The organism is Pantoea sp. B550 (assembly GCF_024158165.1).
GTDB classification, from domain to species: domain Bacteria; phylum Pseudomonadota; class Gammaproteobacteria; order Enterobacterales; family Enterobacteriaceae; genus Pantoea; species Pantoea alfalfae.
The window spans coordinates 3,788,489-3,901,724 of sequence record NZ_JAMYXI010000003.1; the positions used below are offsets into that span (position 1 = coordinate 3,788,489).

A 113,236-nucleotide genomic window follows, 5' to 3' on the forward strand; every position below is an offset into this window, starting at 1 on the left:
GCATTCAGGCCGGGGAAGGCCACCGCATAGGCGACGCCTTCGGTCTGCATACCGATTTCGCTCATCTTACGAATCACTTCATCGGTGCGGGCCAGTGAGGAGCCTTCCGGCATCTTCACGCCGCCAATCAGATAGAGCTTATCCTGGGTTGGGATAAAGCCACCCGGCACGGTGTGGAACATAAAACCAGCACCGGCCAGCAACAGGATATAGACGCCAAATACCGCGCCACGGCGACGCAGCGTGCGGCCAACCAGCGATTCATAACCGTGCGCACTACGCTGGAAGAAGCGGTTAAACGGACGGAACAGCCAGCCGAACAGGGCATCAATGATTCGCGTCAGCCGATCTTTCGGCGCATCATGTCCTTTCAGCAGCATCGCCGCCAGCGCGGGCGAGAGCGTCAGCGAGTTAATCGCCGAGATCACCGTGGAGATCGCGATAGTGGTGGCGAACTGCTTATAAAACTGCCCGGTCACGCCAGAGAGAAACGCCATCGGCACAAACACCGCGCACAGCACCAGCGCGATGGCGATGATCGGCCCGGAGACCTCGCGCATTGCCTGATGGGCGGCGGCGCGCGGAGACAGTCCCATCTCAATGTTACGTTCGACGTTCTCCACCACCACAATGGCGTCATCCACCACGATACCGATCGCCAGTACCAGCCCGAACAGGCTCAGGGTGTTCAGCGAAAAGCCGAGCAGATAGAGCACGCTAAAGGTACCGACCACCGAAACCGGCACCGCCAGCAGCGGAATAATCGAGGCGCGCCAGGTCTGCAGGAACAGAATCACCACCAGTACCACCAGGATTACCGCTTCCAGCAGGGTCTGCACTACCGCTTTAATCGAGTCGCGGACAAACACCGTTGGATCGTAAGGTGCAGCCCATTTGACATCGTTGGGGAAGCGGGTTGCCAGCTCATCCATTTTGGCGCGAACCGCATTGGAGAGATCGATAGCGTTAGCGCCCGGAGCCTGGAAGATGCCGATACCGACCGCATCTTTGTTATTGAGCTGCGAGCGCAGGGCATAGCTGCCTGATCCCATCTCAATCCGCGCCACATCGCGCAGCCGCACCAGCGAACCATCTTCTGAGGTTTTCAGGATAATATCGCCAAACTGCTGCTCGCTCTCCAGTCGTCCCTGGGTGTTGATCGACAGCAGGAAGTCACTCTGCTTTTTCAGAGGCTCCGCGCCCAGCTGACCGGCAGAGACCTGCACGTTCTGCTCCTGCATCGCCGTCACTACGTCAGCGGCCGTCAGGCCACGCGCCGCAACTTTACTGGGATCAAGCCAGACGCGCATCGCATATTCGCCTGCGCCAAAAATCTGGATCTGACCGACACCCGGCAGGCGCGCCAGCTCATCTTTGACCTTGAGCGTGGCGTAGTTACGCAGGTAGAGCGAATCGTAGGTATTGTTCGGTGAAAACATGTGCACGACCAGCGTCAGCGTCGGCGACATCTTCTGGGTTGTCACGCCCAGCCGACGCACATCTTCCGGCAGACGGGCTTCCGCCTGTGCCACGCGGTTCTGCACCTGTACCTGTGCCTGATCGGGATCGGTGCCCGGACGGAAAGTAACGGTTGTCACCAGCACGCCGTCCGAACCGGCCACTGACTTCATGTACATCATGTTTTCGACGCCGTTGATCGCCTCTTCCAGCGGCGTTGCCACGGAATCCGCGATCACTTTCGGGTTAGCGCCAGGATACTCGGCGCGCACCTGCACGCTGGGTGGCACGACGTCGGGGTACTCACTGATTGGCAGCAGCGGAATGGCAATCATGCCGGTGACAAAAATCAGGATCGACAGCACCGCAGCAAAAATAGGCCGGTCGATAAAAAAGCGGGAAAAGTCCATAGCGGCCTCGAATTATTGAGCGGTTGCCGCACGCATGGCGACCTGCTGAGCTGTGACCGGCATGCCGGGCATAAAGACTTTTTGCAGACCGGCGATGATCACCTTGTCACCGGATTGCAGACCCGATTTAACGATACGCAGGCCATCTGCCATTGCGCCGGGCTGAATATCGCGCCGCTGTGCTTTACCTTCACCATCCACCACGTAGACATATTTGCGATCCTGGTCGGTCAATACCGCTTTATCATCGATTAGCACCGCCTCAAACTGTGCGCTGCCGGGCAGACGTACGCGGGCAAACAGGCCAGGCGTAAACAGCCGCTGTTGATTGTCGAGCAGGGCGCGCATACGAATGGTGCCGGTACTGGCGGTCAGCTGGTTATCCAGAAAATCAATTTTGCCCTGGTGCGGGAAACCCTGTTCGCCGACCAGCGCAATCTCAACCGGCAGCGCATGGCGCTGCTGGCCCTGACGCGCCATCGCCTGATAGTTCAGGAAGGTGTTCTCATCGACATCGAAATAGACATACATCTGCTGCTGCGACACCAGCGTAGTCAGCACACTGGCGCTGTCGCCGGCGGTCACCAGGTTACCGGCGGTGATCATCGCCCGGCTGGCGCGGCCATCAATCGGTGCGGTGACGCGGGTAAAGTCGAGGTTCAGCTGCGCCATATCGACCGCAGCTTCAGCAGCCAGCACATCAGCCTGCGCCTGACTGGCGGCCGAGCGACGCTGTTCCCATGCCTCGCGGGAAATCGCCTGGGTGCCGATCAGCTTCTCGCTGCGACCTGATTCGCTGCGGGCCAGACTGGCCTGACTGCGCGCCCGCGCCAGTTCCGCTTTGGCCTGCTCCAGCGCTGCGCGGTAGCTGCGGTCATCGATGGTAAACAGCACCTGACCTTTTCTGACCTCATCGCCTTCACGATAGTTAACGGCGTCGATATAACCCGAGACGCGCGGCCGCAGCTGTACGCTCTGCACCGCTTCAACCCGGCCATTGAAATTGTCCCACTGGCTGACCGGCTTGATCAGCACCGACGCGGCACTCACTTCAGGCGGTGGTGGCGGGGCGTTTTGCGCCACACCTTTATCGCAGCCGCTCAGTTGCGTGATGAGCAGTACCATCCCTAAGAGGGTTAAACCCTGACGAACCCGGTTCGTAATCATTGTTGTTATTCCGCGATAGATATAAAAGACGACCTGCAGGCCAATATTTGCAACTTTTAATATTGCAATTAATCGCAGGGAGTGTAGGCTTGCGTCGCGGGCAACTGCAAGAATAACAGATACACTTTATGTGCGGTTTTGGGCAGAGCGATGAAAGCCTGACCAGTTGCGCTAAAACCCTATAAACAGTGCGGCATTTAATGTACTAATAAAACTTGCATTAAATGGCATAGTCAGCCACCCTTAAGTGTAACTGCAACTGATACTAATACTTTTCGCCACGGCGACAGGAGAGACTGGAATGATGAGTGATGCTTTTATTCACGATTTAATCGACTGGATTGATAACAACATCGAAGCACGTCTGGATCTGGATACCGTTTCAGAGCGCGCGGGCTACTCCAAATGGCACCTGCAGCGCATGTTTAAAGAGCACACCGGTTATCCACTGGGTGAATACATCCGGGTTAAGAAGCTGAAGAAATCAGCCGATCGTCTGACCAGCACCGATGAACCGATTCTCAATGTGGCGATCTCGTTAGGTTTCGACTCCCAGCAGTCCTTTAACCGCAGCTTCAAACGTCAGTATGGTGTCGCGCCGGGTGCATGGCGTCGTCACAGCGGGGAATCGCACGCCGCATAACCTCGCCAGGGCCAGCTTGTCTGGCCCGCGCTTTTCTCGGCGCACAAAACTGGTATTATCTGCGTCCTGTTGTCTCGGATGCCATCATGTCAAAAAAACTCTGGATTGGACTTTTCCTTGTCCTCGCGGCCTGTTTCTACGGCCTTAAACCTTATCTGAACACTGTTTCAGCCCCTTCTCAGGCAGATATCGCCACCCTGACTGACGCCCATACCGTGGCGCGCTGGGTGCTGCAGCACCAGCAATTACCGGACTACTACCTCACTAAAAGTGATGCGCGTAAGCGTGGCTGGAATCCGGCCACAGGTAATCTGTGCGAGGTACTGCCGGGCAGAGCTATCGGCGGCGATCGCTTTACCAACCGTGAAAAGCGGCTGCCCGCGCGTGCGGGCCGTCAGTGGTATGAAGCGGATGTGAATTATCGCTGCGGTCACCGCGACGCCGACCGCCTGGTATACTCCTCTGACGGGCTGGTGTTCCTCTCCACCGACCACTACCGCAGCTTCAGACAGGTGCCCTGATTATGCTTAACCTGACCTTCGACCTGCGTCAGCTCACCACACGTGCGGCCTTTTATCAGCAGTTTGCTGAGCAGAGCGGCTGCCCGCAGCGCTTCGGCCATAATCTGGATGCGTTATGGGACTGGCTGACGGGCGGCATGGCGCTGCCTGCTACGGTCTGGCTGCAGCACTATGCTGCGCATGAAGCGGATTTAGCGCCGGTGCTGGCGCTGCTGGAAGAGGCGGCGCAGTCGCTGGAGGGCGAACTGCGCCTGATTATCGATTAAGTGCGCAGGGGCTTAAGGAGAGCAATCAGCGCTTCACGGGCCGCCACCGGCAGGTCGCCGCCGCCGGTATAACCATTGTTTTCAATAATCACCTGATTCAGCCCCACCAGCCAGTCGTAAATATAGTAGGCGGTGTGGTTGGCCGGAGCAGCAGAGAGTTTGGTCAGGCGCTGACCGGCACTGAAGCTGACGCTGGGTGCCGGAGGACGGGAGAAAATTGCCTGACCCCGGTTAACCCGGCTGGCTGGACGTTCGGATTCAGGACGCTGTAAAAAGCCGAGCCAGGCCACAAAATCCCCCAGCACTGTCATCGCCCGCGTCACCTGACGATCGGCGCGTGATTCATAGCTGACGCTCTGCGTATCCGGCTCATGCAACGCCTGCTGCAGTTTCTGCGCGATATCGGTGCGGAAACCGGCCGTAATCAGCTCTTCAACCAGCCACTCCATCGTCGCCTTGTCGACGTTAAGTAATGCCAGCAGGCTGCGATTTTCCGGCAACTGGCGCAGATGATCCAGCCACAGTAGCAGCACCTGACGCGGATACTGCTGAGCGCTCTGCAGACTCTGACGCGGCTGAACCGGCGCTTCCGCCGGACTTTCGCTGAACAGATCAAATTCAAACCCGATGCCAAACTGATTTTCCGGTGCCTGAATTGTGGCCGGTTTGCTGCCTGGCTGGGCCGACTGATTGAGCCAGAGCTGGCGCAGTGCTTCACGCGGCGGCTGCAGGCGCTCGAGCAGCTCGCCATGCAGACCGGTGCGATGCTGCAAACACTTCAGCAGCGTGTCGGCGATATTCTGTTTGCGTGCCGCCTGCTCCGGGCTGGCCCCCGCTTCGGTCCAGGGCAGCAGACGTCGCTCCACCACGGTGTGCTGGATCTGCGCCAGCTGAGCCAGCAACATGTCGCGGCGCGCTTCCGGCTGCATTTCGTCCAGCAACCAGCTCGCCATGCGATCGACGCCTGCGCGATCCAGTGCCAGCATCGACCCCCAGTGCTGACCGGGCTGTCCCATCTGACGCTGAACGGCTTCATCGACATTGACCTGCTGATGACGGGCATCGAAAGGAGTAATCGCCCAGATCAGACGCGGTTTCTCTGCAGATTCCTGGGCAGGCTGGTGGCGCTGCCATTCACGCAGCGTTTCGCTGGCAAGGTCAGCATCCTGACGCTGGCTGGCGGCAGTGCAGACCAGCAACAGATCAATCGCCTGCCGCGCAGCATAGAAGCCAGGCAGCAGGGCGCGTTTCTGTTCCAGCAGCAGTGCTCGCAGCGGATCCTGCTGCTGCAGGCGCTGACGATCTTCCTGCGTTGCCGCATCACTGGACTGACCCGGCGCGGGCAGCTCCAGCATATCGGCATCATCATAAAGCGCGGTTCGCGGTGTGGAACTCAGCGGGACCAGTACCTCCAGCGTCAGCAGCGCCAGTAGCCCCAGCGGCACGTTCTGCGCCTTGCCGATGCGGTTACCGTTCATCGGGCAGACTTCTACTGACTGCTGTTGATCCTGCTCACTGGCGGGCACAATCAGCTGCTCGGCAGGCAGCAGTGACGCATCGGTCAGCAGGCTCAGCGGCGCGAGTACCCGGCTGCTGTTACGCAGCTGGTGACGCAGATGCAGCAGGGTACGCAGCATCTCATTCAGGGCTGGCTGAGCAGGCCACAGCAGTGAAAAGAGCTGCACCCGGTCGTCAACGCTGAGCAAGGGCGCCAGCTCAACGGCCTGTGGCCAGAAATGGCGATCCAGCCGTGCATCGTGGTGCGGGCGACGGCGGCACCAGGACCAGAGTGTGACCAGCGCGTCGCCTTCCAGACCGGCCAGCGGCGTGGTGAGACGATGACGCTGCAGGCGCTGCAGGGTGCTGTCGATTTGCGCGGTGTCGGGCGTGGACGTTCTGGCACAGGCGACCATCAGCCGCACCAGTTCCGCTTCGCTCAGCAGCGTCAGTTCAACCGGCCATTCGCCTGACAGCGGTTCGCGCTGATGGCTGAAGCGAGTGGCGGTCGCAAAATCGAGGTTGCCGGGATTGATATGCTGAAACCAGCTCAGCTGTTTATCACCCATGCGGGTGACTAACTGGCCCTGTGCATCGGCCACCATTTCGTTCAGCAGCCAGGCTTTACCTGCCTGCGACTGGCCAAACAGCGCCAGCGTGACCGGACGCGCCACCTGCTGCGCCAGCGCCTGAGTCTGCACGCGCGCCTGGCGCAGTTGCAGCGTCAGGGTTTCGGCTTCCAGCGCCAGACGCGGCGACTGCTCACGTGTGGTCTCAATCCAGTTCAGGCTGTTATTCAGGGCGTCCTGCAACAGGCTAAGACGTTTTGCCAGCGTTTGTGGCTGACGGGGTTTTAACGCTTTCATCGTTTACACACGCTCCCGCTGTCAATCCAGTATTGCGCATTGGCATTGCCGGTCGCCGACAGGGTATTCAGCTTCAGACTTAACTGCTCCAGCGGCACGCGGGTGCCATCGTCCAGGCGCGCATCGCTCAGCACCAGACTTTCCGGGCCGGCGGCGTCGGGACCGGCTTTGACGGCCAGACGAATACGCAGCACGCTCTCACCGGCTACTTTACGCGCCAGCGTGGCGTCGTTCAGCGTCAGGCTGTAAAGCGGCGAGGCGGGCCAGCGTTCATTATCCAGCTGACGGAAACCGAGACAGACGTTGCCGCGAATACGGAAACTGCTTTTTTTATCCAGCGCATAGCCAGGATCGTCGAGGTCAATTTCGCTGTAGCAGAGGTTCTCGTCCGTCAGCGCCTGATTTTCATCGAGCATACCCAGGTAGCGAATGGTCGAATAGGGTTCAAAATCCCCGGCGCGGAACCAGAAGCTGCTGAGACGCAGATCCAGCGCCAGCAGGCAGAGCATCGCGCCGACTGCTGCAGTAGATTTCGGGTTGTCGATGCGGCCATGTTTGTTAAACGGATACCAGTCACTGGTGTGATAGCCTTCCAGCGACAGAATACGGCTGCCCGGCAGCGGTTGCAGATGACGGACCAGCGCCTGAATGCCCGGGAAGCGCGACGGACGACCGGTCAGCAGCAGCACGTCACACTGATAGAGCGACACCACTTCACACATGGAGCGCAGCGCCGGAATAATCGCCATGCGGTGCTGCATAAACTCACCATGCAGCAGCGACAGGCTCACCACCAGAGGCACCTGCAGCAGGTCAAAGCGGCTGTTACCGCCCAGTTCGCGCTGAATTTCGCCGTTAACAAACGCCAGCACCGCCTCGCCCGGTGGCTGCTCGACCAGCTCGCCAAACAGCGCATTGATCTCCGCATGGCTCTCCAGCGGATCCCAGTTTTCGTAACGCTCAAGCACCGCCTGCGCCAGTGGAATAAACAGCTGTAAGGTAACCTGCTGACGCAGTGTCGCCTGACCGTCCATGCGGCTGTCATGACCAAACAGCTTGTTCATCAGCGGTTCCGCCAGGGTCAGGCCCGCTTTCTGCAGATGCTGCTGCAGCGCCGGTAAAATCCATAGCTGAATCACATCCAGCAGGATGTCGTCGCCCGCCACTTTAAAGCCTTCGCGGAACAGCAGACGCGGCGTGATTTTGACGTTGTTGCCCTGACCATCATCCAGACGATACTGGGTGATGGCGAGGTCGGTGGTGCCGCCGCCGATATCTATTGAGGCGATACGCAGGCTTTTGCCTGGCAGTTCGTCGGCCTCGCGCGGGCGATCAGGACGGGCCATGCTGCTGAAAAAGTCTTCGGCGCGACCAGCAAAGTTGACCTGGGTTTCGTTAAACAGCCAGACCATCTGACCACAGGTCGCTTCATCCCACTCCATCTGCACATCCGGCAGCGGTTTCGGGTTCTGACGCGGCAGAGAAGGTGACAGGTCATCGTCGTCCGCCAGCCAGCCCTCGGCTTTCCAGACCAGCGCCAGCGCTTCCTGCATCCGGCGGCGGAAAATTTCGCGCTCCGGCTTCGGCATCGCTGACGGCAGCGTCAGGATCACATGGCGCAGCTGACGCGGCGCGTGGCTCTGCGGCATACGCTGACGCTGTGCTGCACTGTTCATCTGCATCAGCGCCTGTGCCAGCAGCTCACACAGCATAAAGGTCATCAGCGAACTGCGGCTATAGTGCGGTGAAAAGACCGGCAGACGATCGTCGGGTGCCAGTGAGGAAAGCGGCTGGCCTTCGTCGTTGAGCAGGGTGGTAAAGGGTGCGGCATAAGCCAGGGGTTCAGCCTGATCGCCAGGGGTGTTAAAACGCCAGCCTGGCTGATAGCGGGCTTCATCCCACAGGTAACGACGTGGACTGGAGAGGCCGGTGCTGCCTTCCAGACCCACACGCTGTAGCGCCAGACGGCTTGCTTCGCGTCCCACGCGCGTCAGGGAAGGCCACATAAAGGCCTGCTCACGACCGCTCTCCAGCGAGAAGCTGGCTTTGCCGAAACGCGCCTCAGCAAACTCCAGACGGCTGTCAAACAGCTCGTTATACACCTGATGCGGCTGCGAGAGATCGCGCAGCTGCAGCTCATAGGTCTGCTTCAGGCCGTTGCTCTCTTCCGGGTGATCTTCCACCAGAATGCCGCAGGTATGAGAATTGCCGACATCCAGAATGATATCGACGTTGACCGCCGGGGTCTGTAGCGTGGCGGCCTGGATATGGATCTCACTGAGGTCGAGCTGCTCGCCCATCAGTTCCAGCAGATTGAGGTAGTGCGCCTGATACTCAAACTCGCGCAGGGCCTGATTAATTGCCTGTTCGCGGCGATCGGAAACACGGTCGGTAAAGGATTCTCGCAGCCAGCCGTCAACCCAGGTCAGGTCAAGAAAATCGCCCAGCTCGTAGTTGTGCCAGGCCAGCGCAAAGGTCACGCCGTTCTGCGCATCGGCAGCGCTAAGGCCGAGCTGTTCGCCGCCATCCTGTTCCGCTACACAGCGGGTATCAAAGGCCAGGGTAACGCGATGGGTATTGCCTGCCGCATCGGGCGCGGGCAGGGCCACCAGACGCATCCGCGCCCAGTTTTCCGGGCCGCCGATAAAACGACGGCCGCTGGCGCAGCGCAGCATCGGCAGCGGCAGCCAGCAGGCTGACAGCAGTGTGAGTGAGTCTGCCAGGGCGATATCCGACTCCGGTCGCACCACTTCAGCAGCGCCCCCATCTTCTGGGTAGAGCATGAATTTACCGCTGTTGCCATCGACGTTCAGGCGCAGCAGCGGGCCGTTAGCGGTCTGGCGCACAAACTGACGGCGTGCCTGGGTAGCTGAGAGTTGCAGGCCAAAATCCAGAAACTGCACACCGCTGTTTTCAATCAGCGAAATTTTTTGTTTGTCATCGATCAGGGGAGCCAGCATCGTTATTTACTCTCACGCTTAATCGTCATCGGGAATACCCGGTCTTCAGCATACTGTGCTTCACACACGGCGGCGCCCATACTCGCATGGCAGACCAGCAGTGGCATACGGTAGCGCGAACTGTTCTGACACTTCGCCGTGTAGCGGCTCTCAATCACCAGGTTACCGGCACTGGTCATGGCGGCGCTGACATCAGCTTTACAGGTGGTATTACCCTGGGCAACCTGCACGCTGCCTTTGCCATTTTTAAACTGGAAGCGCATCACCGGCGGCTTACCGGTCGGCGTCGGCATCTGGTCGATAGTCACACGCCAGCGGCCATCAATCACCTGTACCTGACCTTCGCGCACGGCGTCCGGCGTGACAATCAAATCATCAGGCTTAGCCGGAACCGGCGGGGTCACTGCACTGGCAAGGGTAGCAGATGAAGCGGCTGGTGCGGCTTCGGTCGTGCCAGCGCTGGCTGGTTTTTGCGGCTGCGACTCGGGTTGTTTCTCAGCTGTTGCTGTCTCCGCAGGTGTCGTTGCTGCCGGTGTAGCGGCAGGTGTGGCCGCTGCCGGGGCCTGACTCGCCGCAGAGGCAGGAGTAGAAACCGCGGCGGGCGCTGAAACAACCGCAGGGGCGGCGGCTGGCTTCGTTGATGCCACTGGTGTGGCGACAGGTTCAGGACGATGCAGCAGCACGGCCACCGTTACGGCGGCAGCAATCGCCACCGGCGGTAACAGATACCAGACGCGGAAACGACGGCGAGCCGCTACAGGTGCAACCGGCTCAGGCGCAACGGCTGCCGCGACTGGCAGCGGCTCCTCTTCAGGTTCAGGTGCAGGTTCAGGCTCAGCGACGATGACCGGCTCGACGGCAACAGGTGCGGCAGGCAGCTCAGGCAGCGGTTCAACCAGCGTCACCGGCAGATTCTCTTCCAGCGTGTCGCGCAGGCAGGCCAGCGCATCGTCACGGCTGCGTGCCTGGGCATCAACAAAGCCCCAGAAGGTAATGACCGGTTTGCCATCAACCAGATAAACATACTGCTGATCGGGGAATTGCAGGGTTTTGCTCAGCAGCGCACCAAACAGCCGCATCGACGGGTTCTCTGCCGCGCGCGCGCGCGTACTGAGATCCTGCATATCCTGCTGGCAGGCGGTAAGCTGCTGCAGTGCCACCCGACGTTCATGATCGCTGGCGCCCAGCCAGGATTTCACCCGGCCGCTGAAAGGGGCATACCAGTCGAGGCGGTCGCCCCGTTCATTGGCCTGAGGAATGGCCAGGCAATCTGCCAGTGCGCTCTGACGGCGCAGGCGCAGGGTTTCACGAATTTGCAATGCTGAGGCATAGACCGGCTGGCCATTTTCACCTAATGCCAGAACTGCATCTAAATTACCGCTGCGCAGAAAAGTTTTTGCCACCTGTTGGGCCCTTATCGGTCGTTGTCTGAGGCAGAAAATCGCGTGTTATCGACGATTAGGTTGATTTTACGCGGGGCAATGACAAATCAAACGGCAGAAAAGGAGGTAAATCCAGTGTTTTTTTCACCGGCGGGCGGAAAAATAATCGATATTTCAGCAGCTATCACGCAATCAGGCGGTTTTACGCACCAGCACCAGGTGAGCGATAACGCCACCGATCAGTCCCCAGAAGGCAGGGCCAATACCCAGCAAAGAGACGCCTGATGCGGTGATCAGAAACGTGATTAGCGCACTGTCGCGTTCGGCAGGCACATCGAGTGCGCGATGCAGGCTGCCGCCCAGGGTAGCCAGCAGAGCCAGACCCGCCAGCGCCTCAATCAGCACCGCAGGTAGCGCACTGAACAGCACGGCAATCAGCGCACCGGACGCGCCCGCCAGCAGATAAAAGACCCCGGCCAGCGCAGCGGCACGCCAGCGTTGCTGCGGATTAGCGTCGACTTCATCGCTCATGCAGATCGCCGCCGTAATCGCCGCCACGCAGACCGAAAAGCCTCCAAAAGGCGACAACAGCAGCGCTGTAACACCGGTCCAGCTCATCAGAGAAGAGACCGGCGGACGGTAGCCGTGCGCCTGTAACGTCGCGATGCCAGGGGCATTCTGCGACGCCATGGTCACCAGGAAATAGGGCACGCCGATCCCCAGCAGCGTGGTCAGGGTAAAGTGCGGCATTACCGGCTCCGGCAGTGCCAGCATCATCGCCTGCGGGGGAAAATGGATGGCATGCTGGGCCAGTGCCACGGCAATCCCTACCATCAGCGTCACCAGAATGGCATAGCGTGCCAGCCAGCGACGGGCCAGCAGCCATGCGAGGCACATGCTGCCACACAGCACAAAGTTGCTCTGCAAATCGGCAAAGGTCTGCAGCCCGAAGCGCAACAGAATACCGGCCAGCATCGCCGCCGCCAGCGAGGCGGGAATACGGTTCATCAGCCGGGCAAACAGGCCGGTCACGCCGCACACCACGATCAGCAGATTTGCGAAAACAAACACGCCCACCGCCTCATTCAGCGTAACGCCGTGAAAGCTGGTCGCCAGCAGCGCGGCACCGGGCGTGGACCAGGCGGCCAGCACCGGCATGCGGTAGCGCAGTGAAAGACCCAGCGAGACAATCCCCTGCGCAAGACCCAGCACTGACAGCCAGCCACCAATCTGCGCCGGTGAAGCGCCCGCCGCCTGAAACATCTGATAAATAATCGCGCCGCTGCTGCTGTAGCCCACCAGCACAGCAACAAAGCCGGAGACCAGCATCGGCAGGGTAAAACGGGACGGTTCGGCTCTCGTCATGGTCAGACTCAATTTAAGGTGTGCGTTATAGCGCACATGTTCGCATAGTGCGCTATAACGCACAAGTGTTACACTATCGGCATAACGTCACCTGCCAGGGTGACGAGAACTCAGGAGAAAAAATGGCAGATTTTCAGCAACACCTGAGCGGTGCGCTCAGACAGTTGCGCCAGGCCAATGGCTGGAGCCTGACGCTGACGGCGGAGCGAACCGGCGTCAGTAAAGCGATGCTGGGGCAGATTGAGCGGGGTGAATCCAGTCCGACGGTGGCGACGCTGTGGAAGATTGCTACCGGGTTTAACGTTCCCTTTTCCTTTTTTATCGACGGGAGCGCGTTGCCTTCCGGCACCATATCGGGATTCAGTCAGCCCAACGCTGACATGTCGGTACGCTCCGTGCTGCCTTACGATCCGCAACTGCGATTTGATCTGCTGGCGGTGGAGCTGGCCGCGGGCGCGCAGAGCCATTCCTCGCCACATGAAGCGGGCTGCGTGGAGCAGGTGGTGGTTATTGAGGGCGAACTGTTGCTGGGGGTCAACGATCGCTGGCGGCGTCTGCTAAAAGGCGAGGCGTTTCAGTTCAGCGCCGACGTGCCGCACAGCTACCGCAACCCGCTCAGCACGCCGCTGCGCTTTCACAGCCTGATTCACTATCTGCAGCGCCCGGACGTTACAAATTGATACCGGAGCAAACTACACAGTTTACCTTCGTATCTTTATACTTTCGCTTATCGATGGAGACGGGAAATGCGCGATCTGACTGAATCTGCTGCCACGCTGCGCATGCTGGTGGGCAAGCTGGGTCGCCGGTTGCGCGAATCGGCACCGCCTGGCGAACTCACCTGGTCGCAGGTGGCGGTGCTGGGGCATCTGGTGCGCGACGGGGCGATGACGGTGACGCAACTGGCCGCCGCCGAGGGCGTGCGCACCCAGTCAATGGGGACGACCGTCGCCGGATTAGTGGCGGCAGAACTGATAACGGGCGAGCCCGATCCCCATGATGGCCGTAAAACACGCTATCTGCCCACCGCATCGAGCCTGGCGGTAATTACGTCGAGTCGTGCAATGCGCGATGACTGGCTGGTCAGGACACTGGATGCGCGGCTCAGTCCGGCAGAGCAGCAACAACTGACCGACGTTCTCCCTCTGCTGCAACGACTCACTGACTATTGAACCTGAGGATCCAACATGGCTGTAACCACACTTGATGCAAAAACTGCGCTGATTGTTATCGACCTGCAACATGGCATTGTAGCGCTGCCTCTGGTCCATGAGCCGCAGCCGGTGATCGAACGCTGTGCCGATCTGGCTGAGGCATTTCGCGCGCACGACCTGCCGGTGGTGCTGGTTAACGTGGCCGGTGGGGCACCTGGCCGTAACGAGCAGGCACGTCACAACGGCGATCTGACTGACGACTGGGCCACGCTGGTTCCGGCGATGACGCCGCAGCAGAATGATCTCACCATCACCAAGAAAACCTGGGGCGCGTTTCATAACACGGCGCTGCATGAGGAACTGCAAAAGCGCGGCATTACTCAGGTCGTGATCTGCGGTATTGCGACCAGCATCGGCGTGGAGTCGACGGCACGTCAGGCGTATGAATTAGGTTACAACGTCACGCTGGCGACCGATGCGATGACCGATCTCAACATGGATACGCACAACAACAGCGTAAAATTGATATTCCCGCGCCTGGGTGAATCCGGCAGCTGTGACGATATTGTGGCGCAGCTAAAATCCCGTGCCTGATAAGCGTATGACGGTATGATCCGGACCACCGCAATGGTGGCCCGGATAGTTTTAACGGAAGGCGTAACCCAGCGTCACACCGACGCTATAGTTGCGGCCCGGCGCAGACTCGAAGTAGCGACCATTGCTCTCATTCACAATCACTGAACCCACGTAGTGCCGGTCAAACAGGTTATCGACCCGGCCAAACAGATCCAGCGTCCAGTTCTCCACCAGCCACTTATAGCCACTGTTTACGGCCGCCACGGTGTAAGACGGGGTATTCACGTTGTTCTGATCTTCAGCGGCGATCTGGCTCAGATAACGCACTTCACTGCCGGCGTAAAAGCCCTGTTCCGGCAGATAGCCGAGTCCGGCGTACGCCATGTTTCGCGCGATGCCCGGAATGCGGTTGCCGTCACAGCTATCGCTGCCGCAGGCGTTGCTGCGATAACGCGCATCCAGCAGTGTATAGGCCATCTTCAGCCGCCAGTCCCAGGCAAACTGCTGATCCAGGCTTAACTCCAGACCGCGGCGGCGGGTCTGACCGGCATTTTTATAGGTAGTTCGTCCGCCGCTGCTGGTATCCGCCACAATCTCATCGCGGGTATCGGTCTGGAACAGCGCCGCGCTGACCAGGCCATTGCCGATGCGTTTTTTGCTGCCGATCTCCAGCGTGTCGCTGGTGGCCGGTTTCAGCCCCAGGTTCAGGCCGGTCGCGCCATCCGAGCGGTAAGAGAGCTCATTAATGGTCGGCGTTTCAAAGCCGCGTCCGGCGGAGATCCACGCGTTCCAGCTCGGGTAAAACGCATATTTCAGCGCCGCCGCGGGCAGCCACTTGTGATACCGCGCCTCACCGCTGTCGTCACCGTTACCGGGCCGGATATAGAAGTCATTGGAATCAAAGTTAACGGTGCTGAAGCGCACGCCTGCATCCAGCGACAGTTTATCGGTGAGCTGCCAGTTGGTCTGCACATAAGGATCGAGCGTCCACATCAGGTTGCGCTCGTTGCGGCGCAGATTGCCCTGTTCGCCCAGCTGCGTTACGCCGCTGCTGACGGTGTAGTTTTCATAACCCTTGCGGCGCTCGGTCATGGTTTCGTAGTCGAGTCCGCCGGTCACCGCCACCGGCATCGACAGCAGCGTGTCGCGATGGGTCCAGCGCGTATCGACGCCCTGATAGTGGCGGGTAAGGTCGATCACGCCTCCTGGATGAGAGGGATTACGCTGAACGGCGGCAGGAATGGACTGGAACTGCGTGGTTTCACGCACTCCTGCATAGAGCATTACGCTGAGGTCATCGTTTTCACTCATCTGGCGCTGATAACGCAGGCCGCCCTGGGTCTGATCGACCGTTTTACGGGTGTTGTAAAGCGTAACGTTACTGACCACCTGGCGCAGATTGTCACGCCACTGCGCTTCGGTTAAGCCGCCGGGATCCTGGGCGTCAATGTGCACGCTGTTAAACAGCAGCGTCAGGGTACTGACATCATCGATGCGCACGCCGAGCCGGGCGTTGCCGAGGTTTTTCTGCGCAGAACTGTGATCGCGATAACCGTGGGTCGTAAAGCGTGAGGCGGAGACGGTGTAGTTCACATCCCCGGCGTGCGTGCCGTCACCGGTTGCGCCACTGGCTTTAACGCTGTTGCGCCAGCTGCCGTAACTGCCGTACCAGCTGCCCGCTTCCAGCGTGGCCGGCTGCTGACCCTGCTGGGTGGTCACATTGATCACGCCGCCCGATGCGTTGCCATAGAGCGCAGAAAAGGGGCCGCGTAGCACCTCGACATGATCAATCGAGCCGATATCAATATTGGAGGTCTGCGCCTGACCGTCCGGCATGGTGGCCGGGATGCCATCCACATAGATGCGCAGCCCGCGTACGCCGTAGGTTGAGCGGGAGCCAAAGCCACGCATCGACAACTGCAGGTCCTGGGCGTAATTCTGGCGGTTTTGGATCTGCAGACCCGGCACGGTGCTGAGGTTTTCCGACAGGTTAACGCGCGGCGCAGCCTGACGCATATCGTCGCCGCTGACCACACTCAGGGCGGCGGGGGTATCAAGCTCGTTAAGGCCCGTTTCTGGCGGAGCGGCCGTGACGACCAGGGTATTGTCATTGTCTGCTGCCAGCAGCGGCAGCGGCAAAATGGCAGGCAACATCAGCAGCGTCGCCTGCCGCAGAGAGAGTATTTTCATTATCAGAGGCCTGAAAAGAGAAGCATAAATGAACCAGGTGGAACAATTGCCGCATAGGGTAAGGCTTCGGGGTGCCGGGGTACACCGTTTCACGCTGGATTTTTTCTCTGTTTACCGCCAGGCTGGAATCCATCTTTTGCAGTAATAAGGCATCCAGCATTGACGGATGCAGACACAAACTTATGGGAGTCAGCATGAAACAACCTGAAGTGGCGGTTCTGGGATTAGGCGCAATGGGGCATGCATTTGCCGCCAACCTGCTGAAAAAAGGCTTTCGCGTACACGGCTGGAACCGTACCCGCGCGCGCGGCGAGGATTTGCTGGGCGCCGGATTGCAGCTGGCTGATTCACCGGCAGAGGCGGTACGCGAGGCAGATGTGGTAATCGCCATGCTCTCCGACGGTGACACCACAGAGCAGGTGCTGCATCAGGCCAAAGCGGCGTTTAAGCAGGGTGCGACGCTATGTCAGATGGGCACCATCGGCGTGGAAAAAACCGATGCGCTGATCGCCTTTTTCACAGCGGAACGACCGGATCTGCTGTTCATCGACGCGCCGGTTTCCGGCACCAAAGCACCCGCAGAAAACGCACAGATTCTGGTGCTGGCCAGTGGCGATCAGAGCCGTGCCCAGGCGGCAGAAACGGTGTTTGCCGCCATCAGCAAAGAGACAAAGTGGCTGGGCGAGGCGGGCAAAAGCACCCGCATGAAGCTGGTCATCAATAGCTGGCTGATTGGCATGATGCAGAGCCTGGCAGAGAGCACCCGGCTGGCGGAGGCGTTCGGCTTTTCTACCGACGATCTCTGGCAGGTGCTGGAGGGCGGTCCGCTGGCCGCACCGTATGCAAAAATGAAGCTCGGGATGATCGCCAGCGACGACTTCACGCCGCAGATGCATCTGGTCTGGGCGCTGAAAGATGCCCGCCTGGCGCTGGATGCCGCAGAGACGCCGCTGCCGGCGCTGGAGAATATCGCCCAGCTCTGGCAGCAGGCGGTGGAGGCCGGACACGGTGAAGAGGACCTGGCGGTGATCTACCGCTACCTGAAGGCGCAATGAGTCAGCAACATTTTGACTTCAGCACGCGTCCGCTGGTGCCGCTGGCACACGATTACCTGCACGGTGCCAGCGAACCCTGGCACCAGCACGCCTGTGCCCAGCTGATCCACACCCTGAGCGGCGTGGTACGGGTGGAGACGGAGTATGGCAGCTGGATTGTGCCGCCGAGTCGCGGCGTCTGGCTGCCCGCATTTACCCGTCATGCGCTGCAGATTACCGGCAGTGTGGCGGCGCGCACGCTGTTTATCGATCCGCTGGCGCGCGCCGATCTGCCCGCCAGTTGTCAGGTGGTGCAAATCTCACCGCTGCTGCGCGAACTGATTGTCACGGCGCTGAGCCTGCCAGATCGTTACGCCGCAGGCAGTCGGGCCGAGCGGGTGATGGAGTTGATTCTGGATGAAATCCGCGGCATGGAGGTGCTGCCATTTGCCTTGCCGACGCCCGACAGCCCCCGTTTACAGGCCCTGTGCGAGCTGATTCAGCAGACGCCCGGTGAAAGCTGGACGCTGCTGCGCGCCAGCGCCCACCTGAATGTTTCGGGCCGCACTCTGGCCCGCCATTTTATGCGCGAAACCGGCCTGCAGTTCAGCGACTGGGTGCGCCGCGCCCGCCTGGCTATCGCCCTGACGCGACTGGCGCAGGGCGACTCCGTACTGCGGGTGGCGCTGGAGCTGGGCTATGAAAGCCCCAGCGCGTTTAGTGCGATGTTTCGTCGTCTGCTGGGCGCCTCTCCGACGGACTACTTTTCGCCTGCAGAAACTGGCCTGCTGCGCTGAGCAGCGCCTGCATCGCGGCGCGGGCGGTGTCATTGTCGATACTCACTCCCCAGGCTCGCGCGCCACGGGCATCCACGCAGCTGATATAGGCCACCGAGCGGCTGTCACTGCGCCGTCCCAGCGTATGCTCGTGATAGCCCTCGATGGTCAGATGCAGATCAAACGTGCTGCGCAGGGCATTGACCGCCGCCGACAGCCAGCCGTTGCCGCTGCCGGTCAGCATCAGCGATTGCGTCTGATACACCACGCTGGCGCTAATCTGCGTCTGCCCGCCGCTGTCACTCTGGCTGTCAGCCCGCTGTAATGCCAACGCGGGCTGCGTTACGCCATACTGGCGGCAGAAGAGCTGCCACAGCGCGTAGTGCGTCATCTCTCCGCCGTGCCGGTCAGTCTCCTGCTGAACACAGCGGCTGAAATCCTGCTGCAGCGCTCGCGGCATTTGTAACCCGTGATTCTGCTCCAGCAGCCAGGCGGCCCCGCTTTTTCCCGACTGGCTGTTAACGCGGATCACCGCCTCATAGCTACAGCCAATGTCGGCCGGGTCCAGCGGCAGGTAAGGCATCTGCCACTCTTTTTCCTGCTGCTGAGCGCGGATGGCAAACCCTTTTTTGATTGCATCCTGATGAGAACCAGAGAAGGCAGTGAAGACCAGCTCGCCCGCATAAGGATGGCGCGGATGAACCGGCAGCTGGTTGCAGCGGGTTACCACTTCAATCACCTCATGCATCTGGCTGAAATCGAGCTGGGGCGAAACGCCCTGGGTATAGAGATTCAGCGCCAGCGTCACCAGGTCCACATTGCCGGTGCGTTCACCGTTACCAAACAGACAGCCCTCGACCCGGTCAGCGCCCGCCAGCAGCGCCAGTTCTGCGCAGGCGACGCCGGTGCCGCGATCGTTGTGCGGATGCACGCTGATGCAGACAGCATCACGGCGGCTGAAGTGACGGCAGAAATACTCAATCTGATCGGCATAAACGTTGGGGGTATTGACCTCTACCGTGGCGGGAAGGTTAATGATCATCGGGCGCTGCACGTCCGGTTGCCAGACATCGGCTACCGCCTCGCAGATCTCCAGCACAAACTCCGGCTCGGTAAAGCAGAAGGTCTCTGGTGAATATTCAAAGGTCCAGTGGGTGTCCGGCTGCGCCTCGCATTCGGCGCGGATCTGCCGTGCACCAGCGGTGGCCAGCGCCACGATTTCCGCTTTGCTCTGCTTAAATACCCGCTCGCGAAACAGCGGCGCGGTGGCGTTATAAAGATGCACGATGGCGCGCGGGACTCCCTGCAGCGCCACAAACGTGCGGGCAATCAGGTCTTCCCGCGCCTGAGTCAGTACCTGTAACGTCACATCCTCCGGGATACGCTGTTGCTCAATCAGGTCGCGGACGAAACCGAAATCCGTCTGCGAGGCAGAGGGAAAGGCGACCTCGATCTCCCGAAACCCGCAGCGCAGCAGCAGATCCCAGAAGGCCATTTTGCGTTCCCGATCCATCGGTTCTGCCAGCGCCTGATTGCCGTCACGCAAATCGGTGGAAAGCCAGCGCGGCGCCTGGGTCAGCTGGCGTGAGGGCCACTGGCGATCGGGCAGGGTGATCAGCGGGGAGGGACGATATTTATCAGCGGGTCGGGTCAGCATAGGAGTCTCCTGTGGTTTTTTTATCAGTCTGCCGACACGGCTCCGGGTCCGCGCGCGCAAGGCTGCCAACCTGACGCGCAAAAGTGACAATACCCTGCATGACCTGCATGACCTGCATGACCTGCATGACCTGCATGACCTGCATGACCTGTGTTGCCCTGCGTGCGCTCTGGTTTGGTGAATCCGCCGGGCAGGGTTAGCATGGTCACCTGTTTATCCGGGTGAACACTTATGCTGATTTTTGACGGCCACAATGATCTCTTGCTTAACCTCTGGCTGCATCATCGCGATGCACCCGTGCAGGCGTTTTATCAGGGCATTGAACGGGGCCACCTCGACTATCCGCGCATTCAGCAGGGCGAGATGGGCGGCGGGCTGTTTGCGATTTTTGTGCCGCCGCAGGCGTACATTGCCAGCACTGTTCCGGCCCGCGCCGATGAGCCGTATGAACCGCTGCAAATCATGTGGCAGCAGCTCGATATCCTGAGGCAGCTGGCCGAGGCACCAGGCGGACGGGCGCGACTCTGTCTCAGCAGTGACGAGATTGCCGCCTGCCGCGCGGAAGGCGTGCTGGCGATGGTGGCGCACATTGAAGGTGCTGATGCGCTGGACGAAGAGGGCGAGCAGCTGCACGCCTTCTGGCAGGCGGGTGTGCGCAGTATCGGGCCATTCTGGAATCTGCGCAGCCGCTTTGGTGAAGGCGTCAGTGGCTCGTTTCCCGGCACGCCCGATACCGGGCCGGGGCTGACCGCCGTCGGTGAAAAGCTGATTCAGCAAGCGAGTAGCCTGAAGATGATGATCGACGTGTCGCACATGAATACCAATGCGTTCTGGGACACCGCCCGGCTTTCCCGTGCGCCCCTGGTCGCCAGCCACTCCAACGCGCACGCCCTCTGCCCACAGCCGCGCAATCTGACCGACGATCAACTGGTAGCGATCCGCGACAGCGGCGGTCTGGTTGGCATTAACTTTGGCAATGCGTTTCTGCGCGCCGATGGAAAACGCGACGCTGAAACGCCATTAACAGAAATTGTTAAGCATTGTGATCACCTGTTGAAGATAATGGGCAGCGACCATGTGGCCTTTGGCTCTGATTTCGACGGGATTACCCCTCCGGCCGCGCTGGGCGATGTCAGCGGAATGCCGCGATTGCTCGCCGCTTTTCAGGAAGCGGGCTATGATCAGAGACTGACAGAGAAGCTGGCATGGGGAAACTGGCAGCGGGTTTTACATCTGACCGGGCTGTGATAACAATTTCCTTATGTTCCGGGCTTGATCCCGACGCGCCATTGGCGCAACATCTGCCTGGAAATTGTGACGGTGTTCTCATTTAACAGCCGTCACGCCGATTTCAGACAGCACATTTACTGTTAACCAAGAGGAAGTAACTCATGTGGAAAAAACCAACTTTCGTTGATATGCGTCTCGGTCTGGAAGTGACTCTTTACATCTCCAACCGTTAATCGTTCTGCCCGCCCTCTGAGCGGGCATTTTTTTCAACTTCTGGTTGTCCTCTATGTTTATCAAAATCCTCGGCTCAGCCGCGGGTGGCGGGTTTCCGCAGTGGAACTGTAACTGCGCCAACTGCCACGGCGTGCGTAATGGCACCATTCAGGCTCAGGCACGCACACAATCGTCGATTATCCTCAGTGATAACGGCGAAGACTGGGTGTTATGTAACGCGTCACCTGACATCGGCCAGCAGATCCTGCACACGCCAGAACTGACCCGCAAGGGCGTACTGCGCGGCACGGCGATCGGGGGAATTATCCTGACCGACAGCCAGATCGATCACACCACCGGGCTGCTGAGCCTGCGTGAGGGCTGCCCGCATCAGGTCTGGTGTACGCCGGAAGTGCATGCCGACCTCAGCACCGGCTTCCCGATCTTTCCGATGCTGACCCACTGGAACGGCGGTTTACAGCACCGGCCGATTGCGCCACTGACCCCGTTCAGCGTCGATGTCTGCACCGATTTGCAGTTCACCGCGATTCCTATTATCAGTAATGCACCGCCTTACTCGCCGTATCGCGACCGGCCGCTGCCCGGTCATAACGTGGCGCTGTTTATTGAAAACCGGGAGAATGGGCAGACGCTGCTCTACGCGCCAGGTCTGGGCGAACCGGATGCGGTGATCCTGCCGTGGCTGCAAAAAGCGGATTGCCTGCTGATTGACGGCACCGTCTGGCAGGATGATGAACTGCTGACCACCGGGGTGGGTCACAACACCGGCAAGGCGATGGGGCATCTGGCGCTGGCGGAAGAACAAGGGCTGATGGCGCTGCTGGCGTCGCTGCCGGCAAAACGTAAAATTCTGATCCACATTAACAACACTAATCCGATCCTTAATGAGCAGTCACCCCAGCGTCAGTTTCTGACGGAGCAGGGAATAGAGGTGAGCTGGGACGGAATGGCGATCCACCTTCAGGGCTAAATCATGCAGATTACTGACACGCTGTCGCCGCAGGCTTTTGAACAGGCCCTGCGCGACAAAGGCGCTTTCTACCATATTCATCACCCGTATCACATCGCGATGCATAACGGTCAGGCCACGCGCGAGCAGATTCAGGGCTGGGTGGCGAACCGCTTCTATTACCAGACCACTATTCCGCTGAAAGATGCGGCGATCATGGCGAATTGCCCCGATCCGGCTACCCGCCGTAAATGGGTGCAGCGCATCCTTGACCACGACGGCAGTAACGGCGAAGAGGGCGGCATTGAGGCCTGGCTGCGGCTGGGCGAGGCGGTCGGGTTGACGCGCGAAGAATTATTGTCTGAGCAACATGTGCTGCCGGGCGTACGCTTTGCGGTCGATGCCTATATTAACTTCGCCCGCCGCGCTAACTGGCAGGAGGCGGCCTGCAGTTCACTTACCGAGCTGTTCGCCCCGCAGATCCACCAGTCACGACTCGACAGCTGGCCGCAGCACTATCCGTGGATCAAAGAAGAGGGCTACTTCTACTTCCGCAGCCGCCTGGGTCAGGCGAACCGCGATGTGGAGCATGGCCTGGCACTGGCGCTGGAGTACTTCACCACCGCCGAAACGCAGAACCGGATGCTGGAAATTTTGCAGTTTAAGCTCGATATTTTATGGAGCATGCTTGACGCCATGACCATGGCTTATGAGCTGAAACGTCCGCCTTATCACACCGTCACCGACAAGGCGGCGTGGCACACCACCCGACTGGTATAACAGATGAATGAAAACTCGATTGCCGCGTTTCGTCGCGGCTACCGCATGCAGTGGGAAGCTGCCCAGGATACCCATGTGGTGCTCTATCCCGAAGGCATGGCGAAGCTGAACGAAACCGCCGCCGCCATTCTTGAGCTGGTGGATGGCAAACAGGATATCGCCGCAATTATCGCAACGCTGGATAGCCGGTTCCCTGAGGCGGGCGGTGTGGGGCCGGACGTTTTAGAGTTCCTGCAGTCAGCCCATGAACAGAAGTGGATACAGTTCCGTGACCCCGCATAAACCTGGCGTGAATCCGCCGCTCTGGCTGCTGGCAGAGCTGACCTATCGGTGTCCGCTGCAGTGTCCCTACTGCTCCAACCCGCTGGATTTCGCACAGCAGGAGAAGGAGCTGACCACGGAACAGTGGATTGAGGTCTTTCGTCAGGCGCGCGCCATGGGCAGCGTCCAGCTCGGATTCTCCGGCGGCGAACCGCTGGTGCGTAAAGATCTGCCAGAGCTCATTAAAGCGGCGCGCGATCTCGGCTTCTACACCAATCTGATCACGTCGGGCATTGGCCTGACAGAGAAGAAGCTGGATGCGTTCAGCGAGGCCGGTCTGGATCATATCCAGATCAGCTTCCAGGCGAGTGACGAAACCCTGAATGCGGCGCTGGCCGGGTCGAAGAAAGCGTTTCAGCAGAAGCTGGAGATGGCGAAAGCGGTAAAAGCGCACGGCTATCCGATGGTGCTGAACTTTGTGCTGCATCGCCATAATATCGACCAGATCGACAGGATCATTGACCTCTGCATTGAGCTGGAAGCGGATGACGTTGAGCTGGCAACCTGTCAGTTCTACGGCTGGGCGCAGCTCAACCGCGAAGGCCTGCTGCCGACGCGTGAGCAGATCGCTCAGGCGGAAGCGGTGGTCAGCCGCTACCGCGAGCGGATGAGCACCACCGGCAATCTGACCAATCTGCTGTTTGTCACGCCGGATTACTACGAAGAGCGACCTAAACCCTGCATGGGTGGCTGGGGGGCCATTTTCCTCAGCGTCACACCAGAGGGCACCGCGCTGCCGTGCCACAGTGCGCGCCAGCTGCCGGTAGAATTTCCGTCGGTACTGACACAGCGCCTGGACGATATCTGGTACAACTCGTTCGGCTTCAACCGCTATCGTGGTTTTGACTGGATGCCGGAGCCGTGCCGCTCCTGTGATGAGAAAGAGAAAGATTTTGGTGGCTGTCGCTGTCAGGCGTTTATGCTGACCGGTAATGTTGACAACACCGATCCGGTCTGCAGCAAATCACCGCATCACGGCAAAATCCTTGAGGCCCGGCGTGAGGCGGATTGCAGCGACATTAAAATTGGTCAGCTGCAGTTCCGCAACCGCAGCAACTCGCAACTGATCTACAAAACCCGGAACCTCTGATGACCCCGCGCGGCCTGGTGATAAACGGTCTGATGGTTGAACTGGTGCATCAGGCTGATGCCAGCCAGGCCGCCGCCCTGATTCAGATAGGGGCAGGGAGTCACGACGAGCCGGATCGCTGGCCCGGACTGGCGCATCTGCTGGAGCATCTGCTGTTCACCGGCAGCACCGGCTGGCCCGACGAGGGCCGGCTGATGAGCTGGATCCAGACGCAGGGCGGCAGGGTTAATGCCACCACGCTGGCCCGGCGCAGCGCGTACTTCTTTGAGGCCACGCCGTCACTGCTGGCAGACGGTCTGATAAGACTGCAGGATATGCTGGTCTCTCCGCTGCTTGATAATCAGGCGATTGCGCAGGAAGTGGCGGTCATCGACGCGGAATATCGGCTGTTACAGCGTCATGAGCCATCCCGCATCGAAGCGGCATTGCTGCACGCCGCAGCAACCCCCGCTGAATTTCAGCGCTTTCATATCGGCAGCCGGGCGAGCTTTGGCAATGAGCTGTCGGCGCTGCAACGGGCATTGCGCCAGTTTCACCAGCGCTACTACGTTGCCAGCAATATGCGGCTCTGGCTGCAGGGACCGCAGTCGCTGGATGCGCTGGAAGAACTGGCGCGTCAGTTTGCCGCCGCGCTGCCTGCCGGTCAGTGGCAGCAGGATCTGGCACCGCCGCAGCTCAACAGCGATATCTGCTGGCAGCTGGCAGAGACTGCCCAGGCAGCGTTATGGCGCACCTGGCTGCTGGATAACAGTGACGGTGTCACGTTATGGCGTGAATTTCTGTTGGATGAAGCGCCCGGCTCGCTGCTGGCTACTCTGCGTGAGCAGGGACTGGCGGAGGCGCTGGAGCTGAAATGGATTTATCAGGCTGAAGATGCGTGCTGGCTGGCGCTGGGTATCGAAACCAGCGAGCCTGCGAGGGTAAATCATCTGGTTAATGGTTACATCGATGCGCTGCGCCAGACGAATAATCAGCAACATCAGCACTATCATCAGCTTGCACATCACTACTTTGTGACGTTGTCACCACTGGAGCAATTGCGTCAGCGCGCTATCGGCTTCGCACCTGATGAAAGGCTGCCTGCGCTGCAGCCGTTGCTGAAGAAACTCACCCATGCGTCTGGCACCGTGCTGTGCTGTACGTCACAACCGGCAAGGGAACACATCGTCACGCAGGGCTTCACTCTGGCGCTGACGGCCTGTGAGCCAGCCCCGGATGAGACGCTGCCCGCTGCCCGTTTCACCTTCTATCCGCTCGACATCACTGCGACGCCTGCGCCGCTGCCCGCGCAGGTGGTGGCATTGCCGCATCATCAGTCAGATGACCCGCAGGCAACGCTTATCCTGCGACCGGAGTTCTGGTCAACCTTTACTGCGGAGGCGGGAGAAACGCTGGGCCGGCGGTTGCGTCCGCTATTTGCGGCGCTGCGTCATCAGGGGGGGCACGGCAGCTGGCAGGAAACAGAGGGCGTGTGGCAACTGACGCTCCGCCTGACAAAGGATGAGGCGGTAACTGACCAGACGCTGAGCCAGATTGTCTCTGCCCTGACATTGCCGGTTGAGGCAAATCTGCCATCGCCTGTCGAAAGCATCGCTATCCGTGCGTTGCTGCGACAGTTGCCTTATCAGCTGGCAGCCAATGCTACGCCAGGGTGCTGGCGGGCGGCGCTGAAGGGCGGCAACGCCGCGCTGCATTCACGCATTGCCCGACGGCTGAGCGCGCTGTCGCTGCCGGTTAACCCGGACACGCCGCCCAAGCGTATGACCACGCAGACCGGCATGACGCGCCTTCCGCACGCCAGTGCAGACAACGCGCTGCTGCTGTTTATTCCGCTACAGCGTCCTGAACAGCTGGCTGCATTGCGCGCACTGGCGCTCATCTACGAGCCACGCTTTTTCCAGCGCTACCGCGTTGAGCAGCCAATAGGTTACGTGGTCAGCAGCCGCTACATGCGCTGCGCTGATGAAGAGGGGGTGTTATTTGCGCTACAGTCGCCCGATTACAGTGCGCTGTCACTACTGCGCTACTGCCGTAACTTCCTGCGGTCACTGAACGAGACGCTGGCGGAATGTGATCTTGTGGCCCTGAAAGCGCGACTGCTGAGCCAGCAGGTTGAGCAGCCACTGGCCCTGCTACGCCGTGAAAATGGCCTGGCAGAACCGGACGCGACGCAGATTGCGGCGCTGACCCTTGCAGATTTACTGCAATTGCACCGCACGCTGATTCAGGATCGCCGCCGCTGGCGGGTGCTGTTTACCGGCGGGAATACGTAGTGACCGGTTTTAAGGTTGCTGAATTTATTTGAAAATTACCGACAAATCTCTTCACTGTCTATTCCGGGAAAACTGGACCACACTCAATTCACTTTTGTCCGCATAAGGAATTGACCGTGAAGAACTTCAAACGTATTGCACTGCCCCTGTTAGCCGCTGCTACCCTCTACGCTCCGTTATCTCAGGCTGAGGCGATGCACTACCAGCTGAACCCTGAGCATACGTCGGTAATTGTTGCCTGGAACCACTTTGGCTTCTCAAATCCTACCGCGGATATCCCGGACGCAACCGGTACTCTGGTGTTCGATAAAGATCATCCGGAGGCCTCACGCGTTGACGTGACCCTGCCAGTCAGCAAAATCGACAGCCACGTCGCGGCGCTGACCAAAGAGTTCAAAGGTACCGAATACTTCGACACCGCCAAATACCCGACAGCGACCTTCCACAGCACCAAAGTGGTGGCGAAGGGCGACAATAAATTTGACGTTGAAGGTAACCTGACCCTGAAAGGGATCACCAAACCGGTTACGCTGCACGCGACGCTGAACAAGCAGGGCGAGCATCCGATGGTCAAGAAGCAGGCGATTGGTTTTGACGCCACCGGCACCATCAAGCGTTCTGACTTCAAGCTGGACAAATATGTCCCTGCGGTAAGCGACGACGTTACGCTGACGCTGTCTACCGAAGCTTACGCGAAGTAATCAACGGATGGCGTAGCCCCTCTGGCTGCGCCATCGTTTTTCCCTTTAATTCGTCAGCTCTGCAGACTCTCCAGCGTGACAGACGCCCCGCCACAGACGATAACCAGCACGTTATCATCCGATTTAAAGCCGATTTTCCCGTCATACAGCATCGATAATGAGACGCCACAGGCTGGCTCTGTCAGAACACGATGATCGTCCAGGAAGCGGCGACAGGCATTCACAGCTTCATCATCGCTCACAACCTTTCCCCTGACATCTGCCCGGCGTGCCACGTTAAACGCATTTTCACACACCTGACTGGCTGCCAGCGTAGTGGCGATACCGCTGACCCGGTCCAGCGTGACCCGCTCCCCGGCTTCCAGCGCAGCGTTAAGCGACGCGGTTCCCTCAGTTTCAACCGCATAAATCGGGATATGGCTGAGCTGATGCTTTTCCAGACCCTGGGCAATGCCGGAGAGCAGACTGCCTCCGCCCACGGAGAGGATTACCGCATCGGGACGTAACCCTTCATCAATCACTTCATCGACCAGCGTACTGATACCGTCCCACAGTAGCGGATTGTCAAACGGATGGATGTAGATATGTTCCTGCGACGCCAGCGATAACGCGTACGCGTTGGCCTCACTCCAGACGCTGCCGTGTACGATCAGCCTGGCACCTTCCTGTTCGATAAGCTGTCTGGCGCGCGCCGGGGTCGTTTCAGGTACCACCACCGTGACCGGGAGCCCCAGCCTGCGGCCGCTGTGCGCCACAGCAATACCCGCATTGCCGCCGGAGGAGCTGACAAACGCCTTAGCGCCCTGTGCAGCGTAGTACTGACAGATATGGCCTGCGCTTCTGAGCTTAAAGGATCCGGTCGGCTGCGCCGATTCCATTTTCAGCCAGACGTTGCTGCCGCTGAGCTGACTCAGTGGCAGGGAGTGAATGAGAGGGGTACGGATAGCTATTTCCATGCGTCTGATCCTGGTTAAATGGGGTCACAGAGAACCGGTTTGTCGTCACGGTGAACGTCGGTTTTGCCGTGCGGAATAGCAGCGTCGGACGCAGAAGAGAAAGTCACCCCTCAGAAAAAGCGTGGAGGTTTTTCCTTAAAAATCATTATCGTCAGGCTACCTGTTCTGTCTACATAGAAAGGTTATACCGAAGAATACGACTTGTTCGCAACAGCGATGCTGAATCGGCTTGCAGATTTTCTTTTTGCATCTTAATTGCGGTTTCTGTTCTGTGAAACCGGGAAAAATGAGGTGAAAGTCACAAATCTGCAACGCCACGTGAATGACCGATTTTACCTCCTCCTGCTTTCTGGCCAGCTCACCCCCGTCATCCGCTAACCCAATGATTTATATCGATTCGTCTTAAGCGCAATAAGTTGGAATAGTGTGAGTTAAATCACAAATAAAGGAGTGTGAATTGCCCTGTCAATATTCCTGTCTGAGAAAAACCGCGCGTAACTGTGATCTCCTCTGCAAATAGCAACCCCGCTAACCGGAAGAATAACCTTCAGCAGAGTAAGCCAGCGAGGTGAGGGTGATGCGAATTGGAATGGTGATCAGTGGCGGTGACGTGACCGGCATTAATAATTTTGTCTTCCAGATTGGGCGTATGGCACAGGCGGAGATGGTGATATTTGATGGCGGTATTCCCGGCCTGCTGCAAAATCATCATCGTGAGATCAGCCAGCGCGATCTGCTCGACTTTTCCATCGCCTCTATTCCGGTTATGCAATCGGGACGCACTGAAAAGAAACTGGTGCGCAGCGAATATGAGTTAATTGCACGCCAGCTGAAAAGTGCCCGGATTGACATATTAATTATGGCGGGTGGAGACGGGTCGCTGCAATTTCTCCATACCCTGTCGGCGTATGGCGTGAATTGTTTTGGCGTCGGCATGACCATCGATAATGATGTTTTCGGCAGTGATTACACGCTGGGATTCTCCACCGCCTGCGAGCAGGTATTTAAAGAGGTGGCGAAACTGCGCAATACCGGCCGCGCCTTACCGGGCCGGGTTTTTATGCTGGAGTTGCTCGGTGGCTATTGCGGCGAATTAACGCTGCAATCCGCGATTAAATCTAACGCAGATATTGCGTTAATTCCGGAGTGCCAGATCCCGCTGCCACAACTGGCGCAGCGCATCACCGGGCGGCTGGCAGCGCAGAATAGCGTAGTCATCCTCTGTTCGGAAGGCTACACCCGTGAATATTCGCCCGGTTTTCAGGGGGCGATCGACACCTTAATCAAACAGCTTGAACCTCTCATTGGCGTGCGCATCCGTAAAACCATTATGGGTTACGGGCTGCGCAATGGTGATCCCACCTGCGAAGAGATCTTTCAGGGCACCATTATAGCCAGTGAAGTGGTGCGTTGTATTCAGTCAGGCATGCGGAATAAAGCGGTCATTATTAATGGCAGCAATAAACCAATCCCGATTGATTTAATAAGCATGCAAAAACGCCTGGTCGATATTGACGGGCACCATTACAAACTCGCTAAACAACTCAATATAGTGTGAGGAAAAACCATGCTGAAAATATTATGTGTCTGTGGTTGTGGATTAGGTTCCAGTTTTGCGATTGAGATGAGCGCAAAAGCGGTATTAAAAAAACTGGAGATTGAGGCCGATATCGATCACACCACCATTTCAGAAGCGAATGCCTTTAAGTCAGATATGATCCTGACGCAAAAAGCGTTTGCCGATGTTTTAAACGCCGACGCCAGTCCGGAGCAGATTAAACGGGTCATAATTCTTAACCGGCTCACCGATAAAGCGGAAATTGAGCAGAAGATCCTGGCCTTTTTAAAAGAACGCAATCAGAAGGTCGCCGCCCATGAATAGTGTGATCGACTTTCTGGTAAAAGATCTGCTGGGGCAGGCGTCGATTCTGATCGCCTTTATTGCCCTGATTGGTCTGCTGCTGCAAAAAAAATCGGCAGGCAAGGTGGTGGAAGGCACCTTTAAAACCCTGCTCGGCTTTTTAATTATGATGGCGGGTATCAATATTATTGTAGGCACCCTGACGTTCCTCAATACTATTTTTACCCATGGCTTTGGCATGCGCGGCTATATCACCGATGTGGCCGCCATTGCCGGGCTGGCTAACCGTGAGCTGGGGTCTGAAGTCGCGCTGACGCTGCTGGTGATCTTTATCGTCAATATCATCATCGCGCGACTGACGCCCTTTAAGTACATCTTCCTGACCGGCCAGGCGTTGCTGTGGATGGCGACCATTGGCGCGGTGATCGGTTATAAAGCGGGGCTGACCGGGCTACCGCTGATCCTGACCGGCGGTATCTTTGGCGGAATCATGGCGGTCGTGATGCCCGCGCTGGCGCAGCCGGTGGTGCGGCGCATCACCGACTCTGACGATGTCGCCTTGGGTCATTTCTGCACCATCGGTTATCTGGTCACGGCGGCGGTCGCCAAAGTGGTTGGCAAAGGATCGCGCTCCACCGAAGACCTGAAGCTGCCCGATAACTTTAAGTTTCTGCAGGATACCTATCTGTCGATGGCGCTGGTGATGGTGCCGATGTACCTGATTCCCGCCGTGGCAGCCGGTCCGGCCTTCATTGCCCAGTACAGCAACGGCATGAACTACCTGATGTACGCCTTTATGCAGTCGATTCAGTTCGTGGCCGGGGTCTTCGTGCTCTACAGCGGTGTCCGTCTGCTGCTGAACGAGCTGGTGCCTGCCTTCCGGGGTATCGCGATGCGCGTCGTGCCGGATGCGAAACCGGCACTGGACTGTCCGGTGATGTTTCCGTACGCCCCGAACGCGGTGATCGTTGGCTTCCTTGCCACCACACTTGGTTCCATCGTCGGCATGCTGGTCTTCCCGATGTTGGGTCTGGCGATGATCCTGCCTGGCCTGCTGACCAACTTCTTTGCCGGTGGCACCGCCGGCGTATTTGGTAATGCCATGGGCGGACGGCGCGGCGCAATGATCGGCGGCTTCGTCCATGGACTCTTTATCACCATTCTGCCTGCCATCCTGGTGCCGATGCTGGAGAGCTACGGCTTTACCGGCGTCACCTTCAGTGACTCCGACGTGATCAGTACCGGCCTGGTGCTCGGCCATGCCTTCCAGAATAACTGGCTGTTCGTCGCCCTGTTTATTGCCTTTGTTACCGCGCTTGCCTGGTTTGTTAATGGCAAATCGACCAAACCTCAGGAGGAAAAAATCCATGAAACTTTATAACTTCGCCGATCTGTTACAGCTGGCCAAACAGCGTGACTTTAAAGCGGTCGGTTCGTTTAATCTTCACTGTCTGGAGATGCTGCCCGCCTATTTTAAAGCGGCAGAGAAAACCAACAGTCCGTTAATGATTCAGATCTCTACAGGCACGGCGAAATATCTTGGCCACAAGCTGCTGGTTGATGCGATTAAATCGCTGTCAGAGAGTATGAATGTGCCGACCTGTCTGCATCTGGATCACTGTTCCGATTTAGCCGCGATTCAGACAGCGATTGATGCCGGATTCAGTTCTGTCATGTATGACGGCTCCCATCTGCCCATTGACGAGAATATTGCGAATACCCGCCGGGTCATCGATATGGCGCGGCCACACAATGTTTCGGTCGAGGCTGAGTTGGGTGCCATTGGTGGGTCGGAAGATGGTAAATGCGTAGAGATGGAGGCGATAGCGTTCACGCCCGTGGAAGATGCTCGCCGTTTCGTCGAAGAGACGGGCGTCGATATGCTGGCGATCTCTATCGGCACCGTACATGGCCTTTACACCGGTAAAGCGCATATTCAGCATCAGCGACTGGCGGATATTACGGCGGCAACGCATACGCCACTGGTGCTGCACGGCGGCACCGGCGTCAGCGATGAAGATATGCGGCTGGCGGTCAGCAGCGGGATTGAGAAGGTGAATGTCGGCACCGAAATGAACGTGCAGTGGGTAGCGCAGTGCAAATCGACCTTTGAAAAAGGCAAGGTCAATGACAGCGTGCGTAATTTCCTGGTACCGGCCAATGATGCAGTAACCAATGTACTGGTAGAGAAAATGCAGTTATTCCGGTAATGACACGTGCCGCCATCACCGGCTTAATGCGTTAACGATCTTTTATTCTCTGTTTATATTAGCCACCCCAATATTATGCGGGGCAGGAGAGCCTATGTTTGGATTCCTCAAAAAGTATCAGGCTGCGGAACCACCCAGCGAGCAGCAGCAGGATCATCTGGCGGAATTAAGTCGCGAGAAAATAACGCAACTGGAGCAGCAGCTGGCGATTAATCCGCGTGATGGCGAAACGCAAAAACAATTAATGCTGGAATATAATCGTGCATTAAGCCTGTTTGCGAAAAGCCGTCGCTACCGCAATGAAATTGATGCGCTGTTTGTCAAAATCGATGAATTACGCAATGTGGTTCGCCAGTCGATTTAAGGAGAGCTGATGACGATTAAGCAGTTATTGCAAGAGGCAAACGCTATTCAGATTGGGATTGACGCCACGGACTGGCGTCAGGTTATCGCGCTGGCTGCCGAACCGCTGGTCAGCGGCGGTTATCTCGATGCCACCTATCCTGATGCCGTGATCGCTAATACGCTGGCCCATGGCGCTTATTATGTGTTTGAGGAGGGGATCGCCATTCCCCATGCGCGACCGGAAGCGGGGGTGATCCGCGACTGTTTCAGTCTGATCCTGCTGAATGAGCCGATCTCGTTTGAAGGCAGTGACAAGGCGGATATCGTGATTATGTTTGGCGCGCGCGACAGCAACGCGCATATCGAAGAGGGGATCCGCGCGATTGTGTCGCTGCTGGAGGATGAGGAGACGCTGGTCCGGTTACGTCAGGCCAGCAGCGTGGCGGAGGTTATCGACATTCTATGACGCAAAATACCCCCCTCAAACGCGTGGTGCTGGTTAACGGTATTCCGGCATCGGGTAAAAGTACCCTGACGCACGCGCTGTCACAACATTTTGGCTGGCCGGTGCTGACACTCGACAGCCTGAAAGAGCCGTTTATGCAGGTTTTTTCCCCAGTCGATCGCCAGCGCAACCGGCAACTGGGCTGCGCGGCTTATCAGGCGATCTGGAACATCGTCGACCAGGCACCCGCCAGTCAGATCTGGCTGATTGATGCCTGGTTTGGTTTTCAGCCGCGCGCGCTGCTGGAGCAGGGACTGAAACAGGCGGGTGTCGATGAGGCGCTCGAACTGTGGCTCAGGATTGAGCCGGAGGTGGCGGTGGCGCGCTATCAGGCGCGACTGTCGCAGCGGCTGCCAGGTCATCCGGGGGCTGAGTATCTGCCGGAGCTGCGCCAGCTGGCGCACCAGGCCAGTCCGATGGCGTTGGGGCCGGTGTGTGAAGTGGATGCCTGCGCTCAGGATCTTGCGGCCGTTATCCGCTGGCTGCACCAGCAACTGACCAGAACCCGCTACACTTCAGCTCATCATCAGATGAGTGAGGAGTTGCAGGATGTCGTTACCCCCGTATCTGCAAACCGGTGAAAGCGCCGTGCTCTATGACGGCGTCTGTAAACTATGTAACGGCTGGGTTCAGTTTCTGCTGCGTCACCATCTGGCGCGGCAGGTCCGTTTTGCCTCAGTACAGAGCGAGCAGGGCAAAGCGCTGTTGCGCTGGGCCGGTATGCCGGAAGATAACATCAGCACCATTGTCTACATTGACGGTAATCAACACTGGCTGCGGGCGCAGGCGGTGTTCCGCGTGATGCAGCATTTGCCTGCCCCGTGGCGCGGGCTGGCGGTGCTGCGCCACTTTCCCGACGCGATCAGTAATTTTGCCTACGACCGCATAGCGTTAAACCGCTATAAGCTGTTTGGCCGCTACAGCAGCCAGCACGCGATCCAACCCGATTATCCGGGTCGATTTCTGCATGAGGTGGAGACGTCCCATTAAGGTTTTACCGTCAGCAGCAGGTGGCAATGAGATCAGTGAGAACAATGATGTTATTGTTACGTTTCCTCAATGTTAATTGCTAGCACTGACAGACCACGGATAGAAGGACTTATGCCGGTTAATTTCGATCTCAATGACCTTTACGCGTTTCGCGCGCTGGTGGAGTTTGGCAATTTTCGTCTGGCGGCGGAATCGATCTGCCTCTCACAGTCCGCGCTGAGCCGCCGGATCGACAAGCTGGAAACTACGCTGGGGATCAAACTGTTTGAGCGGACCACGCGCCGCGTTACGCTGACGCTGAAAGGGCATGCGTTTGCTCAGCGTTCGGAAAAGCTGCTGGCGGATTTTGAGGAGGTAATGGCCGATCTCAGTGAAGTGAGCTTAGCCCGCACCGGCCTGATCACCGTCGCCTGTGTGCCGTCAGCTGCCTACTACTTTATGCCTAACATCATCCGGCTGTTTCAGGCGCGCTATCCCCGCGTACGAGTCAAACTGGTCGACAGCAGTGCGGCCAACGTCTATGACGCGGTGATTGGCGGGCAGGCCGACTTCGGCATCAGTTTTTCCAGCCGGTCACAGCCGGATGTGCACTTCCAGCCGCTAATGGACGATCCTTATGTGGCGGCCTGTCGGCGTGACCATCCGATAGCCGGCAAAAAGAGTCTGAGCTGGCAGGCGTTTTATCAGTATGAGTGGGTTGGGCTGGATAAAACCTCCGGCAATCGCAACCTGCTGGATCAGGCGTTGCAGGCGATCATGCCGGAGAAGCCCTGTGTCTGTGAAACCCGGCACGTGACCACCATGCTGGGGATGGTTGAGGCGGGGCTGGGCATTGCTGCCGTCCCCGCCATGTCGATGCCAGGCTACGATCACGCCCTGCTGATGGCGGTGCCGTTAACCGATCCGCAGGTGAAACGCACCGTGGGACTGCTGCGCAAGAATGGCCGGACGCTGTCGCATATCGCCAGCGAACTGGAGAATCTGATCATTGAACAGTATCAGCGACGTTAGCGGGTTTTGACGCCATTACGCTGTGCAGGCCGCTGGCGTGCACGGCCTGCTGCGCCTCAGGCGAGGCGAGCCAGTGCAGCAGCTTCGCCGCCTCGTCGGGCTGCGCTGACCTGCGTACTACGGCACCGGCAAAGCGGGTGGTGTACTGCAGCGTGTCCGGCAGTTCGCCAATAAAAGTAACGCCTGATACCGGCAGCAGCTCACTGACCTGCTGAAAGCCGATGGCGTATTTACCGGCCGCGACCTCGGAGGCCACCGGAATGCGCTCAACCTTAACCGCCTTCGCTTTCACCTGATCCTCAATGCCCAGTCGGCTGAAGAGCTGACTGCTCACATATTTGCCACTGGCGCTGTCAGAGTAGGCGATAGAAGAGGCGTTCAGCAGGGTGGTACGCAGTGCGCTTTCGCTGCCGATTTTCACTGGCGTGGCACCCTGTTTGATCACCGCACCGATGCGCGAGTCCGCCAGCTCAACCCGTGAACCCGGCAGCGTCGCCCCCTTTTTTTGCAGATCGCTTAGCGCATCACCGACCATAATCACCACATCGGCCGGTTCACCGCGCGCCAGCCGCGCCGGAATGGCCTGTGGCGCCTTGCCCATTGACGGACCGGCAACCGTGTTAATGGTGATCCCTTCACGTTCGGCAAAGCGTGGCGAGAGCGTATCCCATGCCGCTTTAAATCCGCCGGAGATCATTACCGTCAGCTCTTTCGCCTGCGCCGTGGCGCTGCCCGCCACGCTGAACAGCAGGGCAGCGTACAGCGACATCGTTTTCAGTTTCATTTTCATTTCCTCAGCTAACGGTTTTATGGACAGGTGAGACGGCACTGCGGGTGCGGCGATAGAGATACAGTGTTGCGCCCAGTGCGCAGACAGCTGCGAAACTCATCCAGTAACCTGGCGAAGCTTTGTCGCCGGTCAGCTCGATCAGGCCGGTCGACATCACCGGGGTAAAGCCACCAAACAGCGCCGTTGCCAGGCTGTAGGCCAGCGAGAAGCCCGCCACGCGCACTTCCGCTGGCATGATTTCGGTCAGTGCCGGGATCATCGCGCCGTTGTAGAGGCCATAAATCATTGAAAGCCACAGCAGCACGCCCAGCATCATGGAAAAGCCCGGTGCCGCCGCCAGCATGCTCAGGGCTGGATAGCTGGTGGCGATTGCCAGCAGCGTCATGGCAACCAGGACAGGTTTGCGGCCAAAGCGGTCAGAGATCGCGCCGCCAATCGGCAGCCAGATGAAGTTAGATACCGCCACCAGCAGCGTTACCAGCAGGCTGTCAGAGGCGCTCAGCAGCAGGACTTTCTTGCCAAAAGTCGGCGCGTAAACCGTAATCAGGTAAAACGCCGTGGTGGTCATCGCGACCATCAGCATCCCGGCAATCACCACCTGCCAGTTACTGAGCAGAATGCGGAACACCTGTTTCACATCAGGATGACTGCGACGATTGCTGAACTCCTGCGTCTCTTCCAGCTTGCGACGCAGCACGAAAATAAATGGCACAATCAGACAGCCAAACAGGAACGGAATGCGCCAGCCCCATTCGCGGATGGCACTCTCTTCCAGCACCGCGTTGAGGATAAAGCCCATCGCCGCCGCGACCATAATCGCGACCTGCTGACTGCCCGACTGCCAGCTCGTGTAGAAGCCTTTGCGGCCCGGCGTCGCGATCTCGGCCAGATAAACCGACACGCCGCCCAGCTCTGCTCCCGCGGAGAAACCCTGCAGCAGTCTGCCGATCAGCACCAGCAGCGGTGCCCACAGGCCAATACTTTGGTAAGAGGGGATCAGCACGATCATAAAGGTGCCTGCCGCCATGATGGAGAGCGTGACGATCAGCCCCTTGCGACGGCCGACCTTATCGATGTACGCCCCCAGCACCACTGCGCCAATCGGGCGCATCAGGAACCCTGCACCAAACACGGCAAACGTCATCATCAGTGAGGCAAACTCACTGCTGGCCGGGAAGAAGGTATGGGCGATATAGGTGGCATAAAAACCGAACAGGAAGAAATCAAACTGTTCGAGGAAATTGCCAGAGGTCACACGAAAAATGGCGCCAATCCTGGCGCGGTGAGTCATGGGTGAGGTTGTCTGCATCAGTAACTCCAGTAAGGTATGACGCTTTTTGCCGCGCCTGTGACTGAAGAGTGGATCAGTGCCCGGCGCTAAATAAGTGCAAAAAGGACAATGATTAATGTGCGCACCGCATGATTTCATAGGGTTACTATTTAAAAGCATTTTGATTCATAAAGTTACAGAGACTGCCGATTTTGTCGGCGTGTTATCGGCTCTGAGGTGAGTTTGCGAAAATGTGACAGAATTCATAAGCCTGTTACGGGCAGATAAGGGGATTCCGGGCAGTGTGAAGCCGCCCGTGCAGAGTCTTGCGGCAAAGGGTCTCTGAACTCAGGCGAGCCATATCGCTCCAGGCTCGCCAGGACGCTGCTGCGGTAGCCTGCGAATCAACGGGACATTTACCGCCTCGACGGTGATCCGCTCCGCTTCCAGCACGGCACGCGCCCGTTCGCCTTCCGCAACCAGAAAATGGGCATGGCTCTGCGCACCAGACGAGAAGAGGCCGCCGCCTTCCAGGCCGATTCCATTACGGCCCAGCAGCGTGGCGAGACGGGAAAGGGTGCCTGGACTATTTTGCAGGATCACATGAATATCGAACATGTTAATTTACTCCCTGTTGTGAGGCATATTCTCTGACCAGCGCGGCGATATGAATGCGATAACCGGCAAAGAGGGTTTCACGGCCTTCACGCTGTGCGGCCTGGTGGCAGAGGTTATGTTTCCAGGCCTGCACCGCGGCGTCATCGCGCCACCAGGAGAGCGAGAGTATTTTTCTCTCATCACCCAGGCTCTGAAAGCGTTCAATAGAGATAAATCCATCACTGTCCTTTAACAGCGGTCTCAGGTCAGCGGCCAGTTGCAGATAACGCATCTGGTGTTCGGGGCGGGCTTCAGCTTCAAACAGTACGACAATCATCGCTATCTTCCTTCAGACGAGAGTAAAGAGGGTGATGGCGCAAAAATAGCGGGCGGAGCCAACCGAGGCTTCGGCCCGTAACGAAATATGGCTGTGCGGACGAACGTCAGCCAGGCAACGCATTCTTACGATGGAGCAGATGATATGTTCAGCGGACTCAGTGCCTTTCCCCTTACTCCCTTTGCCGAGGGTAACCCCGATGAAGCGGCCTTTCTGCGGCTGCTGAGCAGGCTGACGGAGGCAAAAGTCGACTCCCTTGGTGTGCTGGGATCAACCGGCAGCTATGCGTATCTGACCCGCACGCAGCGCAGGCGCATCGCAACGCTGGCTGTGGAACATGCAGATTCGATTCCGGTGATGATCTGCGTGGGTGCGGTAAGCACCGACGAGGTGCTGGCGCTGGCGGAAGATGCGCAGCAGGCGGGTGCCGCCGCGCTATTACTGCCGCCACTGGGTTATCAGGCATTGAAAGAGGAGGAAGTGTTCACGCTCTATGAGACCGTAACGCGTTACGCCTCGGTGCCGATCTGCGTCTATGACAATCCGGGCACAACCCATTTTACGTTTTCGGATACGCTGCTGGGCCGTATCGCTGAACTGCCTGGTGTGGGTTCAGTGAAAATTCCGGGTGTACCGGCGGAGCAATCAGTAGCGAATGATCGCCTCATGCAACTGCGCGGCACGCTGCCTGCTTCCGTGTCGGTTGGCGTCAGCGGTGATGCCGCTGCCGCCAACGGATTGATTGCAGGCTGTGATGGCTGGTATTCGGTGTGCGGCGGGCTGTTTCCGCGCGTCGCAAAAGCGATGACCGATGCGGCAGCCGCAGGCGATTATGCGAGCGTCAGAGCGCAGTCCGATCGTCTTCAGCCATTGTGGGCACTGTTCCGCCATCACGGCGGCAGTTTCCGGGTGATCAGTGCCGCAGCAGGGCTGCTGGGGCTGACTGAACGCGACTGTGTACCGCGCCCGCTGTTGCCGCTTTCTGCTGCCGATTGTCGGGAGATTGCTGACGTGCTTGCCGCTCTCGATCTCACCTGATAGCAGAAGACGTTAAACGTGGCGCACCAGATGAAAGCCTTCTTCCTCCTGCGGCGGTTCAAAATAGCGGGTAATCAGCGCGAACTGCTCCTCCGTTGCAGCAAAGGCATGTTCGCCGCTCTGATTACGGGCGTGCAGACGCGATTTACACAGTGCGTCCGGCACGTCCAGATAATGCAGGCGATGATCAGCAGAGGACGCCTCTATCACCGAGCGCATCCAGTCACGATTTGCCCGGGTGTTGGCCGGAAAATCGAGCACCACCGGGACACCAGCGTTAAGCAGCGCCACCAGATGGGGCGTCATCGCCTTCCTGAGTTTTGCCGCAACGCGCACGTAATCGGCCACTGAATGCATCTCGTCCTGGTAAAGCGCGGCGAGCCACTGATCCTCGCTGAGGACGACGTAACCGGGCAACGCGCCCAGCTGAGCCGCCAGCGTCGATTTTCCTGAAGCAATTTTGCCACACAGCAGATGCAGTGTGGCAGGTGCAGAGGTCATGAACATGTCACTCCTTTAACAGACGGGTAATAAACCGTGCGGCCGATGTAAGACGCGTCTCGTCGATGCGCGATTCAGGCTAACAAAAGCATGGAGGGATAAGCAATGAGAGGCTGGGGGCGTGTAAGTAAACCCGCATTGACCACCCGGATCAGCATCCGTAGCTGTGGGCAATATGGTGTTGAGAACACCAGGCAATGTTTACACAGACACTAATACGCCTGAACGGCGGAATGCGGTCAGGCGTATGTGCGGAATATCAATGAACGTCCCGAAGCGTAGTGAAGCTGCGCTGAACAGCCAGCCACAGGCATCATTTTTGTGCCATCAGCAACGTCAACAGTTCGCGACAGCACGCTTCTTCTTCGGCACTGTCCGCAGAGGCCAGATGGCGCAGCAGTTCCATGCAGCTTTTTTCTTTGCCTGCTTCCAGTAATTCCTCAATCAGAAAATTGAGTTTGTCCTGCTCAGAGGCGGCAAAGGATGATGTGAACTCATTTTTGACCGGGATAGTATGGTTCACCGGCAGGGTCAGGGTGTTTTGCATTGGCATATTATTGTCCTGTTTCGGGTTAAAAAACGCACTGATGTTGCTATTAAACTTATACAGCGATCCGGTTTTTGTACAGGAATCTGCCTGAATGATTTTTAAGCCGGGGCTAAGCGCAGCGCGGCTGAAGAGGAAGTGCTGGCTAATCATTCAGTTAGGAGTGAACGGAATTTCAGAAAAATTGTACCGGTTTTAAGTTAAATCCGGCGGGCAGGGAAAAGACACAGCATTGGGCAGTTAAACAGGCGGCCCATTGGGCCGCGTGAATTATTTAGCGGCGAGGAAATCTTCGCGCTGCGGTGTAAACGTATCCAGCAGCACACCTGCTTCAAGACAGACACAGCCATGAACCACATTGGGCGCTTTGTAGAGCGTATCTCCTGCGCCCACCTCACGCGTTTCACCATTGATAGTGAAGGCAAAACGTCCGCTCAGCACATAGGTCAGTTGCTCGTGGGGATGGTGATGCAGCGGGCCGACAGCCTCTTTCTCAAAAATCACTTCTACCGCCATCATGGTGCCGCCGTACGCCAGCACGCGGCGGGTTACGCCGTTGCCCAGATCTTCCAATGGTCGCTCTTTATGGTAGATAAACATCGCAATCCTCCTGCGGTTGCCCCTGCTGCGGTAACCGTTTTGTGATGGATCTCACAGCACTCGGGTGAATTAGTTCATGCACTTTAGTGGTTTTTCACTAAAATGAAACGGTGTTTCAATTAATTTATAAGGGTAGATCATGAAAATCGCGTTAATGATGGAAAACAGCCAGGCCGCTAAAAACGTTACCGTGCTGAAAGAACTGGAAGGCGTCGCACAGCCGCTGGGCCATCAGGTCTTCAACGTCGGTATGAGCGATGAGCAGGATCACCATCTGACCTACATTCACCTCGGTATTCAGGCCAGCATACTGCTCAACAGCCAGGCCGTGGATTTCGTGGTCGCGGGCTGCGGCACCGGGCAGGGCGCGCTGATGTCACTTAATATCCATCCGGGCGTCAACTGCGGCTACTGTATCGATCCGGCGGATGCCTACCTGTTTGCCCAGATTAACAACGGTAACGCACTGGCGCTGCCGTTTGCCAAAGGGTTTGGCTGGGGCGCAGAACTGAATCTGCGCTTTATCTTTGAAAAAGCGTTTACCGGTGAGAAGGGCAATGGCTATCCGCCAGAGCGTAAAGAGCCGCAGGTACGCAATGCCGGTCTGCTGAATCAGGTTAAGGCTGCGGTGATTAAAGATAACTATCTCGACACCCTGCGCGCTATCGATCCTGAACTGGTGCGTACCGCGGTCAGCGGCCCGCGTTTCCAGCAGTGCCTGTCTGAGCATGGCAAGAATCAGGAGATCGTTGCGTTTGTGCGTCAGCTGACGCACTAAGCCATCCGATTTCACGAGGCCGGTCTGACCGGCCTTTTTTTATCTTCTCTCGGCGTCCATTGCTCTTCAGCTCTGCTGCGCAAGCGCCGGAGGGTTGTGGCGACTCGCCTCGACCAGCATCCGCGTATAGGGCATCGCAGCGCGATCCGCCACCAGCGTCGGCACATCCAGCGTCTCCAGCACCTTACCCTGTTGCATGACCGCCACGCGATGGCAGAGATGCGCCACCACGCCCAGATCGTGTGTCACCATCAGATAGGTCAGGTTCTCCTGCTGCTGCAGATCGCTGAGCAGATTCAGGATCTCCGCCTGCACCGAGACATCCAGTGCGGAGGTTGGCTCATCCAGCAGCAGTACGCGTGGCTCTAAAATCAGCGCCCTGGCAATCGCCACGCGCTGACGCTGGCCTCCCGAAAGCTGGTGCGGATAGCGTGTCTGCCAGGTGCGATTCAGCCCGACCTTATCCAGTATCGCCACCACCCGCTGCTGGCGCTGCCCGATACCCTGAATCTGCAACGGCTCTTCAAGGATGTCGCCCAGCGTGTGACGCGGATGCAGCGAACCATAAGGATCCTGAAACACCATCTGCACCTGACGACAGCGCGTCCGGTCGATGCGGTGCGCCAGCGGCTGATCATCAATGCTCAGCTCACCCTGCCAGTGAGTAAACAGTCCCGCCAGGCACTTCAGTACCGTAGTTTTGCCCGATCCCGACTCGCCCACCAGCCCGAAAATTTCACCCGGTTTCACCTGCAGATTTACGTCGAACAGCACCTGACGCTGGCGAGCGTCATCACCAAAACTCAGGCTGAGATTTTTCACATCAATCATCACGTACTCCTTAGTCCGTCAACCAGCTGGCATGACGTTGTAATACCGGCAGGCGTGTACGGCGGTGATCAAGGTCGGGCAGTGCCGCCAGCAATCCCTGGGTATAGGGATGCTGCGCGCGATCGAGTTCACTGGCGGCCAGCGACTCCACCACGCGTCCGGCGTACATCACCAGCACCCGATCGCAGAAGCTGCGCACCAGACTGATGTCGTGGCTGATAAAAATCAGCCCCAGCCCGCGCGCCTTCACCAGATTGTCCAGCAGCGCCAGCACCTGCAGGCGAACCGAGACATCCAGCGCAGAAGTCGGCTCATCGGCAATCACCAGTTCCGGCTCGGTGATCAGCATCATGGCGATCATCACCCGCTGCCCCTGACCGCCGGAAATCTCATGAGGATAGAGCTGATAAACCCGTTCAGGATCGCGGATCTGCACCTCTTCCAGCATCGCCAGCGCCCGCTGACGGGCCGCCGCTTTCTGGTCGCGATGGTGACTGCGCCAGGCTTCGGCGATCTGCTCGCCAACCCGAATCACCGGGTTCAGGGAATATTTCGGATCCTGCATAATCATGGAGATGCGTTTACCGCGAATGGCGCGCATCTGTGCCGGGCTGGCGTGCAGCAGGTCAATATCACCAAACTGCATCCGGCTCGCCTCAATGCGCGCCCTGGCCGGATGCAGGTGCAGCAGGGCGCGGCCCACGGTCGATTTACCGGAGCCGGACTCGCCGACAATCGCCAGCTTCTCCTGTCCGAGCTGAAAGGAGACGCCGCGCACCGCCGGGGTGATCTGGCGTCCGTTAACAAAGTTCACGTGCAAATCGCGCACGTCGAGCAACGGCGAGGCGTTACTCACTGCGGGGATCGAGCAGGTCACGTAGGCCATCTCCTAAGAAGTTAAATGCCAGGCTGTTAATCAGGATCGCCAGACCGGGCACGGTCACCACCCACCAGCACTCCAGCATGTAGGTGCGGCCGCTGGCGATCATCGCGCCCCATTCCGGGTCCGGCGGCTGCGCGCCCAGCCCGAGAAATCCCAGCCCGGCGGCGGTAAGAATAATGCCCGCCATGTTCATGGTGATGCGGATAATCACCGACGGCAGGCAGAGCGGAATAATGTGCTTCCAGAGCACCCGCAGCGGCGACGCACCCTGTAAACGCACCGCCGAGATAAAGTCCGCCTGGCGCAGCGACAGCGTTTCAGCGCGCGCCAGACGGGCAATGGGTGGCCAGGCGGTGAGGGTAATTGCAATCACCACATGCTCCAGACCCGGACCCAGCGCCGCCACAAACGCCAGCGCCAGTACCAGGCTGGGAAAGGAGATGAAGATATCGGTGACGCGCATCAGCACGCCATCGACTTTGCCGCCAAAGTAACCCGCGGTCACGCCCAGCAGCAGGCCCAGCGGCCCGACGGTCACTGAGACCAGCAGCACGATGTAGAGCGTGATGCGCGCCCCCCACACCAGACGGCTGAAGATATCCCGGCCAAACTCATCAGTGCCGAACCAGTGGGCCGCACCGGGCGGCATCAGGGCGTTGTCCAGATCCTGAATCAGCGGGTGATGCGGTGCGATCCAGGGGGCAAACAGCGCTACGATGCAGAGCAGCAGCACAATGCCACCGCCGATGGCGGTCAGGGGATTACAGGCCATGCGCCAGAGGAAAGTGCCGCAGTGGGCAGCAAACCGCCGACAGCGCGCCAGCCGCTCGCGGGAAGGACTGACAGACGCCGCATCAAACGAGATAGTCATACTTTGGTCCTCGGATCGAACACCTGATAGAGCAGGTCGGAGATCAGGTTAAGCAGCACAAAGATCAGACCCACCACCAGCACGCAGCCCATTACCGCATTCATATCGCCCAGCATCAGGCTGCCCGTGAGATAGGAACCAAAACCGGGCCAGGAGAAGACTGTTTCAATCAGCACGGCACCCTCCAGCAGCGAGCCATAGGCCAGCGCCACTACGGTCAGCAACTGCACCAGGATATTGCGGAACGCGTGCTGCCAGATAACCTGCCATTCGGTCAGACCTTTGACCCGCGCGGTCAGAATGAACTCCTGCGACAACTGCGCGAGCATAAAACTGCGCGTCATCCGGCTGATGTAAGCCATGGAGTGAAAGCCGAGCAGCGAGGCGGGCAACACCAGATGATTCAGCGCATTCCGGAACACCTGACCGTTGCCCGCCAGCAGGGCATCGATCAGCATAAAGCCGGTACGGCGCGGCACGATGCCATCCAGGCTGAAGTCCACACGTCCTGCACCGCCGACCCAGCCGAGATGGGCATAGAAAAGCAGCAGCCCCATCATGCCAACCCAGAAGATCGGCGTGGAGTAACCGGCCAGGCTGAGCATCCGTACCAGATAGTCGATGCCGCTGTTACGCCGCGCCGCCGCCAGCACGCCCAGCGGGACGCCCAGCCCTGCGCCAATCACAATTGCCAGCGTGGCCAGCTCAACCGTGGCGGGAAAGACGCGCAGAATGTCATGCACTACCGGCTGGCCAGTGAGCAGCGCGTGGCCCAGGTCGCCATGCAGCAGCGCATTGAGATAGATGCCAAACTGCACCCACAGCGGTTTATCAAAGCCAAGCTGGTGGTAGACCTGCTGATAGGTGGCCTGGTCGGCGTCGGGGCCGACTATCGCCAGCACCGGATCCAGCGGCATCACCCGGCCAATAAAAAAGGTCAGCAGCAGCAGGCCGAACAGCGTAATTAACACCTGCATCGCGCGATGGCTGATGCGGCGGCACTGATTTCGTGTCAGGGTCATCATCATGGTGTGCCTCCCGCCAGGGCTTCAGGCGTTTTCCAGACGTCGCGCAGGAAGGTCGTTGCAGAAGGATGCGGCTGATACGCCTGCACACGGTTACTGACCACCACGGAGTCGAGCATTTGTGAAATCGGCATCAGCGCAGGCACCAGCTGGTCATAGCGTTGCTGGATAGCGAAATAGGCCTGCTGCTGGCGGGTTTTGTCGCGTTCCACCAGCGCCTGATCGATCATGCGGTTGAGCTGCGCGTCGTAGAAACCGGTTCGCCAGCCCTGGAAGTTGGTCAGCCGGGCGCTGTCGGCATTGTTCGGGTTGTAGACCAGCGCGCGCAGGCTGGAGTGGGGGTGCGGCTCGACGCCGCTGCCACCGCGTCCGACCAGCAGGCTGAACTGGCGATCGCGCATCGCGCCATAAATCTGGTTGCCGGTGCCGGTAATGATTTTTGCCCGGATGCCGCCCTGCAGCAGCGTTGACTGAATGGCGATGGCGATATTCAGGAACGGCTGATCGGCCAGCACCCGCAGCGTAGTGTCGAAGCCGTCCGGATAGCCGGCTTCAGCCAGCAGCGCACGGGCGCGCGGCACATCAAGCCGGTAACCGGGATCGGGCAGCGTGGCGGGCATCCCCGCCTGAATCGGGCGCTGATGCAGTTCGCCGTAGCCGGTCATCAGACTTTTGTTAATGCCCTGGTAATCGACCAGGTAGCGGACCGCCTCACGCACGTTGTTATTGTCGAAGTGCGGATCTTTCATGCTCATCGCCAGGTAGTAGATTGTCCCTTTTCTGACGGCATTAATAGTGAGGTCGGGATCGTGACGCAGGGCGCGCACGTCGGGGATCGCCATGTTGCTGGCGATATCAAGATCGCCTTTCTGCATCATCAGCCGCAGGGTCTGCGATTCCTGCAGGTGACGGAACACCACCCGCGACATCTTCGCCTCACCGCGCCAGTAGTCTGTCGCGCGACTCATGCGCAGCACATCTTTTGCCTGCCAGACATCCAGCCGGAACGGACCGGAACCCGCTTCATGCGTGGTGAGCCAGCGGTTGCCCCAGTCGCCATCGACTTCATGCTGCTGCACCGTTTTGCGGTCCAGCACCACCATGCTGCCCAGCGCCGCCAGCGAGTAGATCACCAGCTGCGGATCGTTGGGTTTAGGCAGGGTGATCACCAGCGTGCGGTCGTCGGGGGCGGTGACCATCTGGTCCACATTGTCGCGGCTGAAACCGTAGGACTTCCACACCGACGCCTGCGCCAGATTCAGATGCAGCACGCGACGCATAGACCAGACCGCATCGGCGCTGGTGAGCGGATTGCCGGAGTGAAACCTGACGTTGTCGCGCAGGTGAAAGGTCAGGGTGCGGTTATCTGGGCTGACTGACCAGCGTTCCGCCAGCGCCGGGCGTACTTCGGTGAGCTGCTGCGGATTCAGCTCCACCAGGCCGTCATAAAGATTCACCACAATACCGACCACCTCGTTGCCGGTCATCGCGGCCGGATCCAGGGTAAGCAGGTTGTTCATGTTCATGCCGACGATCAGCTGGTCATCCGGGGTCTTTGCCTGGATTGACGCGCTGCCCGTGAGCACCAGCAGCGTGATCAGCCACGCGCCACATCGTTGTGTCAGGGTCATAGGTAAAGTCCAGCAGGTCAGAGGTTTTTCCCGTTTACCGCATCATCAGGGCTACGCGGCAACGGGGTTATTATTGTTTGCCGTACTTCATTACCAGCGGTTCAGCGTGTGGGTCTCAATCCAGCTGAAGTTGATATCCTCTCCCAGCCCGCTGCGGGTGGGCAGGGTGACAAAGCCCCGATCGTCCATCGGATCAATCAGGCTGTTGAGATACGCAGGCGGCGTCTCATAATCCAGGAAGGGATGCAGCAGGCCGCGCTCATACCAGCGGCAGTTACGAATTGCCCCGACTACCGCCAGGCTGGCTGCGCCGTTGCCGTGAACTTCGCAATCCATGCCAAAGGCTTCCGCCAGACTGGCCACTTTCATCGTGGCGGAGATGCCGCCTACGCCATTGGCCCCGGCACGCAGAATGTCGCAGGCGCCAGCACGGACCCAGTCGGCACGGCTGTGATGTTTGCCGCCCAGGCTCTCCGGGCCGAGCACGTCGATAGAGAGGTTGTCCGCCAGCCAGGCGTAAGAGGCCATGCTCTCTTCCTCCATCGGCTCTTCAAACCAGGTGAAGTTAAGCTTCTCCAGCGCCTTGCCGATGGTCAGCGCGTCACTGCGGCTGTACCAGTGGTAGCCGTCCAGCATCAGTGCGATATCCGGGCCAACCGCTTCACGCACCGCGGTGCAGGCTTTGATATCCATGGCCGGGCTGGGCGCAAAGGCGACCGGGGGCATCCAGGTGTGCAGCTTGATTGCCCGATAGCCGCGTGCCACCAGCTTCTCCGCGAACTGTGCGTACTCATCCGGCGTCGATAAACCGCCGCTCATTTCGTCGCCACACATGGTGCTGCCGTAAGCCGGGATCTTCTCGCGATAGCCGCCAAGCAGCTTATGCACCGGCTGTTTCAGCCTGCGCCCAATGAGATCCCACAGCGCCTGCTCAACAGCGGAGAGCGCACGCTCGGTGAGCTGATGGGCGCTGCCGCGCTGCCAGTGCACCAGATCCTGCCATAGCCGCTCGCGGTCAAAGGCGTTCTGACCGATCAGCACCTTGCGGAAGAAGGCGTTAACGACATGAGATCGCACCACTTCAGGCGGCGCAAAGGCGTAGCCGCAATCGCCATCCTCGCTGCTGAGGGTCAACAGCGCCATCTGCGCATCATTTTCCGGGCCGGGATGGGAGTGGCCGGCGCTGTCGGCAACGCGCCGGGTAGGATAGGTAAAGAGGGTGACATCTATGGCGCTGATCTTCACGGTTATACTCCTGTGGCTGGCTTTCCTGATGGATTATTAAAACGCTGTTTCATTTTTAATCTAGCCTTCACAATTCATTAACGCATTGGCCAAATCGATACGATTAATGGCTAATATGTGTGCAGTCGCCCAGGGTGTTGTGAGCATATTCACGAAAGCTGTCCGTTTTGTGAGCAGCAACACGCTGCGCTTTACCCTGATCCGGATCCCGGTTCATGGCCACTTAACTCATTAACCTCGCCGCAAAAAACATTTAACCGGATGACTTCCCCTGAACGCCGTTTTAGGTGATAGTAACGCCGCTTTACATTAATAATTCTCATTATCATTTGTGCGGGTTTTCATCATGAAAAAATGGTTTTTAGCGCTGGGGTTGCTCACACTGGCAGGGACGGCTTCGGCCAAAATGATTACCGATGTCGCAGGCCGTCAGGTTGAGGTGCCGCAGGAGGCAAAGCGCATCATTCTGGGTGAGGGCCGTCAGATCTATCTGCTGGCCGCATTTGATACCGACGCCCCGTTTAAACGGGTGATTGGCTGGCGTGATGATCTCCACAAAGCGGACTGGGACGGTTATCAGGCCTATGAAAAGCGTTATCCGGAAATTAAAAAATTACCGACCTTCGGCGGCGCGAAAGATGGCACTTTCAACGTCGAGCAGGCATTAACCCTGAAACCCGATCTGGTGCTGATGAATCTGGAGTCGAAAGCGGCGACTGATGAAGGCAAGCTGATTGAAAAATTGCAGGCCGTGGGTGTGCCGGTGGTGTTTATCGATTTCCGAGAAGCGCCGATGGTGAATGCTGAGAAAAGTATCCGCATCATGGGCGAACTGGTGAACAAGCCGGCGCGTGCCCAGGAAATTATCACCTTCCGCCAGCAGCAGATTGACCTTGTGACTTCGCGCCTGAAGAACTTTACCGGCTACCGCCCGAAAGTGATGATTGATCGCGCAGGCGGCTACAGCGACGAGTGCTGCATGTCGTTTGGCAATGAAAACTTTGGTCAGATGGTGGAGATCGCGGGCGGTCGCAACATCGCGAAAGACCTGATCCCTGGCACCTTTGGCACCGTTAACCCGGAGCAGATTATCGCCAGCCAGCCGGACGTGGTGGTGGTAACCGGCGCGAACTGGAAGAACTACAACACCGTGGGCAAATGGGTTGGCGTCGGTCCGGGTGCCAATGTCACCGACGCGACGGCGCGTCTTAAGGCGCTGATGATGCGCGATGCCTTTAAAACCCTGCCGGTGGCACACAACGGCAACGTCCACGCTATCTGGCATCAGTTCTATGACAGCCCGTATCAGTTTGTGGCGATTCAGACGCTGGCGAAATGGCTGCATCCCGATCTGTTTGCCGATGTCGATCCGGATGCCACTTTCCGCACGTTCCACGAGAAGTTTCTGCCGCTGCCTTACCAGCCAGGCTACTGGGTCACTTTACCCGCTGATAAGCCCTGACTGACCGGCGATGACAGGGACGTCATCCGCCTGATTTGCAATTCCTCCTGAATAAACCCTCTGTTTCTCTTCAGATTTACTAATATTTTACAGGCGCGGGGTCGGTTGCTCTGAGCAGCGCGACATCTGACCTGGTCCGCATTCACGTTAAAAATGGAGAGAAACATGCGCAATACCCTGGGAAGATCGGCGTTTGCCGTGACGCTGTATGCTCTGCTGGAGCCGGTACCGCTGGGCTTTTTTGTGGCGGCCTGGCTGTTTGACATTCTCTACATGCAGACCTTTGTGCAGTTCTGGACGGATGCCGCAGGCTGGCTGATTGCGCTGGGACTGATACTGGCCATCGTGCCACGTCTCATTGCACTGGTTTATCTGTTTCGCGGCAGTGACAGCGCGGAAAAGGGCCATTTCTGGCTCTGGCTGGTGGCCATCATCATCGCTATCGTCAATGCATTTATTCACAGCCGTGATGCCGCCGCGGTGATTCCGTTGGGCGTAACGCTCTCGACGCTGGTAGTAGCGCTGCTGCTGCTGGCGAATGTGCAACTTGCGTTACGTCAGCGTAGCGCTTAAGGAGGAGCCACCATGAACATACCGCATAAAACGCTGCTCGCGCTGACCCTGACCGCATTGCTGGCAGGCTGTGATGATGGTGCGCTGGTCGATCCGCAAAAGCAGATCGGACCGAACCCCGAACTGCCGCAGGCGCAGAATTTCTTTATGCCGCCGATGCAGGTGCCGGAAGGGACGCCGTGGAAAGCCGGGGAAATGCCAAAAGTGGCTGACGGGCTGAAGATTGAAAAGATTGCTGAGAATCTGCAGCATCCGCGTCAGGTCTACGTGCTGCCAAACAATGATGTGCTGGTCGCGGAATCCAACGGCCCCTCAAAACCGATCACCCGACCTAAGCAGTTGATTATGGGCATTGTGCAGAAAGCGTCAGGTAAGGGCGGCGCAGGCGGCAACCGCATTACGCTGCTGCGCAACGTCAATGGCAAATGGGAGCAGCACCGCTTTATCGAGAATCTGCACTCGCCGTTTGGCATGCAGTTGATTGGGAATACGCTCTATGTGGCGAATGCTGACAGCCTGGTGAAGTTCCCCTATCGCGAAGGGGACACGGAGATCCGCACCGCACCTGAAGAGGTCACGGAGCTGCCGGGCGGACCGATTAACCACCACTGGACCAAAGCGCTGTTAGCCAGCCCTGACGGCAGCAAGCTCTATGTCGGTGTCGGATCCAACAGTAACGTCACCGAAAACGGCATTGGCGCAGAGTATCGCCGGGCAGCGGTGCTGGAGGTGGATGCGGCCAGCGGTGCCAGCCGTATTTACGCCAGCGGTCTGCGCAATCCGACTGGCCTGCAGTGGGAACCGCAGAGCGGCAAGCTGTGGGCGGTCGTCAACGAGCGTGATGAAATCGGCTCCGATCTGGTGCCGGACTACATGACCTCGGTGCAGGATAAAGGTTTCTACGGCTGGCCCTATAGCTACTTTGGTCAGCATGTGGATACCCGTGCCGAACCGCAGCGTCCCGACCTGGTTGAGAAGGCGATCAAGCCGGATTATGCCCTGAGTTCGCATGTCGCGCCGCTGGGCCTGTTGTTCTACGGTGATGACAACATGCCGCAGTACCGTGGTGGTGCGTTTATCAGCGAGCATGGCAGCTGGAACCGGACGCCGCTGAATGGCTACAAAGTCGTGTGGGTGAAGTTCGAAAACGGCAAGCCGGTGGGTCAGCCGCAGACGGTGGTCTCAGGCTTCCTGACGGACGATGAAAAGCAGGTCCGTGGTTTGCCGGTGGGTCTCGCCAGCGATAAACAGGGCGGCGTGCTGATTGCTGACGACGCAGGGAACACCATCTGGCGTATCAGCGCCGCGAAGTAAGTTCTGCGCGGGTTGAGTTATCGCCGTAAAACAGGCATAAAAAAAGGATTTGGCATCTCGCCAAATCCTTTATTTTTTTGTTCGCTTCCCGGCTGGTAACCGCATTGCGAACGAGGTGCTCAGCACTCTCCACAAACAAGATTGTAAAATGTGCGGCTAAGGATTTCAAGTTTCGCCAAAATACTGTATGTTTATACATGTGTTGAGTGTTGAGCATCGCCTCATTGTCGACTGGCCGCTCCCAGGGGCACGGTTTTAAAATCCCGGCAGGCATCAGGTGGTGCTGGCCTGTGGCTTTAACCATGAGTGCCGCTCAGCCCTCTCCACAAAGATGTGCTTAGGCGCCCGGCGGGTAGAGTCAAAGCCCTGGTTGCCGAACAGCGCGCTCCTGAAAAAGGAGAAGGAAAGTGATGGAACTGACTAAGCTGATTCTGGATCTTATCCGGGTCATCTTGCAGATCATCGTTGCCCTTATGCAACTGACCGGTCACGCAGGTTAACCGGAACTTGAAACAAGGCGGAGCTAACCACTCCGCCTTTTTTCTGTGTCAATTCTCTGTCATTAAAGGTGGGTATGGTGGTGCGGCAAAAGCACGCCGCCGGGGTGTTGCTTATCCTGACCGGGAGTAATATGTCCATTGCCGCCGCTATGCCCGCCCGATTAACGCACACCTGGATTGATGAAAGTGTACGGATGCGGGAAACCACCGTGGGTCAGCAGTGTGAGATCCTGGCGCACAGCACGCTGGAATACAGTGAGCTGGGTGACTTCTCCTATGTCGGCGAGCACTGCTGCCTGGCCGACACACAGGTAGGGCGTTTCTGCGCCATTGCCAGTCAGGTGCGTATCGGTGCGCCGAATCATCCTATGGACCGCGCCTCGCAGCATCGCTTTACCTACTGCCCGGAGTATTATCATCCCGACGCGCGGCGCGATCAGAGCTTCTTTGCTGCCCGTCGTGCCGATCGGGTGGTGATTGGCAATGATGTCTGGATCGGGCACGGCGTCATTGTGCTGCCCGGCGTCACTATTGGCGATGGCGCGGTGCTGGCCGCGGGCGCAGTGGTAACGAAAAACGTTGCGCCCTACAGCGTGGTGGGCGGTGTTCCGGCCCGGCCATTGCGGGTCCGGTTTACGCCTGCGATTGCCGCCCGCCTGCAGCGCATTGCCTGGTGGAACTGGCCACTGGAGAAACTGCTCGCGAATCTGCCCGACTTTCAGCACGGTAACATCGAAGCGTTCTGCCAGCGTCACGAAGGTTAATTATCCTCCCGGGCCATTCTCCCGCTGACTGAGGGCGTACCGGTCTATTTAAAAAAGAGCCAGCCCGCCACGCTAAGCAGTCCCAGGGTCAATACGACAAACACTTCGCCGCGGGCAAAAGCATTCTCCCGGTGCTGCTCGTCATTTCGAATATCATGAAAACGCGCCAGCGCACGCTTTTCATCAGGGGCGGTGACTTCTTCAAACTGTTTCTCGTAGCCGCTCTGTGACAGCTGATCCATACCCGCGCTGTCGCTTCTCTCCAGCACAGTAATCTGGTGACCCTTTTTAAAAAAACAATACTCCGGCATGTGCTCCTCCTGGAACAGGGTGGCTGTGAGAAATAACCTATATGAACCGGCAGGGCGTTGTATACCAAAGTCTTCAGGCAGCAGGTTCAGACGTCGCCCGCCGGAGGGGGCGCCTGTCCCGCAGGGCAACTATCACGCACCGCGCCGATCTGCGCTTTGTCCCGCCCGGAGAACGCCACCAGGTCATCGGTAATAAGGAAAATGGTCAGCAGACCAGGGTAATTTTATGATTGACCTGCTCTGCACCCGCACAGAAAGGCGCAGGCGCTGACCGCGGCACTGGCATAGCAGACGGCATGCCATCCCCAGAGGGCGTAAAGCTGGGTGGCGGCAGTCGCGCCCAGCGCACTACCCAGCGAGTAAAAGCACATATAGGCACCCACCAAACGACTGGCCGCCTCGGGCCGGGCCGCCACGAGCAGGCTCTGATTAATCACATGCACCGTCTGGATAGCGAAGTCTGGCAGGATCACCCCTAAAACCAGCAGCAGAAGCGCGCTTTGCAGCGCGGCTATCGGCAGCCAGGAGAAGGTCAGCAGCGCCAGTGCGAATCCCGTGGCGCGTTGCCCCCGTCCCTGATCAGCCCATGTGCCCGCTCTGGAGGCCGCCAGCGCCCCGGCCAGGCCCGCCAGTCCGAACATCCCAATCTCAGTGTGTGTCAGCGACAGGGCGGTCAGCGGCAGCACCATCGGGGACCAGAGCATACTGAAGGCCGCAAAAATCAGCAGCGCCAGGATGCCTCGCCTGCGCAACAGCGGTTCTGTGCGGAACAACCGACGCACCGACAGTAACAGCTGAGGGTAAGCGGTGCGCGGCGTCTGGCCGGTTGTAGCGGGCAGCACTTTCACCAGTATCAGCGAAATGAGCAGTAACAGGCCCGCGGCCGTCAGATAGACCGCACGCCAGCCCGCCAGATCGGCAATCATCCCGGCAACAAAGCGCGCCAGCAGGATGCCGATCACGATGCCGCGGGTCACGCTGCCCACCACCTGTCCGCGCTGTTCTGGTGACGCCAGCATGGCGGCCCACGCCACCATGAGCTGCGTGACCACCGCCATGAATCCCACCAGCAGCATTGCGCAGAGCAGCGTCATCAGGTCTGGCGCAACCGCAGCAGTGATTAACGCCAGCACGGAAAACAGCAACTGGGTAATCACCTTTTTTTTGCGGTTCACGCAGTCGCCCAGCGGCACCAGAAAGATCAGCCCAAGGGCGTAGCCGCTCTGCATAGCCGTTACCACTGTGCCAATGGTACCGCTGGAAACCTGCAGGCTGGCGGCGATCGACTCCAGAAGAGGTTGTGCCGAGTAAACATTGGCGACCGCCAGCGCAGAGGTGAGTGAGAACAAAAAGATCATCCGGGACGAAAGCGCCGGGATCGCGGCTGGGGGCGAATCGGCTTCAGGATCATGCGCCTTGCCAATCGTACAGGTCATGTTGCTTTCCTTTCTGGTTTTTATTTGAAACTGGATTGGCGATATCTTTAACCGGGCTGGTTTTTTTTTGCCACTCCTTTTCGGAGTGGCTAAACTGGCATCATGAGACAGGCAGCGTGAGAGAAGAGCATGGCTAAGCAGGAATCCCTGAGAACCAGCGAGTGTCCGATCGCCAGAACTCTGGAGTCGATAGGTGAGCGCTGGTGCATGATGATCGTGCGTGAAGCCTTTGATGACGTCCGCAGATTCAGTGACTTCCAGCGGAATTTAGGGCTGGCGAAAAACATCCTGGCGTCACGCCTGAAGCAGCTGGTGGAGATAGGGGTGTTTGAGATTGCGCCAGCCTCCGACGGCAGTGCCTACAGCGAATATGTTCTGACCGAAAGAGGTCGTGCGCTGTTTCCGGTTGTGGTCGCGATGCGCCAGTGGGGCGAGCGTTACCTGTTTGAGAAAGGCGAGACACACTCCGTGCTGCTGGATAATGCGGAAGGAAAGCCGCTTGCGCGGCTGGAGGTTATTTCCTCACAGGGGCAAAAACTGGAACCGGCCGACTGTCATCGTCATCGAGTGGTTGCTGAAGGGTAACCGTCAGGATTTTTCCTCTTCCGCACACTCTGAAACGGACAGGCCTGACATCGCACGCGTTACCCGATCATCGCTATTGTCGGTGGCGGTGATTGAACAAAATGCCTTACTCCCGTTTTACGCTCCGTCATAAGGGCGTTATCCCCGGAAACAGGTCCCCGCGCTTCCTCATCCTTTCGTGCCCCGCATCATGACAGGCCTGTCGATATCATCACATTTTCCAATGACCGGTTGCCTTGTAACTTGTCAGGGCGCATGACATTCTCGCTAATTGTATAGACATGTATCTTCAACCAGAAACCGGGCACATTACTTTTTCAGTTAACGCGTCTCTTACTGTTCCAGCGAGGAATCTATGTCGGTCAAATCATCTGTATCAGCTTATTCAGGCGCAGAGAAACCACGCCTGTCAGAAACCCGTTCCATTGATTACATCCCGCTGCGTGAGCGTCATGGTCACTCCTTTAGCCAGTTCACGCTCTGGTTCGGTGGCAATCTGCAAATCACGGCCATTGTCACGGGTGCACTGGCGGTGGTGCTGGGTGGAGACGTCGTGTGGTCGCTTATCGGCTTACTTGTGGGACAGATTCTGGGTGCAGCGATCATGTCTTTGCATGCGATCCAGGGCCCGCGTCTGGGTTTACCGCAGATGATCACCAGCCGTATGCAGTTTGGCGTGTTTGGTGCCGTCATTCCGCTGGTGCTGGTGTGCATGATGTATGTGGGATTTTCCGCCAGCGGGACAGTGCTAGCGGGACAGGCGCTGGCTAAACTTATCGATGTCAGCAATTCAGCCGGGATGATCCTGTTTAGCATGTTCATCGTGATCATCGCGGTGCTGGGCTATCGCATGATTCATCAGCTCGGGAAGGTCGCGAGCGTCATCGGCGTTTTAGCTTTTGCTTATCTGTTTATCACGCTGTTCACCACGCATGACTTATCCGCCGTGTGGCAGAATCAGCACTTTACCCCGGCAAATTTCCTGCTGGCGGTTTCCCTTTCTTCCTCCTGGCAGATTGCCTTCTGTCCTTATGTATCGGACTATTCGCGCTATCTGCCAGCTGATGTCTCCGCGAAGAAACTCTTCTGCTCGGTCTTTTTTGGCACCGTACTTGGCACGCAGGCTTCAATGACGCTGGGGGTGATTGTTGCTGCCATTGCCGGAAGTGCGTTTGCAGGCAATGAGGTCGGTTACATCGTGAGCATGGGCAGCACGGCGACCATGGCCATGGTGATTTATTTCGCCATTTGCTTTGGAAAAATCACATTTACCACGCTGAACGCCTACGGCAGTTTTATGTCACTGACCACCATTATCTCTGGCTTCCGTCAGCAAACCACGCTGAGTCGGGGCGGGCGTATTCTGTTTGTGGTGCTGATGGTGACGCTGGCCTGCGTCATTGCTCTGGTCAGTGAGCCGGCCTTTCTGAAATCCTTCACCCACTTCCTGCTGTTTCTGCTGGCTTTCTTTGTGCCGTGGAGCGCGATCAGCCTGACCGATTTCTATCTGATCACCAGGGGCAAGGTTGATGTCCCGGCACTGTCGCAGCCGGGTGGACGCTATGGTCGCTGGAACCTGGCCGGTATTACCGTCTATTTTCTGGGCGTGCTGGTGCAACTGCCGTTTATCGATAATCCGCTGCACCATGGATCGCTGACCTGGATTTTTGCCGGTAATGATGTCTCGTGGATCATCGGCTGGTTTGCGACGGCACTGTTATGGCTGATCGCCAGCCGCTGGGATCGCCGGGGCACACCTGAACAGTCAGTTTATCCCGCAGAGTGACACGCTGAAGCCCCTGAGCAACCAGCGCTCAGGGGCTGTCAGTCTGTGTGGGTGTGATCGCCCGCATGTCAGATGACCGTCGTGCCAGACAATCTGATTATCTGAAATCAGGCGGCTGAAACATCCGCTGCGCCGGTCTGCGCCTCTGCCACCAGCGGTTTCTCCGGTTGCAGCAGCGTCATTGCCAGCATACTGCCAAAGGCGATCAGCGCGGTGACGGTAAACATTGCGTTGTAGCCGTAATATTCCGCCAGCCAGCCGCAGAGCATCGGAGAGATAATCGCTGCCAGATTGGCTATCGCCAGCGTCATGCCGCTGTAGGTGCCCACCGACGCTTTCGGGGTGACATCAATCACCACCGACCAGTAGACATTGTTCACCAGTGCATTCAGTGCATTGCCCAGGGTCATGAGTGCAATAATCCCGGCAGCCGACTGCACATAGGGGATCGCCATAAAGCAGCAGGCAGTGCCGCACAGCGTGACGGCGGCAAACAGATTGCGCGCCAGACGCAGGTTACGGAAGCGGGCCAGCAGGGCGTCGGCAATGCGACCGCCCAACAGCACCGTGATACAGGCGCCGCTCCACGGGATCATCGCGACGTACCACAGTGAGTGCAGGTCGTAGTGGAAATTATCCTGCAGATATTTCGGCATCCAGGTCACCAGAGTAAAGGTGATGTAGAGGAATGAAAAGTAACCGAGCGCGTTGCAGACCAGGGTGCGGCTGGTAAAGAAGCGCCACCAGGGGAGGGGGACACTGTCGCCCGCGCTGCGGCGCTGACCAGTCTGGATAAGCTGACGTTCTGCGGCGTTGGTATGTGGACTTTTCTCCGGGCTGTCGCTGAAGGTGCGGGCAAACAGCGCCATCGCCAGCAGGGAGAACACACCCAGCAGGATAAACATCATCCGCCAGTCATGGGTCAGCAGCAGCAGGCCCACCGCAATCGGGGCGGTCAGCAGTGCACCCACCTGGGTCGAAAGCAGGCCGATACCCAACGCGAAGCCACGCTCGCTGTCAGGTGCCCAGTGGGCAATCGCCTTGTTCATCAGCGCATAGGCCGGGCCTTCGGAAAAACCAAACAGGATGCGCAGGGCAGCAAAGCCCATAATGGCGGAGCCGCCAAACAGCGCCATGCCCAGTTCACCCGCCCAGGCGGTGGCGATCTCCAGCAGCGACCAGAGCACGCCGGCCAGCAGCCAGACTTTTTTCGTGCCGATACGGTCGGCAAGAAAGCCGCCACACAGCGAACCAAACAGATAGCCAAAGCCAAAGTAACCCAGCACGGCACCGAGCTGGACTTTGCTGAAGTGGTACTCCGCCGCTATGGCGTTGGCCGCAAATGACAGGGCGCCGCGATCGATGTAGTTGATCAGGGCGATCAGGAACAGCAGTGAAAATATGGTGTAACGGTAACGGCTGGTTGTCATCTCACTTCTCCTGATTAAATGTCTCAGGAGAGCAGAAGCAAAATTGATGCCGGAAAGGGCATTTATCCGGCAAACAGCGGACAAGCACTGGGTACGGGCCGCTGAGCCCGCCCCGTGTAGGGTTAGCTGATCCCGCTAATTATTCGCCTGCGCATCAATGCGGTGCAGTCATTGCCTGTCGATGGTGAACCTCAGGCAGCGTTATGATGCGTGCTGCTGACGTGGGGCAGTGGGATAAGCACGACGTCCGCTTCAGCCGTGGTTTTATCCTGTGGCATTTCGCCAACGTGCTGCAACATCTGCCGCTGATACGTCGCATCAGCGACTGTTGTCTGTTCACTCAGCAGCACGCCCGCTTCATTAACATTTTTTCCTGCCACTTTTACTTTGCTGGTGGCACTGGCCAGCATCCACTCATATTCAATATCGACATGGCCGCTATCAATACAGCGAATTCCGCGCTGACTTAAATCATACGCCAGCACGGTTGCCGTCGGCCCTAATGAAATTAAGACCAGGTCAAAGTTGACGGCATTCGCTAATACCGTATCGAAAAGACGATCATAAACGGAAAAAGCATTACGGTTCAGCGTCGTAATACGTTTAATTTCGCTGGCCCCCTCCAGTAAATCATTGCCTAATCCCAGACGTGTGCCACTGCCTTCAACAATTAATACCCGGCGACCCTGGTAAAGCTGTTTAAATTTATCGAATATCGTCCTGGATAATTGTTTGCTTTTATAATCGTGATAAGGGCGGGTCACTGAGGTATTGCCATACTGGTACTGATGATTCAGCAGAGCATCATAATGTTTAAAGTAAAATGATTTATGGAAGAACCAGAACAGGGCCGATCCATTTTTCATACTGCGGGTGGTGCGAAAAGCATCCGGCAGGCAAATCAGACAGTCCGGGTTGTCCTGGGGGGCCTGCAGCAGCAGCGCCTTGAGCCTTGCCGACAGTTTTGGGTCAAATGGCTGAAAGCCAATGTTTTTATACCAGGTCATCTCCAGTTCCCCGTCGCCGTAACGGGCCAGTGATAATTGCGGTTTACGTAATAGCAGATCGATAGTTTCTTCTATCGACATGACGGAATAACGCTTTACCCGTACCTGCGCGGCAGGATAGCGAATGGCTGCATTAATAAATTTAAACGGGAAACGAAACTTACGATAAATAGCGTGAAGTGCGGACATAGTTAGCCTGCCTGGGTTATTGCTGCCAGAGAAAATCCCGCCTGCTGGCCGGATAAATTCTTATAACAGTGCTGATATATATCACAGATAGAAACAGCGTCAGGCTACGGAATATCTGAAAGCGATTTCATGGTCAGAATCCCTTTTATTATTAATCTGTTTCTTATTAAATGAAGCGCTAAAAAAATAATGGCAGATTAAAGTCAACTGCCAGAATTAATACTTTGAAAATCATTGACACCGCATGAGCACTGATCAGCAGACAGTTTAAAACTGCAGTGTATTAAGTTTTCTGCTTATAGCATTAAGAGCTTTTGCAGCACGACGTGAATAAACCATTAGGCTTATTTGACACTTATTACCCCTGTTTGATCAGACTTAAGCTGGCGTTCATGAAGCGCAACGGATCTGTCAGTTATTCACCTTTGAACAAAAGGTGCGATAACGCACGGCCTATCGTTAATTTTTTGTGATGGATATCGCGTATTTGGCCCTTAGGAAAGTAAATAAAGCGGTGGTAAAGCCTCTGCAGTCGACATTTCTAATAAATATTACTAATGATTTACGCCTGTACACGTTTTTACATATTTCTCATGTACGTTAAAATCTCGTTGAATTTATGTTTCCAGCTTAACTTTCTGATGACCGCTAATGACCCGAGGATGGATCATGATCAATAAAATAACCAGCGTAATCATGGTGATATTTGCTATCGCCCTGATTTACATGGGAGGACAACTTCTGCTTGCAGGAGGCAGCGCGTTCTATGCGTTGATGGGTGTGGGCGTTCTGCTCAGCGCGATTCTGCTGATGATGAACAAACGTAGTGCACTGACGCTGTATGCGCTGCTGATGTGGGTTACGCTGTTCTGGACGATCTGGGAAGTGGGCTTCGACAAATGGCAGTGGATCCCGCGCGGCGACCTGTTTGGCGTGCTGGGTCTCTGGCTGGCGCTGCCATGGGTGGTACGTCCTCTCTATCAGGGACAGCGTCGCTTCCATCCTTTCCTTGGCGGCTCAGTGGTGCTGATGGTGCTGCTGGTGATTGGCCTCTGCTTCTACGATCCGCTGCCGCAACAGGGCACCATTAACACCCAACGTAATAGTTCCGCGACCGGCGGTGCTGCTGAAGAGTGGAACGCCTATGGCGGGACCACCGATGGCCAGCGTTTCTCGGCACTGAAGCAGATCACTAAAGATAACGTCAAAGATCTGGAAGTGGCCTGGACATACCACACCGGCGATCTGCGTCAGGGTGATGATGCAACCGAGTACACCTTTGAAGCAACGCCGCTGAAAGCCAACGGCATGCTCTACCTCTGTACACCGCATAACGAGGTTCATGCTCTTGATCCGGAAACCGGTGCGGTGAAGTGGAAAACAGCGCCGGATAAAAACCGCTCTTACCTGCAGCAGCACCAGACCTGCCGTGGCGTGAGCTACTTCGATGCCGGTCAGCAGGCGGAGCAGCAGACAGGCGCATCCCCGGCTATCTGCCGCAAACGTATCTTCAATGCGACCACCGATGCCCGCCTGCTGGCGCTGGATGCCGACACCGGCAAGCCGTGTGCTGACTTTGGTGACAACGGCGTGGTAAACCTGCGCGCCAACATGGGCGAGGTGCGTCCGCACGCGCTGATGCAGACTGCCGCGCCCCTGTTGGCAGGCAATCTGGTGATCGTTGGCGGTTCGGTGATGGATAACGGCTTCAACAGCGGCAACCCATCGGGTGTGATCCGTGCCTATGATGCCGTTACGGGTCGTCTGGTGTGGAACTTCGATCCGGCTAATCCGGATAACACCGCACCGGTCGCCGCAGGCGCAACCTATCCACAGGATACCCCGGTCGCCTGGGCCACCCTGAGCGCCGACCTGAAAAACGGCCTGGTTTATGTGCCGTTTGGTAACGCCTCGCCGGATGAAGTGGGACTTGAACGCGATCCCGCCAGCAACACTGAAAAATTCCGTGATGCGCTGGTGGCACTGGATCTGAAAACAGGAGCGTTCAAATGGCGTTATCAGAGTTCGAACCACGACCTCTGGGATCGCGATAACCCGTCACAGCCGTCGCTGGTGGACATCAACTATCAGGGCAAACCGCAACCGGCGGTGATCCTGCCGACGAAAACCGGCAACCTGTTTGTGCTGAACCGCCTGACCGGTGAGCCGGTTTACCCGGTAGAGCAGGTTAAGGTCTCCACGGATGGCATTAAGGGCGAACAGTACGCGGCGACCCAGCCGGTCTCCAGCCTGAACTTCATTCCGCAGCCGCTGACTGAGAAGTCGATGTGGGGCATTACGCCATTTGACCAGATGGCCTGTCGCACGACCTTCCGTGAGCTGCGTTATGATGGTAACCCTTGGACGCCGCCAACCGAGAAAGGCTCGCTGATCTTCCCGGGCAACATCGGGGTGTTTAACTGGGGTTCCGTGGCTGTTGATCCGCAGCGTCAGATGCTGATTGCGGCACCGGTGCGCCTGGCCTACAAATACAACCTGATTAAGCGCACGCCGGAAACCGAAACCCAGCGTACTTTCACCAAAGATGGCACGCCGTACTGGAATGAAAACTTCCACGGAGATTACGCTATCCACATCCAGCAGATGGCGTCGGGTCTGGGTATTCCCTGCATCGCGCCACCGTGGGGACGGATGGTCGGTGTGGATCTGACCACCGGCAAAACTGAATGGCTGCGTCGCGTCGGTACCACCAAAAACCTCAAGACCAGCTTCCTGCCTGGCCGCTTCCCGCTCGGTTTCCCGATGGGTATGGTGGCGCACGGCGGACCGCTGCTGACGGCGGGTGATCTGGTGTTCCACGGCGCAACGGCAGATAACTTCTTCCGTGCTTACGACAGCACCACTGGCGAACTGCTGTGGCAGACTGAACTGAGCGCGGGTGCGCAGGCCACGCCATCCACCTTTATGGGCAAAGATGGCAAGCAGTATGTGGTGATTGCCGCGGGCGGCCACGGCTCGCTCGGCACCACGGCGGGCGACAGCGTTGTCGCTTTCCGTCTGAAGTAATCCTGACCCGCTGAGCGCCGCCCCGGCGCTCAGCTTTTTTCACACCTCTGCCTGTCAGATCTCACGCCCGGCTTATCGCGACAACCTGTTGTATTTCATCTCAATTCTTTCATCTCCGTATTCACACCATCTGATAACGCATCGAAACCATTTCGTGACAGCGCTCCCGCTTTAACGATTTCTCCTGCCTGACAGACTTGCGCATTAAGCCGCGAGGCGTAGATTAATATATGACTTCACAATTAACCGTGAATACGAAAAGTACTTCACAATACGCACTCTGAAGGATTGATGCTCATGTCGGAACTGAAATTTGCTACCCGTCTTAACTCTTTCGCCTCGGGGGCGCACCTCTACTGGCCCGATCAGCAGGGCAAGCCCTCTGTGCTGCAGATGGTTGCCCGTGCAGGCAAGGTCAAAGGCTTAACGCATCTCGACCTCAACTATCCGCAACATCTCACCAGCGATATCGCCACACTGCGCCAGGCGATCAGTGATGCGGGTCTGGCCGTTAACGGTATGCAGATGCGCTGGGACGCGCCGCAGTTCAAAATCGGCGCGTTTACCCATCCCGACGCGAAAGTGCGTCGCGAAGCGATTGAACTGACCAAGCGCGGCATCGACGCGGGTCGGGAATTTGGTTCACGGCTGATGACGCTGTGGATGGGGCAGGACGGTTTCGATTACTGCTTCCAGGCGGACTATAAGAAAATCTGGGAGGATGCGGTCAGCGCCGTGCGTGAAGTGGCGGAGTATGCACCGGACGTTGACGTCAGCATCGAATATAAACCCAATGAGCCACGCGCCTACAGCATCTTTCCCAACGCCACCACCTGTCTGCTGGCTGTGGAAGAGGCGGGCTGCGCCAACCTGGGGATCACCCTGGATTTTGCTCATGTCCTGTTTGCCAATGAGATCCCGGCTTACGCCGCCGCCATGGTGGCGCGCCGCTCACGGCTGCTGGGGCTGGACCTTAACGACGGCTGGGGCAAGCGTGATGACGGCCTGATGGTTGGCTCAGTTAACCCACGCGCCACGCTTGAGTTTCTCTGGCAGATGCAGCGTGATGGCTACCGCGGTGCCTACTACTTCGATACCTTCCCGGATGCCAGCGGTCTTGACCCAATCCGTGAGGCAGAAAGCAATATTGCGACCGTGACCCGTCTGCTGAGGCTGTGTGACCAGCTGCACGACAACGCGCCGTTACTGGCGGCCATCGGGCGTCAGGATGCGGTGGCCTCTCAGCAGATCGTCAATGACATCATGCTGGCGCGCTGACAGCCGATTAATCATAAAAACATCACACCTCTACCCAACACCCTGAGAATAAAAAATGAAAAAACGCCTGCTTGCTCTTATCGCCTCCTCACTGCTCTGCAGCACGGTTTATGCGGCAGAACTGGCACCGCTGCAATCCGATACTGAACCGGATCGCACCGACTGGACCCAGCTCGACACCAGATATGGCGCACTGCCAAAAGTCGATAAGTCGCTGAAGATTGGTGGGGTATCGAAAACCCTGACCAATGAGTACTGGCGCTCACTCGGCCAGGGCTATCAGAACGTGGCGAAAAAGTATGGTTTCACTGTCGCTTATCAGGCGGCAGCCAATGAAGACGATCAGCTCGGTCAGCTCTCCATTGCGGAAACACTGATTTCGCAGGGCTTTAACGGCCTGCTGGTTTCGCCGCAGACCGATATCAACCTGGAGCCTGCACTGGAGAGTGCCAACAGTAAAAATATTCCGGTGGTGAACGTTAATGATGCAGTAATGCCGAATGCGCGCTACTACGTCGGCAACGTCCAGAAGGACAATGGCGTGCGGGTGGCGAAGTGGTTTATTCAGCACCATCCGCAGGGCGGCAAAGTGGCGGTGATTGAAGGGCAGCCAGGGGTTTATGCCGCCGGACAGCGCACCCGTGGCTTTAAAGAGACGCTGGACAGCGCAGGGAAGTTCACCATCGTGGCCAGCGTGCCCGCTAACTGGAGTCGCGAGCAGGCCTTTAACGCCGCATCGACCATTCTGCAGCAGCATCCTGATTTGATCGGCTTCTATGCCAACAACGACACCATGGCGCTGGGCGTGGTGGAGGCGGTACGCGCGCAGAACAAAGCGTCACAGGTGGCCATCTTTGGCACTGACGGTATTTCCGATGCCTACGCCTCGATTAAGCGCGGCGAGCTGACCGGCACGGTCGACAGTTTCCCGGTGCTGACCGGTGAAGTGGCGATGGACGTCATTATCCGTCTGATCAACGGACAGAAACTGTCGCGCGTTGTCTCGACACCTCAGGCGCTGATCACCAAAGAGAATGTTGAGGCGTTCTCAACCAAAGACAACAACCGGTTGCGTCAGCTGCTGGCTCAACAATAGATCAGCGGGAGCGGGTATGGAACAGTTTCGCTTAATGATGTGTGGCATCAGCAAAAGTTACGGTAACGCCGCCGCGCTGCAGGAGGTCGATTTCTCAGTGCGGCCCGGCGAGGTGCACGCGCTGATTGGGGAAAACGGCGCGGGTAAGTCGACGCTGCTGAATATCCTCTCCGGCGTTCGCGGCGCGGACAGCGGAGAGATCTGCGTCAACGGAAACCGGGTGCAGATCCGCAGTCCGCTCAGCGCCCGTCAGGCCGGGATCGCGATGATCCACCAGGAGTTGCAGCATGTGCCTGAGCTTTCCGTGGCGCAGAACATGTTTCTGGGTCGCCCGCTGACCCGCGCCGGGGGCTGGTGGGTGGATAAAAAGGCCCAGCTGGCGCGGGCCACCCTGATTCTGAAGACGCTGGATCCCACTATCGATCCCGATACGCCGATCAGGAACCTCAAGGTATCGCAGCAGCAGATCGTTGAGATTGCCCGGGCGCTGCTGGATGACGCCAAAATCATCGCCATGGATGAACCGACCTCCAGCCTGACGCCACGCGAATTTGATCGGCTGGCGGAGCTGATTGGCGATCTGAAGTCGACCGGCGTTTCGCTGATCTATGTCTCGCACAAGATGAATGAGATTTTCCGGGTGTGCGACCGCGCCACCATTATGCGTGACGGAAAGCAGGTTGGGGTGGTCAACATCAGTGATGAGGATGAGGAGAGCATCGTCGCCAAAATGGTCGGACGGAAGATCGACAAGCTTGACCATCAGGCATTTGTCACCGATCGCGAAGTGCTGCGGGTAGAGGATCTGACGCGTGGCAATGAGGTGGTGGCGGCCAATTTCAGCGTTCGTGCGGGCGAAGTGCTGGGGATTGCCGGGCTGGTGGGTGCCGGGCGCACAGAACTGCTGAAGTTGATTGCTGGTATCGACCGGCGCACCCGTGGCACGGTGAGCGTCAACGGTGCCGCGGTGAAGAACCACAACGTGCGTGCGGCGATCAAGGCGGGCATTGGCCTGGTACCTGAAGACCGCAAAAAAGAGGGCATTATCAAAGAGCGGGCGGTGAAGATGAATATGGCGCTGCCGTCGATGCACCGCTTCACGTCGGCGGGGCTGATGAACCAGGCCCGGCTGGACCGCGAGGCGCTGAAGGTCATGGGCGACCTGAAACTGCGCCCGCTCGACATTGAGAAAACCATCGGCACGCTGAGCGGCGGCAATCAGCAAAAAGTGATCATCGGCCGCTGGGTTGCGGCGGATGCTAATGTATTTCTGTTTGATGAGCCGACGCGCGGTATCGATATTGGTGCCAAGTCTGAAATCTATCACCTGATTGAAAAACTGGCCCAGGCGGGCAAAGCCATTGTGGTGGTGTCGTCAGAAATGACCGAGATCATGCGCATCTCCGATCGGGTGCTGGTGATGCGCGAGGGCCGGATAACCAAAGAGTTAACCGGCAGCGCGATCACCGAAGAGAACATTGCCCGTTATGCCATCAAAGATATCGACCAGACGGCCTGACCGCTTACCTGACACTATTTAAGGTTATAACTATGACAACTCAGACATCTACCGGGCCGGGTACCCGACCTGCGCTGCGGCTTAAATTTAATCTGCGTGATGCCGGTACCTTAATTGGCTTACTGATTATCGTGGTGACATTTTCGTTTCTGTCACCGGTCTTTTTCACCCTGCCTAATCTGCTGAATATTCTGCAGCAGTCCTCCATCAACGCCCTGATCGCACTGGGCATGACGCTGGTGATTATCTCCGGCGGGATTGACCTCTCGGTCGGCCCCACTGCGGCGCTCTCTGCGGTGCTGGGTGCAACCCTGATGGCATCGGGCGTGCCGGTGCCGCTGGCGATCCTCGCGACGCTGGGTGTGGGCGCGATGTGCGGACTGTTCAGCGGCACGCTGATCGCCTATGCCGGACTGCAGCCGTTTATTGTCACGCTGGGCGGCCTGTCGCTGTTCCGGGCCATTGCGCTGATCTACACCGGCGGCAATCCCATCTTCGGTATTCCGCTGGAATTTCGCAGCCTGATCAACAGTACGCTTTTCGGTATCCCCACGCCGATTGTGATTGTGGCAGTGATTGCGCTGCTGCTGTGGACGGTGATGAATAAGACCCCGCTGGGGGAATATATTCTGGCGATTGGCGGCAATGAAGAGGCGGCGCGGGTCGCAGGTGTGCCGGTTAAGCGCACCAAGGTCACGGTCTATATCTTCTCCGGCCTGCTGGCCTCACTGGCCTCGCTGATTCTGATTGGTCGTCTGGGGGCTGCCGAACCGACCATCGGCAACCTGTGGGAACTGGATGCGATTGCGGCGGCGGCGATTGGCGGTGCGTCGTTAATGGGCGGCAAGGGCAGTATCTTCGGGACGCTGATCGGCGTGGTTATCCTCGGTGCGTTACGTAATGGCTTGACCTTACTGAACATTCAGGCCTTTTACCAATTGCTCGCTACCGGCCTTATTATTATCATAGCGATGTTGATTGACCGGGCGACCCGAGGCAAGTAATGAAGCAAGATCCGCGAGCCATTGGCGCTCAGATTCGTATGCGTTTGCCCCAGCTGACGCCGTTAGAACGTCGGGTAGCTGAGGCGATAATTGCCCGAACCGACATTACCGAGCAATCCTCATTAAAGGAGATTGCGCGGGAGAATAATGTCTCTGAAGCGATGATCGTTAAGATTACCAAAAAACTTAACTTCACCGGCTTCAGGCATTTCAGAAGTGGCCTGATTTATTACAACCAGTCTGAAGTGGCAGGGCTGCATGCGGAAATTGAGCCGGATGATTCATCGGAGCAGTTGCTGGCCAAAGTTTTCAGAACCTCTATCCAGGCGATTGAAGAGACCTTATCGATTCTGGATGTTTCTGAATTCAATCGTGCGGCGGACATTATCTTTAAAGCGCGTCATATCGATCTCTACGCCGTGGGCGGTTCTGCCGCCGTGGCGCGGGACCTGTCACACAAGATGCTGAAGATTGGCATTAAGTCGACTGCCTATGACGACGCCCACATCATGCTGATGTCTGCCGCCGTGTTATCTGATGACGATGTGGTTATCGCCATCAGCCATTCGGGTGCTACGCGTGCGGTGAACGATCCGGTCAGACTGGCGGGAAGGAATGGCGCGAAGGTTATCGCCATTACCAACTATGCCGAATCCCCGATCGCGCAGAGTGCGCATGTGGTCCTCAATTCAACCTCTCAGGGATCGCATCTGCTGGGTGAAAACGCCGCGTCACGCATCGCCCAACTCAATATTCTGGATGCGCTGTTTGTCGCTATCGCCAAGAAAGATCTGAAGCGGGCGGAGAAGAACCTGATGAAAACCCAGCATGCGGTTCAGGATCTGCGGGAATTCTAGCTATGAGCAAAATTGCAGTCACCGGCAGTCTTCACTACGACATTATGCTGGATGCACACCATCGCCCGGAAAAAGGCGAAACCGTGATGGGCAGCGCCTGTCACTATAAGTTTGGTGGCAAGGGAGGTAATCAGGCTGTCGCAGCGGCACGCGCGGGTGCCACAGTGCGCTTTGCCGGTTCAGTGGGGCGCGATCAGCAGGGGCAATTCCTGCTGGGTCATCTGCAGCAGGCGGGGGTCGATTGCACCGCCGTCAGCATCATTGATGCGCTTCCCTCCGGGATGAGCGTGGCGATTACCGATGCCGAAGGAGATTACGGTGCTGTGGTGGTCTCCAATGCCAATCAGCAGATCCCGCTGGAGACCTTTGTGCAACCCGGTTTCTGGCAGGAGGTGTCGCTGCTGGTGCTGCAAAATGAAGTCCCGGAAGCGGTGAACCTCTGTGCGGCCCAGGCGGCACAGCAGCGGGGGATTACGGTCTGCGTCAATGCCGCGCCCGCCCGGCCGTTGTCAGCCGCGTTTGAAAACTGTATCGATCTGCTGGTGGTGAACGCCATTGAAGCGCGCGATATGTGCGGGATTAGCGTGCAGGATTTGACGTCGGCGCGCTCAGCGGCAGAATCGCTGGCCAGCCGGTTTGCCAGAGTGGTGGTTACCGCTGGTGAACATGGTGTGGCTTACAGCGAGGCGGGAGAGACGCATACACTGGCGGCGCAGAAGGTGACACTGGTCAGCACCCACGGTGCCGGGGATTGTTTTGTCGGCGTGTTGTGTCAGCGCCTGAGTAGCGGGGTAACGCTGGCAGAAGCGGTGAGTGCGGCAAATCGTGCAGCTGCCGAACACGTTTCCCGGCAGCCGCACTGATTAATGGCGTGCCACGTCAATGACGTGGCACGCTAACGTCATCAGGCGCCGACGTTCACCACGGTTTTACCGAAGTTTTTGCCATTCAGCATATCGATAAACGCCTGTGGCGCGTTCTCTAACCCTTCAATCATGTGCTCGCGATAGTGGATTTTTTTGCTCTCCACCAGCGGACGCATCGCCTCCAGGAACTCCGGATAACGGTCACCGTAATCCTGGAAGATGATAAAGCCCTGCATACGGATGCGGCGCTTCAGAATGCCCGCCATGATCAGTGAGGTTCTGTCCGGGCCTTCCGGCAGCTCACGCTGGCTGTAAGCCGAGACCAGACCACAGACCGGCACGCGCGCAGCGGTGTTCAGCAGCGGGAACACGGCATCAAACACTTTGCCGCCGACGTTTTCGAAGTAGATATCGATGCCATCCGGGCAGGCATTTTTCAGCTGCTCTTCAAAGTCGGCACTGTGGTGATCGAGGCAGGCATCAAAGCCCAGCGTATCGACCGCGAAACGGCATTTCTCTTCACCGCCCGCCACACCGACGACACGGCAGCCTTTCTGTTTACCCAACTGACCAACTGTTGCGCCTACCGGACCGGTTGCGGCGGCAACGACGAGGGTTTCACCCGCTTTTGGCTGACCGATATCCATCAGGCCCATATAGGCGGTAAAGCCTGGCATCCCGAGAATGCCCAGCGCCCATGACGGATGTGGCAGATCGTTGCCCAGCTTCGCAATCTCTTTGCCATCGGAGACGGCATATTCCTGCCAGCCGCTCTGCGCCAGCACCCAGTCACCGGTTTTAAACTCGCTGTTTTTCGATTCGACGACCTGACAGACGGTGCCGCCCACCATCGGCTGATCCAGCTCTGCCGGCGCGGCGTAGGATTTACCCTCGTCCATCCGGCCACGCATGTAGGGGTCAAGCGAGAGATAGATGGTTTTCAGCAGCAGTTCACCCTCTTTGATTTCCGGGACGGGCTGGGCCACATGGCGGAAATTCTCTTTGGTCGGCTCACCGTGAGGGCGTGAAGCCAGTAACCAGGCGTGGTTCTGGGTTGCTTGTTCAGTCATATTGTCATCCTTTTATAGCCGGGCAATGCTCAGGGCATCACCATATGAATACCGGGAAAGTGTAGATGACAGCGGCGGGAATGCGTTTAACGCTGTGAGCGGTAAGCATGATTTACCGATAACAGCGCATAAGGTGCTAACCACGGGGACACCGCGGATGCAGGACCATTCATGTCGCAGGTTCAGACTGACGGCTGTTCACATCCGCTTGCAAAAAAACGGGCAGGCGAGTCTTCAGACGTGCGGTATGACACGCATTACGCGAAGCAAACGCGGGTTGACTGTCAGCTCCCTCCCAAACCCGCTAAAGCGGGCTTTTTATGCCTTCAATTTATGGACATGGGAAGTTGCTGCGCATCCGGCGTCACGGGTAGCTCTGAAGATTGTGATAAATATCAGGGGATTTTACAGGGAGACAACCATGATTATGCAGCATCTGCGTATTGCCCGACCGGTGACAGACCTGACGCAAAGCAGTCAGAGCTATTGCCACGGGCTGGGGTTGCAAGAAATCGGTGAGTTTACTGATCATCAGGGGTTCAGTGGCGTGATGCTGGGCGCTGAAGGGCTGGGCTGGCATCTCGAATTCACGCTCTGTCACACGCATCCCGTCCGGCCATCGCCAACGGATGAGGACCTGCTGGTGCTCTACATTCCGCAACGGCCTGACTGGCTGGCCCGATGTGCCTGTATGGATGAGGCAGGATTTCTGCGGGTTCCTGCATTTAATCCTTACTGGGATCAACGGGGCGTGACATTTAGCGACAAGGATGGTTATCGTGTTGTTATCCAGCATGCAGCCTGGCAATCCGCAATCTGACGTGTAACGGAGCTCACCCTGAACATTCTTTGCTTTCACACCGCGGCCAGTAATATCGCAATATTTGATGATGCCGCCAGCGCACTGGCATATGAGACGTCGCCGCTGAATCATCTGGTAATGCCTGCGCTGCTGGCAGAAGCGGAATGCAGCGGCGGGATGACAACTGGGTTACGCCGCCGTATTGCCCAAATGATTGAAACGCTGCTGCCGCAGTTCGATGCGGTGCTGATCACCTGCTCGACGCTGGGGCCGGTTGCCGGTGATTTCAGCGCGCAGGATCGGGTTATGCGCACCGACGGGATGTTAGCGGAGGCGCTGCAGCGGCAGGCAGGGCGGACAGTCGCGCTCTGTGCGGCAGAATCAACACTGGCGGCGACGCGGACGCTCTTCTGCCAGCGGGGCAGCCAGACAGAGATTGCGCTGGTGGAGGGCGCGTGGGCGGCGTTTAAAGCGGGGGACACAACACGATACTTTGCACTGATTGCGGCAGCCGCCGAGCAGGCGTATCAGCAGGGAGCCATTGCGGTGGCTTTGGCGCAAAGCTCAATGACGCCGGTTGCCCTGCAGTTTCCCGCGGCACGGCGACCGCTGACAGGCCCGCATCTTGCGCTGCACGCCTGCTACGAACTCAGATGATCGTCACACCCTGCTGGCTCAGCGCCAGTTGCAGCGCGTCGTCCGGCTGCGTTTCTACAATCAGCGTGCTGGCCAGTGACAGATCGCCAATGGCAAAGGCGGAGGCGGAATTCAGCTTTTCGGCTGATGCCAGCACCACGGTTTCTGCTGCACGTCCTGCCAGCGCACGCTTCACCGTCGCCTCTTCGTAATTGCCGGTGGTCAGCCCGGCCGCCGGATGCACACCGGTCACGCCCATAAAAAAGAGATCGGCATTAATGCGGTTGATCGATTCCAGCATTGATGCGCCCACCGTCACCACTGAATGCTTATAGAGCTGCCCGCCAACCATAATGATCTCCACCAGTGGATGATCGGCTAATGCCAGCGCCACGCTGGGACTGTGGGTGATGGCGGTAAAGCTCAGCGCTGCGGGTAACTGTCGCACCAGTTCCGCGCTGGTGGTCCCGCCATCAATCAGCACAATCTGTCCCGGCTGGATCAGCGAGATTGCCTTCTGCGCGATAACCTGCTTTGAGGCGGTCTGCACGCTTTTGCGCGTTTCAAAGGTGGCCAGCGCAGCGGAAACCGGCAGGGCACCGCCATGCACCCGCTGCAATAAGCCTTCAGCCGCCAGTTCACGCAGGTCGCGGCGGATAGAGTCTTCGGAGAGGCCAAAGCGCTGGCTGAGGTCGCGCGATTGCACCTGTTTTTCCTGGGCGAGCAGGGCAAGAATCGTCTGTTTTCGCTGGCGGGATAGCATGACTGGCCTTTGCATGTTTTTTCTTGAAGTTGCACGATTTTGCATGATAGCGTGATAGCTGTCTACTATACTGGAGAGCATCATGCAGCAGAACCATCCCCGCGTGCGCATCATCAATGAGCAGTTGCTGTCAGATAACTGGTATACCCTGAAGAAATATACCTTCTCGCTGCTGCGCCGTGACGGCCGCTGGCAGGAGCAGAGCCGTGAAGCCTATGACCGCGGTAACGGCGCAGTGATCCTGCTCTACAACCGTGACAAACGTACGGTGGTGCTGACCCGTCAGTTTCGCTTTCCGGTTTTCCTGAATGGACATGATGGCTTTCTGATTGAAGCGGCCGCCGGTCTGCTGGATAACGCCTCGCCCGAAGCGCGTATTGTTGCCGAAGCGGAAGAGGAGACGGGTTTTCGCGTCAGCCATGTTCAGAAGGTGTTTGAAGCCTTTATGAGCCCCGGCTCGGTGACGGAGAAGCTCTATTTCTTTATTGCTGAGTATGACGATCAGCACCGCAGCGGCGAAGGCGGCGGAATTGCGGAAGAGGGTGAGGATATCGAGGTGCTGGCTCTCGATTTTGATCAGGCGTTACAGGCCATCGATCAGGGCAGGATTGTGGATGCTAAAACCATCATGCTGCTGCAGCATCTGCGACTCAAAGGTATCTTATAAGAAAGCGGGCAGAGCAACGTCTATGTGTTCTGCCCGTAAAGCTTACTGATCCTGCGTCAGAATGCCTTTAACATCATGTGGCTCAGAACGCAGATATTGCGGCGGAACCTGGACTTTGCCTTCCAGCACAGCCGCAGCGTGCCACGGCCAGCGTGGATCGTAGAGAATACCGCGCGCCAGTGCGACCAGATCGGCATCGCCCTGTTGAAGCACACCTTCCGCCTGCTGCGGTTCAGTAATCAGGCCAACCGCAATCACCGGAATCGACACCTGTTCACGGATATCGCGTGAGAACGGCACCTGGTAGTTAGGCCCCACGCTGATTTTCTGATCTTCCGACAGACCCCCACTTGAGACGTGGATATAGGCGCAGTTCAGCGCTTCCAGCTCACGTGAAAAGGCGATCGACTGCTCGATTTCCCAGCCGCCTTCGACCCAGTCCGTAGCAGAAATACGCACGCCTACCGGCACAGACGCGGGTACGGCTTCACGGACGGCTTTGAACACCTCCAGTGGGAAGCGCATACGGTTTTCCAGCGAGCCGCCATATTCATCACTGCGCTGATTCGACAGCGGCGACAGGAACTGATGCAGCAGATAGCCGTGTGCGGCATGGACTTCGATCAGCTCAATATCCAGACGCACCGCGCGTCGGGCGCTATCGACAAAGGCCTGTTTTACCCGCGCCAGATCGTCAGTGCTCATGGCAACCGGCTTCACTTCATCCGCGCTGTAGCTCAGTGCGGACGGTGCCACGGTTTGCCAGCCGCCGGCTTCAGGTGCAATCTGCTTACCGCCTTCCCAGGGTACGGCACACGACGCTTTGCGGCCCGCATGGCCGAGCTGAATGCCCACCGGAATAGAGGAGTAGCGGCGCACATCTTCCAGCACCGTTTTCAGCGCAGCTTCATTGTCATCATTCCACAAGCCCAAATCGCCGGGAGAGATACGGCCAATATCCTCTACGGCGGTGGCTTCAATAATCATCAGACCTGCGCCTGAAAAGGCCAGCTGGCCAAGATGGATACGATGCCAGGCGGTGGCATTGCCTGCTTCAGCGGAGTACTGGCACATCGGCGCAATCACAATGCGATTATCCAGCGTAAGTTCGCCCAGCGAGACAGTGGAAAAAAGTTGGCTCATGTTATCTCCATGGTTTTATGACTGACGTGACAGGCAATAACTATAGCGGGGGATTTGCCAGGCGGGTGTTTCTTCAACGTGACATTTTATGACTACGTACCGGGTAACGGGTAGATTGCAGCAATCCCTGCGGGTTCTGAAGCAGGGACTGATACGTTAATGGTTCAGCCAGGCTGTACTGTGCAGGTCTGGCTGAACCGGGAGTTTGTCGCGGAAGCTTCGTTACGGTTCGAACGTCAGGGAGTGAAAGTTAAGATCACCAGAGCGCATCGTATTGGCGTCAATGAGAGTAACGGGCATCTGGCCGCGGGACTGGCTGGGCAGGGTTCATTAAGACGTTCAGCTATTCGCTGTCATCAATTTTGCGGCAGGGTGACATGGTGGAGATCCTGCGCGACTGGCGTCCAGCGGGTTATTCGTTTCATCGGGTTTATCCGCAAAACCGGCACGTGAAGCAACGGTTACGGGGGGTTATCGACTGGCTGGTGGCGTGCTTTCCGGCGCGGGTTGCAGAAGAGTGAGGATCCGGCACCTGAGTGCCGGATTGGGCAAATTAGTTGCCGCGATAGGTTGAGTAACCAAACGGGCTCAGCAGTAACGGGATATGGTAGTGCTCACCGCTGGCGTCCATGTTGAACTCAACCGGGATCTCAGGGAAGAAGGTTTTCTGATTGGTTTTTTTATAAAAGTCACCGGTTTTAAACACGACACGGTAGCTGCCCGCGCTGGCCGTTTTGTCCTGCGGGAACAGGGCGCTGATGCGACCATTGTTATCGGTGACGCCTGACGCCAGTTTCACCCAGTTATCCTGCTGCTTCTGATCCAGTTCAACTTCAATACCGGCTGTTGGCTGGCCGGTTTGCAGATTAAGAACGTGCACGCTCAGTGGATTTTTAGCGGTAGCAGGCTGAGCTGCGATAGCGGATGCGCCAGAGGTCATCAGTAATGTTGCGATCAAAGCATATGAAGTTTTCATCAATGTTTCCTTTATTGATTAGTTGAAGTCGGGTGACAGTTCAGAAAGAGTAATGCGCCTGAGGGCAAAGAGATATTCAGCCGCAGGAAATGTGAAATTTCTGAGAAAAGACACACTTTTTTAGTTACATCATACAAATATCAAATATAAACCTCAGATCTGCTTCAGTGCAGACATTGCTTACCAGAATAAAAGTTCATGTTAAACCACTTCTCAATTCTGTCCTGAAAGCAGGGCGTTAACGGGTATGAATTGTCTTTATATGACGTGAGTCAATAAGTTACAGGCTTCACTAATGAAAATAGCCAGAGCGGCGCTGCACCCAGAGTAGCGCCGCTCTTTTTTATTACTCCTGCTGTCCTGATCCGGCATGGCAGCGCAGAGAATCCCTTCCTGGCAATGCCGGTAATCATTATCAGAAGGCATCAGGACGATGGCTATCGCCATACCACATAAACAACCCTATTCAGGACGACAAGCAATGAGAATGAGTAAACTGGCGCTGACCCTTATGTTACTGGCAGGCGCTACTGATGTTTCAACGGCAATGGCGACGGAGTCATCGACTGCCGATCCCGCCTTAAATAGCCCGGTGAATACCCAGCCTGCACCTGCAGCAGCAGCGGTTTCGCAACCGGAGACGAGCCCGCTATCGCCAGCCAGTACTGAAGCACCAGCCGCGACAACAACCGCTGCTGCATCGCAGCAACCGGCTGGTTCTGTAGCGACAACTTCATCCAGCCCGGCAATATCAGAGCAGCAATCCGTCGCAACGGTGCCAGAAGCTGCATCCGGTTCAGCGCCGGCAACGCAGCAGGCTGAGACTTCTGCACCGGTTCAGCCCCAATCGGACAGTAATCAACCGTCACCGGCTACAAAACCGACAGCTGATTCATCTTCCGGGGCAGAAATGAGTGAGCCACATCCGGCAGTAACCTCAGAGCAGCAGGCCACAGACGAAAACACCTCGCAAAAGCCTGCCCGGACTCAAGCTGCCGCCGACGAACCGCTGTTTACACCTGAACAGGAAGCCCGTATTGGCGAGATAGCACAAGCCTGGCTGCTGAAGCATCCGGAATTACTGGTTGAAGTGGATCAGAAACTGCAGAAAATTCAGTATGACGAGCAGATGAAAGCGATGACCACTGCGGCAATTAAACATCAGGATGAATTGCTGAATGATAAAACGGTACCTGCTATTGGGCCTGAGAACGCTAAAGTCGCGGTTATAGAATTCTTCGATTATCAGTGCAGCGTCTGTGCCCGTCAGGCACCTGTCATTCAGTCATTGATGAAAAATAATCCTCAGGTGCGCTTTATTTTTAAAGAGTGGCCGATTTTTGGCTATCGCTGGAAATCCTCTTTTGAAGCAGCCGAAACAGGTTTAAGAATCTGGCAGCAAAAGGGCGGCGATGCCTATATGAGTTACCACAATGCACTGTTTGCCAGTGGTCATATTGAAGGGGCGCTGACGCATAAAGATGTCACTAAGGCGGCTTCTGCAGCGGGTGCCGGTAAGTTAAAAAACAGCGATATGCTCGGGTCATTGTCGCGCACGGATATCCTGGCGAAAAATTCAGGCTTTCAGGGCACGCCGGGAATCATTGTGATGCCTGTAGCGGGTGCGACCGAAGAGACCGTAACGGTATTCCCTGGTGGCGCCATGGAATCGATGCTGCAGGATGCGATCGATAAAGCTCAGGGTCAGGCCGGCCACTAACAACGGCATACAGAATCATCTCGTCAGTTATCAACTGCCGGACATGTATCGACGGTCTGACCGAGACAGGGTGTATAACCGAACGGACTCAGCAGCGGGATAGGGTAGCGAGCACCGTTGGCGTGCATGCTGAACTTAACCAGAAAAAACACTATGCTTTTAACGTTTTTCAGACGCTCAGGCGTCGCGCTTGATTGCTGAAAATCGATACAGATAGCAGCAAAGTAGCCTGTTAATAACGAAAATAATCAGAGAGGGTAAAAGTGCCACATAAATAGCGTGCTATTTAGTAGTTTACAATCTAGATTCGTCGTGTCATTGTCCTGCCAACCAGATAGCACACTACTTAATAGCAAGTTAATTGGAATCCTGTGATGAAAATGAAACTGATCGCCAGTGCATTATTGTTAGCCAGCCAGATGAGTACCGCGTTTGCTGCACCCTCTGAAAACAGTCCGCAACCGACGGCAGGCGTGGCCGCTTTCCTGAAGGCGCTCAACAGCGGAAATGGTAAACCGATTGAGCAACTCTCCGTCAAAGATGCCCGAGCGGTATTAACGGGTGCGCAGAAGGGCACAGAACTGCCGCCGGCACAGGTTTCACAGAAGATCATCACCGTACAGGGCAAGCCTCTGACGCTGACCATCGTTAAGCCCGAGCACGCCAGCAGCACCTTGCCGGTGTTTATGTTCTTCCACGGCGGTGGCTGGGTGCTGGGTGATTTTCCGACCCATGAGCGACTGGTACGTGACATGGTGAATGCATCCGGCGCTGCTGCGGTATTTGTCAATTATCAACCATCGCCAGAAGCCCATTTCCCGGTGGCAATTACTCAGGCCTATGAAGCCACTAAATGGGTCGCCGAACATGGCGCTGAAATTGGCGTTGAGGGGAAACGTCTGGCGCTGGTCGGTAATAGCGTTGGCGGTAACATGGTGGCGGCGGTTGCCTTGCAGGCGAAACAGTTTAAAACGCCAACCATCCGTTATGATGTGATGCTGTGGCCAGTTACCGATGCGCGTTTCGACACCGCGTCGTATGATCAATTTGCTGACGGACATTTCCTGACGAAGAACATGATGAAGTGGTTCTGGGATAACTATACCGTTTCGGAAAAAGATCGTAATAACATCCTGGCATCACCATTGCGTGCCACCACTGAACAGCTGAAGGGGCTGCCGCCAACGCTGATTCAGACTGCAGAGCTGGATGTGTTACGTGATGAAGGTGAAGCGTTCGGTCGTAAGCTGGATGCAGCAGGCGTGCCGGTTACCGTGACGCGTTACAATGGCATGATTCATGATTACGGTTTGCTTAACGCGTTAAGTCAGGAACCCACGGTCAGAACGGCCATTAATCAGGCGGGTGAAGAGTTGCGTTCGCATCTCAAATAACTGACCGATCATGAATCCAACCCCGGACCGAATCGTCGTCCGGGGTTCTTACCAGACGGGAAGTTTGAAGGAATCAGTTCGAAGACGCAGGGCAGAGCGATTGCCGGAACACCAGGAAAGAACAGAGCAGTATCGAAGTGATAAGTGCGCTGTTAATATCTTATTTAACATAATATACATTATGCGCATACTCATTATGGCCGGAAGCGTGATGCTCTGTTGTATGGTCTGCTCACCATTTTGGGCTGATCCTGACGGTTTTCCTCTTTACAGCAAAATCTGTCAGAAACGATCACAATGTCTGCCTGGCCTTGTTATTGTCGCTTACTCTGTTCCGAAACTGAAATAATGTGATGCTACTTATTCAGCATGGCTTTCCCTGCGGGACAGCTTCTTCTGTGACGCTACACGCTATCCTCTTACCAACAAATCTGATGTCGAAAATGTGCAGTCGGACGATGCGATGACGGCTTCGCCCTTTGCGGCTGGCTGAATGTACTGCTGCGTATTCTGACCGTTTCTCTGCTCAGGTGCTTTGCACAACTTAAGCAGTGACGTCGCTACGTGAAAATTAGCGCATTCATCAGGGCTGTCGGCCACAAAAATGCTGTAGAGGCGTCTATACATCACCGCTTTATGTTCATCCTCATAGTCTGCCGTGCAAACCACTAAGTTGTCGTAATAGTCATACCGCCGGTGGTAAAAATGTATCCGGAAGAAATGCGATCGTTGCGTCTGTTACTTACTTCACGTCAGGGGCTGCCCGCGGACAAAGAGAGCCTCTACTGGTTAAATATTTATCAGATCCCTGCGCTGAAAAAAGAGCTTAACGCGGCTGAACGTAACGTGGTGTTACCGCTACGAATCCGGCTAAAAATCTTTATCCGGCCTGAGGGACTAAACGCCCCGCTGACCACCGATCCGGAAAAGCTCCGTTTCGCGGTAAAGGGAAATAAAATCGCCATAACGAATCCTACTCCCTGGTTCATGAGCTTGAATGTCTATTCTGAAGATCAGCAATCAATAAAAAATCTCACTCTTGCCCCACAATCTGATGCTTACATTGACAGTCACACTCCGCCGAAACCCGGTGAGTCAGTGAGTTATGCGGTGATCAATGACCAGGGGATTCCGGTTAATTACACGACAATCTTGAAGTAACCGGACGGGAGTGCCATCTGCCAACAGGCAGAGTGCACATAACACCGACCTTTTGCGGCAGTCCTGGGTGTCGCTACATGAATTCTGCGCATCTGATGGGGCTGGCAGTAGGCAGAATTTACCTGTGCATGGCGTTTTGAGAGGCTCATGAGGCGGTTCCGCAAGACAATCCATTTTAGCCGCGCTAGAGTTGCTGGCTTCCACTGTTTCAACAACGAGAAAAAATGAAACGCTTATTTGTCTATGGCACTCTCTGTCCGGGCCGCGAGAATGCCCATATCCTGGAAAATATTGGCGGAGAATGGCTGGCCGGTTCGGTTAACGGTACCTTCTATCAGCACGGCTGGGGCGCAGCGGCTGATTTTCCGGGCATCGTTCTGGATGAGCATGGCCCCGACGTGCCGGGTTATCTGTTTCTCTCCGACCAGCTGGATGCCCACTGGCCGATGCTGGATGCGTTTGAAGATGGTTACGATCGCGTCGAGGTTTGCGTTTCTGCCGAGGATAATCGGCAATACAGTGCGTGGATTTATCAACTCCAGCCGCAGGAAAGCCGCTGAGTTATTACCGCTGAACTTTTCCTGCATCAACCCTGCTTTCCTGCAGTGAGATGCACGCGCCCTGCTCTTATTGCAGGCTTCTGGCGCAGCAGGACGCGTTTATGACTGGTTTCAACCAGGCGTGTCTGGCCAGAGAATCGAATGCAACAGACTGAATTAAAAGCGGTATAATGCCTGCGCTTCACGCTCAGGCCATTGCTGGCCATTTATACCAGCCAACCTTTCCACTTTGCTGACCTTATTTTCCTGCCAGACAATCTATACGAGCACGCTGCCTGATTCTTAATTTGAATAAGAGCTAATGTATGATGTAACTAAAATCAGATCATCCGCTCTGGTCCTGGCAAGCACTCTCTTAGCCCCACCAGCCAGCCCTGTTACACCGGGTTAATCTGGCCAGCGCTGATGTGGAAATAGTGATACCCGAATATTAAACAGATGGATTAACGGTGCAACTGCACCACTCTCCTGTCGGGCAATCGGCTCTAGCCGCAGCAGTAACAGGTCCAGCTCATCCAGCAGATCCTGATGCGGCGCAAGCTGTAGCCTCTTCATCTTGCGCTTCAGATAGAGCGCCAGTTCGTGAAACATCTGTCCGCTATCAATCCGATGGCTTTCAAGCACCTCACGATAGCGCGCATAAAAATCATAGCAGTTAGCACCCAGCCAGGTTTCGGTAATCAGATACCCCCCCACCACGATATCCGGTACCGGATCGAGCCGTTTGCGCGGCAGAATCACGTTCACCCTGTCGAGCATCCGCGCAATAAATTGCTGGCGAGACAGCAGCGTGGCCGAATTGCGCTCCACCATTTTGATAAACCCTAACAGATCGCGAAGTCCGCGCTGCACCGCTCTTCTGGCAATCCATGACGGTCGTTTGTTACGGATCAACGCCGTCAGCACCACCGCAAACATAATCCCCACCATTGATGAGATGGCCGCATTAAGCGTGACGATCAGGTTCGGGACATAGTGATGGCTCAGGCCGATAAAGCCAGGGATCTGAATGGCAACACTCAGCCCCACCATATTGGTCGCCGGGTTAGCAATGACCAGACTCAGCAGCATCAGACCCGGCAGCAGACAGATCATCAGCGCCTGCAACGTGTTAGCCTGCGGGATCAGAAAGGCGATATAGAACAGACTGACCACCAGGGCAATCATTACCCCTTTCACGAACAGTTTCATAGGCGTTACCGGGGAATCAACGCCGGCAAAAAATGAGCTGATGATGGCCGCCATTAAAGGTGCATTCGCGCCATCGGCCCAGCCGCTGCCAATCCAGAACAGGCTGGAGAGAAAGGTTGCCAGAAAAGCGGTCAGCGCAGAGAGTCTCAGCAGCCCCTTGTCGATATGACGGTGTTCGCGGATATTGCGGATCGCCGCCCCATCTCCATGGCTATAGAGATCCCCGGCGCGCGCACTGACGTTCTCAAAGGCATCGGCAATACGGACAAAGTTAGCCATCCGCTCCAGCAGGCCGATCAGCAGCAGACTCTCTTCGGTGGCAAGCTGCCCTGCCCGCCATTGATTTTCCAGGGTGGCCTGACTGGCAGCAATCGCCTCACGCAGTCCGGCGATATCATTAATGCGGTCATGATGCAGCCACAGCAGAAACGCCTGAAATACATCGGTAACGCACTGCGGAAAACGGATATTCAGTTCGGCCAGCACACCCAGCCGTGCCTCAATCGCGGTCAGGGTTGGCAGCAGATAGGTCAGATGCTGATACTGCACGCTGACCAGACGAATGACATTACGCGCCGCTTCGCCCTCATAAACACAGTGGGTCAGCAGCGTTTCAACACTCAGTGGATAACCCGCCATCTGGATCAGGATATCTTCCCGCTCCAGCGATTTGTTCTTTGCCATCCCGCTAATCAGTTCATCGCATAATTTGCGCGCGTTCTGAAACCAGAGATTGACGCTCTGCCCCAGCAGATGGTGCATCGACACCGGGAACACCAGCCGGTGAACCAGCGTGCTGCAGAGGATCCCCAGCGTGATCTCCTCAATACGTGAAATCACGGTACTGATAATCGCAGATGGCGTATCCACATCGGGAAAGCCCATAATCGCCGCGCTGTAACCCGCCAGCATAAAGATATAGCTCTTCGGCGTGCGGTCATGCAGAGAAAGATACAGGCAGACCGTCACCCATAGCGACACACAGAGGCTGAACAGCACCGGCGACTGCACGGTTTCGGGATAGATTAGCAGAATAAAGATGCCGCCGAGCAGCGTGCCCATCAGACGAAACAGCGATTTCGAGACGGTCGAGGCGGCATAGAGTTGTGAGGTGACAAACACGGTGGTTAGTGCCCAGGCCGGTTTTTCAAAGTTGAGTAACAGCGCCACAGAGAGTGCGATAAACGCGGCAAGGGAGGTTTTGCAGGCAAACAAAACCGCGTTTTTGGTAAACCATTTCATCGAATGAGAGCAACCAGGAACTTTCTGAGGCGCGTATCCTGACAGATGCGTTTGGGTTTTACTCTCAGTTAAATTTTACAAATTATTACCGGCCTGAGGCGGCCGGTGCATTCTCTACCGGCGCACCAGCGCACGATGCTTATCCAGTAAGAAAGGGCGCAGATAGCCTACCGTGTTCGAGAGTAAAATCACCTCCCCGGACAACCGGATTTTCAGTACCTCGGTCAGGTAGGCTCTGCGCCGGGTCATACGCTGCCACACCGCCGGAAAACGGCTCGCCAGCTCGTCACGCAATGCGGCGTCAGCCAGTCCGACCGTATCTTCAATACTGCAGCCGCCATAACCCGGCACCGATGGGATAATATCAATCTGCAACAGCATACCGCTCTTCAGGGTCACTACTGAATCGGGATAGATGGGCGAGCTTAACCACTCTTCGTCAGCCACCAGATGTCCTGGATTGAGATGCCAGCCATATTGCGCTTTGGGCAGTACCGTTTCGATATGCGTATAGAGTTCGCCGCCGGTAATTCCGATTCGCAACTGCTCCAGCCAGCTGACCACAGCATGATAATAGGGGATCGCCAGCCGGTCTAACCAGTCAGAAACGTGACACTGTAACTCAGAAACCTCACTGACGACATACGCAGAGCGGCTGGTCAGGCCGCCTTTATAGCCGACCGTCAGTGAGAGTTTGTCGCCAGTTAGAATCTGTTTGTCTGACGGATAGAGCCGGGCCTGGGCGAAACGATCGCCGGTCGCGGCAATCGTGACGACACTGTTTGGCTGCCCTTCTGCATTCAGCCGTGCGCCTGACGCCTTCTCTGTCACACCCGGCGCTACGCTATCCAGCGCAGCCAGCATCGCGGTTGACGCAAGATTGGCGCCAGCCTCATAAAAGGCGACTTCATCGGCGCAGTTAACGCAACGCGCACCGAGGTCTGGCGAGATAAACAATCCGGTGGCGTTAACCAGATGCACATCGCCACCCGCCGCCTGAGCCGCTGCAGCGTAGACGAACTGCGGCAGATCAAAAAGCGCCTGCTGCCTGCCGGTAAACAGCTTCCAGCCCACCAGCCCGGTGCGTTCATCCGCCTTAATGCCTGCCTCTGTTAACAGCTGATCCAATGGCTGCTCCCCATGCATCGGCTGATTGGGCAACGAAAAGATCGGCGCATGCAGACAGCGTCCCGGATTGCGGGCAAAAGGCACCAGCTTGAGGTTCTCATTACCCATGATATAGGTAAGCTCGCCCTGCTGATTCACCACCAGCAGCGCCTCCTCAAAACGCGGAATGAATCCCGCCAGATATTCAAAATTGCTGCCGTGCTCTTTGTCGGCATAGATAATCAGTTGCGCAATCTGCTGCTGCTGCATCCGCTCAATAATGGCGACCAGACGGCGATGCAGTGTTTCATCTGATATCACAGGGCTGGCAGCACCGGGAAAGACCGGCGGTGACGGGATTGTTTTCAGGGCATAGCGATTGGCATCCATAACGCACTCCAGTGGCCAGATTGATGTGATTGTGATTCCCGTTCCCAGGGTAAACCTGAGGTTTCTCCTGTACGGTGCCACCATCACACAACTTACTCGTTGCGTGTTATCAAAAGAGGGACATTCACCTGTCACAGAGACAAGGAAGCCCGCACTAAGCGGGCTCTTTGTCTCATTTAACAGGCACGCCGGCATTCTCCAGCGCTTCAGCCTTTTCGGGATATAACTCCGACGTTCCGGCATTCATAATCACCGCGCCACAGCGGATGCAGTGATCGCCCTTTACATCCGGCACAACGTCCTCGGGATTACCCGTATTAAGACTGACGTCGCGCGTGGCGTACACAAACGCCTCTCCTTCACATCCCGGACACTTCATACCATGACTCTCCTGTTAAGCCTGTCAGATAAGCATAGCCGACAGGCTTTTAGCCATACACAGGAGGCGAGGTTTTTCAGGATAGTGCCAGCTTATAGCGCCATCACTCTTTGTGCCGCAGCCGCTCCAGCATAATCAGTGAATGACTGAAAATGGCGTCGGCGATGTGCTGTGGATAATCGGCCGGTAAGGCCTCGCGCACTGAGACCACCGCTTTGGGAAACTCACGGACGAAGAAGTCGAAGATCTGCTGCAAACTGTCACGATCAAAACTGACGCTTTTTGCCGTGGCGATAAAATGGCGCGGAAAGATTTTGTCGATTTCTGTCTTCTTCCCCTTAGTGGCACGCAGCCCCATCGCAAGCTTTAGTGCACGCCTGTTCAGGCCGGTACCGCCCAGCACCGGATAAGCGGAGATCACATCATAAAAGGGTGTCAGTCGATAACTGCCGCCGCGCTCAATAAACAGCGAGAAGTTTTTTGCGTGACCATCGGTAGCACCAATCAGCCACTGAAACACCTGGAACATCATAAAGCGATAGCGATCTTCAATGGCGTTGCTCGATCCCATCAGTATCTGCATTATTTCTGCAATGCCCGGCCCGCCGTCCGACGCATATTTGGTCGAGGATGGCAGCCCCAGCGCCTGACAGAAATCCTCCTGTGGCAGACGAATCAGCCGGGTTCGGTCGCGCGACCAGCGGCGATCAAAGCGCTCAACGGCCAGGGCGCGCATCTTACCGGCCCGGATAATCGTCGCCTGCGGCACATCAATACCCAGTGCGCGGGCCAGCGCCAGACAGAGATACTCATTCTCTACGCTTTCACGCATATCCAGCGTCGCGGCTGGCTGTTTAATCTCACCGATCGGCAGCTTAATGATGTGCGAGGTGGGCGTGGCACCGGCAGGAATGCTCCAGCCCTCTTCGGTCAGCAGCAGCGCCGTTTTCTCCTGTGCGCCCGCCACCGAAATGCGGAAGTCAGTCTCTTCACGCAACATCCCCAGCGGGATATCTGACTGATAGGCTGACAGCACACTCTCAAGCCGGGCTTCATCCAGCACCTCATAGCGAGCCTGCAGCGCGGGCAGCGGCATATCGGGCGGCAACAGCATAGTCGCCCCGACGCTGTCACGTCCCACTTCCTGCAACAGGTCAAACGGCTGACGGGATTTAATCTGGTAACGCGCCACGATTCTGTCACGAATCAGCGGGCTATCTGGCAGCAGGTTATCGAAGAAGTTAATCACGGCGTGTGAGGTGATTGCCTTAACCTGCAGCGGCAGAGAAAGTGACAGTGGCCTGGATAGCGGGTTACTCAGCCAGCCGGTGTCATACTGAAACTCATGAGCGCCATTCCGCTGCCGGGTGAGCACGCCTACCCGCTCGCCGTTCATCCACGCAATCAGCCTTTGCATTACCACGCATCCTCATCATGCAATTGAGGCGCACTGGCCTCCTCTTTTTCCACTACGTCCAGACTCACTTCCAGCGCCTGTAAAAGCTTAAACAGCGTGGCCAGCGAGGTAGTGTCAGGCGCATTTTCAAAGTGAGAGATGGTAGCCTGTTTCAGGCCAACCTTTTTCGCCAGTTCACTCTGGGTCCAGCCGTTGCGCTGGCGGATAAGCTTTAGCCGGTTTGCCAGCTGTAGCGGGCTGTATATCATGGGGTCACTCCTAAAGAATCACAGGCTGTAAGCATAGCGCAGAGGGTTTATCCCCGATAGGGTATAAAGCGCACTTTATACCCTATCGGGGATAATATACAGATTATACCTTTTAGAGGATAAAGTTGAATTTATCCTTTTTGAGGGATAAAGACAACGCATGGATAAGAGAGGAACAGGATGAGCACATTTATCCTTACCCATCAGCAAAACGACGACGATCGGGAAGCGCTACTGGCAGGATTAGGGGCTTACAACCGGCAATTTATCAGTCGGGAGAACTGGGGGCGGCTGTCGGTTTCTCACAAAGATGCAGAAGGTGTGTTACGCGGCGGATTGATCGCCTCGCGCAAAGGAAACTGGCTCTGTATTGATTATCTCTGGGTGGACGAAACGCTGCGTGGCAGTGGTCTGGGGCGTGCGCTGATGGAAGCGGCAGAGCAGGAGGCGGTTAAACTGGGCTGTCTCTTTGCGCTGGTGGATACATTTAGTTTTCAGGCGCTGCCGTTTTATCAGAAACAGGGTTATCAGCAGCAGATGTCCCTGCCCGATTTTCCGCAGGACGGCATGCAGCGCCACTATCTGACGAAAACGCTAAGCCCTGCGGCATCACGCTGACCTGAGTACAGTCAGCGTGACAGGGTCACTGAACTACAAATCAGCAATGCGGCGGAGGTCCGCTTCGGCGCCGGGTGCCACAGCAAGCACCTGGGCCCCTTTAGTGATGCGGTCGCCTTCGGTATTGAACGGGTGGCACCAGCCGCCCGCCTCTTTCACCAGGCAGTAACCCGCCAGGCAATCCCAGGCGTGCATATAAGGTTCGTAGTAACCCACGACCCGACCAGCCGCGACCCAGGCCAGCATCAGCGCGCCGGAGCCGATGCGGATAAAGTTACCGCCCGCCGACAACAGCGCCGCCACAATCTCGCCCACCTGTTGCGGACTGACATAGCTGTTAGCACCAAAGCCGGTAACGTGGTTTTGCAGCGTGCGTGTGGCATCGACCTGCAGACGACGCCCGTTAAGCGTCGCGCCCTGCCCCAGTGCCGCTACGTAGCACTCCTCATAGGTGGGTGCGAAAATCACCCCGATGACCGGTACATCGCCACGCAGCACCGCCACGGAAACACACCAGCTCGGCATCCCATTGAGAAACGGGCTGGTGCCATCGATCGGATCCACCACCCAGGTATAGTGAGAGGTTCCCGCCTGCAGACCCGTCTCCTCGCCCAGGAAGCCATCATCGGGAAACGCATCCCGTATATGGCTGGCGATCAGCTGCTCCACTTCCCGGTCGGCAATCGACACCACATCCTGCAAATCGTACTTCGTCTCCACTACCAGCGTCTCGCGGCGATTAAACCAGGATAACGCGGTAGCGCCCCCTTCGCGGGCAACGGCTTCCGCTAACGCCAGTCGCGCCATTATTTCCTGCGATTCCATGCGAACTCCTCGGGTTAATCAGATTAACGGGCTATCAGGGCTAAACCCTGCGGCTTAAAGTTGACGCCAACCGTGGCGGCGAGCGGCAGACGCTGTTCCATCTGCGGGTCGATAATGAACAGCGCGCCAAGCTCGGTAGCGACTTCATATTCGATATGATCGCCCAGCCAGGTGCTGTGGATCACTTCACCCTGCAACGCACCCTGACCGTCGCCGGACAGCGTAATAAACTGTGGCCGCACCGCCAGCTGAGCAGTGCCGGGTTTAGCGCCGGCACCCCGCACCCGGAAGCGCTGATTACCCAGCCGCACCAGCGCGTCATCTGCATCCGTCTGTTCTACTTCACAGGGCAGAATATTGGCTTCACCCATAAAATCCGCGATAAAGACTGAATTGGGCGAATGGTAAAGCGTCTCCGGCGCGCCCTGCTGAGCAATATCTCCCTCTTTCATGACAATAATCTTATCGGAGACCGCCAGCGCCTCCTCCTGGTCATGGGTCACGTAGACGGCGGTAAACCCGAGCCGCTGCTGCAGATCGCGGATATCGGTGCGCACCCGACGGCGCAGACGCTCATCGAGGTTCGACAGCGGCTCATCAAGCAGCAGCACCTGCGGTTCCAGCACCAGCGCACGGGCCACCGCAATACGCTGCTGCTGTCCGCCGGACAGTTCGGATGGCAGCCGCTGTCCCTGACTCTCCAGCCCCACCAGCTTCAGCCCCTCGCGCGCCCTGTCCTGCGCCTCGCGTTTGTTCATGCCAGAAGAGAGCAGACCGTAAAGAATGTTGTCGATAGCGTTCATATGCGGAAACAGCGCGTAGGACTGAAACACCATCGCCACGTCGCGCTCATTAGCGGGCAGATGGGTCACCTCTTTGCCGCCAATCAGAATCCGCCCCGAGGTAGGATGCTCCAGCCCGGCCAGCAGCCGCAGCGTGGTCGTTTTACCGCAGCCGGATGGCCCGAGCAGCGTTACCAGCGTGCCCGGCTCTACGGTAAGCGACAGATCCGGCACTGCAGTAAAACCAGCAAATCGCTTCGCGACATGTTCAAACACCACCGATCCGGCGTTAATGGTCGTCATACGGCTCTCTCCTGAGTCAGAGTAGATGCAGAGGGTGAGGCAACAATTACCGCCGGTTGGGTTGCACGGCGCAGGCGACGTTCGCCCACCAGCAGCTGGAAAAGACCAATGATCAGCAGCATCACCACAATCAGTACCGAGGAGTAGGCAATCGCGACGCCATACTCGCCATTCTCCACCAGCCCGACAATATAAGAGGTCGCCATGTTGTACTGGGCGCTGACCAGAAAAATCACCGCACTGATCGAGGTAATGGCCCGCACAAAGGCGTAGACGAGCGCGGCGCTGATCGCAGGTTTGAGCAGCGGCAGTACCACTTTGCGCAGCGTGCGGAAACTGTTGGCGCCCAGCGTCAGTGAGGCTTCATCCAGGCTTTTATCCAGCTGGCTCATCGCCGCCATCCCGCCCCGCACGCCGACCGGCATATTACGGAAGACAAAGCAGGCGATCAGGATCATCGCGGTGCCGGTGATCTCCAGCGGCGGCAGGTTATAGGCCATCACATAGCTCACACCTATCACCGTGCCGGGAATGGCAAAACTCAGCATCAGCATGAATTCAAACGTCTGACGGCCGGCAAACTTCTGTCGCACGATCAGCCAGGCAGTCAGCAGCCCCACAATGGCGGTGAGCGGTGCGGCAATCAGGGCGATTTCCAGCGTGGTCCAGAAGGAATTCCAGGCGACGCCGCTCCAGACCAGCTGCCCCTGATTCACGCTGACACTGAAGGCGCGGATATAGTGATCCAGCGTCAGGTTATTATTCAGCCCCCAGGACTGCACAAAGCCGCCAATCATGATCATGCCGTAGATCACCAGGGTGAAGAGTCCCCACGGGATCACCATGCCATAGACGCTGTAGCGCACCGGACGCGGCAGCATCACATGACGGCCGCCGTCGCCTTTGCCGGTTACGGTGGCGAAGCTTTTGCCTGAGAGCCAGACGCGCTGCACCAGAAAAGCGGCAAGGGTAAAGCCCAGCAGGATCATCGCCAGCACCGCCGCGCGGCTTGGGTCGTTCTGAGCGCCGACCACGGAGAAGAAGATCTCTGTCGAGAGCACGCCGTGACTGCCGCCCAGCACCATCGGGTTGCCGAAATCGGCCATGCTTTCGATAAAGCTGATTAAGAACGCGTTGGCCAGACCTGGCGCCATCAGCGGCAACGAGATGCAGGAGAACGTGCGCCAGCGGCTGGCGCGCAGGGTCTGCGACGCCTCTTCCAGTGACGGACTGACCCCCTCAACTACGCCAATCAGCACCAGGAACGCAATGGGAGTAAACGACAGCACCTGGGCAATCCAGATGCCGGTCAGCCCATAGAGCCAGCGGCCCGGCTCGATACCGAACAGCGTCGCCAGCGATGCTGTCACCACGCCGGAGCGGCCAAACAGCAGGATCAGTGCCAGACCGATAACAAATGGCGGCGTGATAATGGGCAATATGGTCAGCATCCGCAGCGCTTTTTTATAGGGCAGCCCCGTACGCGTGGCCGCCAGCGCAAACGCCAGGCCCAGCAGCGTAGAACCACTGGCGGTCATCAGCGCCAGTCCCAGCGTGCGCCAGGCCGTGCCGCAGGAGCCGCCGGTGAAACAGCCGAGGCTCCAGATGGCGGGATCCTGCACATTGGCAATCAGCCCGTCCGGTTTAAAGCTGCCGTCACTATCCTGCACCGAGGCAACAAACAGGCTCAGCACCGGATAGAGCACAAAGGTCGTAACCAGCGCCACCAGCAGCACAATTGACGCCACCACAAAGGCATCGCCTTTCAGCACGCCGCGCTCCGCCAGGGCAAAGGCGAAGATAAGCAGAAAGACGGTCAGCAGCAGCAGTGCGCCCGCACCCATCGCCGGTTGCCCCTGCGCCAGCGGCCCGAAGAGGTTCTCCAGCCACAGCCAGTTCCAGCCACTAAACCCAATGGCATGCCCTTCCAGCACCAGAAACAGAATGCCCGCCACGCTGAACAGCAGCAGCAGCGTGCTGCGGAAGCGGCCTGGCGGCAGAAAGACGCTGGCCGCAGAGAGCAGCCATAGCGCGACGGCGATCCCCAGCCAGCTGCGTAACGCGAGCTGCCCCAGCGCCGGTGTGTTGTTCTCATCGGCCCACAGGCTAGACAGCCAGTCTCCCGTAAAAAAGCCCTGCTCCAGGCTATACCAGGGCAGCAGCATCAGCGCGATGGCCCCCGCCAGCAGCGTGCCGGTTAAGCGACGATTGTGCGCATTCATAAATCACCTCCATCAGGAAGCGGACATCAGGCTTACGCCACCGCGGTCTGGCACAGACCCGGCTCAGAAGGCCGGGCGCACACCACCGTTATTGCGCGCTGGCACCAATCTCTTTATCCCAGCGACCCAGCAACGCCTTGCGTTTTGCCGAGTCACCATAGGTTTTGAAGTCATAATCGATCAGTTTGATATTCTCGAAGCGCGGCGCGTATTGAGAGATCTCCGCCTTGCGGTTAGAAGGCAACTGGAACGACTTCGCCTCTTTCATGTGCGACTGAGCCTCAGCGCTGAGCGCCCAGTCGTACCAGCTTTTAGCATTAGCCAGATTGCGCGCGCCTTTAATGATCGACATTGAACCAATTTCATAGCCGGTGCCTTCGCAGGGCGCGACGGGCTTAATCGGGAAGCCATCCACCTCCATCGCCACGGCATCATGCATAAAGACAATGCCGACGGTGGTTTCACCGCGCGCGGCGGCCTTAACCGGTGCAGAGCCGGACTTGGTGTACTGAGAGATATTGGCATTGAGCTTCTTCAGGTAGTCAAAGGCCTTGTCTTCACCCATGATCTGCACCAGCGTCGCCAGAGTGTTATAGGCCGTGCCGGAGGAGTTAGGATTGGCGATCTGAATTTCCCCTTTAAAGCCAGGGTCAAGTAAATCCGCCCAGCAGGCCGGGACCTTCAGCTTTTTCACCGCCAGCAGTTTCGTGTTGTAGCCCCAGCCCAGCGCACCGGCATAGACGCCCACGGTGCGATACCCGGAGATCTCCGCGACTTTCTGTGACCACGGCTGCTGCTCATCGAGCAGAGGAGATTTGTAGGCCTGGGTTAAGCCCTCTTCGGCGGCCTGCATATGCGGGTCACCGGTGCCCGCCCACCAGATATCGGTACGGGGATTGCGCGCTTCACTGCGGATACGGGCATAAGCTTCACCGGCAGAGAGCCGCACCATGCTGAGTTTGATGTCGGGATGACTCTGGCTGAACAGCGTGGTCATCTGTTCACACACCACCACATCAGCAGAGCAGATCATATTAAGGCCCGCCGCCGAGGCAGCAAACGGCACCAGAGGGCAGATGATGACAACAGCGAGCAGAGAGGGATAACGCATGGTGTTCTCCTGGGGCTGGATGACGCATGTGCGCCAGCTTTTGCACATGTGTGCAAAGATGTAAGCAAAGTAGTACGGCGACCCGGCGACCCTGTCAATTGAGTTGCTATGCAATTGTCAGGGTCTGTCACAAATTTGAAACATCTGGCAGGCAGGCACCCTTTGCACACCCTTGCAATTTCAGGCAGACTCAGTACAGGCAAGAGAGGGGCGAGGAAAAAGATGCAGCAGCTTAAAGCAGTAGTGAGTGCGCAGGATGTCGCTGACCGGGCAGGCGTCTCCCGGTCAGCGGTCTCCCGCACCTTTACGCAAGGTGCCAGCGTGTCGGAGTCCACCCGTCAGCGGGTGATGAAAGCGGCTGAAGAGCTGGGCTATCACGTCAATCATCTGGCTCGCGGTCTCGTACGCAACCGCAGCGGCATTGTCTGCTTAATCGCCTCCGAAGTGGATACGCCCTACCGTGCCAGCCTGGTGCGCTGGATGACCCAGTATTTGCAGGAAGCGGGAAAAGTGGCGATGCTGATCAACACCGACCGCTCGGATGCGCGGGTTTCCGACGCACTGCAACAGGCGATTAATTTCCGTGCCGACGCCTCAATCATTCTTTCCGGTATGCCGGACAGCGGCATTACCCGGCTCTGCTACAAGCACGGTCAGCATCTGGTGCTGATTAATCGCGACGAATCCCTGCCCGGCACGCTCAATATTAATCCCGACTCCCGCCCTGCCGCCGAAATGGCGGTTAACGCCTTTGTCCGGGCAGGCTGCAATCGCATCGCCTTTGTCAATTCGCTGGCAGGCACGCCGAGTCTGCTGAAGCGCGAAGCCGATTTTCTGGTGGCGGCGCAAAAAGCGGGTATCACAGTTCAGGTGGAGCGATTCGGCACCACCTCCTATGAAAGCGGCCAGATTCTGGCCCAGCGTCTGCTGACGCGTAACATTCGCCCGGATGCGGTTTACTGTGCTACCGACCTGCTCGCCTGCGGTTTTATGGATGAGGCGCGTCACCGCTTTGCACTGCGTATTCCGGAGGATCTCTGCATCATGGGGCATGACAATATCCCGCAGTCGGGCTGGTCCTCGTATAACCTCACCACCTTTGCGCAGCCAGTGGAGCAGTTTGCCCGCGATGCGATTGCCTGGCTGGTGGAGAAAGAAGCGCAACCGGAAACGCTAACACCCAAAAATGAACAACAGCATGAGCGGAGAATATATCCGGTCGATGTGGTCTGGCGGGGTTCAGTACGGGGCGGTTAACTGCCCTTTGTTTATTTTCAGCCGGAACATTTCACCTGCTGAAATAATCCCCAGTCGGTTTTACGCTTCGCTTTACTTATTTCCTGCCCCCTTTGAAAATAATCGGACAGTGCCGCACACAATATCGATTTCCTGACTACGCTTTATCTGCATTATTAAGTTCTTCTGGTTTTATCTGCTCAATGAATCAGCAGTCAGATGTGACAAATATCACATTTGTGCCAGGCTTAATGTCTCAGATAACTCTGTTCAAGGAGCATACAATGGCTACACCAACTAACAAGACGCTCGATCTGGATCAATTTCCTAAGCCTCCGTTTGAGGACCAGCCACAACAGGCGCCAGGCCTGGCCAGCAAGATGATCCCGGTTCCCGACCACGGTGAAACCAGCTACCGCGGTACTGGCCGACTGACCGGCCGTAAGGCGCTGATTACCGGCGGTGACTCCGGAATTGGCCGCGCTGTAGCCATCGCTTATGCCCGTGAAGGCGCAGACGTGGTGATTAACTACCTGCCGGAAGAACAGCCCGATGCCGATGAAGTGATTAAATTAATCGAAGCGGAAGGCCGTAAAGTTTTCGCTATTCCCGGCGACATTCGTTCTGAAGAATTCTGTCAGCAGCTGGTGAAAGACGCCGCTGATAAATTAGGCGGTCTGGATATTCTGGTGAATAACGCCGGTCGTCAGCAATTTAATGAGTCCATTCGTACTCTGAGTACGGAAGATTTTGACGCAACGTTTAAAACCAACGTTTATGCGATGTTCTGGATCACCAAAGCGGCGCTGGAATATCTGCCACGCGGTGCGTCGATTATTAATACTTCATCAGTACAGGCCTTTAAACCCAGCGATATTCTGCTCGACTATGCGCAGACCAAAGCGTGTATCGTTGCCTTCACCAAATCGCTGGCTAAGCAGTTGGGTGGCGACGGTATTCGCGTCAACGCAGTCGCGCCAGGCCCATACTGGACGCCACTGCAATCCAGCGGCGGACAGCCGATGGAAAAAGTGAAGCAGTTTGGTGCCGATTCACCGATGGGCCGTCCCGGTCAGCCGGTTGAGATCGCCCCACTCTACGTTACCCTGGCCTCAACCGAAAGCAGCTACTCCTCCGGTCAGGTCTGGTGCTCTGATGGCGGCACCGGCACGCTGTAAATTGTCTCTGATGGCCGCATAACGCGGCCATTTTTTTGTCCCGTTTTTGCCCACAGAAGAATTCTCGTTACAGTGAAATAAGGAAGCAGACCATGCAAAACCCGATCATTCATTCGCCGGTCAGAGAAGATGGCTTTGCGGGTCTGGGTGATTATGCCGCCATTGGTGAAGGCCGCTCGGTGGCGCTGATCGCGCCGGATGGGGCTATTGACTGGTGGTGCGCGCCTAATCTCGATGCGAAACCGCTGTTTGATCGCCTGCTTGATGCCGGACTCGGTGGCTACTTTCAGATCGTGCCGCGCACGCCCTATCAGGTTTCGCGCCGCTACCGTGACAACAGCAATGTGCTGGAAACCCGTTTCGAAACGGACAGCGGCAGCGTACTGTTGACGGAATCAATCAACAGCACGCTGGCGGGCCGTCTGCCGTGGTGTGAACTGGCGCGTCGCATTGAGGGCGTCAGCGGGGAGGTGGAATTAGCGATCACCCTGCGTTTCGGCACTGCCGCTGAAACCCGTTCGCCCTGGGTGGCTGACAATGAGAAAGGCAAGGTATTTCACATCGCGGAGATCATGGCGATGTTTCGCACCAGCGAAGATATTCAGATAACCGAGCTGGATGATGAGCAGGTCTGCGCCACGCTGCGCACAACGGCCGGTTCCCGATCGCTCTGCGCGCTGCTGGTGACCGAAAAAGAGCCGCTGGCGGTGCCGCCACTGGAGGCTATCGATCAGCGGATCGAAACCAGTCACACCGGCTGGACCAGCTGGGTGGAGAGCCTGCGTTACGCTGGCAGCTATCCGGCACTGGTAAAGCGCTCTGCCCTGTCGCTGAAGTTTCTCTGGTACTCTCCGACCGGTGCGCTGGCCGCTGCCGCGACCACCTCCTTACCGGAAGGTATCGGCGGCGAGAAAAATTATGATTACCGCTACGCCTGGGTGCGCGACGCCTGCCTGATTATTAAAGCGTTCGTCTATATCGGGGCGCTGGAAGATTGTAAGGCGGCCTTTTCCTGGCTGTCGCAGACCATTATGCGTTACGGTGTCAGACTGCGGGCCTGCTATGCCCTGAATGGCGATGAGGTGCCCGCCGAGCGTTATCCGCCGCTGAGCGGCTATAAAAACTCTCAGCCGGTGCGGGTTGGCAACAACGCCCGCGACCAGCTGCAGCTCAGCATGTATGGCGACATGCTGGTCACCGCACAGCACTTTATTGAAGCGGGACACGTACTGGATATCACCACCTCGCGCATGCTGGGTGAGCTGGCAAACTGCTGCGCCGATCACTGGCGGCAGAAAGATTGCGGCATCTGGGAACTGCCGGAGCTGCAACATTACACCCACTCCAAGATGGCCTGCTGGATGGCGCTGGACCGGGCGGTCGCGCTGGCCGAAAGCCAGCATATCGAACCGACCTGGCTGGGACGCTGGCAGCGGGAACGTGACCGCATTCGCGACTGGATTGAGTCGCACTGCTGGTCGGAGCAACAGCAGGCTTATCTCTTTTACGCCGGCAGTGACGATCGCCTCGACGCATCGCTGGCGCTGGTTCACGGCTACGGCAACGCGGTTAATCCGCAGCGGATGCTTTCGACCTACCGCGCAATCCAGCAGGCGCTGGGCGACGGCAGCGCCATGCTCTATCGCTACAGCGGCGTCAGAGAGGAAGAGAGTACCTTTCTCGCCTGCGCCTTCTGGCTGGTAGAAGCATGGGCAGAGATGGGCGAGACCGGCCAGGCGGAACAGGCGATGCAGGAGATTCTTGATACGCTGAACGGCCACGGTAACGTCGATATCTTCAATGAGATGTATGATGTCCGCAGTCAGAGCTGGCGAGGCAATATGCCGCAGGGGCTGAGCCATCTGGCATTGATCTGTGCGGCGCAGGCGTTGTCGGAATCGCAGCCGTCAGCGTGATGCATCACTCATGTTACAGGGAGGTCAGGGAACCGGCGTCCTGTTGCAGCCGGAAGCGCGGGTCGAAGAAAAACGGTTCTGCCACCACTTTACTGATGATGCCCGCTGCCGCCGGATGACGGGGATTGAATAGCGCGTTCCATTCACCCGTCAGCGTGCTCGGCACCTTGAGCACCAGGCCGTTGTCCGGGCTGGCGAGCCAGTCATCACCAATTTGTCGGGTAGAAGATGGTGCAGGATCGGCCTGCCAGTCAGCGGGTAACGCCGCCAGCGAAAGCTCGGTGATCAGCGATTCCGGTACGTTAATCGCCAGCATTGTGTAGTCATGCGCCAGATCCTGAATGGTGAGGTGCACCAGCGCCTCCAGCACACAGAGCGCCCGGCTCGATCCCATATAGACACAGATCGTTCCCACAGAATTCCAGCGCCCGCCATAAGTACGGGCACCGAACCCATCAAAAGCGGTCATCACATACTCACGCTTCACCAGGCGAAAGAAAGGCACCGCCATCAGGTGATCACGCCATGCTCAAGCTGACCAATCAGGTTAATCACCGCTTCAGCACCCACCACCGTGGTGGTCATTTCGGCTGGTTTTTTACCGCCCAGCGCTTTGGCGGGCGTTTCCAGCCACTGCACCAGCCGCTCTCTGTCGTCTCGAAACAGGGTGCTGGCGGCAGAAAGGACGCGGATCAACATATAGATCCGTCCGCTCTGATCGGGCGAAAAGGTCTGCTGCGGATCTTTGACTTTACGGTTATAAGTGGTGCGATCGATGCCCGCCAGACGGCACAGCCAGCCCTCATCAAAGGTGGACAATGACGCGGTGCGTTTCAGCACGCCGCTGCTGAATCCTGTTGCGATACGCTGGTGTGCATCAGGCAGCGTTTCCGGCAGGTTCAGGGCGTGCAGGAGCGAACGGTTGTGCTGATGCTGAGCGGGTGTGTAGATGGCGATGGACATAGCAGCCCTCCTGTTCATTTGATTTTCATTTTAGCGCAAATGAACAGAGGGTGCCAGCCTGCTCGGGCTGAGCAGGCGTGAGGCGTATTATTCAGCCGTACCCTGCCGGAGCGCCTGCAGAATCTGCCACGCTACGCGGATGCGAAGCGGATTGGGGTAATTTTTGTTGGCAAGTAGCACGATGCCGCTGTTCTGCTCAGGAATAAAAGCGATATAGGCACCAAATCCATTAGTAGAGCCGGTTTTATGCACCCAGCTGGCGCTCTGCGACGGTCCGACCGGATTGATCAGGGTCGCCGGACGCGGTTTCAGCGCCACGCCATTATCGTTGTCTTTGAGCAGCGTCTCAGCATCGACGGGCCAGTCGTAGATCTCCCAGCCCAGCCCCTGGTAAAGACTCCCGACGTTAAAATAGCGCGACTGCGCGGTGCGGATGGCATTGCGCAATACGGCATTGCCCGCCGACAACCGGTTGGGATCGACGTTGGCCTGCATAAAGGTCAGCATGTCACGCGCGGTGGATTTGACGCCATAGGCCTCGGCATCCAGCATGCCGGGGGAAACCCGAACCGGCTGACCATTTTTATAGCCCCAGGCGTAGTTCAGCATCATCGACGGCGGCACGGTAATGTAAGTGCGCGTCAGGCGCAGCGGCTGAAACACATGTCGCTCCATCGCCTGCTCATAGTCGCCCTTCACCATCAGCGAGCCAAACAGACCGATACTGGCGTTAGAGTACTGACGCTGCAGACCGGGTGCTGCCTCTGGCTGCCAGTTCTGATAGAAGCGGAGCAGCGAAGCCTGATCGGTCACCTCATCGGGCAGCTGTAGAGGCAGGCCGCCCGCAGTATAGGTCGCCAGATGCAGCATCCGCACCGGACGCCACTGCTCACCCGTCAGCTGCGGCCAGACTTTCTGTACCGGATCGTTAAGACGGATTTCGCCGTTGCGGATCATGATTCCGGCCAGGGTGCCGGTAAAGGTTTTACTCACCGACCCCAGTTCAAACAGCGTGTTTTCCGTAACCCGGCGGCGTGACTCAAGATCGGCCACGCCGAGGTTCACAAACTGCGCCCGGCCCTTGTAAAGCACCGCCACCGACATACCGGGGATCGCCTGCTGCTCCATTAGCGGTTCGATCACGGCTTTAACCAGAGAAGTGACCTGCTGTGAGGAGAGATCGGCGGCAACACAGCTGGCAGAGAGAGAAAATAAAGCAAGGTAAAAAAAGGACTTTTTCATTGTTAACTAAGCGTTCTTCACTGAATCGAATTATTTACACTGGCTGGAACAGGCCTGTACGCACATCTGAGCCTTTGAGCTACAGGCACCGCTATCCCGGGTGTTGCAATGGGATTGCTCTACGTAGCAATTGGTCTGACAGGTGGAGAGATCGCAGCGGTCAGCGACGGGCGTCAACTGCACCAGCGGCGCGCGGGCCGGAAAAATCGGTGCAGGCTGAGCGAAGGCGCTGCTGCCCAGTAATCCGGACAGCAGCAGAGCGAGGATAATTTTCATAACATTTCTCCTGAGGTACGCAGCACTAAGTATGGCCAGTCTGGCGCGCGCCGTCAGAGAAATCTCATCAAATTGAGACCCCAGGAGGGTGTTGAGTGACATTCATCACGCCACGACTGTAGATATCATTGAGCCGGGCGATATAACGCTGGGTGTCATGCTGCTCTTTAATACGCAGAATGGCCGCGTCCCCTTTCTCCTGCAATATTTCAGGACGTTCAATGATGGCGAGCAGCGTCGATTTCAGCCCGTCCACCAGCGACCGGCGCAACTGCGATTTTTGCTCTGCCGAGGTGATGCTGTATTCGCGATCGGGGTTCAGCGGACTCGCAATGACCCAGCCCGCATTGGCAGGATTGATTTCCGGCAGCGCACGCACGTTGCTGGTGATGACCGGACAGCCGTTGGCCTGCATCTCCAGCACGGAGAAACCGTAAGTCTCCTGCCAGGTCGGTAATAAACCGGCATCGCTCTGACGGAACAGCTGCATCAGCGCACTGTTTTCCATCTGTGAATGATGCGTAATGCAGCGATAGCGCTTGATGCGGTTCTCAATGTCGCGACAAAAAGCATCATCATCCTGGAATTGACGGTGAGCAACATTACGACGTTTGGTGAGATCGCCAATCAGCTGCAGATCCAGCTGCGACTCGTCCAGCCGGTGCTCTTCAATCAGCTCACTGATTGCCAGCACCACTTCCGCCCCGCCTTTACGGTAGAACTCATTACCGGCAAAGATCAGCTTCAGAATACCGGGCTGACGCGGCGTTTTTTGCTGAACGAACAGCTTTTGCGGCGGATGCAGCACCAGGGTTTTACGGCGGATTTGCTGCGCAACATCCGGTTTGAACAGTTTCATCTGAATGTTCAGCGTAGCGTCTGAGATGGCAATCAGCCCCAGACAGTTATCTTTTAACAGATAAGGAATAAGCCGTTGCAGCTCAGGGTTATCCTGCTTGGCAACACCCGCTACCGGCAACACGCGCGGCAGCTCGGTTTCAAACGAGGCGACCCACTTCTGCTGAGTGATGGCGACTTCGTTGAACAGATGAAGGATGTCAGCCCGCGATGCCCCGGAAAAAGGCACAGGCTGAAAGACAAAGGTTTTATTCTTTTTAAGCAATCGGGTACGTAACGGATTAATAAAATAGAACAGATTGCTCTTTTTCAGATTTATATAGTCGTTATCCGGATTAACTAAGATATTACGTTGCTCCGGATACTGGTTATTCGTGATTCCAATTTTCATGATCGTCTTCCAGAGTCCTTTATGTCCAGAGTGATCTATATCACGCGATCGCGGCGGATACGTTTGAGCAATTTCCTAAAAGCCCTTTCTGCTGTGGCTTGCACAGTTTTGCTAATGATTGCGCCCGGTGATAAAACAGTCATAATTGTGTCTGTTTATGAATCTGCATTTTTTATTAACAGGTATGTTTAATTGTTTCAGCCCAACTGCCTGTTGAATAAGGCAAGGATTTCCCGGGCAATATCTGCGCCATTTATTATGTTTATGTTTAATTATTTGTTAGTAATGTTATCAAAGCGAGGTAGTTATTTAGTTTACAACTTTTAAAGTAATTTACGGCGCGGGATAACGGGATGTTGACTCTCACTGACTGATGAATGTCCCGGAAACCTGATAGCGACCATAAAACAAATGATGAAACAAAAGATGCAGCCTGATCACATCTGCACTCTTCTGGCTCCCTGATTTGCCACATTTAAGTGCATCACATCAGAAAGAGGTTGCCTGACGCACACCGCAACAATGAAAGTAAATCCATGCTTTACTTCAATTTTGTAGCAAACCCCAGCGTAGCCACCTCTCTGGTACAAAAGTTGCAGGAGTCTCTCCATGCAGACAGGAGAGCATTATGAAAGCAATCGTAATTGGTGGCGGTATTGGCGGAATGAGCAGCGCGATTGCGCTGGAGAAAGCCGGGATCGACGTTGAGGTGTTTGAGGCCGTTCAGGCGATGAAACCCGTTGGCGCGGCGATTTCTATCTGGCCCAATGGCGTTAAATGCCTGAATGCGCTGGGAATGAAAACCGCGCTACGTAAGCTGGGCGGCAATATGGCCTATATGGCCTATCACGACGGCGCAACCGGTGCGCCCCTGACCCGCTTCAGCATGGCTCCGCTGGTACAGCAGGTGGGCGAATATCCCTGTCCGGTGGCACGAGCAGAACTGCAGGCGATGCTGATTGATACCTTCGGACGAGAACGGGTGCAGTTTGGCAAGCGGGTGATCCAGGTCGAACAGACTGAAAATGGCGTCATCGCCACTTTCTCTGACAACAGTCAGGCGCACGGCGATTTTCTGATTGCCGCCGATGGCACCCATTCCGTCGTCCGTGACTATGTGCTGGAGCAGAAGCTGGAACGACGTTATGCCGGTTACGTTAACTGGAATGGCCTGGTCACCATAGACGAACATATTGCGCCCGCCGATCAGTGGACCACCTTTGTTGGTGACGGTAAGCGTGTTTCACTGATGCCGGTCAGCGGCAATCGATTCTACTTCTTCTTTGATGTGCCGCTACCGAAGGGACTGCCGCAGGATCGCAGCACGGTGAAAGCGGACCTGACCGGCTACTTCCAGGGCTGGGCGGAGCCGGTGCAGCAACTGATTGCGGCAATTCATCCCGACACCACTAACCGGGTTGAGATCCACGACATTGAACCGTTCAGCCGCTTTGTCAAAGGGCGTGTAGCGCTGCTTGGTGATGCGGCCCACAGCACCACGCCCGATATTGGTCAGGGTGGCTGTGCGGCGATGGAAGATGCCGTCGTGCTGGCCGCGACGCTGGCCTCTCATTCGCTGGGTATAGAAGATGCCCTGTTGCGCTATCAGGCGCGACGGGTTGAGCGGGTAAAAGATCTGGTGCTGAAGGCACGCAAACGCTGTGACGTGACCCATGCGCGCGACCCGGCGGTCACGGCGGAGTGGTATCAGTCATTGAAAAACGAAACCGGTGAGCGAGTGCTGGCCGGAATGTGCGAAACCATCGAAGGCGGCCCGCTGGGCTGACCAAAAAAACAGGGGCTGTCACCATGACAGCCCTTTTAATTATCAATCCGCCAGACCGCGATTCTTCAGCATGGGCTCAAGCTGAGGTGCTGCGCCCCGCCAGCTTTCATACAGCGTTTTAAGATCGCTGCTGTTACCTCGTGACAGAATCTTCTGCCGGAAGATGTCGCCGTTTTCACGGGTCAGTCCGCCATGCTCCGCAAACCATTGATAGCCATCGTCGGCGAGCATCTGCGTCCAGATATAGGCGTAATAACCTGCGGCGTAACCACCGCCCCAGATATGCTGGAAATAGCTGGAACGATAGCGCGGCGGCACCGCCGACAGCGCCATATTGTCGCTCTGCAACGCCTGCTGCTCGAACCCTTCTACGCTTTGCGGTGCGGCATCACGGTTAAGGCTGTGCCAGTGCAGATCCAGCAGCGCGGCAGCCAGCAGTTCGCTCATCTCATAGCCTTTATTGAACGTCGCGGCCCGGACGATCTTTTCATGTAGCTCAGCAGGCATCAGCTCATGAGTCTGATAGTGACGGGCATAGTTTCGGAACACCGCTGGCTCGCTGGCCCAGTGCTCATTGATCTGCGAAGGAAACTCAACGAAATCGCGCGGGGTTTCCGTTCCCGACAGGCTCGGATAGCGCTGGCTGGCAAACAGACCGTGCAGCGTGTGACCGAACTCATGAAACATCGTGATAACGTCGTCCCAGCTCAGCAGCGCCGGTTCCCCGGCTGGCGGCTTGGTGTAGTTACAGACGTTGTAGATCACCGGTTTGCTGTCGAGCAGCGTAGACTGGTTGACGAAGTTGCTCATCCAGGCGCCGCCGCCTTTGCTGTCGCGCTTAAAGAAGTCGGTGTAAAACAGCGCCAGGGGGGTCTCATCGGCGTCAAAAATCTCGTAGACCTGGACGTCGGGATGGTAAACGGGCAGATCCTGTCGCGGCGTGAAACGGATGCCATAGAGTTGCGTCGCCGCCCAGAACACGCCATTCTGCAGCACTGAATTCAGTTCAAAGTAGGGCTTAATCTGGCTCTCATCCAGATCGTAACGGGCACGCCGCACCTGTTCGGCATAAAAACGCCAGTCCCAGGCCTGCAGGGTAAAGTCGCCCTGCTGCTGGTCGATGGTCTGCTGGATAGCCGCCGCTTCACGCTCCGCACGACCGCGCGCGGCAGGCACGATGTTATGCATAAACGCCAGCGCCGCCTTAGGCGTTTTGGCCATCTGATCCTGTAACTTCCACTCGGCATAGCTGGCAAATCCCAGCAGCCGCGCCTGCTCCGCCCTGACCTGCGCCAGACGTAATACCAGCTCGCGGGTGTCGTTCTCATCGCCTTTTTCAGTGCGCGTCACGCCCGCCTTAAACAGCGCTTCACGGGTTGCGCGATCGGCCAGGCTCTGAAGTGCGGGTTGCTGGGTGGTGTTCTGCAACACCAGCAGCCAGCGCTTTTCCAGTCCGCGTGCCTGCGCTTCCGCCTGCGCCACCGCCAGATCGGCCGGTGAGAGTCCCTCCAGCTTCTGCAGATCATCGACGACCAGCCCACCCGCTTTAGTGGCGGCCAGCAGTCTGTTGGTGAAGCGGGTGCTGAGGCGGGCCGCCTCCTGATTCAGTGCCTTAAGCTGCTGTTTCTGCGCTTCCGGCAGATTGGCCCCCGCCAGCTGGAAACGCTGCCAGATCACCTCGACCAGCCGTTTTGATTCAGCATCCAGTTTAGCGCGCTGCAGATAGACCGCATCGAGCCGCGAAAACAGCGGGCGGTTCAGCATGATGTCATCGTTGAGCGCGGTAAGCTGAGGCGCAATCTCCTCATCCACCTGCTGAAGATACGGACTGGTATGCGCCGAGGTCATGGCACTGAACACCAGATTCACCCGGTTGAGCAGTTGTCCGCTCCTCTCCAGCGCCTCATAAGTGTTGAAAAAGCTGGGCGCGTCGCTGTTCAGTGCGATCGCCTCGATCTCCTGACGCTTCTCCTCAATGCCCGCCTGCAGCGCGGGCAGAAAATCCTGCTCCTCAATCTGGTCAAAGGGAGGCGCCTGATAAGGCAGTGTGCTGACGCTAAAGAAGGGATTCTGACGGGCGTTCATGGTTCGCTCCTGGTGGGCATCGCAAAGTCTTATCCTGACAGGTTGCCGCGAAAGCGCAACTCAGGCGATTTGCTGCTGATACACGCTGATGATTTCCCCGGCAATCGCCACCGCAATCTCGGCGGGCAGCTTGCCTTTGACGTCCGGCAGGCCAATCGGACAGCGCAGGCGCGCCAGCGGCTCGCTTGCCACACCCTTGCCTGCCAGCCTGTAGCGGAAACGCTGGTTTTTCGTTTCAGAACCGATCACCCCGGCATAGCGGAAATCGCCGCGCTTCAGCACCGCCTCGCACAAATCGAAGTCGAGGGGATGATGATGGGTCATGATGATGAAGTAGCTGCCCGCAGGCGCCTGGGTCACACAGTCGAGCGGATCGTCCGGCTGCAGTGTCATCACGCCAGCGGGAACGTGGCTGAACTGCGCCGGACGGCTATCGATCCAGTTTACGTGACAGGGTAACGTCGCCAGCAGATTCACCAGCGCCTGTCCGACATGGCCCGCGCCAAACAGGTAAATTTCCGGCTGCGCCTGAAGCAGCGGCTCAAACAGCAGTGTGGTTTTGCCGCCACAGCACTGTCCGAGCCGCGCGCCGAGGCTGAAATCCTCGATGTGGGGCGCAGTTGCCCCGCTCTGCAGCATCGCCCTGGCCTGAGCGATGCACGCAAACTCCAGATGACCGCCACCGATAGTGAGAAAACTCTCCTGCTGCGTGACGACCATTTTGCTGCCGCTGTCACGCGGCACCGAACCGTGCTCACTGAGCACGGTGATCAATACGCAGCTCTGGCGTTTTTCACGCAGCTGATGCAGCACGCCGATCCAGTCATGATAGATCATCAACAACTCCCGTCAGGCGCTGCACGCCCCAGAAGATCCGCTCCGGTGTCGCAGGCGCATCCAGCCCAGGGTGCTGCTGGTAACCGGCGACGCTGGCGACCGCATCCTGCAGCGCACACCAGGCGGCTATCCCTAACATAAACGGCGGTTCGCCTACGGCCTTGGAGTGAAACACTGTGTCTTTCGGGTTTTTGCGGTTCTCCACCAGCGTGACCCGCAGGTCCGCCGGAACGTCGCTGATGGCAGGAATTTTGTAGCTTGCCGGACCATCGGTCAGCAGCTGGCCTTTGTCACTCCATACCAGCTCTTCGCAGGTGAGCCAGCCGACGCCCTGCACAAAGCCCCCTTCGACCTGCCCGATGTCGATGGCAGGGTTCAGCGAGGCCCCGACGTCATGGAGAATATCGGCGCGCAGCAGGCGGGATTCACCGGTTAAAGTATCGATCACCACCTCGCAGCAGGCAGCCCCGAAGGCGTAGTAGTAGAACGGCGTGCCACGCCCGGCCAGCCGGTCGTAATGAATCCCCGGCACGCGATAATAGCCGGTGGCAGAGAGTGGCACCTGATTGAGCCACGCCAGCTTCGCTACCTCGGCAAAGGTATAATGCTTTTCGCCAGCGCGCACTACGCCATTACGAAAGCTCACCGCCGCCGCATCGCACTGATGCAGTTCGCAGAGCATGGCGGTCATGCGGTCGCGCAGGATTTCCGCAGCGTTTTGCGCTGCTTTACCGTTAAGGTCAGCGCCGCTGGAGGCCGCCGTCGGCGAAGTGTTGGGCACTTTGCCGGTGTCGGTGGGGGTAATCTGGATTTTATCGGTTTCAATCTGCAGCACTTCGGCAACAATCTGAATCACCTTGGTGTTCAGTCCCTGGCCCATTTCGGTGCCACCGTGGTTAAGCTGCACCGTGCCGTCGGTATAGATCAGAATCAGCGCGCCCGCCTGATTGAGGAAGCTGGAGGTAAAGGAGATGCCGAATTTTACCGGCGTCAGCGCCAGGCCGCGTTTCAGCAGCGGACTGCGGGCGTTAAACGCTGTGATTTCCGCGCGCCGTGCCTGATAGTCGCTGCTCAACTCCAGCTGTTCAGTGATCTCATCCAGCAGATTATCCTCTACCTGCTGGTGGTAATGGGTGATGTTACGCTCCTGCTTGCCGTAATAGTTACGCTTGCGCAGCGCCAGTGGGTCCAGTCCACGGTCGCGGGCGATATGATCCATGATCTGTTCAATCGCCACCATGCCCTGCGGTCCGCCAAAACCGCGATAGGCGGTATTCGAGGCCATATTGGTGCGGCAGCGATAGCCGGTTATTAGCGCATCGCCGAGGTAATAAGCGTTATCGGCGTGGAACATGGCACGATCGACGATTGATCCGCTAAGATCCAGCGAATAACCGCAGTTGCCGGCAAGATCGATTCTGATGCCGCACAGACGCCCGTCCTCTTCAACGCCCGCGTCGTAGCGTACAAAGAACGGATGGCGTTTGCCGGTGACGCGCATATCGTCGCGGCGTGAGAGCCGCATCTTTGCCGCCCGGCCGGTCTGACGCGCCACGATCGCGCAGAGGCAGGCAACCCCGGCCGCCTGTGTCTCTTTACCGCCAAAGCCGCCGCCCATCCGGCGCATATCGATGGTCACCTGATTCAGGCTGATGCCCATCACTTCCGCCACCAGCTTCTGCACTTCGGTGGGATTCTGGGTTGAGGAGAAGACCTGCAACTGCTGATCTTCGCCAGGAATGACCATTGCCGTCTGGGTTTCCAGATAGAAATGCTCCTGGCCGCCGATATGGAACGATCCGCTGACCCGATGCGGCGCGCGTGCCAGTGCCGCGTCTGCATCCCCGCGCTGGTGAATGTGCGGTTCCTGCACAAAGCTGCCCTGCGCCAGCGCCTGCTCCACATCCAGCAACGGTTCCAGCACGTCATACTCAATCACTGCCGCGGCCGCGCCAAGACACGCAGCGTCAGGGGATTCCGCCGCCACCGCAATCACGATCTGCCCCAGGTACTCTACTTTGTCATGTGCCAGCAGCGGATCGCCCGGCTCCAGCGGCCCGACATCATTGATGCCCGGCACATCCTGCCAGGTTAATACGCTCACCACGCCGGGCACGGCATAACAGGGCTGCACATCTATGCGCAGGATGCGCGCATGAGCATGCTCACTCAGGCGCGGACAGAGGTGCAGCAGACCAGGCAATTCCGGCTTGTCGTCGATAAAACGCGCCTCGCCGGAGACATGTTTTTCCGCGCTCTCATGACGATGACTGCGACCCACGCCGCTCTGTAAATCCGCGGCATACTGCGCCTTGATCACCTCTTCGTTGAGTTCAGGACGGTTATGAGACATAGCGGGAGACCTCGAGGCAGGTGATTTCGCCGTTGTGGCGATGCCAGTAGCGGCGGAGCAGATTGCGTGCCACCTGAAGGCGGTAGTTACTGCTGGCACGGAAATCAGAAAGCGGCTGGAAATCTTCTGCCAGCGCGGCGGCTGCTCGTGACACTGTCACGGAACTCAGCAGCTGACCGACCAGCGCCTGTTCACACTGCCGGGCGCGTTGCGGTGTGGCCGCCATGCCGCCAAAGGCGATACGGGCGGAACTTACCACGCCCTGTTCCATCTGCAGATTAAAGGCAGCGAACACGGCGGAGATATCATCATCCAGCCGTTTAGAGACTTTCCAGGCAACAAAATCTGGTGACACCGTCACTTTATCGATGCGAATAGCGCGGATAAACTCCCCTTTTTCCAGCTGCGTCTGGCGATAGCCGGTAAAGAAGTGATCCAGCGGCAGGCTCCGCTGCTGCTCACCGCGCTGCAGCAGCAAGCTGGCATTGAGGGCCAGCAGCACCGGCGACGCGTCCCCTATGGGTGATGCATTACCGATGTTACCGCCGAGTGTCCCCTGCAAACGGATTTGCAGTGAAGCAAAGCGTTGCAGCATCTCGCTGACGCCGGGAATGCGGCTGGCAAGAAACTCGCTAACCTGCTGTAGCGATGCGCCCGCACCCAGCAGATAGTGATCGTCAAATTCGCTGCAGACTTTCAGCGCGGCAACCTGCTCAAGTGCAATCAGTAGCGGTATTTTTTTATGCTGCTGGGTGATCTGCAGGCTGAGATCGGTGCCACCCGCAATCAGCTTCGCATCGGGATGTGCCTGATAGATTGCGGCCAGCTGGGATGGAGTTTTTGGCAGAAAGCAGCGATGACCCTCAACGCCTATCTCCTGCATCTCCGGAGTGGCCAGCGCCGCCAGCCGCTGTACGGTGCTGGCGGCACTGTGATCGAACTGGTCATTGACCGGCTGCGAGCAGAGCTGTTCGGCCGCAGCCATGATTGGCCGGTAGCCGGTGCAGCGACAGAGATTGCCCGCCAGCGCAGTTTCCGCCTGATGCCGATCCCAGCCCGCTGACTTTTTTTGCAGGCTGAAGAGCGACATTACAAAGCCTGGCGTGCAGAATCCGCATTGTGAGCCGTGGCAGTCGACCATTGCCTGCTGCGCCGGATGCAGTGCGCGACCGTGGCGCAGATCCTCAACCGTGATCAGCTGTTTGCCCTGTAACGCGGAGACCAGCGTCAGGCAGCTATTGATCGTTTCATACTGCATCTCACCGCCGACAGCTTTACCCAGCGTGACGCTGCAGGCACCGCAGTCGCCGGAGGCGCAGCCCTCTTTAGTGCCAGGCCGATGCTGACAAGTGCGCAGGTAGTTGAGCACCGTGAGATTCGGGTCGAGCGCGTCTTCGCTGACCAGCTGGTTATTTAACAGAAACTGGATCATGCGGCTTGCTCCTGTGCATCGCGCTGCCAGACCGGACGACCACCGACCCAGGTCTGGGCAATGTTGCGGTCGTCGCCCAGCGTCATTAATACAAACAGTTTTTCCCAGATGTCTTTGCTGTTGCCGATGCGGAGTTGCTGAAGCGCAGAGACCGCCGGATCGAGCACCACAAAGTCCGCCTCTTTACCGACGCTGAAGTTCCCGATTGCATGGTCGAGATCCAGCGCGTGCGCCCCGCCCAGCGTGGCGTGATAAAAGGCTTCGGCGGCGCTGAGCCGGTAGTGCTGCAGCTGGCCTACCTTGTAGGCTTCGCCCAGGGTCTGCAGCATACTAAAGGTGGTGCCTGCGCCGACATCGGTGCCAATGCCTGTTTTCACGCCCTGCTGCCAGCTGCGTTTAATGTTAAACAGGCCGCTGCCGAGGAACAGGTTTGAGGTAGGACAGAAGGCAATGGAGGAATCGGTATCGTGCAGACACTGCCATTCCTGCTCTTCCAGATGCAGGCAGTGCGCAAAGACGCTGCGGCGACCCGTCAGCTGGTAATGATGATAAACATCCAGATAACCCTCGCGCTCCGGGAACAGTTCTTTTACCCAGGCAACCTCCTGCGGGTTTTCGCTGAGATGAGTGTGCAGCCAGGTATCCGGAAACGCCTGACGCAGCTGCTGCACTTTCTCCAGCAACTGCGGGGATGAGGTCGGCGCAAAGCGCGGTGTCAGTGCATAATTCAGCCGTCCACGCTTGTGCCAGCGCTCAATCAGCGCTCGCGTCTGCTGGTAGCTCTGTTCCGGGGTTTCGATGAGATTGTCGGGTGCATTGCGATCCATCATCACTTTGCCGGCAATCAGCCGCATGTTCAGGGCTTCGGCCGCGCTGAACAGCGCATCGACGGATTGCGGATGCACGGTGCCAAACACCAGCGCGCTGGTGGTGCCGTTGGAGAGCAGCTGATGCAGGAAAAAGGCGGACATCTTTGCGGCGTGATCCGGGCAGTGATACTGCGCTTCAACCGGGAAAGTGTAGTGATTCAGCCACTCCAGCAGCTGTTCGCCAAAGGCACCAATCATCTCCGTCTGTGGATAGTGAATGTGGGTATCGACAAAGCCAGGCACAATCAGTTTGCCGCGCATATCGGTAACAGGCTGACCCGCCAGCCTCGCCTCGCTGTTCTCCCAGCTATCCAGCCCAACCACGTGTCCGTCACGCAGCAGCAGCAGGCCATCCTCCAGATAGCGAGCCTTTCCGGTCAGGTCGTCGGGATGATCCACCACGCCTGTGAAGTCAAAAAAGCTGGCGCGTATCGCCGTATCGGTTGCTGATAGCATGGTATGTCCTTTCTGAAAGCGCGATTGATTATCTGCAGATGAATCTCTGTAAAAATCTTGCAACCTGCGTGCCAGATCTGAAATACAAAAAAACCCTTTAAAATCAAAATCCTATCGACAAAAGTTAAGCGTTGCGCAACAAAGGTGGCCTTCGTTAGCGTCGCAACCGTTTGCGAAGCCGAAGCAAACGGTTGCGATTCGATATTGCCCGGATGACTTAATGTGAGTATGGCCTGTTGCCTGACAATCTGCCCTTTTGCGGTGCAGACTGCCCTGAAAAGGCGCAGCGGGATGCCCGTTAAAATCCGTTTACGGGCCAGGCTGCTTTTCCTCGCGCAGAAGCAGAAATGAAATGCTATGGTGAAGCCATCGACTCTGAAAATGGCATAAGGAACAGTGAGATGATTATCTTTGTCACCGGCGCGACTGCCGGTTTTGGTGAAAGCATCACCCGCCGCTTTATTGAGAACGGTCACAAAGTGATTGCGACCGGCCGACGCGCTGAACGTCTGAAAGCGCTGAAGGATGAGCTGGGCGACAACCTTTATACCGTGCAGCTGGATGTGCGTAACCGTGCCGCTATTGAAGAGGCGGTGGCACAGTTACCGGCCGAATGGCGCAATATCGACGTGCTGGTTAATAACGCCGGTCTGGCACTGGGCATTGAGCCTGCGCACAAGGCTAACGTGGAAGACTGGGAAAACATGATCGACACCAACACCAAGGGGCTGGTCTATATGACCCGTGCCCTGCTGCCACAGATGGTGGAGCGGGATGCAGGTCATATCATCAACATCGGGTCCATTGCCGGCAGCTGGCCGTATGCCGGAGGCAACGTTTATGGGGCGACCAAAGCCTTTGTGCGCCAGTTCAGCCTGAACCTGCGAACCGATCTGCACGGCACCGCGCTGCGTGTGACCGACATTGAGCCGGGTCTGGTTGGCGGCACCGAGTTTTCCAACGTGCGCTTCAAAGGCGATGATGACAAAGCCGGTCAGGTCTATGAAGGCGCTACTGCTCTGACGCCAGAGGATGTGACAGAAGCAGTCTGGTGGGTCGCCACGCTGCCTAAGCATGTCAATATCAATAGTCTGGAGATGATGCCGGTCAGCCAGACGCTGGCGGGTCTTAAAGTACATAAGCCGTAAACCTCTGCCGCGCCAGCCATGATGGCTGGCGTTAACCGCGTCCCCAGCCCATGACGATGATCAGCATGCCGCTAAAGGCAATCAGTGCCCCGCTCCAGTCCCACGCACTTAACTTCACGCCATCCACCACCCGTAACCAGAGCAGTGCGGTGAGCACATAGACGCCACCGTAGGCGGCATACACTCGTCCGCTGGCAGCCGGATGCAGAGTCAGCAGCCAGACAAACAGCGCCAGACTGGCCGCGGCAGGCAGTAACAGCCACGCCGATCCCCCTTTTTTAAGCCATAGCCACGGCAGAAAGCAGCCGGTGATCTCCGCCAGCGCGGTTATAAAAAACAGCAAGGCGGTCTTAATCAGCACCCTTACCTCTCCTGAACGTAAACAAACGACTCACCGCTGGTGAGCAAAGAAACGGCGATGATATACTATGAGAACTCGCTGCAACAGCCGTCCCGGATGGCGATGTTTGCGTTAACTAAAGGATATTGTGATGAAAAAAATGATCCCTGCCGTGCTGATGGTGCTGCTCTCTACCGCGGCGTTGACTGCCACTGCGAATACTAACCGTCTGATCATTGAAGATGGCAGTTCTGCGCTGAGCAATGAAGCAGCGCGTCAGGACAAAGAGCAATGGAATGACACACGTATGCTGCGCAATAAAGTAAACACCCGCGTCGAAAAAGAGTTTGATAAAACCGACCGCGCCTTTGATACCCGAGACAAGTGCGAGCAGAGCCTCAATCTCAACGCGTACTGGGAACCTAACACCCTGCGTTGCCTGGATCGCCGTTCAGGTCGCCCGGTAGCGCCGTAAATTTGAGCTATAGTAATGACGGACGACTAACATAAGGAAGACGTGATGAAGCTACAGAGGGTTTTGTTAAGCGCGGCGTTTTTATCTCTGCCGCTGATGGCGCAGGCATCCTGTGAATCGGTGAAAGCCGATATCAGCCAGAAAATCATTCAGAACGGTGTGCCTGAATCAGGTTTTAGTCTCGACGTTGTTGCCAACGATCAGGTTGATCAGGCGGGCGGTCAGGTCGTCGGACATTGTGAAAACGACACACAGAAGATTGTTTACAAGCGAACAGGCCGTGACGATGAAGCCAGCGTCCCTGCCAGTGCCGGCAGTTCTCAGGACGCGCCAGCACAGTAGTCAACGTCAAACCAGGGCGACATCCTGTCGCCCTGCCAGCTAGTCCGCCTGTTCCGGCCGCTGACGCGGCATCATCCATGCCACCCCCACCGCAAACAGCGCAATGACCAGTGCGACTACGAACACCCAGTGCAGTGAGACGGCTATCGCCGCCACCATCTGCTGCAGGTTTTCCGGCTGTAACTGCTGACGACTGGATTCAGACATGACCTGCTGTACCGGATCCTGCACCTGCGGTAGTCGCCACTGCAGATTGAGATTCAGCACCGCGCCCATAATCGCCGTCCCCACCGCCGACCCGATCATCCGGCTGAACATGATAGACGCGGTACAGATCCCGCGGATCTGGTAGTCCGCCTGGTTCTGCACAGAGACCAGGAAGGTGGTACTGGTCATCCCCATGCCGGTGCCAATCAGAAACGCCGTGAAGCCTGCCTGATAGAGGGAGCTGGCGGGCTGCAGGAACAGCAGCAAGGCGCTGCCAGCGACCAGCAACAGCGCGCCGAGCTGGGCGGTAAAACGGTAGGACGTGTGGAGCATCAGCCTGCCGCTCAGCGTGCTGGCCAGCGGCCAGCCAATTGACATCATCGCCAGCACACTGCCCGCCTGTAACGGTGAGCCGCCGTGTATCCCCTGAATCCAGGTGGGCAGAAACGCGCTGATGCCCATCATAGCCGCTCCGATAATCAGGTTGCCCGCATTGCCCGCCACAATAAGCCGGCTGCGCCAGATGATTAGCGGAAACAGCGGTGCCGCTGAACGCTGCTCATGGCGTTTAAGCTGCCAGCCCGCGAACAGGGAGAAAAGCAGGAACGGCACCAGCCAGACGCCAAGCTGTTCGGCCTGCAACAGCGCAATCAGCAACGCGGTCACGCAGAGCATCAGCCAGCTGCTGCCCGCCAGATTCAGCGGCTTCGCTGTCTCCTCCTTCTGGTGCGCCGGTAACCAGCGCGCCAGCATCAGCATGCTGATCAGGCCTATCGGCAGATTGACCCAGAAA

At 57.3% G+C, this 113,236-nt stretch carries 107 protein-coding genes and 2 pseudogenes (2 of these 109 cut by a window edge); 56 read left to right on the forward strand and 53 right to left on the reverse strand.

Annotated elements, in window-relative coordinates:
- Both oqxB and NIM72_RS20795 read right to left on the reverse strand, forming a co-directional pair.
- Window positions 1-1,868: the 5' portion of a multidrug efflux RND transporter permease subunit OqxB gene (oqxB, locus tag NIM72_RS20790; protein WP_253421828.1), read on the reverse strand. It extends 1,285 nt beyond the left edge of the window; only the first 1,868 of its 3,153 coding nucleotides appear in the window; it begins with the start codon at window positions 1,866-1,868; its stop codon lies off the left edge, out of view.
- A gap of 12 nt (window positions 1,869-1,880) precedes the next feature.
- Complete coding sequence (locus NIM72_RS20795; RefSeq protein WP_253421831.1) at window positions 1,881-3,035, reverse strand: efflux RND transporter periplasmic adaptor subunit; 1,155 nt, start codon at window positions 3,033-3,035, stop codon at window positions 1,881-1,883.
- A gap of 301 nt (window positions 3,036-3,336) precedes the next feature.
- Between NIM72_RS20795 and NIM72_RS20800 the strand changes: the two genes are divergently transcribed.
- The 3 genes from NIM72_RS20800 to NIM72_RS20810 all read left to right on the forward strand — a co-directional run bounded on the left by NIM72_RS20800 (window position 3,337) and on the right by NIM72_RS20810 (window position 4,465).
- Entirely contained in the window at window positions 3,337-3,678 is a 342-nt protein-coding gene (locus tag NIM72_RS20800) for a helix-turn-helix domain-containing protein (RefSeq protein WP_013357796.1), read from the forward strand.
- Between the two features lie 86 nt (window positions 3,679-3,764).
- Window positions 3,765-4,199, forward strand: coding sequence for a ribonuclease domain-containing protein (locus NIM72_RS20805; protein WP_161732421.1), 435 nt, complete (start codon window positions 3,765-3,767; stop codon window positions 4,197-4,199).
- 2 nt (window positions 4,200-4,201) lie between these two features.
- The gene (locus NIM72_RS20810) at window positions 4,202-4,465 is read left to right on the forward strand and encodes a barstar family protein (protein ID WP_253421836.1); all 264 of its coding nucleotides are present in this window, start codon (window positions 4,202-4,204) and stop codon (window positions 4,463-4,465) included.
- Here NIM72_RS20810 and NIM72_RS20815 read toward each other — a convergent pair.
- The 4 genes from NIM72_RS20815 to NIM72_RS20830 form a co-directional block, all read right to left on the reverse strand.
- On the reverse strand, window positions 4,462-6,828 hold the full coding sequence (locus NIM72_RS20815; protein ID WP_253421846.1) for a virulence factor SrfC family protein: 2,367 nt from the start codon (window positions 6,826-6,828) through the stop codon (window positions 4,462-4,464). The two genes, NIM72_RS20810 and NIM72_RS20815, sit on opposite strands and share 4 nt — an antisense overlap.
- Window positions 6,825-9,788, reverse strand: a complete 2,964-nt coding sequence (locus NIM72_RS20820) for a virulence factor SrfB (protein WP_222924063.1) — start codon at window positions 9,786-9,788, stop codon at window positions 6,825-6,827. Before NIM72_RS20820 ends, NIM72_RS20815 begins: the two co-directional genes overlap by 4 nt.
- Before the next feature lie 2 nt (window positions 9,789-9,790).
- Window positions 9,791-11,191: an SrfA family protein gene (locus NIM72_RS20825; RefSeq protein ID WP_253421848.1), complete on the reverse strand. Its 1,401-nt coding sequence runs from the start codon at window positions 11,189-11,191 to the stop codon at window positions 9,791-9,793.
- A 171-nt stretch (window positions 11,192-11,362) separates the two neighbouring features.
- Window positions 11,363-12,535 carry a benzoate/H(+) symporter BenE family transporter gene (locus NIM72_RS20830; protein WP_253421850.1) on the reverse strand — a complete coding sequence of 391 codons (1,173 nt, stop codon included), beginning with the start codon at window positions 12,533-12,535 and terminating at the stop codon, window positions 11,363-11,365.
- A 122-nt stretch (window positions 12,536-12,657) separates the two neighbouring features.
- On the opposite strand from NIM72_RS20830, the gene NIM72_RS20835 reads away from it, so the two are divergent.
- The 3 genes from NIM72_RS20835 (at window position 12,658) to NIM72_RS20845 (ending at window position 14,283) form a co-directional block, all read left to right on the forward strand.
- Complete coding sequence (locus tag NIM72_RS20835; RefSeq protein WP_161732409.1) at window positions 12,658-13,215, forward strand: helix-turn-helix domain-containing protein; 558 nt, start codon at window positions 12,658-12,660, stop codon at window positions 13,213-13,215.
- Between the two features lie 66 nt (window positions 13,216-13,281).
- On the forward strand, window positions 13,282-13,707 hold the full coding sequence (locus NIM72_RS20840; protein ID WP_013357804.1) for a MarR family winged helix-turn-helix transcriptional regulator: 426 nt from the start codon (window positions 13,282-13,284) through the stop codon (window positions 13,705-13,707).
- Between the two features lie 15 nt (window positions 13,708-13,722).
- Window positions 13,723-14,283, forward strand: coding sequence for an isochorismatase family protein (locus NIM72_RS20845; protein ID WP_253421852.1), 561 nt, complete (start codon window positions 13,723-13,725; stop codon window positions 14,281-14,283).
- A 51-nt stretch (window positions 14,284-14,334) separates the two neighbouring features.
- Here NIM72_RS20845 and pqqU read toward each other — a convergent pair whose 3' ends face one another.
- Both pqqU and NIM72_RS20855 read right to left on the reverse strand, forming a co-directional pair.
- Window positions 14,335-16,455, reverse strand: coding sequence for a TonB-dependent receptor PqqU (gene pqqU, locus NIM72_RS20850; protein WP_253421855.1), 2,121 nt, complete (start codon window positions 16,453-16,455; stop codon window positions 14,335-14,337).
- Window positions 16,373-16,651, reverse strand: coding sequence for a hypothetical protein (locus tag NIM72_RS20855; RefSeq protein ID WP_222924057.1), 279 nt, complete (start codon window positions 16,649-16,651; stop codon window positions 16,373-16,375). Before NIM72_RS20855 ends, pqqU begins: the two co-directional genes overlap by 83 nt.
- Between NIM72_RS20855 and NIM72_RS20860 the strand changes: the two genes are divergently transcribed.
- Entirely contained in the window at window positions 16,650-17,510 is an 861-nt protein-coding gene (locus tag NIM72_RS20860) for an NAD(P)-dependent oxidoreductase (protein WP_253421857.1), read from the forward strand. The genes NIM72_RS20855 and NIM72_RS20860 overlap by 2 nt on opposite strands.
- Window positions 17,507-18,286, forward strand: a complete 780-nt coding sequence (locus NIM72_RS20865) for a helix-turn-helix domain-containing protein (protein ID WP_161732401.1) — start codon at window positions 17,507-17,509, stop codon at window positions 18,284-18,286. Before NIM72_RS20860 ends, NIM72_RS20865 begins: the two co-directional genes overlap by 4 nt.
- Here the strand turns inward: NIM72_RS20865 and leuA are convergent.
- A complete protein-coding gene (gene leuA, locus NIM72_RS20870; protein WP_253421860.1) occupies window positions 18,207-19,922 on the reverse strand; it encodes a 2-isopropylmalate synthase in 1,716 nt (571 codons plus the stop codon). The genes NIM72_RS20865 and leuA overlap by 80 nt on opposite strands.
- Window positions 19,923-20,153: 231 nt before the next feature.
- Here leuA and NIM72_RS20875 point away from each other — a divergent pair, with 231 nt between their 5' ends.
- The 8 genes from NIM72_RS20875 (at window position 20,154) to NIM72_RS20910 (ending at window position 27,500) form a co-directional block, all read left to right on the forward strand.
- Window positions 20,154-21,170: a dipeptidase gene (locus NIM72_RS20875; protein WP_161732397.1), complete on the forward strand. Its 1,017-nt coding sequence runs from the start codon at window positions 20,154-20,156 to the stop codon at window positions 21,168-21,170.
- A 143-nt stretch (window positions 21,171-21,313) separates the two neighbouring features.
- Complete coding sequence (gene pqqA / locus NIM72_RS20880) at window positions 21,314-21,385, forward strand: pyrroloquinoline quinone precursor peptide PqqA (RefSeq protein WP_010245082.1); 72 nt, start codon at window positions 21,314-21,316, stop codon at window positions 21,383-21,385.
- Between the two features lie 53 nt (window positions 21,386-21,438).
- Complete coding sequence (gene pqqB, locus NIM72_RS20885; protein WP_253421863.1) at window positions 21,439-22,356, forward strand: pyrroloquinoline quinone biosynthesis protein PqqB; 918 nt, start codon at window positions 21,439-21,441, stop codon at window positions 22,354-22,356.
- 3 nt (window positions 22,357-22,359) lie between these two features.
- Entirely contained in the window at window positions 22,360-23,115 is a 756-nt protein-coding gene (pqqC, locus tag NIM72_RS20890) for a pyrroloquinoline-quinone synthase PqqC (protein WP_161732395.1), read from the forward strand.
- Window positions 23,116-23,118: 3 nt separating this feature from the next.
- Complete coding sequence (gene pqqD, locus NIM72_RS20895; protein WP_161732393.1) at window positions 23,119-23,397, forward strand: pyrroloquinoline quinone biosynthesis peptide chaperone PqqD; 279 nt, start codon at window positions 23,119-23,121, stop codon at window positions 23,395-23,397.
- Window positions 23,360-24,526, forward strand: coding sequence for a pyrroloquinoline quinone biosynthesis protein PqqE (pqqE, locus tag NIM72_RS20900; RefSeq protein ID WP_256497738.1), 1,167 nt, complete (start codon window positions 23,360-23,362; stop codon window positions 24,524-24,526). Before pqqD ends, pqqE begins: the two co-directional genes overlap by 38 nt.
- Window positions 24,526-26,799 (forward strand): pyrroloquinoline quinone biosynthesis protein PqqF, encoded by a 2,274-nt coding sequence (gene pqqF / locus NIM72_RS20905; RefSeq protein ID WP_253421868.1) that lies wholly within the window; start codon window positions 24,526-24,528, stop codon window positions 26,797-26,799. Before pqqE ends, pqqF begins: the two co-directional genes overlap by 1 nt.
- A 116-nt stretch (window positions 26,800-26,915) precedes the next feature.
- Window positions 26,916-27,500 carry a YceI family protein gene (locus NIM72_RS20910; RefSeq protein ID WP_222924051.1) on the forward strand — a complete coding sequence of 195 codons (585 nt, stop codon included), beginning with the start codon at window positions 26,916-26,918 and terminating at the stop codon, window positions 27,498-27,500.
- Between the two features lie 53 nt (window positions 27,501-27,553).
- Here the strand turns inward: NIM72_RS20910 and NIM72_RS20915 are convergent, their stop codons facing one another.
- Window positions 27,554-28,456, reverse strand: coding sequence for a pyridoxal-phosphate dependent enzyme (locus tag NIM72_RS20915; protein ID WP_161732385.1), 903 nt, complete (start codon window positions 28,454-28,456; stop codon window positions 27,554-27,556).
- A gap of 577 nt (window positions 28,457-29,033) precedes the next feature.
- Between NIM72_RS20915 and NIM72_RS20920 the strand changes: the two genes are divergently transcribed.
- From NIM72_RS20920 to NIM72_RS20960, 9 genes are all read left to right on the forward strand, one after another.
- Window positions 29,034-30,014 carry a 6-phosphofructokinase gene (locus tag NIM72_RS20920; RefSeq protein ID WP_161732383.1) on the forward strand — a complete coding sequence of 327 codons (981 nt, stop codon included), beginning with the start codon at window positions 29,034-29,036 and terminating at the stop codon, window positions 30,012-30,014.
- 9 nt (window positions 30,015-30,023) lie between these two features.
- A complete protein-coding gene (locus NIM72_RS20925; protein WP_013357820.1) occupies window positions 30,024-30,338 on the forward strand; it encodes a PTS sugar transporter subunit IIB in 315 nt (104 codons plus the stop codon).
- Entirely contained in the window at window positions 30,331-31,698 is a 1,368-nt protein-coding gene (locus NIM72_RS20930; protein ID WP_253421870.1) for a PTS sugar transporter subunit IIC, read from the forward strand. Before NIM72_RS20925 ends, NIM72_RS20930 begins: the two co-directional genes overlap by 8 nt.
- The gene (locus tag NIM72_RS20935; RefSeq protein ID WP_222924049.1) at window positions 31,685-32,527 is read left to right on the forward strand and encodes a class II fructose-bisphosphate aldolase; all 843 of its coding nucleotides are present in this window, start codon (window positions 31,685-31,687) and stop codon (window positions 32,525-32,527) included. Before NIM72_RS20930 ends, NIM72_RS20935 begins: the two co-directional genes overlap by 14 nt.
- 94 nt (window positions 32,528-32,621) lie before the next feature.
- Entirely contained in the window at window positions 32,622-32,891 is a 270-nt protein-coding gene (locus tag NIM72_RS20940) for a hypothetical protein (protein WP_253421872.1), read from the forward strand.
- 9 nt (window positions 32,892-32,900) lie between these two features.
- A complete protein-coding gene (locus tag NIM72_RS20945) occupies window positions 32,901-33,338 on the forward strand; it encodes a PTS sugar transporter subunit IIA (RefSeq protein WP_033732648.1) in 438 nt (145 codons plus the stop codon).
- Complete coding sequence (locus NIM72_RS20950; protein ID WP_161732373.1) at window positions 33,335-33,958, forward strand: ATP-binding protein; 624 nt, start codon at window positions 33,335-33,337, stop codon at window positions 33,956-33,958. The genes NIM72_RS20945 and NIM72_RS20950 overlap by 4 nt, the downstream gene beginning before the upstream one ends.
- Window positions 33,927-34,367 (forward strand): thiol-disulfide oxidoreductase DCC family protein, encoded by a 441-nt coding sequence (locus NIM72_RS20955; RefSeq protein WP_161732371.1) that lies wholly within the window; start codon window positions 33,927-33,929, stop codon window positions 34,365-34,367. The genes NIM72_RS20950 and NIM72_RS20955 overlap by 32 nt, the downstream gene beginning before the upstream one ends.
- Window positions 34,368-34,478: 111 nt before the next feature.
- Window positions 34,479-35,378: a LysR family transcriptional regulator gene (locus NIM72_RS20960; RefSeq protein ID WP_253421875.1), complete on the forward strand. Its 900-nt coding sequence runs from the start codon at window positions 34,479-34,481 to the stop codon at window positions 35,376-35,378.
- On the opposite strand, the gene NIM72_RS20965 is transcribed toward NIM72_RS20960, so the two are convergent.
- From NIM72_RS20965 to NIM72_RS20980, 4 genes and pseudogenes are all read right to left on the reverse strand, one after another.
- Complete coding sequence (locus tag NIM72_RS20965; RefSeq protein WP_253421877.1) at window positions 35,353-36,162, reverse strand: substrate-binding domain-containing protein; 810 nt, start codon at window positions 36,160-36,162, stop codon at window positions 35,353-35,355. The genes NIM72_RS20960 and NIM72_RS20965 overlap by 26 nt on opposite strands.
- Window positions 36,163-36,172: 10 nt before the next feature.
- Entirely contained in the window at window positions 36,173-37,477 is a 1,305-nt protein-coding gene (locus NIM72_RS20970) for an MFS transporter (protein WP_371876301.1), read from the reverse strand.
- A 321-nt stretch (window positions 37,478-37,798) separates the two neighbouring features.
- Window positions 37,799-38,056, reverse strand: a pseudogene (locus NIM72_RS20975) (amino acid-binding protein); the annotation flags it as partial.
- 1 nt (window position 38,057) lies between these two features.
- Entirely contained in the window at window positions 38,058-38,372 is a 315-nt protein-coding gene (locus NIM72_RS20980) for an antibiotic biosynthesis monooxygenase (protein ID WP_161732365.1), read from the reverse strand.
- 144 nt (window positions 38,373-38,516) lie between these two features.
- Between NIM72_RS20980 and NIM72_RS20985 the strand changes: the two genes are divergently transcribed.
- The gene (locus tag NIM72_RS20985) at window positions 38,517-39,410 is read left to right on the forward strand and encodes a dihydrodipicolinate synthase family protein (protein ID WP_253421879.1); all 894 of its coding nucleotides are present in this window, start codon (window positions 38,517-38,519) and stop codon (window positions 39,408-39,410) included.
- A gap of 12 nt (window positions 39,411-39,422) precedes the next feature.
- Here NIM72_RS20985 and NIM72_RS20990 read toward each other — a convergent pair whose 3' ends face one another.
- The 3 genes from NIM72_RS20990 to NIM72_RS21000 form a co-directional block, all read right to left on the reverse strand.
- Window positions 39,423-39,917 (reverse strand): ATP-binding protein, encoded by a 495-nt coding sequence (locus NIM72_RS20990; RefSeq protein ID WP_222924044.1) that lies wholly within the window; start codon window positions 39,915-39,917, stop codon window positions 39,423-39,425.
- Window positions 39,918-40,224: 307 nt separating this feature from the next.
- Window positions 40,225-40,464 (reverse strand): hypothetical protein, encoded by a 240-nt coding sequence (locus NIM72_RS20995; protein WP_013357838.1) that lies wholly within the window; start codon window positions 40,462-40,464, stop codon window positions 40,225-40,227.
- 264 nt (window positions 40,465-40,728) lie between these two features.
- Window positions 40,729-41,058 carry a cupin domain-containing protein gene (locus tag NIM72_RS21000; RefSeq protein ID WP_222924043.1) on the reverse strand — a complete coding sequence of 110 codons (330 nt, stop codon included), beginning with the start codon at window positions 41,056-41,058 and terminating at the stop codon, window positions 40,729-40,731.
- A gap of 139 nt (window positions 41,059-41,197) precedes the next feature.
- Here NIM72_RS21000 and NIM72_RS21005 point away from each other — a divergent pair, with 139 nt between their 5' ends.
- A complete protein-coding gene (locus NIM72_RS21005) occupies window positions 41,198-41,836 on the forward strand; it encodes an RpiB/LacA/LacB family sugar-phosphate isomerase (protein ID WP_161732358.1) in 639 nt (212 codons plus the stop codon).
- 66 nt (window positions 41,837-41,902) lie between these two features.
- On the opposite strand, the gene NIM72_RS21010 is transcribed toward NIM72_RS21005, so the two are convergent.
- The 6 genes from NIM72_RS21010 to NIM72_RS21035 all read right to left on the reverse strand — a co-directional run bounded on the left by NIM72_RS21010 (window position 41,903) and on the right by NIM72_RS21035 (window position 48,322).
- Window positions 41,903-42,667, reverse strand: a complete 765-nt coding sequence (locus NIM72_RS21010) for an ABC transporter ATP-binding protein (protein ID WP_253421883.1) — start codon at window positions 42,665-42,667, stop codon at window positions 41,903-41,905.
- A gap of 10 nt (window positions 42,668-42,677) precedes the next feature.
- Entirely contained in the window at window positions 42,678-43,544 is an 867-nt protein-coding gene (locus NIM72_RS21015; RefSeq protein ID WP_161732553.1) for an ABC transporter ATP-binding protein, read from the reverse strand.
- On the reverse strand, window positions 43,516-44,421 hold the full coding sequence (locus NIM72_RS21020) for an ABC transporter permease (protein WP_253421885.1): 906 nt from the start codon (window positions 44,419-44,421) through the stop codon (window positions 43,516-43,518). The genes NIM72_RS21015 and NIM72_RS21020 overlap by 29 nt, the downstream gene beginning before the upstream one ends.
- Window positions 44,418-45,449: an ABC transporter permease gene (locus NIM72_RS21025; protein ID WP_202604864.1), complete on the reverse strand. Its 1,032-nt coding sequence runs from the start codon at window positions 45,447-45,449 to the stop codon at window positions 44,418-44,420. The genes NIM72_RS21020 and NIM72_RS21025 overlap by 4 nt, the downstream gene beginning before the upstream one ends.
- Complete coding sequence (locus tag NIM72_RS21030) at window positions 45,446-47,077, reverse strand: ABC transporter substrate-binding protein (protein WP_161732352.1); 1,632 nt, start codon at window positions 47,075-47,077, stop codon at window positions 45,446-45,448. Before NIM72_RS21030 ends, NIM72_RS21025 begins: the two co-directional genes overlap by 4 nt.
- 90 nt (window positions 47,078-47,167) lie before the next feature.
- On the reverse strand, window positions 47,168-48,322 hold the full coding sequence (locus NIM72_RS21035) for a mandelate racemase family protein (protein ID WP_161732350.1): 1,155 nt from the start codon (window positions 48,320-48,322) through the stop codon (window positions 47,168-47,170).
- Window positions 48,323-48,668: 346 nt separating this feature from the next.
- On the opposite strand from NIM72_RS21035, the gene NIM72_RS21040 reads away from it, so the two are divergent.
- The 4 genes from NIM72_RS21040 to NIM72_RS21055 all read left to right on the forward strand — a co-directional run bounded on the left by NIM72_RS21040 (window position 48,669) and on the right by NIM72_RS21055 (window position 52,935).
- A complete protein-coding gene (locus NIM72_RS21040) occupies window positions 48,669-49,784 on the forward strand; it encodes an ABC transporter substrate-binding protein (RefSeq protein WP_161732348.1) in 1,116 nt (371 codons plus the stop codon).
- A gap of 165 nt (window positions 49,785-49,949) precedes the next feature.
- Window positions 49,950-50,357: a DUF2231 domain-containing protein gene (locus NIM72_RS21045; RefSeq protein WP_013357848.1), complete on the forward strand. Its 408-nt coding sequence runs from the start codon at window positions 49,950-49,952 to the stop codon at window positions 50,355-50,357.
- Between the two features lie 12 nt (window positions 50,358-50,369).
- Window positions 50,370-51,671, forward strand: coding sequence for a sorbosone dehydrogenase family protein (locus NIM72_RS21050; protein WP_161732345.1), 1,302 nt, complete (start codon window positions 50,370-50,372; stop codon window positions 51,669-51,671).
- A 631-nt stretch (window positions 51,672-52,302) separates the two neighbouring features.
- Window positions 52,303-52,935, forward strand: a complete 633-nt coding sequence (locus tag NIM72_RS21055; RefSeq protein ID WP_253421887.1) for a DapH/DapD/GlmU-related protein — start codon at window positions 52,303-52,305, stop codon at window positions 52,933-52,935.
- Window positions 52,936-52,979: 44 nt separating this feature from the next.
- Here the strand turns inward: NIM72_RS21055 and NIM72_RS21060 are convergent, their stop codons facing one another.
- Complete coding sequence (locus tag NIM72_RS21060) at window positions 52,980-53,246, reverse strand: hypothetical protein (RefSeq protein ID WP_161732341.1); 267 nt, start codon at window positions 53,244-53,246, stop codon at window positions 52,980-52,982.
- 224 nt (window positions 53,247-53,470) lie between these two features.
- Entirely contained in the window at window positions 53,471-54,682 is a 1,212-nt protein-coding gene (locus NIM72_RS21065; protein WP_253421890.1) for an MFS transporter, read from the reverse strand.
- Window positions 54,683-54,811: 129 nt separating this feature from the next.
- Between NIM72_RS21065 and NIM72_RS21070 the strand changes: the two genes are divergently transcribed.
- Window positions 54,812-55,267 carry a winged helix-turn-helix transcriptional regulator gene (locus tag NIM72_RS21070; protein WP_371876302.1) on the forward strand — a complete coding sequence of 152 codons (456 nt, stop codon included), beginning with the start codon at window positions 54,812-54,814 and terminating at the stop codon, window positions 55,265-55,267.
- A 355-nt stretch (window positions 55,268-55,622) separates the two neighbouring features.
- Window positions 55,623-57,053 (forward strand): cytosine permease, encoded by a 1,431-nt coding sequence (locus NIM72_RS21075; RefSeq protein ID WP_253421893.1) that lies wholly within the window; start codon window positions 55,623-55,625, stop codon window positions 57,051-57,053.
- Between the two features lie 107 nt (window positions 57,054-57,160).
- On the opposite strand, the gene NIM72_RS21080 is transcribed toward NIM72_RS21075, so the two are convergent.
- Together NIM72_RS21080 and NIM72_RS21085 are read right to left on the reverse strand one after the other, a co-directional pair.
- Window positions 57,161-58,483 (reverse strand): MFS transporter, encoded by a 1,323-nt coding sequence (locus tag NIM72_RS21080; RefSeq protein ID WP_161732332.1) that lies wholly within the window; start codon window positions 58,481-58,483, stop codon window positions 57,161-57,163.
- Between the two features lie 191 nt (window positions 58,484-58,674).
- Window positions 58,675-59,679, reverse strand: coding sequence for a GT-D fold domain-containing glycosyltransferase (locus NIM72_RS21085; RefSeq protein ID WP_253421896.1), 1,005 nt, complete (start codon window positions 59,677-59,679; stop codon window positions 58,675-58,677).
- Window positions 59,680-60,348: 669 nt separating this feature from the next.
- Between NIM72_RS21085 and NIM72_RS21090 the strand changes: the two genes are divergently transcribed.
- The 7 genes from NIM72_RS21090 (at window position 60,349) to NIM72_RS21120 (ending at window position 69,323) form a co-directional block, all read left to right on the forward strand.
- Window positions 60,349-62,706 (forward strand): membrane-bound PQQ-dependent dehydrogenase, glucose/quinate/shikimate family, encoded by a 2,358-nt coding sequence (locus tag NIM72_RS21090; RefSeq protein ID WP_253421899.1) that lies wholly within the window; start codon window positions 60,349-60,351, stop codon window positions 62,704-62,706.
- 297 nt (window positions 62,707-63,003) lie between these two features.
- Window positions 63,004-63,984: a TIM barrel protein gene (locus tag NIM72_RS21095; protein WP_161734700.1), complete on the forward strand. Its 981-nt coding sequence runs from the start codon at window positions 63,004-63,006 to the stop codon at window positions 63,982-63,984.
- A gap of 55 nt (window positions 63,985-64,039) precedes the next feature.
- On the forward strand, window positions 64,040-65,080 hold the full coding sequence (locus NIM72_RS21100) for a substrate-binding domain-containing protein (protein WP_161734703.1): 1,041 nt from the start codon (window positions 64,040-64,042) through the stop codon (window positions 65,078-65,080).
- Window positions 65,081-65,096: 16 nt separating this feature from the next.
- On the forward strand, window positions 65,097-66,599 hold the full coding sequence (locus NIM72_RS21105) for a sugar ABC transporter ATP-binding protein (protein WP_253421902.1): 1,503 nt from the start codon (window positions 65,097-65,099) through the stop codon (window positions 66,597-66,599).
- 32 nt (window positions 66,600-66,631) lie between these two features.
- Window positions 66,632-67,603 carry an ABC transporter permease gene (locus NIM72_RS21110; RefSeq protein ID WP_010244946.1) on the forward strand — a complete coding sequence of 324 codons (972 nt, stop codon included), beginning with the start codon at window positions 66,632-66,634 and terminating at the stop codon, window positions 67,601-67,603.
- Window positions 67,603-68,460, forward strand: coding sequence for a MurR/RpiR family transcriptional regulator (locus tag NIM72_RS21115; protein ID WP_161734709.1), 858 nt, complete (start codon window positions 67,603-67,605; stop codon window positions 68,458-68,460). The genes NIM72_RS21110 and NIM72_RS21115 overlap by 1 nt, the downstream gene beginning before the upstream one ends.
- A gap of 2 nt (window positions 68,461-68,462) precedes the next feature.
- Window positions 68,463-69,323 carry a PfkB family carbohydrate kinase gene (locus NIM72_RS21120; protein WP_253421905.1) on the forward strand — a complete coding sequence of 287 codons (861 nt, stop codon included), beginning with the start codon at window positions 68,463-68,465 and terminating at the stop codon, window positions 69,321-69,323.
- A gap of 41 nt (window positions 69,324-69,364) precedes the next feature.
- Here NIM72_RS21120 and NIM72_RS21125 read toward each other — a convergent pair whose 3' ends face one another.
- Window positions 69,365-70,396 (reverse strand): NADP-dependent oxidoreductase, encoded by a 1,032-nt coding sequence (locus tag NIM72_RS21125; RefSeq protein ID WP_161734715.1) that lies wholly within the window; start codon window positions 70,394-70,396, stop codon window positions 69,365-69,367.
- Window positions 70,397-70,817: 421 nt separating this feature from the next.
- Here NIM72_RS21125 and NIM72_RS21130 point away from each other — a divergent pair, with 421 nt between their 5' ends.
- Both NIM72_RS21130 and NIM72_RS21135 read left to right on the forward strand, forming a co-directional pair.
- Window positions 70,818-71,216: a VOC family protein gene (locus NIM72_RS21130; protein WP_253421908.1), complete on the forward strand. Its 399-nt coding sequence runs from the start codon at window positions 70,818-70,820 to the stop codon at window positions 71,214-71,216.
- A gap of 159 nt (window positions 71,217-71,375) precedes the next feature.
- Window positions 71,376-71,855, forward strand: a complete 480-nt coding sequence (locus NIM72_RS21135; protein WP_237566716.1) for a glutamate racemase — start codon at window positions 71,376-71,378, stop codon at window positions 71,853-71,855.
- Here the strand turns inward: NIM72_RS21135 and NIM72_RS21140 are convergent.
- On the reverse strand, window positions 71,848-72,597 hold the full coding sequence (locus tag NIM72_RS21140; RefSeq protein ID WP_222925478.1) for a DeoR/GlpR family DNA-binding transcription regulator: 750 nt from the start codon (window positions 72,595-72,597) through the stop codon (window positions 71,848-71,850). The genes NIM72_RS21135 and NIM72_RS21140 overlap by 8 nt on opposite strands.
- Before the next feature lie 82 nt (window positions 72,598-72,679).
- Here NIM72_RS21140 and NIM72_RS21145 point away from each other — a divergent pair, with 82 nt between their 5' ends.
- Window positions 72,680-73,264: an NUDIX domain-containing protein gene (locus NIM72_RS21145; protein ID WP_161734724.1), complete on the forward strand. Its 585-nt coding sequence runs from the start codon at window positions 72,680-72,682 to the stop codon at window positions 73,262-73,264.
- A gap of 42 nt (window positions 73,265-73,306) precedes the next feature.
- On the opposite strand, the gene NIM72_RS21150 is transcribed toward NIM72_RS21145, so the two are convergent.
- Entirely contained in the window at window positions 73,307-74,407 is a 1,101-nt protein-coding gene (locus tag NIM72_RS21150; protein WP_161734727.1) for an NADH:flavin oxidoreductase/NADH oxidase, read from the reverse strand.
- A gap of 222 nt (window positions 74,408-74,629) precedes the next feature.
- Between NIM72_RS21150 and NIM72_RS21155 the strand changes: the two are divergent.
- A pseudogene (locus NIM72_RS21155) lies at window positions 74,630-74,928 on the forward strand (LysR family transcriptional regulator); the annotation flags it as partial.
- A gap of 32 nt (window positions 74,929-74,960) precedes the next feature.
- On the opposite strand, the gene uraH reads toward NIM72_RS21155, so the two are convergent.
- Both uraH and NIM72_RS21165 read right to left on the reverse strand, forming a co-directional pair.
- Window positions 74,961-75,383: a hydroxyisourate hydrolase gene (gene uraH / locus NIM72_RS21160; protein WP_222924034.1), complete on the reverse strand. Its 423-nt coding sequence runs from the start codon at window positions 75,381-75,383 to the stop codon at window positions 74,961-74,963.
- A 527-nt stretch (window positions 75,384-75,910) separates the two neighbouring features.
- Complete coding sequence (locus NIM72_RS21165) at window positions 75,911-76,216, reverse strand: hypothetical protein (protein WP_222924033.1); 306 nt, start codon at window positions 76,214-76,216, stop codon at window positions 75,911-75,913.
- A gap of 77 nt (window positions 76,217-76,293) precedes the next feature.
- Between NIM72_RS21165 and NIM72_RS21170 the strand changes: the two genes are divergently transcribed.
- The 4 genes from NIM72_RS21170 to NIM72_RS21185 all read left to right on the forward strand — a co-directional run bounded on the left by NIM72_RS21170 (window position 76,294) and on the right by NIM72_RS21185 (window position 80,218).
- A complete protein-coding gene (locus NIM72_RS21170; RefSeq protein ID WP_253421910.1) occupies window positions 76,294-77,103 on the forward strand; it encodes a thioredoxin domain-containing protein in 810 nt (269 codons plus the stop codon).
- A 374-nt stretch (window positions 77,104-77,477) separates the two neighbouring features.
- The gene (locus tag NIM72_RS21175) at window positions 77,478-78,497 is read left to right on the forward strand and encodes an alpha/beta hydrolase (protein ID WP_253421913.1); all 1,020 of its coding nucleotides are present in this window, start codon (window positions 77,478-77,480) and stop codon (window positions 78,495-78,497) included.
- Between the two features lie 687 nt (window positions 78,498-79,184).
- Entirely contained in the window at window positions 79,185-79,658 is a 474-nt protein-coding gene (locus tag NIM72_RS21600; protein ID WP_371876307.1) for a fimbria/pilus periplasmic chaperone, read from the forward strand.
- A gap of 224 nt (window positions 79,659-79,882) precedes the next feature.
- Window positions 79,883-80,218, forward strand: coding sequence for a gamma-glutamylcyclotransferase (locus NIM72_RS21185; RefSeq protein ID WP_253421917.1), 336 nt, complete (start codon window positions 79,883-79,885; stop codon window positions 80,216-80,218).
- Window positions 80,219-80,605: 387 nt separating this feature from the next.
- Here the strand turns inward: NIM72_RS21185 and NIM72_RS21190 are convergent, their stop codons facing one another.
- The 5 genes from NIM72_RS21190 to hipB form a co-directional block, all read right to left on the reverse strand.
- Window positions 80,606-82,651 carry an FUSC family protein gene (locus NIM72_RS21190; RefSeq protein ID WP_253421920.1) on the reverse strand — a complete coding sequence of 682 codons (2,046 nt, stop codon included), beginning with the start codon at window positions 82,649-82,651 and terminating at the stop codon, window positions 80,606-80,608.
- A 114-nt stretch (window positions 82,652-82,765) separates the two neighbouring features.
- Window positions 82,766-84,148, reverse strand: coding sequence for a Xaa-Pro peptidase family protein (locus NIM72_RS21195; RefSeq protein WP_253421923.1), 1,383 nt, complete (start codon window positions 84,146-84,148; stop codon window positions 82,766-82,768).
- Window positions 84,149-84,320: 172 nt separating this feature from the next.
- Window positions 84,321-84,527: a type II toxin-antitoxin system MqsA family antitoxin gene (locus NIM72_RS21200; RefSeq protein ID WP_099257387.1), complete on the reverse strand. Its 207-nt coding sequence runs from the start codon at window positions 84,525-84,527 to the stop codon at window positions 84,321-84,323.
- A 103-nt stretch (window positions 84,528-84,630) separates the two neighbouring features.
- On the reverse strand, window positions 84,631-85,944 hold the full coding sequence (locus NIM72_RS21205; RefSeq protein WP_161734778.1) for a type II toxin-antitoxin system HipA family toxin: 1,314 nt from the start codon (window positions 85,942-85,944) through the stop codon (window positions 84,631-84,633).
- Complete coding sequence (gene hipB, locus NIM72_RS21210; protein ID WP_161734780.1) at window positions 85,944-86,192, reverse strand: type II toxin-antitoxin system antitoxin HipB; 249 nt, start codon at window positions 86,190-86,192, stop codon at window positions 85,944-85,946. Before hipB ends, NIM72_RS21205 begins: the two co-directional genes overlap by 1 nt.
- Window positions 86,193-86,372: 180 nt before the next feature.
- On the opposite strand from hipB, the gene NIM72_RS21215 reads away from it, so the two are divergent.
- A complete protein-coding gene (locus tag NIM72_RS21215) occupies window positions 86,373-86,810 on the forward strand; it encodes an N-acetyltransferase (RefSeq protein WP_253421926.1) in 438 nt (145 codons plus the stop codon).
- Between the two features lie 33 nt (window positions 86,811-86,843).
- Here the strand turns inward: NIM72_RS21215 and NIM72_RS21220 are convergent, their stop codons facing one another.
- The 4 genes from NIM72_RS21220 to NIM72_RS21235 form a co-directional block, all read right to left on the reverse strand.
- Window positions 86,844-87,635: an inositol monophosphatase family protein gene (locus NIM72_RS21220; RefSeq protein ID WP_161734785.1), complete on the reverse strand. Its 792-nt coding sequence runs from the start codon at window positions 87,633-87,635 to the stop codon at window positions 86,844-86,846.
- Window positions 87,636-87,658: 23 nt separating this feature from the next.
- On the reverse strand, window positions 87,659-88,720 hold the full coding sequence (locus NIM72_RS21225; RefSeq protein ID WP_253421929.1) for an ABC transporter ATP-binding protein: 1,062 nt from the start codon (window positions 88,718-88,720) through the stop codon (window positions 87,659-87,661).
- Window positions 88,717-90,942 carry an iron ABC transporter permease gene (locus tag NIM72_RS21230; RefSeq protein WP_253421932.1) on the reverse strand — a complete coding sequence of 742 codons (2,226 nt, stop codon included), beginning with the start codon at window positions 90,940-90,942 and terminating at the stop codon, window positions 88,717-88,719. The genes NIM72_RS21225 and NIM72_RS21230 overlap by 4 nt, the downstream gene beginning before the upstream one ends.
- Before the next feature lie 88 nt (window positions 90,943-91,030).
- Window positions 91,031-92,053, reverse strand: coding sequence for an ABC transporter substrate-binding protein (locus tag NIM72_RS21235; RefSeq protein WP_253421933.1), 1,023 nt, complete (start codon window positions 92,051-92,053; stop codon window positions 91,031-91,033).
- Between the two features lie 222 nt (window positions 92,054-92,275).
- Here NIM72_RS21235 and NIM72_RS21240 point away from each other — a divergent pair, with 222 nt between their 5' ends.
- From NIM72_RS21240 to NIM72_RS21250, 3 genes are all read left to right on the forward strand, one after another.
- Window positions 92,276-93,310: a LacI family DNA-binding transcriptional regulator gene (locus NIM72_RS21240; protein ID WP_253421936.1), complete on the forward strand. Its 1,035-nt coding sequence runs from the start codon at window positions 92,276-92,278 to the stop codon at window positions 93,308-93,310.
- Window positions 93,311-93,573: 263 nt separating this feature from the next.
- The gene (locus NIM72_RS21245) at window positions 93,574-94,467 is read left to right on the forward strand and encodes an SDR family oxidoreductase (RefSeq protein WP_161734799.1); all 894 of its coding nucleotides are present in this window, start codon (window positions 93,574-93,576) and stop codon (window positions 94,465-94,467) included.
- 92 nt (window positions 94,468-94,559) lie between these two features.
- Window positions 94,560-96,383: a glycoside hydrolase family 15 protein gene (locus tag NIM72_RS21250; protein WP_253421938.1), complete on the forward strand. Its 1,824-nt coding sequence runs from the start codon at window positions 94,560-94,562 to the stop codon at window positions 96,381-96,383.
- A gap of 13 nt (window positions 96,384-96,396) precedes the next feature.
- On the opposite strand, the gene NIM72_RS21255 is transcribed toward NIM72_RS21250, so the two are convergent.
- The 5 genes from NIM72_RS21255 to NIM72_RS21275 form a co-directional block, all read right to left on the reverse strand.
- Complete coding sequence (locus NIM72_RS21255; RefSeq protein ID WP_253421940.1) at window positions 96,397-96,894, reverse strand: RES family NAD+ phosphorylase; 498 nt, start codon at window positions 96,892-96,894, stop codon at window positions 96,397-96,399.
- Window positions 96,894-97,346, reverse strand: coding sequence for an antitoxin Xre/MbcA/ParS toxin-binding domain-containing protein (locus NIM72_RS21260; protein WP_161734809.1), 453 nt, complete (start codon window positions 97,344-97,346; stop codon window positions 96,894-96,896). The genes NIM72_RS21255 and NIM72_RS21260 overlap by 1 nt, the downstream gene beginning before the upstream one ends.
- Window positions 97,347-97,433: 87 nt before the next feature.
- Window positions 97,434-98,588 (reverse strand): class C beta-lactamase, encoded by a 1,155-nt coding sequence (gene ampC / locus NIM72_RS21265; protein ID WP_222924020.1) that lies wholly within the window; start codon window positions 98,586-98,588, stop codon window positions 97,434-97,436.
- 30 nt (window positions 98,589-98,618) lie between these two features.
- Entirely contained in the window at window positions 98,619-98,864 is a 246-nt protein-coding gene (locus tag NIM72_RS21270; protein ID WP_161734815.1) for a hypothetical protein, read from the reverse strand.
- 67 nt (window positions 98,865-98,931) lie between these two features.
- Entirely contained in the window at window positions 98,932-100,113 is a 1,182-nt protein-coding gene (locus NIM72_RS21275; RefSeq protein WP_222924019.1) for a glycosyltransferase family 4 protein, read from the reverse strand.
- Window positions 100,114-100,741: 628 nt separating this feature from the next.
- Here NIM72_RS21275 and hpxO point away from each other — a divergent pair.
- Entirely contained in the window at window positions 100,742-101,899 is a 1,158-nt protein-coding gene (gene hpxO / locus NIM72_RS21280; protein WP_253421951.1) for an FAD-dependent urate hydroxylase HpxO, read from the forward strand.
- A 42-nt stretch (window positions 101,900-101,941) separates the two neighbouring features.
- On the opposite strand, the gene dcp is transcribed toward hpxO, so the two are convergent.
- Genes dcp through guaD form a run of 5 tightly spaced genes read right to left on the reverse strand, consistent with a single transcriptional unit; the run spans window position 101,942 to window position 109,931 of the window.
- On the reverse strand, window positions 101,942-103,984 hold the full coding sequence (dcp, locus tag NIM72_RS21285; protein WP_253421952.1) for a peptidyl-dipeptidase Dcp: 2,043 nt from the start codon (window positions 103,982-103,984) through the stop codon (window positions 101,942-101,944).
- Between the two features lie 60 nt (window positions 103,985-104,044).
- On the reverse strand, window positions 104,045-104,821 hold the full coding sequence (gene xdhC / locus NIM72_RS21290; protein WP_253421955.1) for a xanthine dehydrogenase accessory protein XdhC: 777 nt from the start codon (window positions 104,819-104,821) through the stop codon (window positions 104,045-104,047).
- Window positions 104,808-107,174: a xanthine dehydrogenase molybdopterin binding subunit gene (gene xdhB / locus NIM72_RS21295; RefSeq protein ID WP_253421958.1), complete on the reverse strand. Its 2,367-nt coding sequence runs from the start codon at window positions 107,172-107,174 to the stop codon at window positions 104,808-104,810. Before xdhB ends, xdhC begins: the two co-directional genes overlap by 14 nt.
- The gene (xdhA, locus tag NIM72_RS21300; RefSeq protein WP_253421961.1) at window positions 107,164-108,606 is read right to left on the reverse strand and encodes a xanthine dehydrogenase small subunit; all 1,443 of its coding nucleotides are present in this window, start codon (window positions 108,604-108,606) and stop codon (window positions 107,164-107,166) included. Before xdhA ends, xdhB begins: the two co-directional genes overlap by 11 nt.
- Complete coding sequence (gene guaD, locus NIM72_RS21305; protein ID WP_253421963.1) at window positions 108,603-109,931, reverse strand: guanine deaminase; 1,329 nt, start codon at window positions 109,929-109,931, stop codon at window positions 108,603-108,605. Before guaD ends, xdhA begins: the two co-directional genes overlap by 4 nt.
- Window positions 109,932-110,332: 401 nt before the next feature.
- Between guaD and ydfG the strand changes: the two genes are divergently transcribed.
- Window positions 110,333-111,079 (forward strand): bifunctional NADP-dependent 3-hydroxy acid dehydrogenase/3-hydroxypropionate dehydrogenase YdfG, encoded by a 747-nt coding sequence (gene ydfG, locus NIM72_RS21310; protein ID WP_161735918.1) that lies wholly within the window; start codon window positions 110,333-110,335, stop codon window positions 111,077-111,079.
- A gap of 31 nt (window positions 111,080-111,110) precedes the next feature.
- Here ydfG and NIM72_RS21315 read toward each other — a convergent pair whose 3' ends face one another.
- On the reverse strand, window positions 111,111-111,437 hold the full coding sequence (locus NIM72_RS21315) for a YnfA family protein (protein ID WP_061063722.1): 327 nt from the start codon (window positions 111,435-111,437) through the stop codon (window positions 111,111-111,113).
- Window positions 111,438-111,570: 133 nt separating this feature from the next.
- On the opposite strand from NIM72_RS21315, the gene NIM72_RS21320 reads away from it, so the two are divergent.
- Window positions 111,571-111,894, forward strand: a complete 324-nt coding sequence (locus NIM72_RS21320) for a DUF1283 family protein (RefSeq protein ID WP_013357904.1) — start codon at window positions 111,571-111,573, stop codon at window positions 111,892-111,894.
- Between the two features lie 45 nt (window positions 111,895-111,939).
- Window positions 111,940-112,236, forward strand: coding sequence for a DUF1161 domain-containing protein (locus tag NIM72_RS21325; RefSeq protein ID WP_161735904.1), 297 nt, complete (start codon window positions 111,940-111,942; stop codon window positions 112,234-112,236).
- Between the two features lie 39 nt (window positions 112,237-112,275).
- Here NIM72_RS21325 and NIM72_RS21330 read toward each other — a convergent pair whose 3' ends face one another.
- On the reverse strand, window positions 112,276-113,236 hold the 3' portion of the coding sequence (locus NIM72_RS21330) for an MDR family MFS transporter (RefSeq protein WP_161735902.1). It continues 506 nt past the right edge of the window; the window shows 961 of its 1,467 coding nt (coding positions 507-1,467); its start codon lies off the right edge, out of view; the stop codon is at window positions 112,276-112,278.

Bases quoted from the DNA above. Each gene is read 5' to 3' on its own strand.
- NIM72_RS20795 (WP_253421831.1), bottom strand. From the start codon at position 3,035: ATGATTACGAACCGGGTTCGTCAGGGTTTAACCCTCTTAGGGATGGTA.
- NIM72_RS20800 (WP_013357796.1), top strand. From the start codon at position 3,337: ATGATGAGTGATGCTTTTATTCACGATTTAATCGACTGGATTGATAAC.
- NIM72_RS20805 (WP_161732421.1), top strand. From the start codon at position 3,765: ATGTCAAAAAAACTCTGGATTGGACTTTTCCTTGTCCTCGCGGCCTGT.
- NIM72_RS20810 (WP_253421836.1), top strand. From the start codon at position 4,202: ATGCTTAACCTGACCTTCGACCTGCGTCAGCTCACCACACGTGCGGCC.
- NIM72_RS20815 (WP_253421846.1), bottom strand. From the start codon at position 6,828: ATGAAAGCGTTAAAACCCCGTCAGCCACAAACGCTGGCAAAACGTCTT.
- NIM72_RS20820 (WP_222924063.1), bottom strand. From the start codon at position 9,788: ATGCTGGCTCCCCTGATCGATGACAAACAAAAAATTTCGCTGATTGAA.
- NIM72_RS20830 (WP_253421850.1), bottom strand. From the start codon at position 12,535: ATGACGAGAGCCGAACCGTCCCGTTTTACCCTGCCGATGCTGGTCTCC.
- NIM72_RS20835 (WP_161732409.1), top strand. From the start codon at position 12,658: ATGGCAGATTTTCAGCAACACCTGAGCGGTGCGCTCAGACAGTTGCGC.
- NIM72_RS20840 (WP_013357804.1), top strand. From the start codon at position 13,282: ATGCGCGATCTGACTGAATCTGCTGCCACGCTGCGCATGCTGGTGGGC.
- NIM72_RS20845 (WP_253421852.1), top strand. From the start codon at position 13,723: ATGGCTGTAACCACACTTGATGCAAAAACTGCGCTGATTGTTATCGAC.
- pqqU (WP_253421855.1), bottom strand. From the start codon at position 16,455: ATGAAAATACTCTCTCTGCGGCAGGCGACGCTGCTGATGTTGCCTGCC.
- NIM72_RS20860 (WP_253421857.1), top strand. From the start codon at position 16,650: ATGAAACAACCTGAAGTGGCGGTTCTGGGATTAGGCGCAATGGGGCAT.
- NIM72_RS20855 (WP_222924057.1), bottom strand. From the start codon at position 16,651: ATGCTGACTCCCATAAGTTTGTGTCTGCATCCGTCAATGCTGGATGCC.
- NIM72_RS20865 (WP_161732401.1), top strand. From the start codon at position 17,507: ATGAGTCAGCAACATTTTGACTTCAGCACGCGTCCGCTGGTGCCGCTG.
- leuA (WP_253421860.1), bottom strand. From the start codon at position 19,922: ATGCTGACCCGACCCGCTGATAAATATCGTCCCTCCCCGCTGATCACC.
- NIM72_RS20875 (WP_161732397.1), top strand. From the start codon at position 20,154: ATGCTGATTTTTGACGGCCACAATGATCTCTTGCTTAACCTCTGGCTG.
- pqqB (WP_253421863.1), top strand. From the start codon at position 21,439: ATGTTTATCAAAATCCTCGGCTCAGCCGCGGGTGGCGGGTTTCCGCAG.
- pqqC (WP_161732395.1), top strand. From the start codon at position 22,360: ATGCAGATTACTGACACGCTGTCGCCGCAGGCTTTTGAACAGGCCCTG.
- pqqD (WP_161732393.1), top strand. From the start codon at position 23,119: ATGAATGAAAACTCGATTGCCGCGTTTCGTCGCGGCTACCGCATGCAG.
- pqqE (WP_256497738.1), top strand. From the start codon at position 23,360: ATGAACAGAAGTGGATACAGTTCCGTGACCCCGCATAAACCTGGCGTG.
- pqqF (WP_253421868.1), top strand. From the start codon at position 24,526: ATGACCCCGCGCGGCCTGGTGATAAACGGTCTGATGGTTGAACTGGTG.
- NIM72_RS20915 (WP_161732385.1), bottom strand. From the start codon at position 28,456: ATGGAAATAGCTATCCGTACCCCTCTCATTCACTCCCTGCCACTGAGT.
- NIM72_RS20920 (WP_161732383.1), top strand. From the start codon at position 29,034: ATGCGAATTGGAATGGTGATCAGTGGCGGTGACGTGACCGGCATTAAT.
- NIM72_RS20925 (WP_013357820.1), top strand. From the start codon at position 30,024: ATGCTGAAAATATTATGTGTCTGTGGTTGTGGATTAGGTTCCAGTTTT.
- NIM72_RS20930 (WP_253421870.1), top strand. From the start codon at position 30,331: ATGAATAGTGTGATCGACTTTCTGGTAAAAGATCTGCTGGGGCAGGCG.
- NIM72_RS20935 (WP_222924049.1), top strand. From the start codon at position 31,685: ATGAAACTTTATAACTTCGCCGATCTGTTACAGCTGGCCAAACAGCGT.
- NIM72_RS20940 (WP_253421872.1), top strand. From the start codon at position 32,622: ATGTTTGGATTCCTCAAAAAGTATCAGGCTGCGGAACCACCCAGCGAG.
- NIM72_RS20945 (WP_033732648.1), top strand. From the start codon at position 32,901: ATGACGATTAAGCAGTTATTGCAAGAGGCAAACGCTATTCAGATTGGG.
- NIM72_RS20950 (WP_161732373.1), top strand. From the start codon at position 33,335: ATGACGCAAAATACCCCCCTCAAACGCGTGGTGCTGGTTAACGGTATT.
- NIM72_RS20955 (WP_161732371.1), top strand. From the start codon at position 33,927: ATGTCGTTACCCCCGTATCTGCAAACCGGTGAAAGCGCCGTGCTCTAT.
- NIM72_RS20960 (WP_253421875.1), top strand. From the start codon at position 34,479: ATGCCGGTTAATTTCGATCTCAATGACCTTTACGCGTTTCGCGCGCTG.
- NIM72_RS20965 (WP_253421877.1), bottom strand. From the start codon at position 36,162: ATGAAACTGAAAACGATGTCGCTGTACGCTGCCCTGCTGTTCAGCGTG.
- NIM72_RS20970 (WP_371876301.1), bottom strand. From the start codon at position 37,477: ATGCAGACAACCTCACCCATGACTCACCGCGCCAGGATTGGCGCCATT.
- NIM72_RS20980 (WP_161732365.1), bottom strand. From the start codon at position 38,372: ATGATTGTCGTACTGTTTGAAGCTGAAGCCCGCCCCGAACACCAGATG.
- NIM72_RS20985 (WP_253421879.1), top strand. From the start codon at position 38,517: ATGTTCAGCGGACTCAGTGCCTTTCCCCTTACTCCCTTTGCCGAGGGT.
- NIM72_RS20990 (WP_222924044.1), bottom strand. From the start codon at position 39,917: ATGTTCATGACCTCTGCACCTGCCACACTGCATCTGCTGTGTGGCAAA.
- NIM72_RS20995 (WP_013357838.1), bottom strand. From the start codon at position 40,464: ATGCCAATGCAAAACACCCTGACCCTGCCGGTGAACCATACTATCCCG.
- NIM72_RS21000 (WP_222924043.1), bottom strand. From the start codon at position 41,058: ATGTTTATCTACCATAAAGAGCGACCATTGGAAGATCTGGGCAACGGC.
- NIM72_RS21005 (WP_161732358.1), top strand. From the start codon at position 41,198: ATGAAAATCGCGTTAATGATGGAAAACAGCCAGGCCGCTAAAAACGTT.
- NIM72_RS21010 (WP_253421883.1), bottom strand. From the start codon at position 42,667: ATGATTGATGTGAAAAATCTCAGCCTGAGTTTTGGTGATGACGCTCGC.
- NIM72_RS21020 (WP_253421885.1), bottom strand. From the start codon at position 44,421: ATGACTATCTCGTTTGATGCGGCGTCTGTCAGTCCTTCCCGCGAGCGG.
- NIM72_RS21025 (WP_202604864.1), bottom strand. From the start codon at position 45,449: ATGATGATGACCCTGACACGAAATCAGTGCCGCCGCATCAGCCATCGC.
- NIM72_RS21030 (WP_161732352.1), bottom strand. From the start codon at position 47,077: ATGACCCTGACACAACGATGTGGCGCGTGGCTGATCACGCTGCTGGTG.
- NIM72_RS21040 (WP_161732348.1), top strand. From the start codon at position 48,669: ATGAAAAAATGGTTTTTAGCGCTGGGGTTGCTCACACTGGCAGGGACG.
- NIM72_RS21045 (WP_013357848.1), top strand. From the start codon at position 49,950: ATGCGCAATACCCTGGGAAGATCGGCGTTTGCCGTGACGCTGTATGCT.
- NIM72_RS21050 (WP_161732345.1), top strand. From the start codon at position 50,370: ATGAACATACCGCATAAAACGCTGCTCGCGCTGACCCTGACCGCATTG.
- NIM72_RS21055 (WP_253421887.1), top strand. From the start codon at position 52,303: ATGTCCATTGCCGCCGCTATGCCCGCCCGATTAACGCACACCTGGATT.
- NIM72_RS21060 (WP_161732341.1), bottom strand. From the start codon at position 53,246: ATGCCGGAGTATTGTTTTTTTAAAAAGGGTCACCAGATTACTGTGCTG.
- NIM72_RS21065 (WP_253421890.1), bottom strand. From the start codon at position 54,682: ATGACCTGTACGATTGGCAAGGCGCATGATCCTGAAGCCGATTCGCCC.
- NIM72_RS21070 (WP_371876302.1), top strand. From the start codon at position 54,812: ATGGCTAAGCAGGAATCCCTGAGAACCAGCGAGTGTCCGATCGCCAGA.
- NIM72_RS21075 (WP_253421893.1), top strand. From the start codon at position 55,623: ATGTCGGTCAAATCATCTGTATCAGCTTATTCAGGCGCAGAGAAACCA.
- NIM72_RS21080 (WP_161732332.1), bottom strand. From the start codon at position 58,483: ATGACAACCAGCCGTTACCGTTACACCATATTTTCACTGCTGTTCCTG.
- NIM72_RS21085 (WP_253421896.1), bottom strand. From the start codon at position 59,679: ATGTCCGCACTTCACGCTATTTATCGTAAGTTTCGTTTCCCGTTTAAA.
- NIM72_RS21090 (WP_253421899.1), top strand. From the start codon at position 60,349: ATGATCAATAAAATAACCAGCGTAATCATGGTGATATTTGCTATCGCC.
- NIM72_RS21095 (WP_161734700.1), top strand. From the start codon at position 63,004: ATGTCGGAACTGAAATTTGCTACCCGTCTTAACTCTTTCGCCTCGGGG.
- NIM72_RS21100 (WP_161734703.1), top strand. From the start codon at position 64,040: ATGAAAAAACGCCTGCTTGCTCTTATCGCCTCCTCACTGCTCTGCAGC.
- NIM72_RS21105 (WP_253421902.1), top strand. From the start codon at position 65,097: ATGGAACAGTTTCGCTTAATGATGTGTGGCATCAGCAAAAGTTACGGT.
- NIM72_RS21110 (WP_010244946.1), top strand. From the start codon at position 66,632: ATGACAACTCAGACATCTACCGGGCCGGGTACCCGACCTGCGCTGCGG.
- NIM72_RS21115 (WP_161734709.1), top strand. From the start codon at position 67,603: ATGAAGCAAGATCCGCGAGCCATTGGCGCTCAGATTCGTATGCGTTTG.
- NIM72_RS21120 (WP_253421905.1), top strand. From the start codon at position 68,463: ATGAGCAAAATTGCAGTCACCGGCAGTCTTCACTACGACATTATGCTG.
- NIM72_RS21125 (WP_161734715.1), bottom strand. From the start codon at position 70,396: ATGACTGAACAAGCAACCCAGAACCACGCCTGGTTACTGGCTTCACGC.
- NIM72_RS21130 (WP_253421908.1), top strand. From the start codon at position 70,818: ATGATTATGCAGCATCTGCGTATTGCCCGACCGGTGACAGACCTGACG.
- NIM72_RS21135 (WP_237566716.1), top strand. From the start codon at position 71,376: ATGACAACTGGGTTACGCCGCCGTATTGCCCAAATGATTGAAACGCTG.
- NIM72_RS21140 (WP_222925478.1), bottom strand. From the start codon at position 72,597: ATGCTATCCCGCCAGCGAAAACAGACGATTCTTGCCCTGCTCGCCCAG.
- NIM72_RS21145 (WP_161734724.1), top strand. From the start codon at position 72,680: ATGCAGCAGAACCATCCCCGCGTGCGCATCATCAATGAGCAGTTGCTG.
- NIM72_RS21150 (WP_161734727.1), bottom strand. From the start codon at position 74,407: ATGAGCCAACTTTTTTCCACTGTCTCGCTGGGCGAACTTACGCTGGAT.
- uraH (WP_222924034.1), bottom strand. From the start codon at position 75,383: ATGAAAACTTCATATGCTTTGATCGCAACATTACTGATGACCTCTGGC.
- NIM72_RS21170 (WP_253421910.1), top strand. From the start codon at position 76,294: ATGAGTGAGCCACATCCGGCAGTAACCTCAGAGCAGCAGGCCACAGAC.
- NIM72_RS21175 (WP_253421913.1), top strand. From the start codon at position 77,478: ATGAAAATGAAACTGATCGCCAGTGCATTATTGTTAGCCAGCCAGATG.
- NIM72_RS21185 (WP_253421917.1), top strand. From the start codon at position 79,883: ATGAAACGCTTATTTGTCTATGGCACTCTCTGTCCGGGCCGCGAGAAT.
- NIM72_RS21190 (WP_253421920.1), bottom strand. From the start codon at position 82,651: ATGAAATGGTTTACCAAAAACGCGGTTTTGTTTGCCTGCAAAACCTCC.
- NIM72_RS21195 (WP_253421923.1), bottom strand. From the start codon at position 84,148: ATGGATGCCAATCGCTATGCCCTGAAAACAATCCCGTCACCGCCGGTC.
- NIM72_RS21200 (WP_099257387.1), bottom strand. From the start codon at position 84,527: ATGAAGTGTCCGGGATGTGAAGGAGAGGCGTTTGTGTACGCCACGCGC.
- NIM72_RS21205 (WP_161734778.1), bottom strand. From the start codon at position 85,944: ATGCAAAGGCTGATTGCGTGGATGAACGGCGAGCGGGTAGGCGTGCTC.
- hipB (WP_161734780.1), bottom strand. From the start codon at position 86,192: ATGATATACAGCCCGCTACAGCTGGCAAACCGGCTAAAGCTTATCCGC.
- NIM72_RS21215 (WP_253421926.1), top strand. From the start codon at position 86,373: ATGAGCACATTTATCCTTACCCATCAGCAAAACGACGACGATCGGGAA.
- NIM72_RS21220 (WP_161734785.1), bottom strand. From the start codon at position 87,635: ATGGAATCGCAGGAAATAATGGCGCGACTGGCGTTAGCGGAAGCCGTT.
- NIM72_RS21225 (WP_253421929.1), bottom strand. From the start codon at position 88,720: ATGACGACCATTAACGCCGGATCGGTGGTGTTTGAACATGTCGCGAAG.
- NIM72_RS21230 (WP_253421932.1), bottom strand. From the start codon at position 90,942: ATGAATGCGCACAATCGTCGCTTAACCGGCACGCTGCTGGCGGGGGCC.
- NIM72_RS21235 (WP_253421933.1), bottom strand. From the start codon at position 92,053: ATGCGTTATCCCTCTCTGCTCGCTGTTGTCATCATCTGCCCTCTGGTG.
- NIM72_RS21240 (WP_253421936.1), top strand. From the start codon at position 92,276: ATGCAGCAGCTTAAAGCAGTAGTGAGTGCGCAGGATGTCGCTGACCGG.
- NIM72_RS21245 (WP_161734799.1), top strand. From the start codon at position 93,574: ATGGCTACACCAACTAACAAGACGCTCGATCTGGATCAATTTCCTAAG.
- NIM72_RS21250 (WP_253421938.1), top strand. From the start codon at position 94,560: ATGCAAAACCCGATCATTCATTCGCCGGTCAGAGAAGATGGCTTTGCG.
- NIM72_RS21255 (WP_253421940.1), bottom strand. From the start codon at position 96,894: ATGGCGGTGCCTTTCTTTCGCCTGGTGAAGCGTGAGTATGTGATGACC.
- NIM72_RS21260 (WP_161734809.1), bottom strand. From the start codon at position 97,346: ATGTCCATCGCCATCTACACACCCGCTCAGCATCAGCACAACCGTTCG.
- ampC (WP_222924020.1), bottom strand. From the start codon at position 98,588: ATGAAAAAGTCCTTTTTTTACCTTGCTTTATTTTCTCTCTCTGCCAGC.
- NIM72_RS21270 (WP_161734815.1), bottom strand. From the start codon at position 98,864: ATGAAAATTATCCTCGCTCTGCTGCTGTCCGGATTACTGGGCAGCAGC.
- NIM72_RS21275 (WP_222924019.1), bottom strand. From the start codon at position 100,113: ATGAAAATTGGAATCACGAATAACCAGTATCCGGAGCAACGTAATATC.
- hpxO (WP_253421951.1), top strand. From the start codon at position 100,742: ATGAAAGCAATCGTAATTGGTGGCGGTATTGGCGGAATGAGCAGCGCG.
- dcp (WP_253421952.1), bottom strand. From the start codon at position 103,984: ATGAACGCCCGTCAGAATCCCTTCTTTAGCGTCAGCACACTGCCTTAT.
- xdhC (WP_253421955.1), bottom strand. From the start codon at position 104,821: ATGATCTATCATGACTGGATCGGCGTGCTGCATCAGCTGCGTGAAAAA.
- xdhB (WP_253421958.1), bottom strand. From the start codon at position 107,174: ATGTCTCATAACCGTCCTGAACTCAACGAAGAGGTGATCAAGGCGCAG.
- xdhA (WP_253421961.1), bottom strand. From the start codon at position 108,606: ATGATCCAGTTTCTGTTAAATAACCAGCTGGTCAGCGAAGACGCGCTC.
- guaD (WP_253421963.1), bottom strand. From the start codon at position 109,931: ATGCTATCAGCAACCGATACGGCGATACGCGCCAGCTTTTTTGACTTC.
- ydfG (WP_161735918.1), top strand. From the start codon at position 110,333: ATGATTATCTTTGTCACCGGCGCGACTGCCGGTTTTGGTGAAAGCATC.
- NIM72_RS21320 (WP_013357904.1), top strand. From the start codon at position 111,571: ATGAAAAAAATGATCCCTGCCGTGCTGATGGTGCTGCTCTCTACCGCG.
- NIM72_RS21325 (WP_161735904.1), top strand. From the start codon at position 111,940: ATGAAGCTACAGAGGGTTTTGTTAAGCGCGGCGTTTTTATCTCTGCCG.